General features: G+C 71.3%; 105 protein-coding genes, 1 tRNA gene and 3 rRNA genes (2 of these 109 cut by a window edge). 52 read left to right on the top strand and 57 right to left on the bottom strand.

All coding sequences use genetic code 11. From position 1 onward, the window contains the following. The 6 genes from HEK131_RS03735 to HEK131_RS30255 form a co-directional block, all read right to left on the bottom strand. A protein-coding gene (locus HEK131_RS03735; RefSeq protein ID WP_244333657.1) for a ComF family protein crosses the window boundary here: on the bottom strand, window positions 1–475 show its 5' portion. 377 nt of this gene lie to the left of the window's left edge; the window shows 475 of its 852 coding nt (coding positions 1–475); its start codon is at window positions 473–475; its stop codon lies off the left edge, out of view. 143 nt (window positions 476–618) lie between these two features. Continuing rightward, a complete protein-coding gene (locus HEK131_RS03730) occupies window positions 619–2496 on the bottom strand; it encodes an LpqB family beta-propeller domain-containing protein (RefSeq protein WP_244333656.1) in 1878 nt (625 codons plus the stop codon). Further along, window positions 2486–4564, bottom strand: coding sequence for an MtrAB system histidine kinase MtrB (gene mtrB, locus HEK131_RS03725; RefSeq protein ID WP_244333655.1), 2079 nt, complete (start codon window positions 4562–4564; stop codon window positions 2486–2488). Before mtrB ends, HEK131_RS03730 begins: the two co-directional genes overlap by 11 nt. Window position 4565: 1 nt before the next feature. Then, on the bottom strand, window positions 4566–5255 hold the full coding sequence (mtrA, locus tag HEK131_RS03720) for a two-component system response regulator MtrA (protein WP_217460415.1): 690 nt from the start codon (window positions 5253–5255) through the stop codon (window positions 4566–4568). A gap of 342 nt (window positions 5256–5597) precedes the next feature. After that, a complete protein-coding gene (locus tag HEK131_RS03715; protein ID WP_244333653.1) occupies window positions 5598–6233 on the bottom strand; it encodes a hypothetical protein in 636 nt (211 codons plus the stop codon). Beyond that, window positions 6226–6447, bottom strand: a complete 222-nt coding sequence (locus HEK131_RS30255; RefSeq protein WP_393913811.1) for a type II toxin-antitoxin system HicA family toxin — start codon at window positions 6445–6447, stop codon at window positions 6226–6228. Before HEK131_RS30255 ends, HEK131_RS03715 begins: the two co-directional genes overlap by 8 nt. Before the next feature lie 700 nt (window positions 6448–7147). On the opposite strand from HEK131_RS30255, the gene HEK131_RS03710 reads away from it, so the two are divergent. Beyond that, window positions 7148–7717, top strand: a complete 570-nt coding sequence (locus tag HEK131_RS03710; RefSeq protein ID WP_244333652.1) for a nuclease-related domain-containing protein — start codon at window positions 7148–7150, stop codon at window positions 7715–7717. Here the strand turns inward: HEK131_RS03710 and HEK131_RS03705 are convergent, their stop codons facing one another. Beyond that, window positions 7718–8476 (bottom strand): GntR family transcriptional regulator, encoded by a 759-nt coding sequence (locus HEK131_RS03705; protein ID WP_244333651.1) that lies wholly within the window; start codon window positions 8474–8476, stop codon window positions 7718–7720. 190 nt (window positions 8477–8666) lie between these two features. On the opposite strand from HEK131_RS03705, the gene HEK131_RS03700 reads away from it, so the two are divergent. The 13 genes from HEK131_RS03700 to HEK131_RS03640 all read left to right on the top strand — a co-directional run bounded on the left by HEK131_RS03700 (window position 8667) and on the right by HEK131_RS03640 (window position 16625). Then, window positions 8667–8996, top strand: coding sequence for a hypothetical protein (locus HEK131_RS03700; RefSeq protein WP_161201205.1), 330 nt, complete (start codon window positions 8667–8669; stop codon window positions 8994–8996). Between the two features lie 2 nt (window positions 8997–8998). Continuing rightward, the gene (locus tag HEK131_RS03695; RefSeq protein WP_244333650.1) at window positions 8999–10339 is read left to right on the top strand and encodes an FtsK/SpoIIIE domain-containing protein; all 1341 of its coding nucleotides are present in this window, start codon (window positions 8999–9001) and stop codon (window positions 10337–10339) included. Window positions 10340–10350: 11 nt separating this feature from the next. Further along, window positions 10351–10527: a hypothetical protein gene (locus tag HEK131_RS03690; RefSeq protein WP_244333649.1), complete on the top strand. Its 177-nt coding sequence runs from the start codon at window positions 10351–10353 to the stop codon at window positions 10525–10527. A gap of 5 nt (window positions 10528–10532) precedes the next feature. Continuing rightward, window positions 10533–11210, top strand: coding sequence for a DUF2637 domain-containing protein (locus HEK131_RS03685; RefSeq protein ID WP_244333648.1), 678 nt, complete (start codon window positions 10533–10535; stop codon window positions 11208–11210). A gap of 20 nt (window positions 11211–11230) precedes the next feature. Continuing rightward, window positions 11231–11419, top strand: coding sequence for a mobile element transfer protein (locus HEK131_RS03680; protein ID WP_244333647.1), 189 nt, complete (start codon window positions 11231–11233; stop codon window positions 11417–11419). A 16-nt stretch (window positions 11420–11435) separates the two neighbouring features. Next, on the top strand, window positions 11436–11747 hold the full coding sequence (locus tag HEK131_RS03675) for a SpdD protein (RefSeq protein WP_244333646.1): 312 nt from the start codon (window positions 11436–11438) through the stop codon (window positions 11745–11747). A 5-nt stretch (window positions 11748–11752) separates the two neighbouring features. Continuing rightward, the gene (locus tag HEK131_RS03670) at window positions 11753–12301 is read left to right on the top strand and encodes a GGDEF domain-containing protein (protein ID WP_244333645.1); all 549 of its coding nucleotides are present in this window, start codon (window positions 11753–11755) and stop codon (window positions 12299–12301) included. A 90-nt stretch (window positions 12302–12391) separates the two neighbouring features. Continuing rightward, window positions 12392–12574, top strand: a complete 183-nt coding sequence (locus HEK131_RS03665; protein ID WP_244333644.1) for a hypothetical protein — start codon at window positions 12392–12394, stop codon at window positions 12572–12574. Between the two features lie 5 nt (window positions 12575–12579). Further along, a complete protein-coding gene (locus HEK131_RS03660) occupies window positions 12580–12750 on the top strand; it encodes a hypothetical protein (RefSeq protein ID WP_244333643.1) in 171 nt (56 codons plus the stop codon). Continuing rightward, window positions 12747–13844 (top strand): DNA cytosine methyltransferase, encoded by a 1098-nt coding sequence (locus HEK131_RS03655; protein ID WP_244333642.1) that lies wholly within the window; start codon window positions 12747–12749, stop codon window positions 13842–13844. Before HEK131_RS03660 ends, HEK131_RS03655 begins: the two co-directional genes overlap by 4 nt. After that, window positions 13841–15232 carry a replication initiator protein RepSA gene (gene repSA, locus HEK131_RS03650; protein ID WP_244333641.1) on the top strand — a complete coding sequence of 464 codons (1392 nt, stop codon included), beginning with the start codon at window positions 13841–13843 and terminating at the stop codon, window positions 15230–15232. Before HEK131_RS03655 ends, repSA begins: the two co-directional genes overlap by 4 nt. Then, window positions 15229–15417: a helix-turn-helix domain-containing protein gene (locus HEK131_RS03645; protein ID WP_030811113.1), complete on the top strand. Its 189-nt coding sequence runs from the start codon at window positions 15229–15231 to the stop codon at window positions 15415–15417. Before repSA ends, HEK131_RS03645 begins: the two co-directional genes overlap by 4 nt. Then, the gene (locus tag HEK131_RS03640) at window positions 15417–16625 is read left to right on the top strand and encodes a tyrosine-type recombinase/integrase (protein WP_244333640.1); all 1209 of its coding nucleotides are present in this window, start codon (window positions 15417–15419) and stop codon (window positions 16623–16625) included. The genes HEK131_RS03645 and HEK131_RS03640 overlap by 1 nt, the downstream gene beginning before the upstream one ends. Window positions 16626–16859: 234 nt before the next feature. On the opposite strand, the gene mtnA is transcribed toward HEK131_RS03640, so the two are convergent. Further along, window positions 16860–18005, bottom strand: coding sequence for an S-methyl-5-thioribose-1-phosphate isomerase (gene mtnA / locus HEK131_RS03635; RefSeq protein WP_244333639.1), 1146 nt, complete (start codon window positions 18003–18005; stop codon window positions 16860–16862). A 140-nt stretch (window positions 18006–18145) separates the two neighbouring features. Here mtnA and HEK131_RS03630 point away from each other — a divergent pair, with 140 nt between their 5' ends. From HEK131_RS03630 to HEK131_RS03610, 5 genes are read left to right on the top strand one after another with little or no spacing between them, the layout of a single operon-like run. Beyond that, window positions 18146–19492, top strand: coding sequence for a DUF7544 domain-containing protein (locus HEK131_RS03630; protein WP_244333638.1), 1347 nt, complete (start codon window positions 18146–18148; stop codon window positions 19490–19492). A gap of 4 nt (window positions 19493–19496) precedes the next feature. Further along, window positions 19497–20219, top strand: coding sequence for a DUF4129 domain-containing protein (locus HEK131_RS03625; RefSeq protein WP_244333637.1), 723 nt, complete (start codon window positions 19497–19499; stop codon window positions 20217–20219). Beyond that, the gene (locus tag HEK131_RS03620; RefSeq protein ID WP_244333636.1) at window positions 20216–21391 is read left to right on the top strand and encodes a DUF4350 domain-containing protein; all 1176 of its coding nucleotides are present in this window, start codon (window positions 20216–20218) and stop codon (window positions 21389–21391) included. The genes HEK131_RS03625 and HEK131_RS03620 overlap by 4 nt, the downstream gene beginning before the upstream one ends. Next, entirely contained in the window at window positions 21388–22380 is a 993-nt protein-coding gene (locus tag HEK131_RS03615; protein ID WP_244333635.1) for an AAA family ATPase, read from the top strand. Before HEK131_RS03620 ends, HEK131_RS03615 begins: the two co-directional genes overlap by 4 nt. Continuing rightward, the gene (locus HEK131_RS03610) at window positions 22380–23690 is read left to right on the top strand and encodes a DUF58 domain-containing protein (protein WP_244333634.1); all 1311 of its coding nucleotides are present in this window, start codon (window positions 22380–22382) and stop codon (window positions 23688–23690) included. The genes HEK131_RS03615 and HEK131_RS03610 overlap by 1 nt, the downstream gene beginning before the upstream one ends. Window positions 23691–23790: 100 nt before the next feature. On the opposite strand, the gene rrf is transcribed toward HEK131_RS03610, so the two are convergent. From rrf to HEK131_RS03590, 4 genes are all read right to left on the bottom strand, one after another. Continuing rightward, window positions 23791–23907 (bottom strand): 5S ribosomal RNA (gene rrf, locus HEK131_RS03605). An 89-nt stretch (window positions 23908–23996) separates the two neighbouring features. Then, window positions 23997–27118: ribosomal RNA gene (locus tag HEK131_RS03600) — 23S ribosomal RNA — on the bottom strand. Between the two features lie 292 nt (window positions 27119–27410). Continuing rightward, a 16S ribosomal RNA gene (locus tag HEK131_RS03595) occupies window positions 27411–28936 on the bottom strand. Together the 16S, 23S and 5S rRNA genes form the textbook arrangement of a ribosomal RNA operon. 557 nt (window positions 28937–29493) lie before the next feature. Next, window positions 29494–30501 carry a stage II sporulation protein M gene (locus HEK131_RS03590; RefSeq protein ID WP_244333633.1) on the bottom strand — a complete coding sequence of 336 codons (1008 nt, stop codon included), beginning with the start codon at window positions 30499–30501 and terminating at the stop codon, window positions 29494–29496. Window positions 30502–30642: 141 nt separating this feature from the next. Between HEK131_RS03590 and HEK131_RS03585 the strand changes: the two genes are divergently transcribed. Beyond that, window positions 30643–31536: an RDD family protein gene (locus tag HEK131_RS03585; protein ID WP_244333632.1), complete on the top strand. Its 894-nt coding sequence runs from the start codon at window positions 30643–30645 to the stop codon at window positions 31534–31536. On the opposite strand, the gene HEK131_RS03580 is transcribed toward HEK131_RS03585, so the two are convergent. The 7 genes from HEK131_RS03580 to HEK131_RS03550 form a co-directional block, all read right to left on the bottom strand. Further along, a complete protein-coding gene (locus HEK131_RS03580) occupies window positions 31533–32159 on the bottom strand; it encodes a hypothetical protein (RefSeq protein WP_244333631.1) in 627 nt (208 codons plus the stop codon). The genes HEK131_RS03585 and HEK131_RS03580 overlap by 4 nt on opposite strands. 120 nt (window positions 32160–32279) lie before the next feature. After that, complete coding sequence (gene ahcY / locus HEK131_RS03575) at window positions 32280–33737, bottom strand: adenosylhomocysteinase (protein WP_244333630.1); 1458 nt, start codon at window positions 33735–33737, stop codon at window positions 32280–32282. Window positions 33738–34110: 373 nt separating this feature from the next. Beyond that, the gene (locus tag HEK131_RS03570; RefSeq protein WP_217461949.1) at window positions 34111–35091 is read right to left on the bottom strand and encodes a cation diffusion facilitator family transporter; all 981 of its coding nucleotides are present in this window, start codon (window positions 35089–35091) and stop codon (window positions 34111–34113) included. A gap of 140 nt (window positions 35092–35231) precedes the next feature. Beyond that, complete coding sequence (manA, locus tag HEK131_RS03565; protein ID WP_244333629.1) at window positions 35232–36380, bottom strand: mannose-6-phosphate isomerase, class I; 1149 nt, start codon at window positions 36378–36380, stop codon at window positions 35232–35234. Window positions 36381–36433: 53 nt separating this feature from the next. Next, window positions 36434–37561, bottom strand: coding sequence for an SIS domain-containing protein (locus HEK131_RS03560; RefSeq protein ID WP_244333628.1), 1128 nt, complete (start codon window positions 37559–37561; stop codon window positions 36434–36436). Between the two features lie 83 nt (window positions 37562–37644). Further along, entirely contained in the window at window positions 37645–37815 is a 171-nt protein-coding gene (locus HEK131_RS03555; RefSeq protein ID WP_217461952.1) for a Trm112 family protein, read from the bottom strand. Between the two features lie 203 nt (window positions 37816–38018). Further along, a complete protein-coding gene (locus tag HEK131_RS03550; protein ID WP_217461953.1) occupies window positions 38019–38441 on the bottom strand; it encodes a DUF3499 domain-containing protein in 423 nt (140 codons plus the stop codon). Between the two features lie 311 nt (window positions 38442–38752). Here HEK131_RS03550 and HEK131_RS03545 point away from each other — a divergent pair, with 311 nt between their 5' ends. After that, window positions 38753–39205, top strand: coding sequence for a metallopeptidase family protein (locus tag HEK131_RS03545; RefSeq protein WP_217462028.1), 453 nt, complete (start codon window positions 38753–38755; stop codon window positions 39203–39205). A 148-nt stretch (window positions 39206–39353) separates the two neighbouring features. Here the strand turns inward: HEK131_RS03545 and HEK131_RS03540 are convergent, their stop codons facing one another. The 4 genes from HEK131_RS03540 to HEK131_RS03525 form a co-directional block, all read right to left on the bottom strand. Then, window positions 39354–40154 carry an HAD-IIB family hydrolase gene (locus HEK131_RS03540; protein WP_244333627.1) on the bottom strand — a complete coding sequence of 267 codons (801 nt, stop codon included), beginning with the start codon at window positions 40152–40154 and terminating at the stop codon, window positions 39354–39356. A gap of 296 nt (window positions 40155–40450) precedes the next feature. Then, window positions 40451–41932, bottom strand: coding sequence for a DUF5719 family protein (locus tag HEK131_RS03535; protein ID WP_244333626.1), 1482 nt, complete (start codon window positions 41930–41932; stop codon window positions 40451–40453). Next, window positions 41929–45594 (bottom strand): glycosyltransferase family 2 protein, encoded by a 3666-nt coding sequence (locus HEK131_RS03530; protein ID WP_244333625.1) that lies wholly within the window; start codon window positions 45592–45594, stop codon window positions 41929–41931. The genes HEK131_RS03535 and HEK131_RS03530 overlap by 4 nt, the downstream gene beginning before the upstream one ends. Window positions 45595–45805: 211 nt before the next feature. Beyond that, window positions 45806–46069: a WhiB family transcriptional regulator gene (locus HEK131_RS03525; RefSeq protein WP_030377564.1), complete on the bottom strand. Its 264-nt coding sequence runs from the start codon at window positions 46067–46069 to the stop codon at window positions 45806–45808. 663 nt (window positions 46070–46732) lie between these two features. On the opposite strand from HEK131_RS03525, the gene HEK131_RS03520 reads away from it, so the two are divergent. The 4 genes from HEK131_RS03520 (at window position 46733) to HEK131_RS03505 (ending at window position 50708) form a co-directional block, all read left to right on the top strand. Continuing rightward, entirely contained in the window at window positions 46733–47239 is a 507-nt protein-coding gene (locus HEK131_RS03520; RefSeq protein ID WP_217461957.1) for a cysteine dioxygenase, read from the top strand. Between the two features lie 45 nt (window positions 47240–47284). Continuing rightward, the gene (gene cofD / locus HEK131_RS03515) at window positions 47285–48244 is read left to right on the top strand and encodes a 2-phospho-L-lactate transferase (RefSeq protein ID WP_217461958.1); all 960 of its coding nucleotides are present in this window, start codon (window positions 47285–47287) and stop codon (window positions 48242–48244) included. Beyond that, a complete protein-coding gene (locus tag HEK131_RS03510) occupies window positions 48241–49542 on the top strand; it encodes a coenzyme F420-0:L-glutamate ligase (protein ID WP_244333624.1) in 1302 nt (433 codons plus the stop codon). Before cofD ends, HEK131_RS03510 begins: the two co-directional genes overlap by 4 nt. 155 nt (window positions 49543–49697) lie before the next feature. After that, entirely contained in the window at window positions 49698–50708 is a 1011-nt protein-coding gene (locus HEK131_RS03505; protein WP_244333623.1) for a DNA-3-methyladenine glycosylase family protein, read from the top strand. Window positions 50709–50714: 6 nt separating this feature from the next. Here HEK131_RS03505 and HEK131_RS03500 read toward each other — a convergent pair whose 3' ends face one another. Next, window positions 50715–51797, bottom strand: coding sequence for a sugar phosphate nucleotidyltransferase (locus tag HEK131_RS03500; RefSeq protein WP_217461961.1), 1083 nt, complete (start codon window positions 51795–51797; stop codon window positions 50715–50717). A gap of 258 nt (window positions 51798–52055) precedes the next feature. Between HEK131_RS03500 and HEK131_RS03495 the strand changes: the two genes are divergently transcribed. The 4 genes from HEK131_RS03495 to HEK131_RS03480 all read left to right on the top strand — a co-directional run bounded on the left by HEK131_RS03495 (window position 52056) and on the right by HEK131_RS03480 (window position 57788). Further along, on the top strand, window positions 52056–52811 hold the full coding sequence (locus tag HEK131_RS03495) for a TIGR03089 family protein (protein ID WP_244333622.1): 756 nt from the start codon (window positions 52056–52058) through the stop codon (window positions 52809–52811). Window positions 52812–52923: 112 nt separating this feature from the next. Next, the gene (locus HEK131_RS03490) at window positions 52924–54096 is read left to right on the top strand and encodes an LCP family protein (RefSeq protein WP_244333621.1); all 1173 of its coding nucleotides are present in this window, start codon (window positions 52924–52926) and stop codon (window positions 54094–54096) included. Window positions 54097–54330: 234 nt separating this feature from the next. Next, window positions 54331–56085 (top strand): LCP family protein, encoded by a 1755-nt coding sequence (locus HEK131_RS03485; RefSeq protein WP_244333620.1) that lies wholly within the window; start codon window positions 54331–54333, stop codon window positions 56083–56085. 113 nt (window positions 56086–56198) lie between these two features. Beyond that, window positions 56199–57788: an LCP family protein gene (locus tag HEK131_RS03480; RefSeq protein WP_244333619.1), complete on the top strand. Its 1590-nt coding sequence runs from the start codon at window positions 56199–56201 to the stop codon at window positions 57786–57788. 81 nt (window positions 57789–57869) lie between these two features. Here HEK131_RS03480 and HEK131_RS03475 read toward each other — a convergent pair whose 3' ends face one another. Further along, window positions 57870–58898, bottom strand: coding sequence for a glycosyltransferase family 2 protein (locus tag HEK131_RS03475; RefSeq protein WP_244333618.1), 1029 nt, complete (start codon window positions 58896–58898; stop codon window positions 57870–57872). 261 nt (window positions 58899–59159) lie between these two features. Between HEK131_RS03475 and HEK131_RS03470 the strand changes: the two genes are divergently transcribed. Further along, window positions 59160–60533, top strand: a complete 1374-nt coding sequence (locus HEK131_RS03470) for an LCP family protein (protein WP_244451931.1) — start codon at window positions 59160–59162, stop codon at window positions 60531–60533. 41 nt (window positions 60534–60574) lie between these two features. Here the strand turns inward: HEK131_RS03470 and HEK131_RS03465 are convergent, their stop codons facing one another. Next, entirely contained in the window at window positions 60575–61123 is a 549-nt protein-coding gene (locus tag HEK131_RS03465; RefSeq protein WP_161149303.1) for an acyl-CoA thioesterase, read from the bottom strand. Window positions 61124–61242: 119 nt separating this feature from the next. Here HEK131_RS03465 and HEK131_RS03460 point away from each other — a divergent pair, with 119 nt between their 5' ends. Then, window positions 61243–62517, top strand: a complete 1275-nt coding sequence (locus tag HEK131_RS03460; protein ID WP_244333617.1) for an LCP family protein — start codon at window positions 61243–61245, stop codon at window positions 62515–62517. 80 nt (window positions 62518–62597) lie between these two features. On the opposite strand, the gene HEK131_RS03455 is transcribed toward HEK131_RS03460, so the two are convergent. After that, complete coding sequence (locus tag HEK131_RS03455; protein ID WP_217461968.1) at window positions 62598–63758, bottom strand: acyl-CoA dehydrogenase; 1161 nt, start codon at window positions 63756–63758, stop codon at window positions 62598–62600. A 190-nt stretch (window positions 63759–63948) separates the two neighbouring features. Here HEK131_RS03455 and HEK131_RS03450 point away from each other — a divergent pair, with 190 nt between their 5' ends. Further along, complete coding sequence (locus HEK131_RS03450) at window positions 63949–65292, top strand: UDP-glucose dehydrogenase family protein (protein ID WP_244333616.1); 1344 nt, start codon at window positions 63949–63951, stop codon at window positions 65290–65292. 122 nt (window positions 65293–65414) lie between these two features. Here the strand turns inward: HEK131_RS03450 and HEK131_RS03445 are convergent, their stop codons facing one another. After that, window positions 65415–65921, bottom strand: coding sequence for a CGNR zinc finger domain-containing protein (locus tag HEK131_RS03445; protein WP_244333615.1), 507 nt, complete (start codon window positions 65919–65921; stop codon window positions 65415–65417). Window positions 65922–66006: 85 nt separating this feature from the next. Between HEK131_RS03445 and HEK131_RS03440 the strand changes: the two genes are divergently transcribed. Next, a complete protein-coding gene (locus HEK131_RS03440) occupies window positions 66007–66372 on the top strand; it encodes a VOC family protein (protein WP_244333614.1) in 366 nt (121 codons plus the stop codon). A gap of 19 nt (window positions 66373–66391) precedes the next feature. Here HEK131_RS03440 and HEK131_RS03435 read toward each other — a convergent pair whose 3' ends face one another. Continuing rightward, window positions 66392–66751 carry a MerR family transcriptional regulator gene (locus HEK131_RS03435; protein WP_217461972.1) on the bottom strand — a complete coding sequence of 120 codons (360 nt, stop codon included), beginning with the start codon at window positions 66749–66751 and terminating at the stop codon, window positions 66392–66394. Window positions 66752–66806: 55 nt separating this feature from the next. Here HEK131_RS03435 and HEK131_RS03430 point away from each other — a divergent pair, with 55 nt between their 5' ends. Beyond that, complete coding sequence (locus HEK131_RS03430) at window positions 66807–67880, top strand: alkene reductase (protein WP_217461973.1); 1074 nt, start codon at window positions 66807–66809, stop codon at window positions 67878–67880. Here the strand turns inward: HEK131_RS03430 and HEK131_RS03425 are convergent. The 3 genes from HEK131_RS03425 to HEK131_RS03415 are packed head-to-tail and all read right to left on the bottom strand — an operon-like array spanning window position 67877 to window position 70719. Then, the gene (locus HEK131_RS03425) at window positions 67877–69055 is read right to left on the bottom strand and encodes a dipeptidase (protein ID WP_244333613.1); all 1179 of its coding nucleotides are present in this window, start codon (window positions 69053–69055) and stop codon (window positions 67877–67879) included. The genes HEK131_RS03430 and HEK131_RS03425 overlap by 4 nt on opposite strands. Window positions 69056–69061: 6 nt before the next feature. Further along, entirely contained in the window at window positions 69062–69583 is a 522-nt protein-coding gene (gene purE / locus HEK131_RS03420) for a 5-(carboxyamino)imidazole ribonucleotide mutase (RefSeq protein WP_217461975.1), read from the bottom strand. Beyond that, window positions 69580–70719, bottom strand: coding sequence for a 5-(carboxyamino)imidazole ribonucleotide synthase (locus HEK131_RS03415; RefSeq protein WP_244333612.1), 1140 nt, complete (start codon window positions 70717–70719; stop codon window positions 69580–69582). The genes purE and HEK131_RS03415 overlap by 4 nt, the downstream gene beginning before the upstream one ends. A 195-nt stretch (window positions 70720–70914) precedes the next feature. Here HEK131_RS03415 and HEK131_RS03410 point away from each other — a divergent pair, with 195 nt between their 5' ends. Beyond that, entirely contained in the window at window positions 70915–71409 is a 495-nt protein-coding gene (locus tag HEK131_RS03410; protein WP_217461977.1) for a GtrA family protein, read from the top strand. Here HEK131_RS03410 and HEK131_RS03405 read toward each other — a convergent pair. Continuing rightward, window positions 71406–72671 (bottom strand): ATP-binding protein, encoded by a 1266-nt coding sequence (locus HEK131_RS03405; protein ID WP_217461978.1) that lies wholly within the window; start codon window positions 72669–72671, stop codon window positions 71406–71408. The genes HEK131_RS03410 and HEK131_RS03405 overlap by 4 nt on opposite strands. Before the next feature lie 140 nt (window positions 72672–72811). After that, window positions 72812–73489, bottom strand: a complete 678-nt coding sequence (locus HEK131_RS03400) for a response regulator transcription factor (protein WP_030814361.1) — start codon at window positions 73487–73489, stop codon at window positions 72812–72814. Between the two features lie 489 nt (window positions 73490–73978). On the opposite strand from HEK131_RS03400, the gene HEK131_RS03395 reads away from it, so the two are divergent. Beyond that, window positions 73979–75517 carry a peptide MFS transporter gene (locus HEK131_RS03395; protein ID WP_217461979.1) on the top strand — a complete coding sequence of 513 codons (1539 nt, stop codon included), beginning with the start codon at window positions 73979–73981 and terminating at the stop codon, window positions 75515–75517. Between the two features lie 119 nt (window positions 75518–75636). Here HEK131_RS03395 and HEK131_RS03390 read toward each other — a convergent pair whose 3' ends face one another. Both HEK131_RS03390 and HEK131_RS03385 read right to left on the bottom strand, forming a co-directional pair. Beyond that, complete coding sequence (locus HEK131_RS03390) at window positions 75637–76200, bottom strand: ATP-binding protein (protein WP_217461980.1); 564 nt, start codon at window positions 76198–76200, stop codon at window positions 75637–75639. Window positions 76201–76495: 295 nt separating this feature from the next. After that, complete coding sequence (locus tag HEK131_RS03385) at window positions 76496–76873, bottom strand: STAS domain-containing protein (protein WP_161147969.1); 378 nt, start codon at window positions 76871–76873, stop codon at window positions 76496–76498. A gap of 246 nt (window positions 76874–77119) precedes the next feature. Between HEK131_RS03385 and HEK131_RS03380 the strand changes: the two genes are divergently transcribed. Together HEK131_RS03380 and HEK131_RS03375 are read left to right on the top strand one after the other, a co-directional pair. Then, on the top strand, window positions 77120–78016 hold the full coding sequence (locus HEK131_RS03380) for an RNA polymerase sigma factor SigF (protein WP_217461981.1): 897 nt from the start codon (window positions 77120–77122) through the stop codon (window positions 78014–78016). A gap of 219 nt (window positions 78017–78235) precedes the next feature. After that, a complete protein-coding gene (locus tag HEK131_RS03375; RefSeq protein WP_244333611.1) occupies window positions 78236–79762 on the top strand; it encodes an RICIN domain-containing protein in 1527 nt (508 codons plus the stop codon). Window positions 79763–79786: 24 nt separating this feature from the next. On the opposite strand, the gene hutI is transcribed toward HEK131_RS03375, so the two are convergent. The 4 genes from hutI to hutU are packed head-to-tail and all read right to left on the bottom strand — an operon-like array spanning window position 79787 to window position 85216. Then, complete coding sequence (gene hutI, locus HEK131_RS03370) at window positions 79787–80962, bottom strand: imidazolonepropionase (protein ID WP_244333610.1); 1176 nt, start codon at window positions 80960–80962, stop codon at window positions 79787–79789. Window positions 80963–80997: 35 nt separating this feature from the next. Next, entirely contained in the window at window positions 80998–82335 is a 1338-nt protein-coding gene (locus HEK131_RS03365) for a formimidoylglutamate deiminase (protein WP_244333609.1), read from the bottom strand. Next, window positions 82332–83534 (bottom strand): allantoate amidohydrolase, encoded by a 1203-nt coding sequence (locus HEK131_RS03360; protein ID WP_244451930.1) that lies wholly within the window; start codon window positions 83532–83534, stop codon window positions 82332–82334. Before HEK131_RS03360 ends, HEK131_RS03365 begins: the two co-directional genes overlap by 4 nt. Window positions 83535–83551: 17 nt before the next feature. Beyond that, complete coding sequence (hutU, locus tag HEK131_RS03355; RefSeq protein ID WP_244333608.1) at window positions 83552–85216, bottom strand: urocanate hydratase; 1665 nt, start codon at window positions 85214–85216, stop codon at window positions 83552–83554. Window positions 85217–85378: 162 nt separating this feature from the next. Here hutU and HEK131_RS03350 point away from each other — a divergent pair, with 162 nt between their 5' ends. The 5 genes from HEK131_RS03350 (at window position 85379) to HEK131_RS03330 (ending at window position 89083) form a co-directional block, all read left to right on the top strand. Then, the gene (locus tag HEK131_RS03350) at window positions 85379–86767 is read left to right on the top strand and encodes a diaminopimelate decarboxylase (RefSeq protein WP_244451929.1); all 1389 of its coding nucleotides are present in this window, start codon (window positions 85379–85381) and stop codon (window positions 86765–86767) included. Between the two features lie 181 nt (window positions 86768–86948). Continuing rightward, a complete protein-coding gene (locus HEK131_RS03345; protein WP_161150383.1) occupies window positions 86949–87338 on the top strand; it encodes a hypothetical protein in 390 nt (129 codons plus the stop codon). After that, window positions 87335–88159 (top strand): transcriptional regulator, encoded by an 825-nt coding sequence (locus HEK131_RS03340; protein WP_244333607.1) that lies wholly within the window; start codon window positions 87335–87337, stop codon window positions 88157–88159. The genes HEK131_RS03345 and HEK131_RS03340 overlap by 4 nt, the downstream gene beginning before the upstream one ends. 31 nt (window positions 88160–88190) lie before the next feature. Then, entirely contained in the window at window positions 88191–88688 is a 498-nt protein-coding gene (locus tag HEK131_RS03335) for a roadblock/LC7 domain-containing protein (protein WP_217461987.1), read from the top strand. Between the two features lie 23 nt (window positions 88689–88711). Then, window positions 88712–89083: a hypothetical protein gene (locus HEK131_RS03330; protein WP_161146030.1), complete on the top strand. Its 372-nt coding sequence runs from the start codon at window positions 88712–88714 to the stop codon at window positions 89081–89083. A 45-nt stretch (window positions 89084–89128) separates the two neighbouring features. On the opposite strand, the gene HEK131_RS03325 is transcribed toward HEK131_RS03330, so the two are convergent. The 3 genes from HEK131_RS03325 to HEK131_RS03315 form a co-directional block, all read right to left on the bottom strand. Continuing rightward, window positions 89129–89713: a hypothetical protein gene (locus HEK131_RS03325; RefSeq protein WP_244333606.1), complete on the bottom strand. Its 585-nt coding sequence runs from the start codon at window positions 89711–89713 to the stop codon at window positions 89129–89131. Window positions 89714–89795: 82 nt separating this feature from the next. Then, window positions 89796–90638 (bottom strand): MurR/RpiR family transcriptional regulator, encoded by an 843-nt coding sequence (locus tag HEK131_RS03320; RefSeq protein WP_217461989.1) that lies wholly within the window; start codon window positions 90636–90638, stop codon window positions 89796–89798. Window positions 90639–90786: 148 nt separating this feature from the next. Next, complete coding sequence (locus HEK131_RS03315; protein ID WP_244333605.1) at window positions 90787–92124, bottom strand: PLP-dependent aminotransferase family protein; 1338 nt, start codon at window positions 92122–92124, stop codon at window positions 90787–90789. A gap of 116 nt (window positions 92125–92240) precedes the next feature. Here HEK131_RS03315 and HEK131_RS03310 point away from each other — a divergent pair, with 116 nt between their 5' ends. Then, window positions 92241–92891 carry a LysE family translocator gene (locus tag HEK131_RS03310; protein ID WP_244333604.1) on the top strand — a complete coding sequence of 217 codons (651 nt, stop codon included), beginning with the start codon at window positions 92241–92243 and terminating at the stop codon, window positions 92889–92891. 278 nt (window positions 92892–93169) lie between these two features. Here the strand turns inward: HEK131_RS03310 and HEK131_RS03305 are convergent, their stop codons facing one another. Continuing rightward, complete coding sequence (locus HEK131_RS03305; RefSeq protein WP_244333603.1) at window positions 93170–94570, bottom strand: cystathionine beta-synthase; 1401 nt, start codon at window positions 94568–94570, stop codon at window positions 93170–93172. 161 nt (window positions 94571–94731) lie between these two features. Here HEK131_RS03305 and HEK131_RS03300 point away from each other — a divergent pair, with 161 nt between their 5' ends. From HEK131_RS03300 to HEK131_RS03290, 3 genes are all read left to right on the top strand, one after another. Then, window positions 94732–95751: an SGNH/GDSL hydrolase family protein gene (locus HEK131_RS03300; protein ID WP_244333602.1), complete on the top strand. Its 1020-nt coding sequence runs from the start codon at window positions 94732–94734 to the stop codon at window positions 95749–95751. Window positions 95752–95896: 145 nt separating this feature from the next. Further along, window positions 95897–97117: an acetyl-CoA C-acetyltransferase gene (locus tag HEK131_RS03295; protein WP_217461994.1), complete on the top strand. Its 1221-nt coding sequence runs from the start codon at window positions 95897–95899 to the stop codon at window positions 97115–97117. Window positions 97118–97413: 296 nt separating this feature from the next. Continuing rightward, window positions 97414–98196, top strand: coding sequence for a hypothetical protein (locus tag HEK131_RS03290; protein WP_217461995.1), 783 nt, complete (start codon window positions 97414–97416; stop codon window positions 98194–98196). Between the two features lie 26 nt (window positions 98197–98222). Here the strand turns inward: HEK131_RS03290 and HEK131_RS03285 are convergent, their stop codons facing one another. Continuing rightward, complete coding sequence (locus tag HEK131_RS03285; protein WP_217461996.1) at window positions 98223–98534, bottom strand: hypothetical protein; 312 nt, start codon at window positions 98532–98534, stop codon at window positions 98223–98225. Window positions 98535–98632: 98 nt separating this feature from the next. On the opposite strand from HEK131_RS03285, the gene HEK131_RS03280 reads away from it, so the two are divergent. Beyond that, complete coding sequence (locus tag HEK131_RS03280; protein WP_217461997.1) at window positions 98633–98863, top strand: DUF4287 domain-containing protein; 231 nt, start codon at window positions 98633–98635, stop codon at window positions 98861–98863. 79 nt (window positions 98864–98942) lie between these two features. Here HEK131_RS03280 and HEK131_RS03275 read toward each other — a convergent pair whose 3' ends face one another. The 5 genes from HEK131_RS03275 to HEK131_RS03255 form a co-directional block, all read right to left on the bottom strand. Next, a complete protein-coding gene (locus tag HEK131_RS03275) occupies window positions 98943–99803 on the bottom strand; it encodes a Bax inhibitor-1/YccA family protein (protein WP_244333601.1) in 861 nt (286 codons plus the stop codon). 256 nt (window positions 99804–100059) lie between these two features. Further along, a complete protein-coding gene (locus tag HEK131_RS03270; RefSeq protein WP_217461999.1) occupies window positions 100060–100731 on the bottom strand; it encodes a hypothetical protein in 672 nt (223 codons plus the stop codon). 82 nt (window positions 100732–100813) lie between these two features. Continuing rightward, window positions 100814–102757, bottom strand: a complete 1944-nt coding sequence (locus HEK131_RS03265) for a hypothetical protein (RefSeq protein ID WP_244333600.1) — start codon at window positions 102755–102757, stop codon at window positions 100814–100816. A gap of 122 nt (window positions 102758–102879) precedes the next feature. Further along, window positions 102880–103098: a hypothetical protein gene (locus HEK131_RS03260; protein ID WP_161148035.1), complete on the bottom strand. Its 219-nt coding sequence runs from the start codon at window positions 103096–103098 to the stop codon at window positions 102880–102882. Between the two features lie 53 nt (window positions 103099–103151). Continuing rightward, window positions 103152–103367, bottom strand: coding sequence for a hypothetical protein (locus tag HEK131_RS03255; protein ID WP_161148036.1), 216 nt, complete (start codon window positions 103365–103367; stop codon window positions 103152–103154). Window positions 103368–103606: 239 nt separating this feature from the next. Here HEK131_RS03255 and HEK131_RS03250 point away from each other — a divergent pair, with 239 nt between their 5' ends. Together HEK131_RS03250 and HEK131_RS03245 are read left to right on the top strand one after the other, a co-directional pair. After that, on the top strand, window positions 103607–104014 hold the full coding sequence (locus HEK131_RS03250; RefSeq protein ID WP_217462001.1) for a helix-turn-helix domain-containing protein: 408 nt from the start codon (window positions 103607–103609) through the stop codon (window positions 104012–104014). A 180-nt stretch (window positions 104015–104194) separates the two neighbouring features. Further along, window positions 104195–104446: a hypothetical protein gene (locus tag HEK131_RS03245; protein ID WP_244333599.1), complete on the top strand. Its 252-nt coding sequence runs from the start codon at window positions 104195–104197 to the stop codon at window positions 104444–104446. A 35-nt stretch (window positions 104447–104481) separates the two neighbouring features. Here the strand turns inward: HEK131_RS03245 and HEK131_RS03240 are convergent. Continuing rightward, window positions 104482–104565 (bottom strand) — tRNA-Leu (locus HEK131_RS03240). Window positions 104566–104956: 391 nt separating this feature from the next. Between HEK131_RS03240 and HEK131_RS03235 the strand changes: the two genes are divergently transcribed. Then, window positions 104957–105727, top strand: coding sequence for an ABC transporter ATP-binding protein (locus HEK131_RS03235; RefSeq protein WP_217462002.1), 771 nt, complete (start codon window positions 104957–104959; stop codon window positions 105725–105727). Further along, window positions 105727–108255, top strand: coding sequence for an ABC transporter permease (locus HEK131_RS03230; RefSeq protein ID WP_244333598.1), 2529 nt, complete (start codon window positions 105727–105729; stop codon window positions 108253–108255). The genes HEK131_RS03235 and HEK131_RS03230 overlap by 1 nt, the downstream gene beginning before the upstream one ends. A gap of 63 nt (window positions 108256–108318) precedes the next feature. Here the strand turns inward: HEK131_RS03230 and HEK131_RS03225 are convergent, their stop codons facing one another. The 6 genes from HEK131_RS03225 to eno all read right to left on the bottom strand — a co-directional run. Beyond that, a complete protein-coding gene (locus HEK131_RS03225) occupies window positions 108319–109614 on the bottom strand; it encodes an SAM-dependent methyltransferase (protein WP_244333597.1) in 1296 nt (431 codons plus the stop codon). 200 nt (window positions 109615–109814) lie between these two features. Further along, window positions 109815–111197, bottom strand: coding sequence for an NAD(P)/FAD-dependent oxidoreductase (locus HEK131_RS03220; RefSeq protein WP_161148135.1), 1383 nt, complete (start codon window positions 111195–111197; stop codon window positions 109815–109817). A gap of 466 nt (window positions 111198–111663) precedes the next feature. Next, window positions 111664–112605, bottom strand: a complete 942-nt coding sequence (locus HEK131_RS03215; protein WP_244333596.1) for a Ppx/GppA phosphatase family protein — start codon at window positions 112603–112605, stop codon at window positions 111664–111666. Continuing rightward, window positions 112602–113165, bottom strand: a complete 564-nt coding sequence (locus tag HEK131_RS03210) for a DUF501 domain-containing protein (protein ID WP_217462006.1) — start codon at window positions 113163–113165, stop codon at window positions 112602–112604. Before HEK131_RS03210 ends, HEK131_RS03215 begins: the two co-directional genes overlap by 4 nt. Window positions 113166–113210: 45 nt before the next feature. Beyond that, complete coding sequence (locus tag HEK131_RS03205; RefSeq protein ID WP_217462007.1) at window positions 113211–113687, bottom strand: FtsB family cell division protein; 477 nt, start codon at window positions 113685–113687, stop codon at window positions 113211–113213. A gap of 156 nt (window positions 113688–113843) precedes the next feature. Further along, window positions 113844–114048 carry the final stretch of a phosphopyruvate hydratase gene (eno, locus tag HEK131_RS03200; protein WP_217462008.1) on the bottom strand. 1076 nt of this gene lie beyond the right edge of the window, so only the last 205 of its 1281 coding nucleotides appear in the window; its start codon lies beyond the right edge, outside the window — the gene reads right to left on this strand; its stop codon occupies window positions 113844–113846.

The raw sequence follows: 114048 nt of genomic DNA, 5'->3' as shown, positions 1-114048 counted from the left end.
GCTGCCGCAGCACGGCGGCCACCCGCGCCGGGGTGCCGGTGCGCCGCAGCCGCCCGGCCGCCACGAGCGCCGTCCGCCGCACCGGATCGTGCCCGCGCCGCCGCACGGCCCAGCGGGCGGAGGGTATGGGTACGAGGATCACCGGCCCGGCGGCCGACTCCGCCGTGGACCGACCGGGTTCCGGTCCGAGCCCGGCGCGCACCGCTCCCGCCAGGGCGGCGCCCAGCGCCCCGGTTAGTGCCAGCGCACCCCGTTCCTTGTGCGCGAGGAGGAGTGCCCGTACCTCCCGCGCGTACGGAGCGGCGGCGTGCACCACCGGCAGCCCCGGCGGCTCGGGCACCGGCCGCACCCGGCGCGGTGCCGCGCACTCCAGCAGCGCCCGGCACCGTGCGCACAGCACCGCCGGTGGTGACCCGCAACCGCCGCACTCGGCCGGCAGCGCAAGGTCGGTGAGGTCCTGCCACCATCCCCGCATGCCCACCACTGTGCCGAGCCCCAAGCGGACCGGCCACCCCTGTGGACAACGCCCCTGTGGACAACCCCGGCCGGCACCCGACACAGCTCACCCGCACGAGTGACCACGGCCAGGAAACCGCAGCCCGGACGGAGCGGGCGGCCCTACCCCGGATAGACCGGCGCCGTGCCGTCCTTGTCCAGCTTCTGCCACTGCGCCCCGGACGGCAGCCGGACGATCCCGTCCTCCGAGTAGGCGACCAGCGGCACCCGCTCGTCCTCGGCGGCGGCGATCGCCTTCACCCGGGAGAGCGCGGCCGGTGCCGGACCGTCCAGCACGGAGCCGTCCACCTGCACATAGCGCATCTGGTGCACACCGCCCTGCTCGCGGCCGACCACGACGAGGCGGCTGTCACCGGCCCAGGACATCGCGGTGACCAGCTCCATGTCGGGCGCGGCCGGACGCGGATCGACGACGGCGGGCGCCTCGGCCGAACCGTCCACGCTCCCGTCGTCCCCGCCGTCCTGGGCGCTCGCGCTGTCGCCGCCCTCGATCCTGCCGATGAGCAGGGACTGCTTGCCGTCCTTGGCCTCCGCGACCAGCGCGACGCGAGCCCCGTCGGCGGCCACCCGGACGTCCCGGATCGGGCCCGGCAGCTCCGGCAGCGTCACCGCCACCGGCTTGCCGGTGCCCTGCGGGACGACGTACAGCCGGGGCCGGGCCGGGTTCAGGTCGGCCACCCACAGGTCGCCCCGGGCGTCCCAGGCGGGCCGGGTGAGCCGGGTGTCCTCGGTGGGGCCCTGACTGGTCAGCACGGCCGGCTCCGGCGGAGCGGCCGCGGCCAGCGGGGTCACGTACAGCGACCTGCCGTCCGCGCCGACGCCGGCCGCCGTGTGCTCGTCCCGCGAGACGGCGACCGACCTGAGCTGCCTCGTGCCCGCGCCGAACACGCCCGGCACCGGGATGCCGCCGGTGCCGGTGCCCGAGGCGGGCGTCCGTATCAGCCGGTGCTTGCCGTCCAGGAAGTAGAGGTTGTCCGGGCTCTGGGCCGAGGCGCGCCAGGCGACGGAGCCCGCGCGGCTCGCGGACAGGTCGCACAGCTCGTCCCCGCCGGGCCCGCGCAGGTCGACCGACTCCAGGGTCGGCGCCAGGTTCCGCAGCGTGAACAGCAACTGGGTCGCCATCTCCGTGCACCGGGCCGGGCCGACGCGGGCGGCCTTGGCGTTCAACGGCACCGTGAGCCGGTTCTCGTCGTCCGGGGTCAGCCCGGTCGTGCCCTTCTTCAGCGCCGTACCGGTCGGGAAGCTGGACCTGACCACCGGGCCGAGCCAGTTGGTGGGACCGCTCAGCAGCGACCGCACGAGCTGGGTCATCGGGTCGACCTTGCTGCGCACGAACACCGGGTCGGCGACCGCCACGGGGTCCCCGGTCGTCCAGGCCTTGGTGCGCGTGGCGAAGTAGTACTTGTCGACGGACGTGTAGTTGCGCTGGAAGTCCGACTTTCCCATCACGACACCCTCGGGCGGCGCGTCGATGCGCCACTGCCCGCTCTTGGCGTCCTGCGCCAGATGCACCTTGGCCCGGTAGTCGCCGCTCGCCGGCGTGTACGCCTGCTGTCCGTCCACCGTGGCCACCCGGCTGCCCGTCAGGACATAGGTGCGGCCGCTGTTCGGCTCCCTGCCGGTCGGCGGGGTCTCGGCCCTGATGCCGGGCCCGTCCGCGAGGACGGTGGCCGACCGCTCCGGCCGCCAGGCGCGCGCGGCCTGGGCGGTGAGGTACTTGCGCGCCGTGTCGTAGTGCGGATCGTCGCTGGTCAGCGCTTCGAGGAAGCCCTGCATGATCTCGGTGTCCGAAGCGTTCTCCGCGGGCGGCACGGCGAACACCCGTACCCCGGTGTCCTGGCGGGGCGTGGACTCCACGTTGCGCAGATCCCCGCTGTCGGGCATCGAGGCGCATCCGCCGAGAAGTACGGCCCCGCAGACCGCGTATGTCACCGCGCGCCCCGGCGTGCGCCGGGCGCCCCCCTCGCGGTCAGCGACCACGGAAAGCCTCCCCTGCCTCGGTCGTGTCCTGCCCGTCCGGAGCCGGGCGACCCGCCGTTCGCGGGTCGGGCACCTGAGTGCCGGTCCTGTCGTCGGGCCGCCGTCCACCGCTCGCGGGCCGCGGTACGACACGCGTGCCGTTGCCGTTGCCGGGCAGTGCCGTCGGATCGACGGCGGGCGTGGCGGCGTTCTGGCGCGGCGGGAGCGGGGACGCGTTGCCACCGTTCGGCTGCACCGGGACCGTCGCCAGCTTCTCCGCTCCCCCACGCGGTGTGCCGCCGTCGTCCAGGCCCCGGTTGCGGCGCGAGTCCTTGGGCTCCAGCGGTATCGGCGAGCCCCGCAGCGGCTCGTCGGCGGTACGCGGCAGCGTCAGCCGGAACTGCGAGCCGCCGCCCGGCTCGCCCCATGCCTGGAGCCAGCCGCCGTGCAGCCGGGCGTCCTCCAGCGCGATCGACAGCCCGAGCCCGGTACCGCCGGTGGTACGCGCGCGTGCCGGGTCGGCCCGCCAGAAGCGGCTGAAGACGCGGGTGGCCTCGCCGGGCTTGAGCCCGACGCCGTAGTCCCGCACCGCGACGGCGACGGCGCCGCCCGCGCTGGCGAGCTTGACCACCACGTCCTTGCCGTCGCCGTGCTCGACGGCGTTGACGACGAGGTTGCGCAGCACCCGCTCCACCCGCCGGGCGTCAGCCTCGGCGACGACGGGCTGCAGGTCGCCGACGACGCGGATACGGCTGCCCTTGCGCTCGGCGAGCGGCAGCGCGCCGCCGACGACCCGCCGTACGACCTCCCTGAGGTCGATCGGCTCGGCCTCCAGCGCGGCCGCGCCCGCGTCGAACCGGCTGATCTCCAGCAGGTCGGCGAGGAGCGACTCGAACCGGTCGAGCTGGTCCGCGAGGAGTTCGGCGGACCGCGCGGTCATCGGGTCGAAGTCCTCACGGGCCTCGTGGATGACGTCGGCGGCCATGCGGACGGTGGTCAGCGGGGTGCGCAGCTCGTGCGAGACGTCGGAGACGAACCGGCGCTGCATCCGCGACAGGTCCTCGAGCTGCTGGATCTTGAGCTGGAGGTTCTGCGCCATCTTGTTGAAGGCTTCGCCGAGGCGCGCGATGTCGTCCTCGCCGGTGACCTTCATCCGCTCCTGGAGCCGCCCCGCGGACAGCCGCTCGGCGATCCCGGCCGCCATCCGCACCGGCGTGACGACCTGCCGCACCACGAGCCAGGCGATGGCCCCGAGCAGTACGACGACGAAGAGGCCGGCGGTCGCCAGGGTGCCCTTGACCAGGCTCAGCGACTTCTCCTCCTGCGTGAGCGGGAAGAGGTAGTACAGCTCGTAGGGGTGGCCGTTGGGGTCGTTGACCTGCTTGCCGATGACCAGCGCGGGCTGGGATTCCTTGCGGTTGCTGTAGACGATGCGGGTGTAACTCTGCGCGGCCGCGGTGCTCGTGCTGCTGTTGACCCGGTCGCGCAGGGTCGCGGGCACGCTCTCGGTCGGGCTGACATACCCGGAACCACGCGGGCTGCGGCCGCCGCCGCTGTCGTCGCCGACGGGCAGGGTGACCACGTCGAAGGCGCCCGAACCGCCGCTGGACAGCGACTCCACGAGGTCGCTCATCCACTGGATGACGTTCTGGGACTGCTGTCCGTCGGTGCCGTTGCCGCCCGTGGTGCCGTGGGTGGCGGCCGCGGTCTCGTCGGCGCTCTGCCTGGCCACGGCGAACCCGCCGGTGGCCTGGCTCTGCGACGCCTTCACCTTCGCGTCCAGCAGGCCGTTGCGGACCTGGCCGATGACGACGAAGCCGAGCAGCAGGACGACGCCGAGCGACATGAGCAGGGTGGTGGCGACGACCCTGAGCTGGATGTTGCGCCGCCACAGCCGCATGACGGGCAGCAGCGGACGGCGTACCCAGCGGATGAACAGCCGGACCACCGGGCTGCCCTGGACGCCGCCCCTCAGCAGGGCGGCCGTGAACAGGCGGCCCCGGCGCGGACCACCCGCACCGCGACCGGACGCGCGTCCCGGACCGGCGCCGGGCCGGCCGGGAGCCGAAGCGGCGCTGTCCCCGGACACGTCAGCTCGGTCCGGCCTTGTAGCCCACGCCCCGGACGGTCACCACGATCTCCGGCCGCTCCGGGTCCTTCTCGACCTTGGAACGCAGCCGCTGCACATGCACGTTGACCAGCCGGGTGTCGGCGGCGTGCCGGTAGCCCCAGACCTGCTCCAGCAGCACCTCGCGGGTGAACACCTGCCACGGCTTGCGCGCGAGCGCGACCAGCAGGTCGAACTCGAGCGGGGTCAGCGCGATCGACTGCCCGCTCCGCTTCACGGAGTGCCCGGCCACGTCGATCACCAGGTCACCGATGGTGAGCTGCTCAGGCGCCGGCTCCTCCGACCTCCGCAGCCGCGCCCGGATACGGGCCACCAGCTCCTTCGGCTTGAACGGCTTCACGATGTAGTCGTCAGCGCCCGACTCCAGGCCCACGACGACATCGACCGTGTCGCTCTTGGCGGTCAGCATCACGATGGGCACACCGGACTCCGCCCTGATCAGGCGGCAGACCTCGATGCCGTCCCGTCCGGGCAGCATCAGGTCAAGCAGCACCAGATCGGGCTTGGCCTCCCGGAAAGCGGCCAGCGCCTTGTCCCCGTCGGCAACGAAAGACGGCTCAAAACCTTCACCACGCAGCACGATGCCCAACATCTCGGCCAGTGCTGTGTCGTCGTCGACGACAAGGACTCGTCCCTTCATAAACGACATCATCCCATTCTCATAACGACGACAGAGCCGCAGGTGAGGCACGTCACTGGCCTGTGACGATAGTCGTACCGAGCGGTCACTGTCTGCCCCTGTCCGTGGACGTTGATGTCAGGGGCGGATGTCAGCACTGTGCAGGCTGGCTGCTGGCTGCTGGCTGCTGGCTGCTGGCTGCTGGCTGCTGGCTGCTGGCTGCTGGCTGCTGGCTGCTGGCTGCTGCAACGAGGACACCGTCAGCAGGCGCTGCCACTGCCGCTCAGTCCTGGACCTTCAAGCGCGGCGCAGGAGAGGCCACAACACACGTACGGCCCGACGCAAGGTCGGACCGTACTAATGGTTCGGGGTGACTCAGCAGGTCACGAGGAGAGCGTCGTCCGAAACGCGCCCAGCATCGACCGCCATGATCAGATCACCGAGTGTGGAGTCTGGCGTCAGCCCTGATTCGCTGAGTGAGTGCCACTCGTCGTCCGGCTCATCACCCTCGCAACCATGAGCGATGGGCATTTCGCGGATCAACTTCCCACCGAGCATGTCATCCGCCAGGCTCGTGATGATCGAGGCAACCTCACCAGTGACAAGCTGGTCAGACAGCCAACGGAGAGTGTCACCAGGAACCGCGCAGATGAAGAGTCGCTCACCTGTAGAGATGCTAGGACCGGACATGATCCTCGTCCGTTGAGCAGGATCGTTGAGTACGCCAGCTAGGCGCATTGCTGCCTCAATGCGATCAAACTCAACCTCGTCATTCGCGATCCGAATGAAGCACGCGTGTTCACCACCAGGGTCGACGGCGTACTTCTGACGGTGGACGATCACCTTGGCGCCCTCAGGGACTCCCCCGAAGGCCAAGATGTCGTCAAGGTCATCGCGCAGTTCCTTGTACGACTCTCGCCCGCCAGCCAGCTCCGGGAGCTGTGGACTCGTGACACCCCATCCGTACTGACCGTAGTCAGTCAGCAAGACGTGAACGACTTCGTCAGCCATTACCAACCGCCTTCCTGGCCTCTTGCAGCGACAAGCCTGCCTGCTGCATCAATACGTTCCGGACCTCGATAGGTGCAAGTTCTCTCTTGTGGAACGCCCAGCGGATTCGCGGCCGACTCTCCGCCTCCAGCCAAGTGTGACTCCCCTTGCCACTATCTGGCACCTCCCGGTAACCAAGCCTCTCCAAGATCTTCAGCAGCTTGCCTGCTGGCATGGCCGGGAAGCCCGGTACTGGACTCAACGAGACCTCCGCTTCGAGGTGAGCCTCTACACACTACCCATCCGGACTGATCACTACATAGCAATAGCTGAGGAGCCCTGTGATCTCAGCCTCAACCAGCCAACTAGCATCACCCACCCGGCTCCCGTCCCGTACGCCGTCGACCCACACACCGTGGAGTGGGCGTGGTTCATGGCGTCCAGGTGGAGCGCGCCACCGTACGAACGACCTGGACGCCATGGGCCGCGTCTGCTCGGCTCTGCCTGGGTCGATGGCGTACGGGACGGGAGCACCCCACGCACACCACTACGGACCCGCGGGCGGCATCGGTGCCCCCTCCCCCCGGTGCCGGCCGATCCCCCCGCCGGAGGCATCGCCTTGACCGTGACCCGCCCTATGCGGTGATCGACTCATGACCTCCGGCCCCTTCACGCGTGGGCGCGCGTCGGCGCAGCGCGGGCAGAGCGGGCCGAAGGCAGGAGCGCCGCCCGCAGCGGAGCCGGGAGCGCGCCCGGCGGAGCGGAGCGCAGCCGGGGCTTGATGAGGTAGAGAAACCTGTAACAACTCGTGGCTGGTCCCGGTCTGGGCAGGGGTGCCGCCTCCGTGGTCGCCTGGTGGTCAGGGCAGGCACGCGCAAGGGGGCAGGGGGCAGTCGTTGCCGGATGACTTGGCACGGAACCGGCCGGGCGATGCGGTGCGCCGCAAGATCCGGGAGCTACAGCCAAACCCCGTACTGAGACTGATCGACCGATGGCGACCCCACACGGACGTCTATAGCTGGGCTTCCGGTCTCAGGGGCGAGCAGCTCACCGCCAGACGGCTCCGGAGGCTTCGTAGCCACGGCTGGCTCACCTTACACGCCGTTCAGTGGGCCACTGGGACGGACATCGACCACATAGCCATCGGTCCCGCCGGCGTCTTCGCCATCAACTCCAAGCGGCACCCGGGCAAGACCCTCTGGTACGGAGACCGAGCAATCACCGTGAACGGCGCCCCCACCCGCCACATCGCCGCCAGCCAGTCCGAGGCCCGCAGAGTCTCCCGCGCCCTGTCCACACCCTGTGGATTCGAGGTGTCCGTACGCCCCGTGATCTCCGTCGTGGACGCGGCAAAGCTGACCGTCAAGAGCGCCAACCCGCCGGTCCTCGTCTTGGAGGTCGAGCACCTAGACCGGGTTCTGTCTGGGCTGACACCGACGCTCTCGACCGATCAGGTGGCCCACATCTACGCGGTGGCAAGGCAAGCGCGCACCTGGTCCGGCTGATCACGCGTCGAAGTCGTACTCCAAGATGTACGAAGCGGCGTCGAGAGTCATCTCGTTGATCTCGACGGGGCGCCCCTCATCCGCGAACGCGGTGCGGCAAATCAGGATGGCCGGCGTGCCCGAGGACATGCTCAGCCGGGATGTCTCGTCCTTCGACGGCATGCGGGAGCGGACCTCCTCGCGGAAGTGCACCGGCTTGTATCCGAGTTCGGCAAGCCTGGCGTAGGTGCCGCCCGGCCCCGTGTCTTCCTGGGTGATCGCGGAACCGGCGACCAGCGACATGGGCAGGTAGCTCGTTGCGAGCAGGACGGGCTTGCCATCGAGGACGAAGCGCCGGCGCCTGACGCACACCCGCTCGTCATCACCGAGGTCTAGAACGGCGCTGACGTGATCCGGCGCGACCTCTTCGCACACTGTGACCTGATCGACTTCAAGGGCACGGTTCTCAGTGTCGGCGGACCAGATCGACCGGCCGCTGCCCCACTGCTTCTGGGACAACCGCTGGATGCCTCGACGCCGAAGCGGCCTGAAGTCCCGGACGAAGACGCCGGCACCCTTGCGGGCCTCGACCGCACCCTCGTCACGGAGCACGCTCAGCGCTTGTCGTGCGGTCATGCGGGCCACGCCGTGCGCGGCCATCAGCTCGTTCTCTCCCGGAAGCCGATCACCCGGACCGTACTCGCCCGACTGGATCGCCTCGCGCAGGGAGTCCGCGATCCGCTGGTACTTGGGCCGACGATCGTCGTCGGTGTTCGCCATTCGGGAGTCCTCCTCTCTTCTCTAGACAGCCTAGGCCATGGCTAGGTCACCCGCTCTGTGCGTGTGACCGCGATCCGGCTTCACCAACATCTCTATACATCCTCCTTGACATCTCTAGACAGGCGCCCTCATGCTGAAGATGTCTAGAGAGGCCGCATCGGGCGGCTTCCAAGAGCGAGGGATGGGCCCTATGCCGTCGTTCAAGATCGACCTTTCGACCGCCGTGGTGTTCGTGGCGACCGCGCCGGAGCCCAAGATGGTCAACAAGAAGACCGGGGAGCGGGCCGTGGACCGGGAGACCGGCGCGGACATGTCGACCGTGGGCCTGCTGGTCTCGGACGAGGGTGAGGGCAACCTCTACCAGGTGACCGTCCCGGAAACCGGCTGCCCGGAGGGTCTGGCGCCGGGTACCCCGGTCCGGGTCGTGGGGCTGAAGGCGCGGGACTGGGAGAACGAGTTCAACGGCCAGAAGCGGCACGGCATCTCGTTCCGCGCCGTGGCGATCACCCCGGCGGTCTGACCATGACCGACCTGTCCACGGTCCTGGAGACCACGGGAGCATTAGCGGGGGCCGGCGGTCTCGGCTACGCGAAGGTGTACGCCCCGCGCGTGTACTGGTCGCTGGTCGGGCTGCCGGTCACCTGGGGCCGGTTCTCCTTCACCTACCGCTCCACGATGGACGTGTGCGGGCTGACGGTTCAGCCGTCCCGCCTGCGGGCCTTCCTGGCGCGGAACATCGCCCACACCGAAGTTCAGCCGGTCCCGCCGAAGGTCCGCCACGTCCGGGGCACCTCCACCGGCCTCCGCGTCACCCTCCGCCTCCCCGCCGGCCTGGAACCGGCCGACCTGGTGGCCGCCTCGGAGCGGCTACGCCACGCCTGGGGTGTGCACTCGGTGACCGTCGCGGAGACCAAGCCGGGCCACGTCGAACTCCGGATGACCGGCTACGACGTGCTCCGCCGGGTCCGGATGCCGCGCCGGGCCCGCCCCGAGGGACTGACCGTGCCGGTGGCGCTGCGGGAGGACGGGACCGCGTTCCTGCGGGACTATCGCCAGATCCCGATGGCGCTCACCCTGGGCGCGAACAACTCCGGGAAGTCGGTCTATCAGCGCAACCTGATCAAGGGTCTGGCCAAGCTGCCGGTGGCCCTGGTCGGGATCGACTGCAAGCGCGGGGTGGAGCACTCCGCCTACGCGGCTCGGCTGTCCGCGCTGGCGACCACCCCGGACGACTCCGCCTCCCTGCTGGATGTGCTGGTGGCGGAGATGGAATCCCGGTTCGACCTGCTGAGCCTGCACGGCGTCTCGGACATGTGGGACCTGCCCGCCGGCCTACGCCCCGTCCCGGTCATCGTCCTGGTGGACGAGGTGGCAGAGCTGTTCCTGATCTCCTCCAAGAAGGACGAGGAACGCCGAGAGCGGATCGTCACCGCCCTGATCCGGTTGGCCCAGATGGCGCGTGCCGTCGGGATCTATCTGGAGGTGTGCGGGCAGCGCTTCGGCTCCGAACTCGGACGCGGCGCGACCATGCTCCGTGCCCAGCTCACCGGGCGGGTGGTGCATCGGGTCAACGACAAGCAGACCGCCGAAATGGGTCTGGCGGACGTGGCCCCGGACGCCGTGATGGCCGCCTCCTTCATCCCCGCCGAACGCCCCGGCACCGCCGTGGCCGCCGACTCCTCCGGGGGCTGGACGAAGATCCGCACCCCTCACACCACCCGTATCGAAGCGGCTGCCGTGTGCCGGGAGTTCGCGCACCTCGTGCCCGACTTCCCCAGCCTCGACCCCTACCGGCCCCACGTCCCCGCGAGCGTCCCGCTTCCGGGTCCGTCGCTGGTCAAGCCGTTCCCGGTCACGGACTAGGAGGGGCAGTCATGGCCACGCGCAAGAAGACCCCGCCGAAGCCGACCGCCTGCCCGGACTGCTCCGGCAACGGGGACATCACCGAGACCGTTCGCGTCGGCGCCCGCAAGGGCCGCGCCACCGAGGACCGACAGGCCGCCTTGTGCCTGACCTGCCTAGGCACCGGCGAAGCACCGGACGGGGAGTGATCGCCGTGAACCGCACTCTCCGTCGCCCCGACGCCGTTCTCGTTCAGGCTGTGATCGCTGGGGCTCTGTCCTTCGCTCACCTGCATGATCTGGCCGCCGCTGCCGGTCAGTCGGGCTGGAAGGCATGGGCCTACCCGATCTCTGTCGACCTGCTGCTCGTCGCCGCGTGGCGTCGACTGCGGATCGGTCGGGACGGGGCCTCGTGGACCTGGTTCACGATCGCGCTCGCCGCCTCCCTCGGCGCGAACATCGCCACCGCCGGACTCCTCGACCTCGATCACGTGCCCGCCTGGCTCCGCATCCTGGTCGCCGGGTGGCCCGCCCTCGCCTTCCTCGGCGGCACCCTCCTCGTCCACACCCCCACCCCGGCGGCTGCCCCCGAGGACACCTGCACTGAGCCCGAACCGGCGGCGCCAGAAGTCGAGTTGCACCGCACCGACACCCCGCCGGTTCCGGCCCCCGCGTCCGCTCCTGCCGAGCTGGCCCCCGCGCCGGTCAAGCCACCGACGCCGCCCGCTCCGGTTCCCACGGTCCCGGCGGCCCTGGTCGACCACGCCCGCACCATCGCGGACGCGCACCGCAAGACCACAGGTGAGCCGATCACCGCTGAAGCGCTCGCCGCCCGGCTCGGTCTGCCCGGACCGACCTGCCAGGCCATCGCCGCACAGCTCGAACTCGCCTGACCCGGAAGGGAGGTTGTCCCGTGAGCACCTATCGCCGGTTCCGTGACGTGCGCCGCTTCGGCCCTGTCACCGTCGCCACCTACCACGACGGCCGTGGCCGCACCCGGCACACCGCCGCCTGCTCCGCCCCCGGCTGCGGCTTCTCCACCGACTACGCCGACCGCTCCGCCGCCGAACTCGCCGCCCGCACCCACCGCTGCAACCCCTGACAGGAGGACAGATCTGATGCTCACCCCCAAGTACCCGCCCACCGACACCGCCCCCACCGTGCCCGCCCCGGCACCCGCCGCGTCCTCGACCGTGCCGGCCACCACCAGCCCGGCCCCGGTCGCCCCGGTCCCGGCGTCGAACCGGCCGACCATCCAGCTCACCCCCGGCAGCGCCCTCGCCCTCGTCGGCGGCGGCACCGCCGTGGTCCTCATCGTCGGCACCGTCCTGGTCTCCATGCTCTTGGCGGTCGCCATCACCGGCGTCTCCGTCGCCATCTGCGCCGTGGTCCTGCGCTCCCTGCTCAACGACTCCCGCAAGGGCCGGTGAGCGGCATGGACCTCGTTCCCGTCGCCGCCGCGTTACCGGCGCTGGGCTGGGCCGTGCACGGCAGCGTCCTCACCCACCGCTTGGTCGGCGCCCGCCGCGACCCGCTGACCGGCCTGCACACCCGCGCCGGATGGACCGCCCGCGCCGAACGCCTCCTCGCCAAGCACCCCAACGCCCTCGTGGTCCTGGTCGACCTGGACGACTTCAAAGCCATCAACGACCAGCACGGCCACCCCGCCGGGGACGCGGTACTCGCCGCGACCGCCCGCCGACTGAACGACTGGGTTGGACGCCACGGCATCGCCGGACGCATCGGCGGAGACGAGTTCGTTGCCATCGTCACCGAGCCCGCCCACACCACCGGCTTCAACGCCCTGCGGACCGCGCTGGACCGCCCCGTCCACCACAACGGCGAGGTGCTGCCGGTCTCCGCCTCGGTCGGACGCTCCCGCCGCGCGGACCTCCCGGTCCCCACCCTCACCGACGCACTCTCCGCCGCCGACACCGCGATGTACGCGGCCAAGGGCCACAGCAGGCGCAACACCCAGCACTGACCAACCCCCGGAGCGGCCTCTACCGCCAAGTATCCGCCGCTCCGGGGGCCCACATCCCAGATCCAAAGGACCCGGAAGGGAAGCACCATCATGCCCCAGCACTCCCCTGCCCCGCGCCTGTGCCGCGACTGCGACGGCCACGCCTCGGCCATGGTCACCACCGGCACCCGGAAGTCGGACGGCACCCGCACCCTGATCCGTGTCGACTGCCCCACCTGCCAGGGCACCGGCCACCGCACCCCCGCCGCCGCCTTCGCCCGCGCCGGGAAGTGACCGCCGTGGCCCTCCTCGACTGGCGCTCCCCGGAGCACTTCGACCACAGCGGCGACAAGCCCTGCGTCCTCTGCACCAAGCCGACCCCGCTGCGCTCCGACCGGGGCAAGCCCGTCCACAAGGTGTGCGCCGAACAGTGGACCGACACCCACACTGACCGGGAGGGCGACAAGTGACCGCACACACCGCCCACCCCGTCCTGGACCTCTTCGCCGGCCCCGGCGGCTGGTCGGAGGGACTGCGCGCCCTCGGCCTGCGGGATGTCGGGATCGAGATCGACCCGGCCGCCTGTGCTACCCGCGCCGCCGCCGAACACACCACGGTCCGCGCCGATGTCGCCGCCCTTCCCACCACATCGTTCCGCGGGAAGGTGTCCGGCCTGATCGCCTCCCCACCCTGCCAGTCCTTCAGCGCCGCCGGCCGCCGCGCTGGCCGCGACGACATGGACCTGTGCCACCAGGGCCTCGACGACCTCGCCCGCAGGAACGACACGCGCACCGCGCTGCGCGCCGCCTGCGCCGACCCGCGCTCCCTCCTCGTCGTCGAACCGCTGCGCTACACCCTCGACCTGCGCCCCGAGTGGATCGCCCTGGAACAGGTCCCGGCCGTAGCTGACCTGTTCGCCCACGTGGCGGTCATCCTGCGCGGCATCGGCTACTCGGTGTGGAGCGGGGTGCTGAACGCGGCGGACTTCGGCGTCCCGCAGACCCGCCGCCGCGCCATCCTCCTTGCCTCCCGCCACCAGCCGGTCACCCCGCCCGACTCAACCCACGCCCAAGAGCCCGGACCCGACACCCTCTTCGGCCCCGCCCTGCTGCCCTGGGTCACGATGGCCGACGCACTGGGCTGGGGCGCCACCAACCGGCCCACACCCACCGTCACCGCAGGCGGAGGCAAGAGCGGCGGCGCCGAACCCTTCCCCAGCCAGGCCCGCAAAGCCCTGATCGCCGCCCAGCGGCAAGGGACCTGGGTGCTGCGCCACAGCAACCGCAGCAACGCCACCGTCCGCCGGACCGACGAACCCGCCGCCACCCTCCACTTCGGCAACGCCAGCAATTACGTGGCCTGGCAGACCGGCCAGCACCCGGACGCCGAATCGGTGCGCATCACGGTGGCCGAGGCTGCCGCATTGCAGACCTTCCCCACCGGCTACCCCTTCCAAGGCACCAAGACCAAGCAGTTCGAGCAGATCGGCAACGCCGTACCGCCCCTCCTCGCCACCACCGTGCTCCGCCCCCTGCTCCCGGCCGCCCTGGAGGTGGCCGCGTGACTGACGCCGCCACCGTGGCGGGCCTGGACCCGGCCACCCTCACCGACGTGCTGAGGCTGGCCGGGCACCCCGGCTTCGACCGCATCCAAGACCAGATCCGCCGCACCGGCGGCTGCACCGACCCCATCCGGCTCACTGGAACAACCGTCACCCGCGACACCGCCACCGGGCACGTCCTGCACCACTACTCCACCGACACCGAACCCGGCGGCGTCCTCCGCCTCGCCTGCGGCAACCGGCGCGCCTCACGCTGCCCGGCCTGCGCCTGGACCTACGCCGGCGACACCTACCACCTCATCCGCGCCGGCCTCGTCGGCGACCCCGACAAGGGCACCCCGCACACCATCAGGGATCACCCGCGCGTGTTCGCCACCCTCACCGCCCCCTCGTTCGGCCCGGTCCACAACCGGCCCGGCACCCGGCCCTGCCGCTGCGGAACCCGGCATGGTGAGGACGCACCCGAGCTGGGCACCCCGCTCGACCCCGACAGCTACGACTATGCGGGGGCGGTGCTCTGGAACAACCACGCCTCCGACTTGTGGCGCTACTTCACGATCTACCTGCGCCGCGAGATCGCCCGCATGGCTGGCCTCACGCAGAAGGCTGCGAAGGAGGCGTCTCGGGTCTCGTTCGGGAAGGTCGCGGAGTACCAGAAGCGCGGCGCCGTGCACTTCCATGCCGTGATCCGCTTCGACGGACCGGACGGCCCCGACACCCCGCCCCCGCCGTGGGCGACCGGTGACCTCCTCGACGCCGCGATCAAAGCCGCCGCCGCCCGCGTCGCGGTCGACGTGGACTCGGCTGGGGACCAGCCGGCTCGGACCTTGCGGTGGGGTGAGCAGATCGATGTGCGTCCGATCCGCGCGTTCGGGGACGGTGCTGAGATCACCGAACAGGCCGTGGCCTCCTACGTCGCCAAGTACGCCACCAAAGCCGCCGAGACCACCGGAACAGTGGATCGCCGGATCGGTAACAAGGAGGCTCTGGTCCTGCTCGACGTGCCCGACCACCCGGCCCGGCTCATCGCCGCATGCCTGGACCTCCACCCGCTCTACCCCGACCGGAAGTTACGGGACTGGGCGCACATGCTCGGCTTCCGCGGCCACTTCTCCACCAAGTCCCGCAGCTACTCCACCACCCTCGGCGCCCTCCGCCAGGTCCGCGCCGACTACCGCGCCGCACAGCAACGCGCCGCCCTCGGCCTCCCCGACCCCCATGACGAAGAGGCCACCACGCTCACGCTCGCGCACTGGACCTACGCCGGCCACGGCCACACCCCCGGGGAATCCTGGCTCGCCGCCAACATCCGCCGCGAGATCGCCCAGAGCCGCGAGACCGCCCGCCAGGAACTACCCGCCCTGCTCGACCTGGAAGGAGCCGCCGCGTGACCACCGCCCCTGTCGAACTGCTCACCGTGCCTGAGGTGATGGCGCGGCTGAAGCTCGGCCGCAGCAAGGTCTACGACCTGATCCGCTCCAAGCGGTTGGTGTCGTTCACCGAGGGCCGGTGCCGGCGCATCCCGGAGAGCGCACTGCGGGACTACGTGCAGAACCGGCTTGAGGAGGCGTCCTGATGGCCCGGCGCCGTAAGCGCAACCCGAACGGCGCGGGCACGGTCACCCTGCGGGCTGATGGCCGCTATCAGGCTGCCGTGTACGTGCCGCAGCCGGACGGGACGGTGAAGCGGAAGTTCGCCTATGGCCGGTCGTTCGAGGAGTGCGACCGGAAGCGCCGTGAGCTGATCGACCGGGCCAACGGCGGCATCCCGACGCCGACGCGGGACATGACGTTGGGTCAGTGGTTCGACTACTGGCTGGAGGTCGTCGTCAAGCCGAACCTGGCGCCGAGCAGCTATGACGCCTACGCGTCTCCCGTGCGCCTGCACCTTCGTCCTCGGCTGGGCTCGAAGGTGATGGTCAAGCTGGGCGTCAAAGAGCTGCGTGGGGTCATGCAGCGCCTCGTGGACGACCAAGGAGCCAAGACCGCCAAGCGTGCTCTGCGGGTGCTCTCAGCGGCGCTCACGGCCGCCATGGTGGAGGACATCGGCGTCACGAGGAATGTGGCCAAGCTGGTCCATGTCCGGGCGAGCACCGACAGCGGCAAGAGCTGGGACGCCGTGACGGTGCTGCGGTTCCTGGCGGCTGCTCGTCGGCTGACGCCCTACTACCCGGCGTTCCTGCTGCTGTGTCTCCTGGGCCTGCGTCGCGCCGAGGTGTGCGGCATCCGCTGGGAGAACATCGACCTTGAGAACCGGGTCATCTGGGTCGAGCAGCAGCGGCAGCGCACCAGTGCCGGGACCATCGACGCCGAGCTGAAGACCGAGACATCCAAGGCTCCTCTTCCGCTGCCGGCGCAGTGCATCGCGCCGTTGCGGTGGACCCGGATGCGCACGGCCATGCTGCGTGAACGAGCCGAGCGACTCGGCCGCGTCTGGTTCGACGATCCCGAGGGGCACGTGTTCGTCACCCGCACGGGGCGCCCGCTCCAGACCGCGCACCTGTACATCGTCATGCAGCGGATCATCCGAAACGAGGGGCTGGGCAAGATGAACCCCAAGGGGCTGCGGAAGTCGTGCGGCACCCTGCTGGTCCACCTCCGGGTGCACCCCCGGATCGTGAAGGCCATCCTGCGGCACAGCCGGATCGCCACCACGATGGACATCTACGCTGAGGCTCTCGACCCTGACGTGATCGAGGCCGTGGGACAGCTCGACCGCCTGCTGCGGCAGCCGGCTCGCCTCCGTGAGCTGGAGGCGTCCCACCCCGCTCCACCCGGCGACTGATGTCGCATTTGGATGTCACGGCCCTTCGTCCCGCGCTTCCGCGCAGGTCGGGGGGCCGTTGCCGTTGATCAGGGCAAGAGCATCCCATTCTCATAACGACGACAGAGCCGCAGGTGAGGCACGTCACTGGCCTGTGACGATAGTCGTACCGACCGGTCACTGTCTGCCCCTGTCACGGAGTGGGACGACTGCCGGGGCCGACCGGACGGGTGGCCCCGGCAGGGGGTACGGGTATCAGCCGGGGGCCGGCGCGGTCCGGTCCGTCGCGCACAGGGCCGCCAGCGCCTCCGGAGTCACCGGTGAGACCGTGCCCGCCTCGGTGACGATCGCCGTCACCAGCTCGGGCGGCGTCACGTCGAACGCCGGGTTGTACGCCTGCGTCCCCAGCGGGGCCAGCGGCACCCCGCCGCCACCGCCCGCCACCGAAGCATGGGGTGTGACGATCTCCGTCACCTCGAAGCCCGGACGCTGCTCCACCTCGATGGACGCTCCGTCCGGGGTGGCCGGGTCCACGGTGGTCACCGGCGCCACCACGATGAACGGCACATGGTGGTAGCGCGCCAGCACCGCCAGCGGATAGCTGCCCACCTTGTTGGCCACGGACCCGTCGGCCGCGATCCGGTCGGCACCGACCAGCACCGCGTCCACCTCCCCGGCCGCGAACAGCGAACCGGCCGCGCTGTCCGTGAGCAGCGTGTACGCCATCCCGCTGCGCGCCGCCTCGTACGCCGTCAGCCGCGCCCCCTGGAGCAGCGGGCGCGTCTCGTCCACCCAGAGCCGCCGCAGCCGGCCCGTCCGGTGCGCGGCCAGCGCCACCGCGAACGCCGTCCCCTCCCCGCCCGACACCAGCGAACCGGTGTTGCAGTGGGTCAGGACCCGGTGTCCGCCGCCCGGCATCAGCTCGTCCAGCAGCGCCAGACCGTGCGCGGCCATCCGCGCGCTCGCCTCCGCGTCCTCCTGGTGCAGCGCCCGCGCGGCCGCGAGCGCCGCCGTCGCCGCCGCCGTGGGGTCGCCGGTCGCCGCCAGCGCCTCGCGGTGCGCGGCCAGGGCCCGGCGCACACCGACGGACAGGTTCACCGCGGTCGGCCGGGCGCCCTCGAGCGCCTCGGCGGCCTCGTCCACGTCGAAGCCGCGCGCGGCCGCCAGGGCGACGCCGTACGCGCCCGCGATACCGAGTACCGGAGCTCCGCGCACCGAGAGCGAAGCGATCGCCTCCACCAGCGCGGAAGCGTCCGTGCACACCAGCTCGACCTCCTCGGAGGGAAGCCTCGTCTGGTCGAGAAGGATGAGTACGGGCCCTTCGGGTGGTTCCTCCCATCGGATCACCGGTATCTCGGTCGGCCGCTTGTCCTCGCCAGGTCGCGCCTGCTGATCAGCCATGCGGTGAGTCTGCCCCGTATCCGGCGGAGAATTGATGGAGTACGGCGCCCAGCACGCCAGGTCACACCGTGACCCGGCCATGGCACGATGGCTGCCAACCTGCCGCCGCGACCGCGGACGGGCACCGTGAAGGAGCTTCGATGAGTGACACGCCGGGCTGGACCTCGCCCGGATCGGACCCGTCGTCCGAGGAACGGAAGACCGGCGCGGCCGGCGCCGCCGAGCCCACACCCTCCGACACGCCTCCGCCCGCGGCCGAGCCCGCCGAGCCGACCGCGCAGCCGGACGACGCCCCGCGGAACCCGGACGCCAAGTGGGCCGAGGGTCAGCCACCGCCCGGACAGTGGTCGGCGCCCACCGGCGCGCCCGCTCCGGACCAGACGCCTCCCCCGCCACCCGGCGCGGGCTGGGGCGGCCGGCCCCCCGCCGGTTCCGGCGGCTGGGGCGGACCCGGCCCCGCGGCCTGGGGCAACGGCTGGGGCGGACCCCCGCCCGCCGCGAAGCCCGGCGTGATCCCGCTGCGCCCGCTCAGCATCGGCGAGATACTCGACGGCGCCATCTCCACCATGCGTGCCTACTGGCGCACCGTCCTCGGTATCTCGCTGACGGTGTCGGTGTTCGTCCAGCTCAGCCTGCTCCTTCTCCAGGGCGTCATCCTGAAGGACACGACCAGCAAGCTCAGCGACCCCGACGTCTCCTCGGGCGAGGCGCTGCGCTCCCTGGGCTCGATCGCGGCCGGTACGGCGCTCGTCGGCCTGGTCTCCGTGATCGGCACCATCGTGGCCACCGCGCTGCTGACCACCGTGACCAGCCGCGCCGTCCTCGGCAAGCAGGTCGGCATCGGCGAGGCGTGGCGCGAATCCCGAGGTCAGCTCCTCAAGCTGCTCGGCCTGCTCATGCTGCTCGGCCTCATCACCGTCGTCGTCCTGGCGGTGGGCATGGTCCCCGGACTCGTCCTGGGGGCCGTCTCGGGGTTCGACGCACCTGCGGTCGTCCTGCTCGTCCTGGGCATCCTGGCGGCCGTCGTCGTCGTGATCTGGCTGACCATCCGCTTCTCCCTCGCCTCGCCCGCGCTGATGCTGGAGCGGCAGGGCGTGCTGAAGTCGATGAGCCGCTCGGCCAAGCTGGTCCAGGGCTCCTGGTGGCGGGTCCTCGGCGTCCAGTTCCTCGCCGGGATCATCGCCAACATCGTCTCCTGGATGACGGTGATCCCCTTCACGATCATCGCGTTCGCCGTGGACGGCGAGAACATGACCTCCCTGCTCGGCACCGGCGGCCAGCCGGCCGGCTGGTCGTTCCTGCTCATCACCGCCGTCGGCTCGGTGATCGGCGGCACGCTCACCCTGCCGATCAAGGCCGGTGTCACCGTGCTCCTCTACATCGACCAGCGGATCCGCCGCGAGGCCCTCGACCTCGAACTGGCCCGCGCCGCGGGCGTCCAGGGCTCCGCCCCCGGCACCACGCCCGGCCCGGTGCCGGGGAGCTGATGCGGTGAGCATGACGGGGGGAGTTCTCACGGCGGCGTCGGCCCTGTCCGGCGCCGCCGCGTCGGCACTCGGCAGTTCCGCTGACGAGCCGCCCGTGACCGTCCCGCGTGACCCCGCACGCGAGGCGGCGCGCCGCGAACTGGCCAAGCGGATGTACCACGAGAACGACCCCGGCCTGCTCCAGCGTGCCCTCAACGCCTTCTGGGAATGGCTCGGCAGGCTCCTCGCCAAGGCCGCCTCCGCGACACCGGGCGGCTCGCTCGGCCTCCTCGTCGTGGTCCTGTGCGTCATCGCCGTCCTGGCCGCCCTGTGGTGGCGGCTGGGTACCCTACGCCGCAGCCCCGCCTCGGCCGTCCCGCTGTTCGACGAGCGTCCGCGCACCGCCGCCGAACACCGGGCCTCGGCCGAGGCGCACGCCGCGCAGGGCCACTGGAACCAGGCGGTCCAGGAACGCATGCGGACCATCGTCCGGTCGCTGGAGGAACGGGCCCTGCTCGACGTCCGCCCCGGCCGGACCGCCGACGAAGCCGCCGCCGAGGCGGGCCGCGCCCTCCCTGGACACGCGGACGGACTGCGCGCCGCCGCCCGCCACTTCGACGACATCACATACGGCGGCCGCACCGCCGACCAGCGGACGTACCAGCGCATCGCCCGACTCGACAGCGACCTCGAACGCGCCCGCCCCGCCCTGGCGAACAGCGCCGCCCATGACGAGGCGACCGGATGACCACCTCCTCCGCGCTCACCACCCGTCAGATGTGGACCCGCTCCCGAGGCATCGCCCTGGCCGTCGTCCTGCTGCTGATCGGGGCCGTCGCCATCGCCGTGGTCCGCTCCCGGACCGAGCACGGTGACCTGGACCCCCGCTCCGCCGACCCCCGCGGCAGCCGCGCCGTCGCCGAACTCCTCGCCGACCGGGGGGTCACCACCCGCGTGGTCACCACACTCGACGCGGCACGCTCGGCCACCGGCCCGGACACCACCCTCCTGGTTGCCGTACCCGACCTGCTGACCCACCGCCAGCAAACCCGGCTCGCCTCGGACACGGCATCCTCCGGCGGTCGCACCGTGCTCGTCGCCCCGAGCCGCTGGTCCGTCGGACGCCTCGCTCCCGGCGTCAGCGCGAGCCCCGCCACCGCCGACGCCACGCTCGACCCCGACTGCTCGCTCCCCGAGGCACGGCGGGCGGGCAGCGCCGAGACCGGGGGCATCCGCTACACCGCCACCGCCCGCGACGCCGAGTCCTGCTACCCCAGCGAGCGACGCGCCACTCTGCTCCGCGTCCCGGCCTCTTCGGGCACCGGCGACACCGTCGTCCTGGGCGCGCCCGACATCCTCCTCAACAACCGTCTCGACAAGCAGGGCAACGCCTCGCTCGCCCTGCAACTCCTCGGCTCCCGCCCTCATCTGGTCTGGTACCTCCCCTCGCTCGCCGACTCCTCCGCCACCGGCACCGACGGCCGCAAAAGCCTCCTCGACCTGCTCCCCTCGGGCTGGCTCTGGGGCACCCTGCAACTGTTCGTCGCGGCGCTCGTCACCGCCTTCTGGCGCGGGCGCCGGTTCGGTCCGCTCGTGGCCGAGAGGCTGCCCGTCGCCATCCGCGCCTCCGAGACGACCGAAGGCCGCGCCCGCCTCTACCGCAAGGCCGACGCCCGCGACCGCGCCTCCGCAGCACTGCGCGCCACGACCCGCACCCGCCTGGCCCCGCTCGCCGGCATCCCCGCGTCCCAGGCCCACACCCCGGAAGCCCTGCTCCCGGCCCTGTCCGCCCGCCTCCCCGACCACGGCGAACAGGCCCTGTACTCCCTCCTCTTCGGAGCGCCGCCCCGCGACGACGCGGCCCTCATCGCACTCACCGACCGACTCGACGCCCTCGAAAGAGAGGTACGCCGTTCATGACGGACCCGACCACTGACAGCGCCGGGAACACCGAGGACGCGGACGCCGCCCGTGCCTCCCTGGAGACCCTGCGCACGGAGATCGCCAAAGCCGTGGTCGGCCAGGACCCCGCCGTGACGGGCCTCGTCGTCGCCCTGCTGTGCCGAGGGCACGTCCTCCTCGAGGGTGTCCCCGGAGTCGCCAAGACCCTCCTGGTCCGCGCGCTGGCATCGGCACTCGAACTCGACACCAAGCGGGTCCAGTTCACGCCCGACCTCATGCCGAGCGACGTCACCGGCTCCCTCGTCTACGACACCCGCACCGCCGAGTTCTCCTTCCAGCCCGGCCCTGTCTTCACCAACCTCCTCCTCGCGGACGAGATCAACCGCACCCCGCCCAAGACCCAGTCCTCCCTCCTCGAAGCGATGGAGGAGCGACAGGTCACGGTCGACGGCACCCCACGCCTCCTCCCCGAACCGTTCCTGGTCGCGGCCACCCAGAACCCGGTCGAGTACGAGGGCACCTACCCTCTCCCCGAGGCCCAACTGGACCGCTTCCTGCTCAAGCTGACGATCCCGCTGCCCTCCCGCGAGGACGAGATCGACGTCCTCACCCGCCACGCGTCGGGCTTCGACCCTCGCGACCTGCGCGCGGCGGGCCTGCGCCCCGTCGCCGGCCCGGCCGACCTGGAGGCCGCACGTGCCGCCGTGGCCAGGACGACCGTCTCCCCCGAGATCACGGCCTACGTCGTGGACATCTGCCGAGCCACCCGTCACTCCCCCTCGCTCACCCTGGGCGTCTCCCCCCGAGGTGCCACCGCCCTGCTCAGCGCCGCCCGCGCCTGGGCCTGGCTGACGGGCCGTGACTACGTCACCCCTGACGACGTGAAGGCCCTGGCCCTGCCCGCCCTGCGGCACCGGGTCCAACTGCGCCCGGAGGCGGAGATGGAGGGTGTGACCGCCGACTCGGTCATCAACTCTGTCCTGGCCCAGGTCCCGGTACCCCGCTGATGCCGCTCACCGGACGCGCCGCCCTCATCGCGGCCCTCGGCTCCCTCCCCGTCGGCCTGCTGGAGCCCAACTGGACGGGCATCCTCGCGGTCGACGGCTCCCTGGCACTGGCATGCGCCTGTGACTTCGCGCTCGCGGCGCCCGTACGACGTCTTGTCCTCTCTCGCTCCGGCGACACCTCCACTCGTCTCGGCGAAACCGCCGACATCACCTTGACCGTCACCAACCCGTCCCGCCGTTTGCTGCGGGCACGACTGCGGGACGCCTGGCCGCCCAGCAGTTGGGAACCGGGTACCGAGATCGAGGGCTCCCGGCACCGCTTGACCGTCCCACCTGGCGAACGCCGCCGCGTCATCACGCGGTTGAGCCCCACCCGCCGTGGCGACCGTCAGGCCGACCGGGTCACGATCCGCTCCTACGGCCCCCTCGGCCTGTTCTCCCGTCAGGGCACTCACCGAGTTCCCTGGACACTACGGGTTCTGCCCCCTTTCGCCAGCCGAAAGCATCTTCCGTCCAAACTCGCACGTTTGCGTGAATTGGACGGTAGGACCAGCGTCCTGACGCGGGGTGAGGGGACCGAGTTCGACAGCCTGCGTGAGTACGTCCCCGGCGACGACACCCGTTCCATCGACTGGCGAGCGACCGCCCGGCAGTCCACGGTCGCCGTACGCACCTGGCGTCCGGAACGCGACCGGCGCATCCTGCTGGTGCTCGACACCGGCCGCACCTCGGCCGGCCGGGTGGACGACGTGCCCCGTCTGGATGCCGCGATGGACGCGGCACTCCTGCTGGCGGCCCTCGCCTCCCGCGCCGGCGACCGCGTGGACCTCCTCGCCTACGACCGTCAGGTACGCGCCCTGGTCCAGGGAAAGTCCGCCGGCCAGCTCCTGCCCTCTCTGGTCAACGCGATGGCCAGGCTGGAGCCGGAACTCGTCGAGACCGACGCCCACGGCCTCACAGCAGCCGCTCTGCGTACGGCACCGCGCCGCTCGCTGATCGTGCTCCTCACGTCGCTGGACGCGGCACCGGTGGAGGAGGGTCTGCTGCCGGTACTCCCGCAGCTCACCCAACGCCACACCGTGCTCGTGGCCTCAGTGGCGGACCCGCACATCGCACGCATGGCTCAGGGCAGAGGGAACGTCGACGCGGTCTACGAAGCCGCGGCGGCGGCCCATGCCCAGCACGAGCGGGAACGCACCGCCGAGCAGCTCCGTCGCCATGGCGTGACGGTCGTGGACGCGACACCGGAGGAACTGGCTCCCGCATTGGCGGACGCGTATCTGGCGCTGAAGTCAGCCGGACGCCTCTGACGCAGATATTCGTCCAGCCCTGTCCTCGGAATCGGAAGGAAAAGGTCCGGAACGCAGAAAACCCCCGCACCAAATGGTGCGGGGGTTTCCCATAAAATTTGTTCGGCGGCGTCCTACTCTCCCACAGGGTCCCCCCTGCAGTACCATCGGCGCTGTGAGGCTTAGCTTCCGGGTTCGGAATGTAACCGGGCGTTTCCCTCACGCTATGACCACCGAAACACTATGAAACTGTTTCAGCCAAAACCCATGTGTGGCACATGGATGCTGTTCGTGGTTTCAGAACCAACACAGTGGACGCGAGCAACTGAGGACAAGCCCTCGGCCTATTAGTACCAGTCAACTTCACCCGTTACCAGGCTTCCATATCTGGCCTATCAACCCAGTCGTCTACTGGGAGCCTTACCCTCTCAAGGAGGTGGGAATACTCATCTCGAAGCAGGCTTCCCGCTTAGATGCTTTCAGCGGTTATCCCTCCCGAACGTAGCCAACCAGCCATGCCCTTGGCAGGACAACTGGCACACCAGAGGTTCGTCCGTCCCGGTCCTCTCGTACTAGGGACAGCCCTTCTCAATATTCCTACGCGCACAGCGGATAGGGACCGAACTGTCTCACGACGTTCTAAACCCAGCTCGCGTACCGCTTTAATGGGCGAACAGCCCAACCCTTGGGACCGACTCCAGCCCCAGGATGCGACGAGCCGACATCGAGGTGCCAAACCATCCCGTCGATATGGACTCTTGGGGAAGATCAGCCTGTTATCCCCGGGGTACCTTTTATCCGTTGAGCGACGGCGCTTCCACAAGCCACCGCCGGATCACTAGTCCCGACTTTCGTCCCTGCTCGACCCGTCGGTCTCACAGTCAAGCTCCCTTGTGCACTTACACTCAACACCTGATTGCCAACCAGGCTGAGGGAACCTTTGGGCGCCTCCGTTACTCTTTAGGAGGCAACCGCCCCAGTTAAACTACCCATCAGACACTGTCCCTGATCCGGATCACGGACCCAGGTTAGACATCCAGCACGACCAGACTGGTATTTCAACGACGACTCCCCCTGAACTGGCGTCCAGAGTTCACAGTCTCCCAGCTATCCTACACAAGCCGAACCGAACACCAATATCAAACTGTAGTAAAGGTCCCGGGGTCTTTCCGTCCTGCTGCGCGAAACGAGCATCTTTACTCGTAGTGCAATTTCACCGGGCCTATGGTTGAGACAGTCGAGAAGTCGTTACGCCATTCGTGCAGGTCGGAACTTACCCGACAAGGAATTTCGCTACCTTAGGATGGTTATAGTTACCACCGCCGTTTACTGGCGCTTAAGTTCTCAGCTTCGCCCTGTCGAAACAGAGCTAACCGGTCCCCTTAACGTTCCAGCACCGGGCAGGCGTCAGTCCGTATACATCGCCTTACGGCTTCGCACGGACCTGTGTTTTTAGTAAACAGTCGCTTCTCGCTGGTCTCTGCGGCCACCCCCAGCTCACCGAGTAAATCGGATCACCAGTGATGGCCCCCCTTCTCCCGAAGTTACGGGGGCATTTTGCCGAGTTCCTTAACCATAGTTCACCCGAACGCCTCGGTATTCTCTACCTGACCACCTGAGTCGGTTTAGGGTACGGGCCGCCATGAAACTCGCTAGAGGCTTTTCTCGACAGCATAGGATCATCCACTTCACCACAATCGGCTCGGCATCAGGTCTCACCCTTAATGAGTGGCGGATTTGCCTACCACTCGGGCTACACCCTTACCCCAGGACTACCATCGCCTGGGCTGGACTACCTTCCTGCGTCACCCCATCACTCACCTACTAACCGCTTGGGCCGGCGGCTCCACCACTTTCCTTTCCCCGAAGGGTCCGGAACGGCTTCACGGCCTTAGCATCACGATGCTCGATGTTTGACGCTTCACAGCGGGTACCGGAATATCAACCGGTTATCCATCGACTACGCCTGTCGGCCTCGCCTTAGGTCCCGACTTACCCTGGGCAGATCAGCTTGACCCAGGAACCCTTAGTCAATCGGCGCACACGTTTCTCACGTGTGTATCGCTACTCATGCCTGCATTCTCACTCGTGAACCGTCCACAACTCGCTTCCGCGGCTGCTTCACCCGGCACACGACGCTCCCCTACCCATCACAGCACCCGTTGGGGCTTATTGCTGCAATGACACGACTTCGGCGGTACGCTTGAGCCCCGCTACATTGTCGGCGCGGAATCACTAGACCAGTGAGCTATTACGCACTCTTTCAAGGGTGGCTGCTTCTAAGCCAACCTCCTGGTTGTCTCTGCGACTCCACATCCTTTCCCACTTAGCGTACGCTTAGGGGCCTTAGTCGATGCTCTGGGCTGTTTCCCTCTCGACCATGGAGCTTATCCCCCACAGTCTCACTGCCGTGCTCTCACTTACCGGCATTCGGAGTTTGGCTAAGGTCAGTAACCCGGTAGGGCCCATCGCCTATCCAGTGCTCTACCTCCGGCAAGAAACACACGACGCTGCACCTAAATGCATTTCGGGGAGAACCAGCTATCACGGAGTTTGATTGGCCTTTCACCCCTAACCACAGGTCATCCCCCAGGTTTTCAACCCTGGTGGGTTCGGTCCTCCACGAAGTCTTACCTCCGCTTCAACCTGCCCATGGCTAGATCACTCCGCTTCGGGTCTTGAGCGTGCTACTGAATCGCCCTATTCGGACTCGCTTTCGCTACGGCTTCCCCACACGGGTTAACCTCGCAACACACCGCAAACTCGCAGGCTCATTCTTCAAAAGGCACGCAGTCACGAGATATGTGCAAGCACATATCCGACGCTCCCACGGCTTGTAGGCACACGGTTTCAGGTACTATTTCACTCCGCTCCCGCGGTACTTTTCACCATTCCCTCACGGTACTATCCGCTATCGGTCACCAGGGAATATTTAGGCTTAGCGGGTGGTCCCGCCAGATTCACACGGGATTTCTCGGGCCCCGTGCTACTTGGGTGTCTCTCAAACGAGCCGCTGATGTTTCGACTACGGGGGTCTTACCCTCTACGCCGGACCTTTCGCATGTCCTTCGCCTACATCAACGGTTTCTGACTCGTCCTGTCGCCGGCAGACGACAGAAGAGAGATCCCACAACCCCGTACACGCAACCCCTGCCGGGTCTCACACGTATACGGTTTGGCCTCATCCGGTTTCGCTCGCCACTACTCCCGGAATCACGGTTGTTTTCTCTTCCTGAGGGTACTGAGATGTTTCACTTCCCCTCGTTCCCTCCACACTGCCTATGTGTTCAGCAGCGGGTGACAGCCCATGACGACTGCCGGGTTTCCCCATTCGGAAACCCCCGGATCAAAGCCTGGTTGACGGCTCCCCGGGGACTATCGTGGCCTCCCACGTCCTTCATCGGTTCCTGGTGCCAAGGCATCCACCGTGCGCCCTTAAAAACTTGGCCACAGATGCTCGCGTCCACTGTGCAGTTCTCAAACAACGACCAGCCACCCATCACCCCACCAGACGAACTGGTGAGTGCACTGGGGCCGGCGACTGAGGAAATCCATTCCCTCAGACACCCAACAGCGTGCCCGACACCCTTCCCGTCTTTTCCGTTCCACGCCGAAGCAGTACTAGGAGAAAGTCAGTGAAGTGTGCCGAATAATCAACGTTCCACCCATGAGCAACCAGCATCGAACATTCGCCGATGTACTGGCCTCTGGACCGCTAGGCGGCCTAGAAGTGCTCCTTAGAAAGGAGGTGATCCAGCCGCACCTTCCGGTACGGCTACCTTGTTACGACTTCGTCCCAATCGCCAGTCCCACCTTCGACAGCTCCCTCCCACAAGGGGTTGGGCCACCGGCTTCGGGTGTTACCGACTTTCGTGACGTGACGGGCGGTGTGTACAAGGCCCGGGAACGTATTCACCGCAGCAATGCTGATCTGCGATTACTAGCAACTCCGACTTCATGGGGTCGAGTTGCAGACCCCAATCCGAACTGAGACAGGCTTTTTGAGATTCGCTCTACCTCACGGTTTCGCAGCTCATTGTACCTGCCATTGTAGCACGTGTGCAGCCCAAGACATAAGGGGCATGATGACTTGACGTCGTCCCCACCTTCCTCCGAGTTGACCCCGGCAGTCTCCTGTGAGTCCCCATCACCCCGAAGGGCATGCTGGCAACACAGAACAAGGGTTGCGCTCGTTGCGGGACTTAACCCAACATCTCACGACACGAGCTGACGACAGCCATGCACCACCTGTACACCGACCACAAGGGGGGCACCATCTCTGATGCTTTCCGGTGTATGTCAAGCCTTGGTAAGGTTCTTCGCGTTGCGTCGAATTAAGCCACATGCTCCGCTGCTTGTGCGGGCCCCCGTCAATTCCTTTGAGTTTTAGCCTTGCGGCCGTACTCCCCAGGCGGGGAACTTAATGCGTTAGCTGCGGCACCGACGACGTGGAATGTCGCCAACACCTAGTTCCCACCGTTTACGGCGTGGACTACCAGGGTATCTAATCCTGTTCGCTCCCCACGCTTTCGCTCCTCAGCGTCAGTAATGGCCCAGAGATCCGCCTTCGCCACCGGTGTTCCTCCTGATATCTGCGCATTTCACCGCTACACCAGGAATTCCGATCTCCCCTACCACACTCTAGCTAGCCCGTATCGACTGCAGACCCGAGGTTAAGCCTCGGGCTTTCACAATCGACGTGACAAGCCGCCTACGAGCTCTTTACGCCCAATAATTCCGGACAACGCTTGCGCCCTACGTATTACCGCGGCTGCTGGCACGTAGTTAGCCGGCGCTTCTTCTGCAGGTACCGTCACTTTCGCTTCTTCCCTGCTGAAAGAGGTTTACAACCCGAAGGCCGTCATCCCTCACGCGGCGTCGCTGCATCAGGCTTTCGCCCATTGTGCAATATTCCCCACTGCTGCCTCCCGTAGGAGTCTGGGCCGTGTCTCAGTCCCAGTGTGGCCGGTCGCCCTCTCAGGCCGGCTACCCGTCGTCGCCTTGGTGAGCCATTACCTCACCAACAAGCTGATAGGCCGCGGGCTCATCCTTCACCGCCGGAGCTTTTAACCGCAGACCATGCGATCCGCAGTGTTATCCGGTATTAGACCCCGTTTCCAGGGCTTGTCCCAGAGTGAAGGGCAGATTGCCCACGTGTTACTCACCCGTTCGCCACTAATCCCCACCGAAGTGGTTCATCGTTCGACTTGCATGTGTTAAGCACGCCGCCAGCGTTCGTCCTGAGCCAGGATCAAACTCTCCGTGAATGTTTACCGGTAATCCGGTGCACACACACGAGAGCGGAACCATCGGAGGAATAGTCCGATGGTTCACAGCGTCCTCGCTGTGTTTATTTCAAAGGAACCTCGTCCCGGTCGTGATGACCGGAGACGGGGTATCAACATATCTGGCGTTGATTTTTGGCACGCTGTTGAGTTCTCAAGGAACGGTCGCTTCCTTTGTACTCACCCTCTCGGGCTTTCCTTCGGGCTTCCCTTCGGTGTTTCCGACTCTATCAGATCGTTTTCCGATCCGATTTCCTCGGTGCTTTCCAGGTTCTCGCTTTCGCGTTTCCCTTTCCGGCGGTTCCGACTCTATCAGAAGTTTTCGGCCGGTCTTACCGGCGTTCATTTCCGAGTAATCAGATGTGCTTCTCGGATGTCGCATTCAGCGATTTCCTTGCGAAGCTAGGTAAAGCTTAACGATTAACCTTGAACTTGTCCAGCTCCAGGCAACTGTTCAACTCTACCTCCCCGGTCCACCCGTGTCAACAGGTTTTCTGGGGCGATGAGGAGACTAGCAGTTCAGGGGGGCTCAACGCACATCAGGCGGCCGTGGGGACGGAGACGCTGCGTTCGGCCTCCTGGAGATCGCCCGTCTCCCCCTCGCCTACAGCGCGGCCGCCGAGGACGTAGACGTAGGCGAGGAAGGCCAGCTCGGCCGCCACCCCGATGGTGATGCGGGCCCAGGTGGGCAGGCCGGACGGGGTCACGAAGCCTTCGATCGCGCCGGACACGAACAGCACCAGGGCGAGGCCGATGGCCATACCCACTGCGGCCCTGCCCTCTTCCGCGAGCGCGGTGCGGCGGGTGCGCGGGCCGGGGTCGATCACCGTCCAGCCGAGGCGCAGCCCTGTGCCGGCGGCCACGAAGACCGCGGTGAGTTCGAGCAGGCCGTGCGGGAGGACCAGGCCGAGGAAGGTGTCGAGGCGTCCTGCCGAGGACATCAGCCCGAAGCCGACCCCCAGGTTCAGCATGTTCTCGAAGAGGATCCAGAGGACCGGAAGCCCCAGGAAGACACCCAGGACCAGGCAGAGCGCGGCCGCGCGGGCGTTGTTCGTCCATACCTGTGCCGCGAAGGACGCGGCGGGGTGGCTGGAGTAGTAGGTCTCGTACTCGCCGCCGGGGCGGGTCAGGTCGCGGAGGTGGCCGGGGGCGGCGATCGACGCCTGCACCTCGGGATGGGTGCCGATCCACCAGCCCAGGAGGACCGCCACGGCCGTGGAGACGAGCGCGGTGGGCACCCACCAGTGACGGGCCCGGTAGACGGCGGCGGGGAAGCTGCGGCCCAGGAAGCGGGTGACGTCGCGCCACGAGGCGCGGCGGGTGCCGGTGACGGCGCTGCGGGCGCGGGCCACGAGCCGGCTGAGCCGGCCGGTGAGCTGGGGGTCCGGGGCGCTGGAGCGGATGAGGGAGAGATGGGTGGCGGTGCGCTGGTAGAGGGTGACGAGTTCGTCAGCCTCCGCACCGGTGAGGCGGCGTCGGCGGCGGATCAGGGCGTCGAGGCGGTCCCACTCGGCCCGGTGTGCGGAGACGAAGACGTCCAGGTCCATCGGGTCTGCCTGCTCCTCGGCTCGTCGTGGCCCGCTGCCGCGGGACCGCGGGGACGCTGTCAGCTTGTCGTACCGCGACGCGATGCGCCCTCAGCTTGGCAGACTTGCGTCACAGGGGTGGGCGAGGGAAGGACGGCGGGCGTGAGTGAGCTGGTGACCGGTGAGGCGGTGGCGCTGGAGCTGCGGCCCGCCAAGCTGCCGAGCAGGGCGTTGGCCGTGCTGATCGATCTGGTCGTGGCCGTGCTCGTCTATGTCGCGGTGGTGCTGGGGCTCGTGGCGGCCACGTCCTCGCTGGACGATGCCGCGCAGGCCGCGCTCTCGGCGGCCGTATTTCTGCTGGTGCTGGTCGGTGGGCCGATCGCGGTGGAGACGCTGAGCCACGGGCGGTCGCTGGGGAAGCTTGCTTTCGGGCTGCGGGTGGTGCGCGACGACGGCGGTCCGGTCCGGTTCCGCCACGCGCTGGTGCGCGGTGGCGTCGGGATGATCGAGATCCTGATGACGTTCGGGGTGGTGGCGTGCATCGCCTCGCTGGTCTCGGCGCGAGGGCGGCGGCTCGGGGACGTGTTCGCGGGGACGCTGGTCGTGCGGGAGCGGATTCCGGTGGGGCGGGCCGGGGTGGCGCCGCCTCTGCCGCCGGAGCTGGCGGGGCGGTTCGGGGAGCTGGATCTGTCGGCGGTGCCGGACGGGCTCTGGCTCGCCGTGCGGCAGTACCTGACCCGCATGCACCAGCTCCAGCCGCAGGTCTCCTGGTCCATGGCCTCCCGGTTGGCGGCCGATGTCGCGGCTCGGACGGGGACCGCCGTACCGCCGGATCTCCAGGCGCGGCCCGCTGCTTTCCTCGCGGCCGTGGTGCACGAGCGGCAGGCCCGGCAGGCTCAGCAGCCGCCTCGGTACGTGCCCCCTGGCGCGGGGGCGGGCCCGGTCGGGGTGCCTCCCGTGGCGGCGCCGTACGTCGCGCCGGTGGAGGAGAAGGAGCCGGGTCGTCCGGAGGGCGGTTCCGGCCCCAGGTCGACGGGGTTCGCGCCGCCCGCCTAGCGGTCCGGTCGGTCGAACGTCGAGGGCGGGGTCTGGAGGTCCTCCAGCTCGATCCCGGGGGCCGAGAGGACGACGTCCCCGGCGATGTGCACGGTGTGCCTCTCCCCGGTGTCCAGGGCTGTGACCTGGTATTCGTCCACGAGCAGAGGACCGTTGTCAGTGGCGTGTGCTTCTCTGTCGATCAGCGCCCAGGACTGGTCCACGGTGCGGGGGGCGAGGACCGGGTCGGTGAGGGCGACGAGACGTACGCGGGTCGCGGCGGCGGAAGGGGTGAGGCGCAGGAGACGGGCGGTGGCGACGAGGAACGCCGGGGACGTGCCGGTGAAGGCGTGGGCGGGCACATTGCCTTCCTGGGCCTCGATGCCGGAGGGGTCGGTACGGACCCAGGTGACGCCGTCGAGGGCGGCGCCGCGCACCTGCCAGCCGCCGGCGTGGAGTTCGAGGCGGATGGGACGGCCGATGTCATCCAGGGCCAGGTCGACCGAGCCCCGGTGCTCTCCCTCGGGAGAGGTGAGCTGGGAGACGTAGCGCCAGCCGGAAGGGCCGGGGGCGCAGTGGAAGTGTTCTTCCGCGAGAGGGGTGTGATCGTGCGGATCGTGGAGCGAATATCGGCCGCGCGGCATGGGAGGTCCTGGGTTCTGGCGGGGTGACGGTCCGGTCCGGGGCCGCTGGTCCGGTGGAAAGGGGCAGGCCCCCGGCACGGGGGTGCGGGGGCCTGCCTGGATGAAGCGGGGATCAGCGGCTCAGTAGCGGTAGTGGTCCGACTTGAAGGGACCCTCGACCTCGACGCCGATGTACGCGGCCTGCTCCGGGCGCAGCTTGGTGAGCTTGACGCCGAGCGAGTCCAGGTGGAGGCGGGCGACCTTCTCGTCCAGGTGCTTGGGGAGCACGTAGACGCCGGTCGGGTACTCGTCGGGCTTGGTGAACAGCTCGATCTGGGCCAGGGTCTGGTCCGCGAAGGAGTTGGACATCACGAACGACGGGTGGCCGGTGGCGTTGCCCAGGTTCAGCAGGCGGCCCTCGGACAGCACGATGATGACCTTGCCGTCGGGGAACTTCCAGGTGTGGACCTGGGGCTTGACCTCGTCCTTGACGATGCCGGGGATGGCGGCGAGGCCGGCCATGTCGATCTCGTTGTCGAAGTGGCCGATGTTGCCGACGATGGCCTGGTGCTTCATCTTGGCCATGTCGGCGGCCATGATGATGTCCTTGTTGCCGGTCGTGGTGACGAAGATGTCGGCCTTGTCGACGACCTCGTCCAGCGTCGTGACCTGGTAGCCGTCCATGGCCGCCTGGAGCGCGCAGATCGGGTCGACCTCGGTGACGATCACGCGGGCGCCCTGGCCGCGCAGGGACTCGGCGCAGCCCTTGCCGACGTCGCCGTAGCCGCAGACGACGGCGGTCTTGCCGCCGATGAGGACGTCGGTGGCGCGGTTGATGCCGTCGATCAGGGAGTGGCGGCAGCCGTACTTGTTGTCGAACTTCGACTTGGTGACGGCGTCGTTCACGTTGATCGCCGGGAAGAGCAGGACGCCGTCGCGCTGCATCTCGTACAGGCGGTGGACGCCGGTGGTGGTCTCCTCGGTGACACCGCGGATCTCGGAGGCGAGCTGGGTCCACTTCTGGGAGCCGTCGCTGATGGTGCGGTTGAGCAGTTCGAGGATGACGCGGTGCTCGTCGTTCTCGGCGGTGTCGGGCGAGGGGACCTTGCCGTCCTTCTCGTACTCGACGCCCTTGTGGACGAGGAGGGTGGCGTCGCCGCCGTCGTCCAGGATCATGTTCGGGCCGCCGGTGGGGCTGTTCGGCCAGGTCAGCGCCTGCTCGGTGCACCACCAGTACTCGTCCAGGGTCTCGCCCTTCCAGGCGAAGACGGGGACGCCCTGCGGGTTGTCCGGCGTGCCGTCGGGGCCGACGGCGATGGCGGCGGCCGCGTGGTCCTGGGTGGAGAAGATGTTGCAGGAGGCCCAGCGGACCTCGGCGCCGAGGGCGACGAGGGTCTCGATGAGCACGGCGGTCTGCACGGTCATGTGCAGGGAGCCGGTGACGCGGGCGCCGGCCAGGGGCTGCGCCTCGGCGTACTCCTTGCGGATCGACATCAGGCCGGGCATCTCGTGCTCGGCGAGGGTGATCTCCTTGCGGCCGAACTCGGCCAGGGAGAGGTCGGCGACCTTGAAGTCCTGTCGGTTGTCGACAGTGGTCATGGCGGGCTGCTCCTCGGGATCGGGGCGAGGTGGGTACGGCTGGTCTGCGCGGCGACGGACACAGGGGTGTCCCGAGAAGAGGACACAGGCATGCCCGCGTGCGCGCAGCGCAGTCCGTCGGAGGCCCTCTCTCCCTCGGCCGGTCCGTTTCTGGACCGCCCGACCGCCATCAGCAGCGACGTCTGGCTCCGTCCCAAGCTACACCGGAGGACGGGGCGCGCCCCAGTCCGCGTCCGGCCACCGCGTGCCGTCCAGGTGACGGATGTGGCGCGAACGGGTGGGTGCGGGGGCGGGTGGCCGGATGCGCCGAGGCCCCCGGCGCGTCCGGTGGGGACCGGGATGCGCCGGGGGCCTCGGCTCTGGGACCGGGGGCTCAGTGGTCGGCCGGGTGGGGGTTCGGGCCGCCCGGCGTGGCGAGCGGGTCGGGGCCCTTGGCGGCCTCGGCGGCGTTGAAGATGTCCGGCTCCAGGTAGATGACGCGGGCGATCGGGACGGCCTCGCGGATGCGCGCCTCGGCGGCGTCGATCGCGCGGGCGACCTCGGCGGCGGTGTCGTCGTGCTGGACGGCGATCTTGGCGGCGACGAGGAGTTCCTCGGGGCCGAGGTGCAGGGTGCGCATGTGGATGACGCCGGTGACGGTGTCGCCGTCGACGATGGCGGCCTCGATCTTCTTGACGTCCTCCAGCCCGGCGGACTCACCGAGCAGCAGGGACTTGGTCTCGGCGGCCAGGACGAGGGCGATCAGGACGAGCAGGACACCGATGCAGACGGTGCCGATGCCGTCCCAGACGCCGTTGCCGGTGAGCAGGGCGATGCCGACGCCGCCGAGGGCGAGGACCAGACCGATGAGCGCGCCGAAGTCCTCCAGCAGGACGACGGGCAGCTCGGGCGCCTTGGCGCGGCGGATGAACTGGGCCCAGGAGAGCTTGCCGCGCAGCTCGTTGGACTCCTTGATGGCCGTACGGAAGGAGAAGCCCTCGGCGATGATGGCGAAGACGAGGACGCCCACCGGCCAGTACCAGTGCTCCACCGCGTGCGGGTGGCTGATCTTCTCGTAGCCCTCGTAGATGGCGAACATGCCGCCGATGGAGAACAGGACGATGGAGACGAGGAAGGCGTAGATGTACCGCTCGCGGCCGTAGCCGAAGGGGTGCTGCGGGGTCGCCTCGCGCTGGGCCTTCTTGCCGCCGATGAGCAGCAGGAACTGGTTGCCGGAGTCGGCGACCGAGTGGACACCCTCGGCGAGCATCGACGAGGAGCCGCTGAACGCGAACGCCACGAACTTCGCTGCCGCGATCGCCAGATTGGCCCCGAGTGCCGCCACGATCGCCTTGGTACCGCCTGACGCGCTCATGTTGTCCGCGAGTCCCTTCGCCCTCTGCACCCTCGTACGGCCGAACTCTTCGGGAGGGTTCCGTCTTTGCCCGTGCTTTGCCGGAGGGTCATTCTTGCAGTCCCACCGGGGTGTGGCGCGTCAGGTGTCCACAGGGCCGGTCATACGATCACAGTGGCACGGAAGAGGGTGCCCTCGCCGGACGCCTCGGTCTTCTCTCCCGCCGGGACGAAGACGGACCGGCCGGGCAGCAGTTCGTGCTCGCCGACGCGGACGGAGCCGGCCGTGCACAGCAGGATCTGCGGGGTGGGCAGGGTCAGGTCGCGGGCGGTCTCGCCGGGCAGGACGTACCGGGAGAGCCGGAACTCGTCGATGGGGGTCTCGTAGACCTCCTCGCCGTCCGGCGACGCCTCGGGGCGCAGTACGCCGGGGTCGCCCGCCTCGAAGCGGACCACGCGCAGGAGTTCGGGGACGTCGACGTGCTTGGGGGTCAGGCCGCAGCGCAGGACGTTGTCGGAGTTGGCCATGATCTCGACGCCGAGGCCGTCGAGATAGGCGTGCGGGATGCCGGCGCCGAGGAACAGGGCCTCGCCGGGCTGGAGCCGGACGTGGTTGAGCAGCATGGCCGCGATCACGCCGGGGTCGCCCGGGTAGTGGTGGGCCATGTCGGCGTAGGGCGTGTACGGGCCGCCGAGGCGGATGCAGGCGGCGGTGGCCTCGGTGACGGTGCCGGCCATGTCCTCGCGGTCCGCGGTGAGGATCGCGGTCAGGACCTCGCGCAGGGCGGCGTCCTCGGGATGGGCGCGCAGCAGGTCGGCGTAGGGCTTGAGGGAGGCGACACCCAGGCCGTCGAGCAGGTCGGCGGCTTCGGCGGGGGCGCGGAAGCCGCACAGGCCGTCGAACTCGGTGAGGGCGCAGATGAGTTCGGGCTTGTGGTTGGCGTCCTTGTAGTTGCGGTCGGGGGCGTCCACGGGGATGCCCCGGCGCTCCTCCTCCGCGTACCCCTGCTGGGCCTGGGCCAGGTCGGGGTGGACCTGGAGGGAGAGGGGGGCGGCCGCGGCGAGGATCTTGAGCAGGAAGGGCAGGCGGGGGCCGAACTTCGCCACCGCGTCGGCGCCCAGTTCGCGCTCCGGGTCGGCGTCGATGACCTCGACGAGCGTGCCGCGCGTGGTGCGCGAGGGGGCTCCGGGGTGCGCGCCCATCCACATCTCGGCCTGCGGTTCGCCGGTGGGCTCGGTGCCCAGGAGGCGCGGGATGGCGGTGGGCGAGCCCCAGGCGTAGGGGCGGACGGTGTTGTCGAGGCGGTCCATGTGTCTTCTCTGTCTCCGTACGTGCGCTGCGGGGGCGTGGGCCTCGAGCAAGCTCAGGCGCCGGCGGCGAGCGCCAGGTAAACGGCGGCGAAATCCGTGACGGCGATCAGATCGGCGAGGGTCTCCAGTTCGCCGCCCTCCTCGGGTTCGAGTTCGCTGATCGGTGTGTCGTGGCCGAGGGCCAGTTCGCGGGCGGCGGGGGCCGCGGTGAGGCCGCCGAGGGGGCGGTCCCGCAGCAGCACCACGCGCGCGTGCAGCGCGGGTGTCTCCTCGACGCGGTCGCGGAAGAAGTCGTCAGGGTCGGCGCTGGCGGCCAGCGGGCCGGCGAGGAGGGCGTTGTGCGCGGCGAGCGCCTCGGGGAGCTCGGCCACCAGGGCGGGGCGGCCCGCGAGTTCGGCCAGGGCGGCGGCGAAGCGGCGGCCCGCCGGTCCCGCGGAGGTGCCCTCCGTCCAGACGACGGGGAGGGCGTCGGCGAGTTCCGCGGCGAGGGTCTTGGCCGCGTTGCCGTACGTGGCGACGGCGGGGCCGCAGCGCTCGGCGACGTGGTCGAGGCGGTCGGCGACCTTCTCCAGGGCGTCGGGTCCGGCGCTCAGCAGGCCGACGCGGTCGAGGAGGGCCAGCAGCGGGGTGAGCAGGGCCCAGAAGACGCCGGAGGAGGACGCGGCGAGCGGCTCCTCCTGGTCGTACGGGGCGGTCGCCATCGGGATGAACATCCCGTGCGCGCCCGCGACCGCCTCGGCGAGGGGGGTGCCGGAGGGGGCGACGGCCACCACGGAGCAGCCCCGGCGGTACGCCTGTTCGGCGAGGACGCCGAGGCTCGGTTCGCTGCCGTCGGGGGTGGCGATCAGCAACAGGTCCACGGAGCCCGCCCAGCCGGGCAGTTCCCAGCGCAGGGCGCCGGGGGCGGGGGCGACCCCGGTGGCCTCCAGGCGGATCACCGGGCTGCCGGGGCCGGCCAGGGTGCCGAGGAGGTCGGCGGTGTGCGTGGCCGCCGCGCCGGGGCCGGCGATGAGTACGGCGCGGGGGCGGCCGTCGGGCTGGAGCGCGCCGACTCCGGCCTCGACGGCGTGCCGGGCCGCGGTACGGACCCGCGCACCCGCCTCGGCCGCACCGCGCAGCAGCCCTCGGCGGTCGGCCCTGGCGAGGCCCTCCGGGGTGTCGAGGAGCGATTCGTCGAGCATGTGCGGGGGCCTCCGATCGCCGGGGTCCTGAGGGGGCGGCTGGGGCGGCGTCGTACGTGCGGCGGCCCCTGTTCGATGGGCCCTTACTGCGGGCGGCGGGCCTCGTCGACGAGCAGGACCGGGATCCCGTCGCGAACCGGGTAGGCCAGGCCGCAGTCCTGGCCGGTGCAGATCAGCTCGGTGTCCTGCTCCTTGAGGGGAGCGTGGCATGCCGGGCAGGCGAGGATCTCGAGAAGGCCGGTTTCGAGCGGCATGGGGTGTCCCTTCGGGCAAGCGGGTGTCGACGTGATCTGTAGGCGTGGAGCCTGGTCAGGGTACCGCCGGTGAGGGACGGGCCGTGGGGAGCCTTCGACCGGGGCGGGACGACGGCCCGCGTGTCCCGGGCACCGGTCGGTCCGAGTGCCGGGCCGCACGACCGTCGGTGTGCGCGGCCGGACCACGGCTCCGGACCGCCGGGTCAGGAGTCGGGGGAACGCAGGACCCTCAGGTGACCGCGCCGGGCGACTTCCATGGGGTCGGCGGTGCGTGCGCCGCCGCTCGCTCCGGCCGCGCGTTCCTGCGGACGGGCCGCCTCCCGCACCGCGTTGGCCAGTGCCTCCAGGTCGTCGCCGCTGGGGCGGGCCGGGGCGGAGCCGTCGAGCAGCCGGACGACTTCCCAGCCGCGCGGGGCGGTGAGGCGCTCGGAGTGCTCGGCGCACAGGTCGTAGCAGTGGGGTTCGGCGTAGGTGGCGAGGGGGCCGAGGACCGCGGTCGAGTCGGCGTAGACGTACGTCAGCGTCGCAACGGCGGGTCGGCCGCAGGCGGTGCGCGAACAGCGACGTACAAGGCTCACGATGTTGGACGGTACCGCACTCTTGAGCGGGCCGCGACGACTCTCCACCAGGTCACTGTCCCGTGTCGTGCCGCGCGGCGCCCCGCGGCCCCTTTCCCGGGAGCCCCGCCGAAGGGGGCGGACAGGGGGGCATCAGGTGATGATCCGGTACAAAATCCGTCGACCGGACCCGGTTCGTGGACCTCGTGGTGGCCGGAACGGTCGTGCGATGGCGGGAAGACGACCGCACGAACACCGGGAGAAAAGTGCGCGAAGAGTCCGGGGAGGCGGTGCGGAGGGGCGGTCACTCGGGCGGGGTCCGGGCGGCTGCCGCGTGGAACCGGACGGGCGGGGCGGGCGAGGACTACGCTTCTGCGGTGATGGACGACCGTGTACCGCCCCGTGCCGCAGGCCCCCGACCCCGCCGCCGTGATCGTCACGGGCGGGGCATGCGTGGCCCCATCGCACCGCCGCAGGTGCCGCTGGCGGCCAGCCGCGCCGACGCGTTCGCGGATCTCGTCCGCGACTCCGTCGAACGGCTGGAGCGGCGCTGGGAGCAACTGGCCGAGGTGGAGTTCCTGGTGCTGGAGGTGCCCCGGCTGGAGGGCACCGGCGAGGGAGCACCGGACGACGAGGGCGTGCCGCTGGGCGGGATCATCCCCGCGCGGGACGACCGGCGGGCGCGGGTCGTGGTGTACCGGCGGCCGATCGAGATCCGCACCAAGAGCCGCGACGAACGCGCCGAGCTGGTGCACGAGGTGGTCGTGGAGCAGGTCGCCGAACTGCTGGGGCTGAGCCCGGAGACGGTGGACCCCCGGTACGGCGAGGAGTAGCGGGCGCCGCCCAGTGCGGGGCGACCGGGCTTCATGGCGGGTGGCAAGGACCCGCGATCCTCGCTGAGGACAGCACGGCTGCGCTCCGGCTGTCCTCACGAAAGCCTCTGGTCTCCACGGCGCCGGACGGGCTGGGACCGGGGTCCGGTCAGCGGGTCTCCGCAGGGGTCGGCAGCGGGAGCGTGGGAACGTCCAGCCCCTGCCCGAGCATGGCCTCGATGTGGTCCGCGGTCTCTTCCCACCTGGTCACGGCGACGCAGGGCACGCCCATCTGCCGGACCGGGAAATCGTTCCCGCCCTCTTCGAGCCGGTCGCCGATGAAGAGGACGTCGTCCACCCGCAGGTCCAGATGGGCGAGGAGGCGCCGCATGCCGTACGCCTTGTCGATGCCCTTCTTGGTGACGTCGATGGACGTGGAGCCGCCGCTGCGGACCTCCAGACCAGGCAGCCTGGCCGCCGCGTACTCGCGCAGGGCCTTGCGCCGGGAGCCGTCCGGATCCCAGGCCGCCTTCGCCTGGTGCGGGGCCTGCTGGCCGAGTGCGGAGAACGTCACCTGGCTGCCCCGGTCCTCGATGATGTCTCCCCAGGTCCGCTCCGCCCAGAGCCCCAGGGACTTGGCACCCTCGGTCAGGACCTCGATGACGAGCGCCTTGTCGTCGTCGTCGAGGTTCTCGCAGTAGATGTCACTCCAGCCGCCGGACTCCCACCGCAGGTAACGCGTGCCGCAGGTCGGCATGAGGTGGAGGCGCGCGGCGAGTTCGGCGGTGAGGGGCAATTCGTCCAGGACCTGGGTCTGGAACTGCTCGTACCGGCCGCCGGAGATGATGCAGACGTGCTTCGCGGACAGGAGGCGCAACAAGCACTGGGCCATGCGAGGCGTGATCTTCGCCTTGGAGAGGGCGAGCGTGTCGTCCAGGTCGAACACCACGATGCGAGTCGACAGTACCAATGCCCCATCCTTCTCTTCGTACCCGTCGGTCGGAACGAGCCCAGCCACCGTAGCCGAACCCGGTTCCGGCAATCCTGACCGCCGACCGATCGGACGCCCCTCCACGTGGGCGGCCGTCTCCTCGCCGGACGCCGGTCCGCGCGGCCCGAGAGCCGGATTGGCCGGATTGGCCGGATTGCCGGTGACGGCAGCGGCGAGACTACCGGTTTCCGTGCCCCGCACACCGCGTCGACGCCGCTTCGCCGTGCGGGGCGCTCCCGGTTCCGTGCGCCATCGAGGCTGTCGCAGCCCCTTGGTCAGTTCAGCACCGAAAGATCCTGCTCCGCCCGCGGTACCGCGACCAGGCCGCGGTCGTTCGGGAGGGTCTGGATGGTGAAGTCGGAGGCGTTGTCGGTGCTCGTGAGGGTGCGGGCGGCGTAGACCGGGCCGCCGGAGACAGGTTCCACGGTCAGGGCGTAGGTGCCCTTGCCGCCCGAGGGGGCGCTGATGTCCTGGCTGGTGCCGGACTTGATCGTGTACGTCTTCGTCGCCGGGCTCCCGCCCTCGCTGCCCGCCGAGGCGGTGACCTTGACGGTGGCGGTGCCGGTGGGCGCGGTCAGGGACAGGGTGGAGCCCTTGGCGGTGTTGTCGGCGGCGGTGGCGCGGCGGCCGACGGGAGCGGTGGCGGGGATGTACGCCGTCTCCTGCCGGGCTCCCTTGCCCCGCACCACGCGCAGCGCGGCGACCACCGGGACCGCGTCGTCGGTGGGCGTGAGGATCAGTGATCCCGGTTCGCCCCGGGTGACGGGGCCGAGGTCGACGGCGGTGGTCATGCCCGCCTTGACGTGCACGGTCTCGTTGCCGGCCGGGGTGATCGAGCCGCTCGGCGAGGCCAGGCGGACCTTGAGGTCGGCGTCGTCGTCGCCGCGGGCGAAGGCGACCAGGCGGACGTCGGTGGCGTCCTTGGGGATGCCGGGCAGGACCAGGCTGCCGGCCGGGTCGGCCGCGGCGGGCAGCCAGTCGCCGCCGCCCGCGTCGTCCTGGGCCTGCACCGTGGCGCCGACCCGGCCGCTGCGCACGCCGACGTGCACGGTCAGGTCGGTCTGCGGGTCGTCGGTGAGCGTGGAGAGCAGCACCGGCTCGCTGGAGTGCGGCGGCACGGTGATGCCGTCGGCCACCGCGGACTTCAGGGCGCCGCCCTTGCCGTACAGCTTGATGTCGACGACGGCGGCCGCGTCGTCGGGGTTGGTGAGGTGCACATAGTCGGTGCGGCCCTCGGCCGTGCTGGCGCCGGGGAACCAGAAGTCGGTGTCGGCGGGGGTGCAGGTGACGCCCTGGAGGCCGCGTCCGGTGCCCGCCGCGATCTTGGTGGTCTCCTGGACGGTCCAGCCGGGCGCGTACTTGCCGTCGGCGGTGCCGATCAGCGCGGGCGCGTCACTGCCGGAGGTGTCGCCCAGGGCCGGGGTGCCCGGCGGCTTGGGGGTGAGCACCGGCTCGGCCTTCTTGTCGGCGCTCTTGGCGCCCTTGCCGTCCGCCGACTGCTCGTCGGCCGCTTCCAGCGTGGCCCGGCCGCCGTTCTCCGCGCCCTGGGTGACGGGCGTGAAGGAGGTGTACGCGGTGTCGGCGATGTCGGAGAAGCTCGGCGCCGGGCACAGCAGACCGGTGCGCTCCACGGGCCGTTCGGTGGCACTGCCGGCCGCGCCGGAGCCGGAGGCGGCGGGCGGGTCGAACGCGGCGAAGCCGGTGACCGCGGCCAGGGCGACGGTGCAGGCGATCAGGGACAGGGTGGTGCGGTTCACTGCTGGCTCCCGTCGTGGCGCTCACTGCCGTCGCCGTAGGGCGGCTGCTGGGCGGGGTCGTAGCCCTGCGGGTGGGCCGCCGGGTCGTACGGCTGCTGCTCCGGCTGGACCCCGTAGCCGTAGGGGTCGTAGGGGGCCTGGCCGTAGGGGTCGCTCTGGTACGCGCCCTGGTCGTACCCGGTGTTCTGGTACGGGGCCTGGTAGGGGTCGGCGGGGTAGGCCGCGTACTCGGGGTCGGCGTAGGTGTCGGTGCCGGTGTCCCAGTCGGCGTAGGGCTGCTGCTGCGGGACGACCGGCTGCGCGGGCTCCTGCTCGCCGTACGGCTGGGGTTCGGGGTCGGCGTACCGCTCCACCGGCTCACCGGCCCCCTCGGCCTGTTCCTCGGCCTGTTCCTCGGCCTGGGCGCGCAGGCGGCGGGCGCGGCGGCCCTCGCCCTCCATGGCCTGGGCAGGGATCGGCTGCTCCTCGGGGAGGTCGTCGTCGATGTCGCGGCGGCGGCCGGGGAGGGCGAGGACGACGAGGAGGACGGCGAGCGCGCCCTGTGCCCACAGCCAGACGGTGTGGGCGATCGGGGCGTCGTAGGTGACGTCCAGCCTGCCGCCGCCCGCGGGGAGTTCGAAGCCCTGGGCCCAGCCGTCGACGGTCTTGGGGGTGAGGGGCTTGCCGTCCAGGGTGGCGGTCCAGCCGTCGGAGACGGCGTCGGCCAGGCGCAGCACACGGCCGCCCGAACCCGTGGGGACGGTGGTGTGGATCTCCACCGGGCCCGCGGCGACGGCCTGCGGGGTGCCGGAGCCGCCCGCGCCGATGAGGGTGGCGCGGGAGACCTGGCGGTCGACGCGCCACAGGGCGTTGCCGTTCTGCTGGCTGAGCCGGGCGAGACCGGGGGTGGCGTCCAGGACGCGGGTGATCTGGCGGGGGGTGCCCTGGTGGACGAGGACGTAGCGGACGGCGAAGCCGCCGAGCTGGCCGCTCTGGTCGGCGCCGGAACCGGCGACCAGGTTGGCGACGACCTTGTCGAGGCCGGTGTTCGGCCCGTCGGCCGCGGCGATCTCGCCGTCGCCCATGCGGGCGCCGGAGCCCCGGACCAGGGTGTAGCGGATCCGCGCGGCGGAGTCGCCTTCGAGGACGAGGGTGCGGGCCTGGTCGCGGGTGTTCGCGTCCTCGGCGACGAAGGCGGGCACCTGGGCGGGGTCGCGGCGCTCCAGGGGACCGTCGGCGCCCCGGATCATCCAGCCGGCGGCGGCGACCAGCGGGCCGACGGCGCAGGCCAGCGCGATCAGGGCGGCGACCGGCTGGCGCCAGCCGAAGCTCTGCTCGGCGACCCGCGCGCGTGCCCCGTCCGCGCCGAGCGCGGCGGCGGCGAGCAGGGCGAGGCCGTAGACCAGGGTGGCCGGGCCGGCCCAGGCGGAACGGTTGGCCAGCACCGCGAGCAGCAGGCCGGTCAGGGCGACGGCCCAGGCGGCACGGATGCCCAACTGGCGCTCGGAGCGCAGGAGCGCGGCCAGCGCGGCCAGGACGATGCCGATGAGCAGCGGTCCGGACACGGTGCCGGGACCGCCCGGGCTGGTGCCGAGCAGGTCGGAGGCGGAGGCGGCCGAGGCGCCGAAGTCCAGTCCGGCCTCGGTGAAGAAGCCGGTCGGGAGCAGGGTCAGCGACCAGGGCGCGAGGACCAGCAGCGGGGTGCCGAGCTGGGCCAGGAAGCGCAGGAGGTGGGCGACCGGGTCCGAGCGGCGCAGGACGAGCACGCCGATGCCGAGGACCAGCGCGGCGGGCCAGACGACGGGCGTGAAGGCGGTGGTGATGGTCAGCAGCAGCGCGTACGCCCAGGTGGCGCGCCAGCTGCCGCGTGCGCCGGAGCGATTGGCGAGGCCGCTCGCGGCGACGCCCGCGCGGGCGAGGAGCGGGAGCAGCACGGCGAGGACGGCGGTGCCGATGCGGCCCTGGGCCAGCGCGCCGGTGGTGGCGGGCAGGAAGGCGTAGGCGATGGCCGTCCAGGCGCGCAGCAGCCGGGAGCTGACGAGGGGCCGGGAGGCGAAGTAGGCGGTGAAGCCCGCCAGCGGCACCGAGCAGACCAGCAGCACGGTGACCGCGAGCCCGGTGGAGCCGAGGAAGAGCGAGGCGAGCGTCGCCACCACGGCGAGGTACGGCGGCGCGGAGGTGGTGCTGCCGGCGCCGACGGGGTGCCAGGCGGAGCCGAAGCTCGCCCACAGGTCGGTCGCGCCGGGCGGGACGGGCAGCAGGGCGCCGCCCGCGAGGGCACCGCCGCCCAGCAGGGCGCGGCAGGCGGCCAGGGAGATCAGCAGCAGGGCGAGGAAGAGCACCGGGCCGGGTTTGCGGGCGATGCGCTTGAGCCGGGCGAACTGCTCGATCTCAAGGAAGTCGGCGTCGTCGCCGCCGGGCCCGGACTCGACCGCGCTGCCGTGGCGTCCGGCGGAGGTGTCGACGTCGGAGCTGGTGGAGAAGTTGGCCGCGATCTGTTCGGCCGTGGCGCGGATGGTGGCGCCGGGCGGCGGGAAGAGTTGGCGCAGCTCGTCCTTGTCGAGCTGGGAGGGGCCCCGGCTGCGGCGGGCGGCGAGGACGCGCTCGGGGCGCAGGAGGACGCCGAGCAGGCCGCGGATCTCGTCCAGGGCCTGTCCGGGCACTTTGCCGACGAGGTAGGCGAGGGTGCGCAGGAGGGTGCCGAGGACCAGCCGGAGCAGCACCCAGGGCAGCGCGGCCGTGCGGGTGTTGGCCAGCAGGGTGTGGACGGCACCGGCCTTGTCGACCTTGTGCGGGGAGGCGGTGGTGCGGCCCGCGCAGTCGACGGTGCGGCGCTCGCGGGAGGCGGCCTCCGCGTGCCGTACGACGGCGTCGGGGGCGACGAGGACGCGGTAGCCCTCGGTGTGGGCGCGCCAGCACAGGTCGACGTCGTCGCGCATCAGGGGCAGTCGGCGGTCGAATCCGCCGAGCCGTTCGAAGACGTCGCGGCGGACGAGCATGCCCGCGGTGGAGACGGAGAGCACGGTGCGGACGTGGTCGTGCTGGCCCTGGTCCTGCTCGCGGCGGTCCAGACCGGTCCAGCGGCGGCCGGAGTTGGCGATGGAGACGCCGACCTCCAGCAGTTGCCTGCGGTCGTACCAGCCGCGCAGCTTGGGGCCGACCACGGCCACGTCGTCTCGGCCGAGTTCGAGTTCGTTGTCGACGACCCTCAGCAGCTCGGCGAGGGCCTCGGGTTCGGGTGCGCAGTCGTCGTGCAGCAGCCAGAGCCACTGGACGGGCTCGCCGTACGGCAGTTCGGGCAGGTCGTAGGCGTCGTCGCGCCAGGTGCGCGTGACGGGGTCCCAACTGTTCGGACGCCTGAGGTAGGGCAGGTCGTCCGGCGTGAGGACGGGCGCGAGGCGGGTGGCCTCGTCCACGGCCTGGCCGAAGCCGGTACGCCGGGCCAGGTGGACGACGGCCTCGTCCCCCAGGGTCTCGGTGACCAGTTGGGCGGAGTCGTCCGCGCTGCCGGTGTCGGCCGCGACCGCGTACTGCACGGGGCGCTCCTGGCCGAGGAGCCCGGCGAGAGCGTCGGGCAGCCAGCGGGCGCCGTCATGGGTGACGAGGACGGCCGTCACCACATGGCGCGGGAACTCGGGAGTGGCAGCGTCGTGTTGGGCTGCCGTATGGCTGTGCACGGACATCGAGGTACGGGCCCCGGTTCGATGGACTGCGGTGGACACCTGGGCCCCGTGGAGGGCAGGCGTCTCGGACGAGCGCCCACACTATCGGTCGGTCATGACGACGGCCCGCCGCCTGTGGACAACCCACGTGCGACGGGCCGTTCGCACCGTATGTGCGTGTACCCGGCGGCCGTCAGCCGCCCCGGTGCCCTGCGAGCGGCAGGTGCGCCGGTCAGACGGCGGCCTTCTTCAGCCGGCGGCGCTCCCGCTCGGACAGGCCGCCCCAGATGCCGAAGCGCTCGTCGTTGGCGAGGGCGTACTCGAGGCATTCGGAACGGACCTCGCACGCGAGGCAGACCTTCTTCGCCTCTCTCGTGGAGCCGCCCTTCTCGGGGAAGAAGGACTCGGGGTCGGTCTGGGCGCACAGCGCGCGCTCCTGCCAGCCGAGTTCCTCGTCCGCGTCGTCGACCAGCAGTTGCTCCACGAGCTCGGTCATGTGCGCCCCTCGTCTGTCTTTCGCGTCCCCGTGCCTGGCCGGTCCCGGCCGAACGACACGAGTGAAATTACAAGTGTGCTGCTCCGAGCGAGTCAAGCCGAGATCTGCTATTGAGCCCGTTATTCACTCTGCGGAACCAAGGCCCTGCGTTAAGTGTTCAAATCGGCATAAACCTTGACGCACAGTTGAGGACGCGGGAGGGACGCCGTTCCTCGCACCTCATCTGTACGAAGCACGGCACTCCCGCGTTCGAACGCGGTCCGTGATGCCCGAGCGCCCGGATGTGCGCCATGTGTCCCCGGTACCGGGTGCACAAACCTTTCGCCTGCCAGATCCACCGGATGAGGTGAACCACGTCCCACGAACCGGCCCCGAGTTGACACGGCAGGTGTGAGCCGCTGTCCTTGTGGGCATGCTCGCCGACTTCGCACCCGCCACGACCCGCATCGCCGGGTCCCTCGGCGCCGTCGGCGTGCGTTCACGCTGTTGTTGCTGTCCCTGCTGTTGAGCCGACCGCGCTCCAGCCGACCTCGGGCCGACTCCGGCCCGGCGCGTCCCGCCGTTCCCGTACCCCCTCGGGGACACCTGCCCGTACGCCCGTGACCCGGGCCAGGGCCCAGCGACACCCAGCCGCCGCCTCTGAGCCGAGGAACCCCACACCCCATGAACAGCGACAACGACCTGCAGATCGCCGGTGACATCCTCGAGGTCCCCCACCTGCTCCAGCCGCCCCGCGAGCACCCGCTGACCGTCGCCGAGTTCGCCGGGCTCGCCCGCGCCGTCGCCGCCGACCGTGACAGTTGGGCCCACCTGGTCCGCTACGACGCCACCACCCGCTGGTACCACCGGCTGCGCACCGGCCCCGGCTACGAGGTGTGGCTGCTGTCCTGGGTGCCCGGCCAGGGCAGCGGGCCGCACGACCACGGCCGCTCCTCCGGCATCCTCACCGTGCTGGAGGGCACCCTGACCGAGCGCACCGGGCGGGGCACCCGCAGCCTCGCGGCGGGCGCCCAGCGGGTCTTCGCGCCCGGCTACGTGCACGACGTGGTCAACGACGCGCTGGAGCCCGCGGTCAGCCTGCACGTCTACCACCCCGGCCTCACCGAGATGCCCATGCACACCTCCCCGCACTGCGAGGCCCGTACGGAGCCGAGCCCGGCCGCGGTGTGATCACCGGCCGCACCGCCTGTCGGAGGCTGCTGACACACTGATCCCATGCGCATTGTGGTTCTGGCAGGCGGCATCGGCGGTGCCCGGTTCCTGCGCGGTCTGAAGCAGGCCGCCCCGGACGCGGACATCACGGTCATCGGCAACACCGGCGACGACATCCATCTCTTCGGGCTGAAGGTCTGTCCGGACCTCGACACCGTGATGTACACGCTCGGCGGCGGCATCAACGAGGAGCAGGGCTGGGGGCGGCAGGACGAGACCTTCCACCTCAAGGAGGAGCTCGCGGCCTACGGCGCCGGACCCGGCTGGTTCGGGCTCGGCGACCGGGACTTCGCCACCCACATCGTGCGGACCCAGATGCTGGGCGCCGGGTATCCGCTGAGCGCGGTCACCGAGGCGCTGTGCGACCGCTGGAAGCCGGGCGTGAAGCTGATCCCGATGACCGACGACCGGGTGGAGACCCACGTCGCGGTCGACCTGGACGGCGAGCGCAAGGCCGTCCACTTCCAGGAGTACTGGGTGCGGCTACGCGCCTCGGTGCCCGCCGAGGCGGTCGTGCCGGTCGGCGCCGAGCAGGCCAAGCCCGCGCCCGGCGTGCTGGAGGCCATCGCCGAGGCCGACGTCATCCTCTTCCCGCCGTCCAACCCGGTGGTGTCCGTGGGCACCATCCTCGCGGTGCCCGGCATCCGGGAGGCCATCGCGGAGGCGGGTGTCCCGGTGGTCGGGCTCTCCCCCATCGTCGGTGACGCGCCGGTGCGCGGGATGGCCGACAAGGTGCTCGCGGCCGTCGGCGTGGAGTCCACCGCCGCCGCGGTCGCCGCGCACTACGGCTCGGGGCTGCTGGACGGCTGGCTCGTCGACACCGTGGACACCGGCTCGGTCGAAGCGGTGGAGGCGGCCGGCATCCGCTGCCGTGCCGTCCCGCTGATGATGAGCGACCTGGACGCGACCGCCCGGATGGCGCGGGAGGCGCTGGCGCTGGCCGAGGAGGTGCGGGTCGCGTGACCGGTTACCGGGTCTGGGCGCCCTCCGGTCTGCCCGAGGTGGCGCCGGGCGACGACCTGGCCAAGCTGATCGCCGCGGCCGAGCCCGGCCTCGCCGACGGGGACGTGCTGCTCGTCACCTCCAAGATCGTCTCCAAGGCCGAGGGGCGGATCGTCCGGGCCGCCGACCGGGAGGCCGCGATCGACGCCGAGACGGTGCGTGTGGTGGCCCGGCGCGGCCCCCTGCGCATCGTGGAGAACCGGCAGGGCCTGGTCATGGCCGCCGCCGGGGTCGACGCGTCCAACACCGCCGAGGGCACCGTCCTGCTGCTGCCCGAGGACCCGGACGCCTCCGCGCGCGCCATCCGCGAGGGCCTGCGGGAGGCGCTCGGCGTCACCGTGGGCGTGGTCGTCACCGACACCTTCGGCCGTCCCTGGCGCGCCGGGCTCACCGACGTGGCGATCGGCGCGGCCGGGGTGCGGGTCCTGGACGACCTGCGCGGCGGCACGGACGCGCACGGCAACCCGCTCTCCGCCACCGTCGTCGCCACCGCCGACGAACTCGCCTCGGCGGGCGATCTGGTCAAGGGCAAGGCGTCGGGACTGCCGGTGGCGGTCGTACGCGGCCTGCCCCATGTGGTGACCGGGGCGGCCGAACAGGGCGAGGGCGCGCGGGCGATGGTGCGCTCCGCGCGGGACGACATGTTCCGGCTCGGCACCTCCGAGGCGGTACGGGAGGCGCTGAGCCTGCGCCGGACCGTGCGGTCATTCACCGACGAGCCGGTCGACCCCGGCTCGGTGCGCCGCGCGGTGGCCGCCGCCGTGACCGCACCCGCCCCGCACCACACCACGCCGTGGCGGTTCGTGCTGCTGGAGTCGGCCGAGTCCCGGCTCGCGCTGCTGGACGCGATGCGGGACGCCTGGATCGCCGACCTGCGCCGGGACGGCAAGAGCGAGGAGTCCGTCGCCAAGCGGGTCCGGCGCGGTGACGTCCTGCGCGACGCGCCCTATTTGGCCGTGCCCTGTCTCGTCATGGACGGCTCGCACACCTACGGCGACGCGCGGCGGGACGCGGCCGAGCGGGAGATGTTCGTGGTCGCCACGGGCGCGGGCGTGCAGAACTTCCTGGTCGCGCTGGCCGGGGAGCGACTGGGCTCGGCCTGGGTGTCCTCCACGATGTTCTGCCGTGACGTGGTCCGCGAGGTGCTGGACGTGCCCGCCCACTGGGACCCGATGGGCGCGGTGGCGATCGGCCACGCGGCCCAGGAACCGCCCGCCCGCCCGGCGCGGGAGGCGGGGGCGTTCATCGAGGTGCGCTGAAGGCCGCGGGGGAAGCCCTACGGCCTGTCTTCCGGATCTTGCCGCGGTCGCGGTCGGCCAGAAGGCGCCGTAGGTCCGAGTCGGCCTGATCCGGAAGAAAGGCCCTAGTCTCGTAGGACACCCCCGGCCCATCCGCACCCCTAGGACCTCTCCCCGTGGCAGGACGTTTCGCCCCCCGGCCCCCGTCGCACGCGACCGTGCGCGACGCGGTTCCGGCACCCGTGGTGCCCCGGCAGGCGGCCGGGCCGCGGGTGCGGACGTGGGTGCCGGACGGTCCGCTGGACCTGGGCCTCGTACTGGGACCGCTGCGGCGCGGCGGCGGCGACCCGACGTTCCGCGCGACGCGCGACGGTTCGGTGTGGCGGGCGGCCCGCACGCCCGCCGGGCCGGGCACGCTGCGCGTGTACGCGTGCGGCGGCGAGGTGCGCGGCGAGGCGTGGGGCCCCGGCGCCGACTGGCTGCTGGAGGGGCTGCCCGAGCTGCTGGGCGCCGCCGACGACCCCGGCGTCTTCGAGCCACGGCACCGCCTGGTCGCCCTGGCCCGGCACCGGCGTCCCGGACTGCGGCTGACCCGGACCGGGCTGGTGCTGGAGTCGCTGATCCCCTCGGTGCTGGAGCAGAAGGTCACCGCGGACGAGGCGTACCGGGCGTGGCGGCGGCTGGTGAGCTGGTTCGGGGAGCCCGCGCCGGGCCCCGCCGGTACGGGCGAGCGCCCGATGTGGGTGATGCCGGCGCCCCGGACCTGGGCGCTGATCCCGTCCTGGGAGTGGCACCGGGCGGGCGTGGACGACAAGCGGGCCGCGACGATCCTGCGCGCGGTCCGGCTGGCCGCGCGGCTGGAGCAGACGGTGGGGATGCCCCCGGCCGAGGCGCGGGCCCGGCTGGAGGTCGTACCCGGTGTCGGCCCGTGGACCTCGGCCGAGGTGGTCCAGCGCTCCCATGGCGCGCCGGACGCGGTGACCACGGGCGACCTGCACCTGCCCCGCATCATCGGCTGGGCGCTGGCCGGGAACCGCGACGCCGACGACGCGGAGATGCTCCGCCTGCTGGAGCCGTACGCGCCCGGGGGCCAGCGCCACCGGGCCGCGCGCTACGTCCTGCTGAGCGGCGACACCCCGCCCCGCAGGCACCCCAAGATGCGGAAGACGGACATCGGCAGGTGGTGAGCGGGGCTACTGGTCGGAGGAGAACCTGACCGCCCCGGCCGGGATCCGCGCGTCGCACCACACCCGGACCCCTTCCCGCAGCTCGTTGTCGGCCCCGACCACGGCCCCGTCCCCGACGACCGCGCCGGTGAGCACGGACCGCTCACCCACGCGGGCCCGGCTGCCGATGAGCGAGTCGGTGACGACCGCGCCGGGCTCGATGACCGCGCCGGGCAAAATCGTGGACCCGGTGACCCGCGCCCCCTCCGCGACGAACGCGCCCTCGCCCACCACCGTGCCCCCGGTCAGCTTGGCGTCCGGCGCCACCCTGGCCGTCGGCAGGATCAGCCGGTCACCGCGCCGGCCGGGCACCGCCGGGGAGGGCGCGCGGCCCATCACGAGGTCGGCCGAGCCCCGGACGAAGGCCGCGGGCGTGCCGAGGTCGAGCCAGTAGGTGGAGTCGACCATCCCCTGGAGGTGGGCCCCGGCTGCCAGCAGCTCGGGGAAGGTCTCGCGCTCCACGGAGACCGGGCGCCCGGCGGGGATGGTGTCGATGACGGAGCGGCGGAACACGTAGGCGCCCGCGTTGATCTGGTCGGTGACGATCTCCTCGGGCGTCTGCGGCTTCTCCAGGAAGGCCAGCACGCGCCCGGTGGCGTCGGTGGGGACCAGCCCGTACGCCCTGGGGTCGGCCACCTTGGTCAGGTGCAGGGAGACGTCGGCGCCGGTGGACTCGTGGGTGTCGACCAGGGCCGGGATGTCGAGGCCGGTGAGGATGTCGCCGTTGAAGATCAGGACGGGCTCGTCGGGGCCGGAGCGCAGCCGCTCGGCCACGTTGCGGATGGCGCCGCCCGTGCCGAGGGGCTCCTTCTCGGTGACGTACTCCAGATGCAGCCCGAGGGCGGAGCCGTCGCCGAAGTGGGGTTCGAAGACCTCGGCGAGATAGCTGGTGGCGAGGACGATGTGCTCGACGCCCGCCGCTCTCGCTCTGGCGAGCTGGTGCGTGAGGAACGGCACCCCGGCAGCCGGGACCATGGGCTTGGGCGTGTGCACCGTGAGCGGCCGCAGCCGCGTGCCCTTGCCGCCGACCAGGAGGATCGCTTCTGTCACCTGTCGTCTCTGCTTCCTGCCGGGACCGGCGGAACGTCTCGTTTCGGCCGGCCAGTGTATGCAGACCGTGCGACCGCGCCCCCGGTGGCCGCGCGGCGTCCCGGAAGATCGGCGTCGCCGTCCCCCGGCCGTACGCGTCCGTCCGGGCGGCTGCCGCCCGCCAAGAGGCTGCCACCGCCGGCCGCCGGTCATGTACGGACGCGGGCACCCGTTCCGGGCGGCCGTACGGCACGGCCCCGCCCGCGTACCCTTGCGCGGGTGAACGCCACCGATCGCACCCCAGCCGACCTGCTGCGTTCCGCGCTCGCCGCGGACGCCGGACGCCCCCTGGTGACCTTCTACGACGACGCCACCGGCGAACGCGTCGAACTGTCCGTCGCCACCTTCGCCAACTGGGTGGCCAAGACCGCCAATCTGCTCCAGGGCGAGCTGTCCGTGGCCCCCGGCGACCGGGTCGCCCTGCTGCTGCCCGCGCACTGGCAGACGGCCGTGTGGCTGCTGGCGTGCTCGTCGGTGGGCGCGGTGGCCGACGTGTCCGGGGACCCGGCCGCGGCCGACGTGGTGGTCAGCGGACCCGACACCCTTCAGGAGGCGCGGGCCTGCCGGGGCGAGCGGGTCGCGCTGGCGCTGCGCCCGCTGGGCGGCCGGTTCCCGCAGACGCCGGAAGGCTTCATGGACTACGCCGCCGAAGTGCCGGGCCAGGGCGACCAGTTCGCCCCGTTCGCACCGGTGGACCCGGAGGAGCCCGCGCTGATCGTGGCCGGGGCCGAGTTCAGCGCGGCCGAGGTGGTGGAGCGGGCGCTCGCCGACGCGCCGGACCTCGACCTGACCGGTCCGGGCTCGCGCCTGCTGTCGGGGCTGCCGTACGACACCTGGGCCGGGCTGAGCGCGGGGCTGTACGCGCCGCTGGCGGCCGGGGGCTCGGTGGTGCTGTGCCGCAACCTCGACAAGCTGCCCGCCGAAGCGCTGGCCCAGCGGATCGACACGGAGCGGGTGACCGCCTCCCGGCACTAGGGACGCCCGGGTCACCCGTTGGGCCCAGCAAAGGGCGGCTCGGGGACGTGTGCGCCGCCATGGTCGTAGGAGCAGGACGTGACGTCCGTACGACCGCAAGGGGGGTTCCGCCGTGCCCGACACCGCGGACGACTCCCCCGTCCCTGGCGCCTCGGCCACCGGTGCCGGACTGGCGCGGCGGCGCCGTCGGCGGTGGGCCGGGGGCGGCGCGCTCGGGGCGGCCGTGGTGCTGCTGGTGGCGGGCGGGGTGGGCTGGGCCCTCTACGCCAGGCTCAGCGACAACATCACCCCCGACGAGGCGGCCGCGCGGGAGCTGGCCCGCTACGACCGGGAACGGCCCACCGCACTGGTGTCGGGCGCCCAGAACATCCTCCTGATCGGTTCCGACACCCGGGCCGGGAGCGACAACGGGAAGTACGGGCGGGACACGGGCAGCGAGCGCTCGGACACCACGATCCTGCTGCACCTGGCGGCCGACCGGCACAGCGCCACCGCCGTATCGCTCCCCCGCGACCTGATGGTGCGCGTCCCGGCCTGCCCGAGCGCGGACGGCCGCCGGGGCGAGCCGGCCTTCGCCATGCTCAACCACGCCTTCCAACTGGGCGGTTCCGCGTGCACGATCCGTACCGTCGAGGAGCTGACCGGCATCCGGGTCGACCATCACATGGTCGTCGACTTCAGCGGGTTCAAGCAGATGGTGGACGCCGTCGGCGGGGTGCGGGTGTGCCTGAAGGAGCCGATCGACGACAAGGCGGCCGGGCTGAAGCTGCCCGCGGGCCGGGTCACGCTGGACGGGGAGCAGGCGCTCGGCTACGTACGGGCCCGCAAGTCGCTCGGGGACGGCAGCGACACCGACCGGATGGAGCGCCAGCAGCGGTTCCTGGGCGCGCTGGTGGAGAAGGTGCGCGGCGACGGCGTGCTGATGAACCCGGTGAAGCTGTATCCGCTGCTGGACGGGGCCACCTCCGCGCTCACCACCGACCCCGAACTGGCCAGTCTGCGCGGCTTGTACCGGTTGGTTCGGGGGCTGCGCGACATCCCCACCGAACAAGTGCAGTTTCTTACGGTGCCGCGCGAGGCGTACGTCTACGACTCCGACCGTGACCAGTTGGTGCAGCCGGACGCCGGGGAACTGTTCGCCCGGCTGCGCGCTGACCGGCCCGTCGGCGTGGCGGACAGTTCACCGGAAACCGGCGGGAAAACCCCCGACGACAACTCCGGGAAGTCCCCCTCGGCCGTCCCCACGTACCGGGGCAGCACAGCCGCCGCGCACATGTGTGAGTAATCCCCACACCAAATCGACGAACTTTTGTTCAGAGGAATGAGCGGGATTGCCCAGTTCTAGGAACATGGAATTCGTCACCGGCGTCGCTCGACGCTGAACAGGGCGGATAGTGTGAGCGATCCGGTGCACCCGGCCCGCCAGGTCCGTCCTGAGGCCGCGCACCGGTTTCACCGAGACCCGAGCGCCTACGAGGGGGAAGGCGCCGCGTGGCCCCGACGGAGGATTCGGACAACCGTGGACGCGCAAAGCCGTGGGCGGGCGGAGAACATCGACCCCGCAGACCAGTGGGTACTCAATCCGAACACCGGCGAATACGAACTGCGACTGGGCAATTCCACAGCGCAGTCATCGGTTCCCTCACCCCGGTCTTCCCGGCGGGGGCGCCCCGCTGATCCCGACGCCGCGCGCGGCCGGGGCGGCGCGCCGGTCCGGGAGACCCGTGAGGCGCCGGAGCAGGGTGCGGAGGTGCCGCAGCCGCGCCGCCGCAAGGGTGCCGAGCCGGAACAGCAGCCGGGGCGGCGCAACCGGCGCCCGGCGAAGAAGAAGTCGAAGGCCAAGAAGATCGTGGCCTGGACCGGCGGCGGCATGGCCCTGGTGCTGGTCGCCGTGGGCTCTGCGGGCTACCTCTACCTCAAGCACCTGGAAGGCAACGTCTCCACGACGGATGTCGGCAGCGCGGCCAAGCAGGGCTTCAGCAAGGACGACGCCTTCAACATCCTGATCATCGGCACCGACAAGCGCACCGGCAAGGGCAACAACGGCTACGGCGACAAGAACAGCGTCGGCCACGCGGACACCAACATCCTGCTGCACGTCGCCAAGGACCGGACCAACGCGACGGCGCTGAGCATCCCCCGCGACATGATCGTGGACGTGCCGGACTGCGAGACCCTCCAGCCCGACGGCAGCAGGAAGGTCGTCCCCGGCTCCAGCCAGGTCCGCTTCAACACCAGCCTCGGCCAGGAGGGCCGGGACGCGGGCTGCACGATGCGCACGGTGAAGGCGGTCACGGGCATCACGCCGGACCACTTCATGATGGTCGACTTCAACGCGGTCAAGACGCTGACCGCGGCGGTCGGCGGCGTGAAGGTCTGCCTGAAGCACGCGGTGAACGACAAGGACTCCCACCTGGACCTGCCCGCGGGCGAGTCCAAGATCCAGGGCGAGCAGGCGCTCGCGTTCGTCCGCACCCGGCACGCCTGGGGCAACCAGGGCGACCTGGACCGGATCAAGGTGCAGCAGCAGTTCATGGGTTCGCTGATGCGGGACATGTCCTCCAGCGACACCCTCACCAACCCCTCCAAGCTGCTGGACCTGGCCGAGGCCGCGACCAAGGCGCTCACCGTCGACCAGGGCATCAAGTCGGTGAGCACGCTCAAGGACATAGCTCTTGAGATGAAGAAGGTCCCGCCGAAGAACATCACCTTCCTCACCGTGCCGGTCATCGACAACCCGACGGAGAAGGTGCACGCGACCGTGGTCGTGGACCAGAACCAGGGCCCGGAGATCTTCGACGCCATCAACAGCGACGTCTCCTTCACCGACGTCAAGAAGAAGGAGAAGGCGGCCAAGGACGCCCAGGCCGCCCGTCTGAAGGGCAGCAGGTCGGCGCCGTCCGACGTGCGGGTGCGCATCATGAACGGCGGCGCGGTGGCCGGCAGCGCGCAGGAGACCCTCAACTGGATGCAGACCGAGAAGAGCATCCTCAAGTCGGAGAACGCGGGCAACGCCCCGGCCGAGCTGAGCAGGACCACGCTGGAGTACGCGCCCGACCAGGCACCGCAGGCGCGGGAGCTGGCGGCCCTCATGGGCCTGTCCGGCTCGGCGCTGAAGCCGGGCAAGAGCGTCACCAACTCCCAGGGACTGCCCGCGATGAGCCTGACGCTGGGCAAGGACTTCAAGGGGGCGGGTGTCTCGCTCACCGCGCCGTCCAAGGCGCCGGACGTGAGCGACAAGTCCACGGCCGACAAGGTCGAGTGCGCCTCGTAGGTAACCCATCGGGCCCGTCGTGCGTCTAACCCGACGCGGGACGGGCCCGTTTGCTGGGTGTGTGGTGGAAGGACGGGGAGTTGTCGCAGAGTCGGGTTCGGGGGAGGGCCACGGTGGCGCAGGACACCAGAGAACGCGCGCCGAAGGCCGGCGGCCCGCGCGACGGGGGATCAGGGCGGGCTGGCAGACGCCGTGACGAGAAGCGGGGCGGAAAACGCGCGCTGCGCTGGTCGGCGAGCGTGCTGGCGCTGCTGATACTCGGCACGGCCGGCGCCGGTTACCTGTACTACGAGCACCTGAACGGCAACATCCAGGCGGGCGCGCGCAGCGGCAGCGACGACTCACGGGCGCAGCGCACCCGGCCCAACGCGGACGGCCAGACCCCGCTGAACATCCTGCTGATCGGCTCCGACAGCCGGGCCTCGGCGGAGAACGTCAAGCTCGGCGGCAGCAAGGACAACCGCACCAACCCGCCCCTCGGTGACGTGCAGATGCTGATCCACGTCTCCGCGGACCGGCGGAACGCCGCCATGGTGAGCATCCCCCGCGACACCCGCGTGGACATCCCCGAGTGCAAGGACGCCAAGACCGGGCGGGTCTACCCGGCGACCAACGACATCATCAACACCACGCTGGCCCGCGGCGGCGCCGGCTGCACCCTGGCGACCTGGGAGAACCTCACCGGGGTCTACATCGACCACTGGATGACGATCGACTTCTCCGGTGTGGTGCGGATGGCCGACGCGATCCGCGGGGTCGACGTGTGCGTCAAGCAGAACGTCTGGGACCGCTCCACCGCCGCCCAGCACGGTGGCTCCGGCCTGAAGCTGACCGCCGGAACGCACAAGGTACAGGGCGAACAGGCCCTCCAGTGGCTGCGTACCCGGCACGCCTGGGGCAGCGACGTGATGCGCGCCCGTGCCCAGCACATGTACCTGAACTCGATGATCCGCACGCTGAAGGGCCAGAACGTCTTCACCGACAGCGGCCGGCTGATGGACCTGGCGGAGGCGGCCACCAAGTCCCTGACGGTGTCCGACGAGATCAGCAGCGTCAAGAAGCTCTACGACCTCGGCATGGAGCTGAAGGCGGTGCCGACCAACCGCATCACCTCGGTGACCATGCCCAACATCGAGGACCCGCGGAACATCTCGCACGTCCTGCCCGCCCAGGGCGGCGCCGACAAGCTGTGGCAGATGCTCCGCGAGGACGTGCCGCTCGACAAGAACGGCAAGCCGGCCAAGAAGGCGGTCGCGGCGGCCGAGCCCGCCAAGGCGCCCTCGGCCGCCCCGGACCGGCTCGGGGTGCAGGTGCAGAACGGCACCCGGAGCAGCACGCTGGCACCGGTCAGCGGCCGCGCCCGCACGGTGGCGAGCGCCCTGGGGGCCAAGGGGTACGCCCTGGCGCAGGCCGACACCTCCGCGGCGCCGTCCGCCGACGAGACGGTGGTGCACTACCCGAGCGCCGATCTGGAGGGCGACGCGCAGGCGGTGGCCAAGGCGCTCGGCATCCCGGCGAAGCAGGTGGAACGTTCCACCGACGTCTCCGGGGTGACGGTCGTGGTCGGCGCGGACTGGCGCGTCGGCGCGACCTATCCGAAGAAGGAGGCGCCGAAGGCCGGTGACCTGCCGGGCGGCACGGACGCGATCAACGGCTCGGACAAGTCGTCGTGCATGGACGTGTACAAGCCGTACCAGTGGTAGGCGGCCAGGACGCGTGAACCAAGGGGAAGGGCCCCTCCCGACGCGGGAGGGGCCCTTTCACACCGTCAGTTGCGGTCGCGCTCAGCGGGGTTCGAGCACCGCCGGGCGGCGGGAGGCGATGACCCTGCGGGCCAGCGACTTGGGGCTGGTCAGGAAGCCGAAGCCCCAGGACATGTGCATGGTGGCCAGGGCCACCGGGATCTGCAGCCGGGCCTTGATCGGCAGGCCCTTGCCCGCCGGGACGGAGCCGGCCGCGATGGCGGCCAGGTAGCCGCCGGGGATCACGAAGCCCCACGGGGTCAGCGCCACGCCGACCACCACACCGGCCGCGATCGCGCACACGGCGGCCGGCGGGGCGAGGTAGCGCAGGTTGATGGAACCCTCGTGGTAGCGGGCCACGACGTGCCGCCAGCGGCCGTAGTCCTTGTACTGCTTGGCCAGCGCCTTGATGCTCGGGCGCGGCCGGTAGGAGACCCGGAGTTCGGGCGAGAACCAGATCAGGCCGCCCGCCTCGCGGATGCGGAAGTTCAGCTCCCAGTCCTGGGCGCGGATGAACTCCTCGTTGTATCCGCCCTGTTGCTCCAGCGCCTCACGGCGGAAGACACCGAGGTAGACCGTGTCGGCGGGGGCCGCCTCGCCGCCGGTGTGGAAGGCGGCGTTGCCGACACCGATCCTGGAGGTCATCGCGGCGGCGACCGCGTGCTCCCAGTCGTTCTCACCCTCGGCGTGCATGATGCCGCCGACGTTCTGCGCGCCGGTCTCCTCCAGGAGCCGTACGGCGGTGGTGATGTAGTTCGGCGAGAGGATGCCGTGGCCGTCCACACGGACCACGACCGGGTGCCGGGACGCCTTGATCGCGGCGTTGAGCGCGGCGGGGGTACGGCCGGTGGGGTTGGGGACCGTGACCACGCGGGGGTCCTCGGCCACCAGCTCGGCCGCGATCTCGTCCGTGCGGTCCGTGGAGGGACCGAGGGCGATCACGACCTCCATGTCGCCGGCGTACTCCTGCGCGAGGATCGCTTGGACGGCCCCGCGCAGATGCCGCTCCTCGTTGAGCACGGGCATGATCACGGACACGGCGGGGAGCCGCACATCGGGCTTGGCGTTCATAGGGGGCTCACGTTACCGCGAATGGGGGACACCGTTGCGCGCCGCCGCGGCCGCGACGCGGGCTGGAGATCGTATCGACCTACGGTTCTCACATTCCCACGTACGGCCGCAGCCCGGAGGTGTCCCTTGCCCAGTCCGCCTCGGCCCCCCTCCCCCTCCGCACGGGGTGCGGGAGGCACCCCCAGGCCGCAGCGGCGGCCGCGGCCGCCCGGCCGGGTGCGGCGGCGGCCCCTCGCCCGCAGGCGGCGGCCGCGCTGGGCGGTGCGGGCGGTGACCGCGCTGTCCGTGGTGGTGCTCGCCTCCGCCGGGATCGGCCACGCCGTCGTCACCGGCCTGGACTCGGGCATCGCCCGGGTCGACGCCTTCAAGGACATGAAGAACCGGCCCCGCGCGGGCCACGGCATGAACGTCCTGCTGGTCGGCACCGACGGCCGGGACAAGATCACCGAGGCGGAGCGGCGCGCGTACAAGCTGGGCGGCGCGCCCTGTCACTGCACGGACACGGTGATGATCGTGCACATCTCGGCGGACCGGGAGCGGGCGAGCGTGGTGAGCCTGCCGCGGGACTCGTACACCGAGGTGCCCGAGCACGTCGACCAGACCACCGGTGAACGGCATCACGCGCACCCCATGAAGCTGAACGCGGCGTACGCCGAGGGCGGGCCCACGCTCACGGTGCGCACGGTGGAGGCGATGACGCGTGTGAAGGTCGACCACTACCTGGAGGTCGACTTCACCAGCTTCATGAAGACGGTGGACGTGCTCGGCGGGGTCAGGATCTGCACCCCGACCCCGCTGAAGGACTCCTACACCGGGCTGGACCTCGCGCCCGGCCCGCACGACCTGGGCGGCGGCCAGGCGCTGCAGTACGTCCGCGCCCGGCATGTGGACGGCGCCAGCGACCTGGGCCGGATGCAGCGCCAGCAGCGGTTCCTGGCCGGGCTGATCGAGCGGGCCACGTCCTCGGGGGTGCTGTTCAACCCGATGCGGTTCCGGGACGTCACGCGGGCGGTGCTGGGCTCGGTGCGCGCGGACAACGGCTTCGGCACCGACGAGCTGCTCGACCTCGGCCGGGCCATGCGGAACTTCTCGCCCTCGTCCTCGGAGTTCACCACCGTGCCGATCGGGCAGATGGGGTACGCCGTCAAGGGCATCGGCTCGACCCTGAAGTGGGACCCGGTCAAGTCGGAGCGGCTCTTCGCCGACCTGCGCGAGGACAAGCCGCTCGCCACGCACCCGGCGGGCAAGGTCCCGGTGGCGCCGACCGTCGAGGTCGACCCGCACTCGGTCCGGGTCCGGGTGGAGAACGGCACCGGCACCGCGGGGCTCGGCAGGAAGGTGGACGCGGCGCTCGCCGGGACCGGCTTCGCCACCACCCGCCGTCCGGTGACCGCCGCGCACCCGGTCGCCCGCACGGTGATCTCCTACGACCCCCGCTGGGACCGCTCCGCCCGCTCCCTGGCCATGGCGCTGCCCGGCAGCGAGCTGCGCGCGGTCCCCGGCCTGGGCCCCGTGCTGCGCGTCACCGCGGGCGCCGACCACAAGGCCGTACGCCCGGTCAGGGCCCCCCGGCTCGCCGAGCCGGACGCCCCCGTGGTCCGGGGCGACGAGGTGGTCTGCTCGGGGAAGGCGTAGCGCAGGTCGTACCCCGGCCGGGGCCGGTCCGTCGCGCGAGGTCAGTCCGTGATGCCCTCCGCCGCGCGGCGTTCGCGCAGCTCGCGGATGGCGCGGCGGCGGGCCAGGCGGTGGGTGCGGCGGATCTGGGCCTCCTGGTGGCGGCGGCGGTCGCGCTCGGTCTCCGGGAGCACCTGGGGGACCTGGCGCGGCTTGCCGTCGGCGTCGACACCGGTGAAGACGAGGTAGGCGGAGCCGACCTGGGTGGCCGGCGCGGACTCGTTCCAGCGCTCGGCCAGGACCCGGACGCCGATCTCCATGGAGGTGCGGCCGGTCCAGTTCACCTGGGCCTTGACGTGCACCAGGTCACCCACGCGTACCGGCTCCAGGAAGACCATCTCGTCCATGGACGCGGTGACCGCGGGACCGCCGGAGTGGCGGCCCGCCACGGCGCCCGCGGCGTCGTCGACGAGCTTCATGATCACACCGCCGTGCACCGTCCCCAGCAGGTTGGTGTCGTTGTGGGTCATGATGTGGCTGAGGGTGGTGCGGGAAGCGGAAGTGGGCTTGCCCGGAATCTCCGGAGTGGCGGAAGGCGCCTGGTCTGTCATGTCCCCCACCCTATGCCGAAGCCGCTTTCGCGGAATTTATGTCGGGTTCGCAACAGAGGCGCTCCGATTTTCCGACAACCCTTGTAAGGCATACGTCGGCACCCTGCACACTGGGGCGCATGAATGACTGGCCCGAGGGATGGTCCGACGACGAGCGCGGCCCCCGCTACGGACGCGGCAGCGCCGGTGCGCAGCCGGAAGGCCCGCGTGTGATGCGGCAGGTACGCCGCCCGGCCGCGCCGCCGCCCGGCGCCCCCGCCCCGCAGTACGGCGGCGGGGTCCCGAGGCAGCCGTCGTACGTCGACGGCCAGGGCCATGACGGCTACGACAGCGGTTACAACACCGGCCAGGTCTACGGCGGCGGCGGTGCGGGCGGCCCCGGCGCCCCGGCCGGCACCCGCGCACCCCGCCCGGCGCCGAACTGGGGCCGCCGGATCAAGGTGGGATCGGTCACGCTGGTCGCCGTGCTGCTCGTCACCTCGGTGGCCACCTACTTCTGGGCCGACTCCAAGCTCAACCGGGACGTCGACCTGTCCCAGGTGATCAACCGCCCCGAGGAGGGCGAGGGCACCAACTACCTGATCGTCGGCTCCGACAGCCGCAAGGGCATGACGAGCGAGGACAAGAAGAGACTCCACACGGGGTCCGCCGAGGGCCAGCGCACGGACTCGGTGATGATCCTGCACGTCGGCTCGAACGGCGACACCCTGATATCGCTGCCCCGCGACTCCGACGTGGTCGTCCCCTCCTACAAGGGCTCCGCCTCCGGCAAGGTCTACCCCGCGAGCGGACGGCACGCGAAGCTGAACGCGACCTACGCCGAGGACGGCCCGACCCTGCTGACGCGGACCGTGGAATACAACACCGGGCTGCGCATCGACCACTACGTGGAGATCGGCTTCGCGGGCTTCGCCAACATCGTGGACGCGGTCGGCGGCGTCGACATCAAGATCGACAAGGGCTTCAAGGACAAGTACTCGGGCGCCGACTTCCAGGCGGGCGAGCAGACCCTGAACGGCGAGCAGGCCCTCGCCTTCGTCCGTACCCGGCACGCGTTCGCCGCCTCCGACCTGGAGCGGACCAAGAACCAGCAGAAGTTCCTCGCCGCGCTGGCCCACCAGGTGGCGACCCCGTCGACCGTGCTGAACCCCTTCACGTTCTATCCGACGATGGGCGCGGGCCTGGACTCCCTCAGCGTCGACAAGGACATGGGCCTGTTCGACCTGGCCTCGATGTTCTGGGCGATGAAGGGCGTCAACGGCGGCGAGGGCACGTCCCTGAACATACCCGTCTCCGGCTCCGTCGGCGGCAACCTCGTCTGGGACAAGGCGAAGGTGAAGACGCTGGTGGACCAGTTGAAGAACGACGAGAAGGTCACCGTCTCGGGCAACTGACCCGGCCGTCCTCCCGCCCGGCCCCGGACATGCCGAAGGCGCCTGCCCCGCACCAGGGGGAGGCGCCTTCGGCGTACCCGCTACTTCGGCAGGTTGCGGGCCATCACGATCCGCTGGACCTGGTTGGTGCCCTCGTAGATCTGGGTGATCTTGGCGTCGCGCATCATGCGCTCCACCGGGTAGTCACGGGTGTAGCCGTAGCCGCCGAGGAGCTGGACGGCGTCGGTGGTGACCTCCATCGCCACGTCCGAGGCGAAGCACTTGGCGGCCGCGCCCTGGAAGGTGAGGTCGGCGTCGACGCGCTCGGAGGCGGCCGCGGCCTGGTAGGTCAGGGCGCGGGCGGCGGCGATCTTCATCGCCATGTCGGCCAGCATGAACTGGATGCCCTGGAAGTCGGCGATCGGCTTGCCGAACTGCTTGCGCTCCTGGACGTAGCCCTTGGCGTAGTCCAGGGCGCCCTGGGCGACACCGAGGGCCTGGGCGGCGATGGTGATGCGGGTGTGGTCCAGCGTCTTCATCGCGGTGGCGAAGCCGGTGCCCTCCTCGCCGATCATGCGGTCGGCGGGGATGCGGACGTTGTCGAAGTAGACCTCGCGGGTCGGGGAGCCCTTGATGCCGAGCTTCTTCTCCGGGGCGCCGAAGGACACACCCTCGTCCGACTTCTCCACGACGAAGGCGGAGATGCCCTTGGAGCGCTTGCTCGGGTCGGTGACGGCCATCACCGTGTAGTAGTCGGAGACGCCCGCGTTGGTGATCCAGCGCTTCACGCCGTTGAGCACCCAGAAGTCGCCGTCGCGGACCGCCTTGGTCTTCATGCCGGCCGCGTCCGAACCGGCGTCCGGCTCGGAGAGGCAGTACGAGAACATCGCGTCGCCCTTGGCGAGCGGGCCCAGGTACTTCTTCTTCAGCGCCTCGGAGCCGGAGAGGATCACCGGGAGGGAGCCGAGCTTGTTCACGGCCGGGATCAGGGAGGAGGAGACGCAGGCGCGGGCCACCTCCTCGATCACGATGACCGTGGCGAGCGCGTCGGCGCCGGCGCCGCCGTACTCCTCCGGGACGTGGACCGCGTGCAGGTCGCCCGCGACGAGGGCGTCCAGCGCCTCCTGGGGGAAGCGGGCCTCCTCGTCCACGGCGGCGGCGAACGGCGCGATCTTCGCCTCGACCAGCGAACGGACGCTGTCGCGGAGCATGTCGTGCTCCTCGGACGGGCGGTACAGGTCGAAGTCAGCCGATCCGGCCACGGTCTCTCACGCTCCAAAGACGCTGTGATACTGACGCTAATTACCGTTAAGTAACTGAAAGTTTAGAGCGCCGCCCCCGGCCCGCATAGGTGAGCTTGGCGACAGCGCGAGATTTCCTCCGGACGAGGCACCCTCCGGGCACGACTATGCTCGGGGGCCGCATCATCGACGTACCCCGCCTGGAGCACCCATGAGCCTCAAGATCACCGTGATCGGCACCGGCTATCTCGGCGCCACACACGCCGCGGCCATGGCGGAACTCGGCTTCGAGGTCCTCGGGCTGGACGTGGTCCCGGAGAAGATCGAGATGCTGGAGCGCGGCGAGACCCCGATGTACGAGCCGGGACTCGACGAGCTGCTGCGCGCCCATGTGGCGGGCATCGAGGGCTCGACCGGCCGGCTGCGCTTCACCACCGACTTCGCCGAGGTCGCCGAGTTCGGCGACGTCCACTTCGTCTGCGTGAACACCCCGCAGAAGCACGGTGAGTACGCCTGCGACATGAGCTATGTCGACTCGGCCATCGCCTCCCTCGCCCCGCATCTGCGGCGCCCTGCGCTGGTGGTCGGCAAGTCGACGGTGCCGGTCGGGTCGGCCGACCGACTCGCCGCCTACCTCGCCGAGCACGCGCCCGCCGGGGCCGACGCCGAGCTGGCGTGGAACCCGGAGTTCCTGCGCGAGGGCTTCGCCGTCAAGGACACCCTGCACCCGGACCGGATCGTGGTCGGCGTGCGCGGGGAGCGGGCGGAGAAGCTGCTGCGCGAGGTGTACGCCACCCCGGTCGGCGAGGGCACCCCGTTCGTGGTGACCGACTTCCCGACCGCCGAGCTGGTGAAGACGGCAGCGAACTCCTTCCTCGCCACCAAGATCTCCTTCATCAACGCGATGGCGGAGGTGTGCGAGGCCGCCGACGGCGACGTGGTGAAGCTCGCGGAGGCCATCGGGCACGACGAGCGGATCGGGAAGAAGTTCCTGCGCGCCGGGATCGGCTTCGGCGGCGGCTGCCTACCCAAGGACATCCGCGCCTTCATGGCGCGCGCCGGTGAGCTGGGCGCGGACCAGGCGCTCACCTTCCTGCGGGAGATCGACTCCATCAACATGCGCCGGCGCGGCCAGATGGTGGAGATGGCCCGTGAGGCGCTCGGCGGCGGCTCGTTCCTCGGCAAGCGGGTCGCGGTGCTCGGCGCCACCTTCAAGCCCGACTCCGACGACGTCCGGGACTCGCCCGCGCTGAACGTCGCCGGCCAGATACACCTCCAGGGCGGCCAGGTCACGGTGTACGACCCGAAGGGCATGGACAACGCCCGCAGGCTGTTCCCGACGCTGGGCTACGCCGAGTCGGCGCGCGACGCGGTGCGCGGCGCCGACGTGGTGCTGCACCTGACCGAGTGGCGGGAGTTCCGCGAGCTGGACCCGGCGGAGCTGGGCGAGGTCGCCGCGGCGCGGGTGGTGCTGGACGGGCGCAACGCGCTGGACCCGGAGCCGTGGCGCACGGCCGGCTGGACGTACCGGGCGATGGGCCGCCCGACCGCGTAACCCTCTTTCCCGCGACGCCGGTTCGGCCGAGGCTCAGTCGGCCGAACCGGCGTCTGTGCGCATTGTGCACCACCCGGCCGGACGGCGACCGGGGAACCCCCCTCGCCTTACCTGTCCTTGGCTCACCTGTCCTTGGCGCGGTAGCGGCGCATCTTCGCGCGCGCCCCGCACACCTGCATCGAGCACCAGCGGCCCCGCCCGGCGGGGCTGCGGTCGTAGTAGGCCCAGTGGCAGGTGGGCGCCTCGCACGCCTTGAGCCGCTGCCAGGTGCCCGCGACCAGCGCCCCGGCGACGGCGGCGGCCACGCGGGAGAGCAGCGGGCCGGTGTCGGCCGGGGCGAGGGCGGCGGAGCCGTCGCTGTCGTCGACGGCGACGTACAGCGGGGCCCGGGCCAGCAGCTCGCCGAGCGGGGTGACCTCGTCGTGGGGCGGGTGCCCGGCGTGCGCGAGGAGGGCGGCGCGCAGCGACTCGCGCAGCGCGCGGGCGGTGTCCAGCTCGCCGTCGCCGATCCCGAGCGCGGCGCGGCCCCCGGCCGTGTCCAGCGTGTCGCGGCCGCTCTCGATGTCCAGGGTGTTGACCAGGGACTCCACCAGGGCGAGACCTCCTGGCGCGACCGATCTCTCACTCATGCTTGCGACGTTACCCCCGATGCCGGACCATGGGGTAACCGTTACCGGTTGAAGAGATTTACGAGTAACGACCGAGGAGGAAGTCATGGCACTCGCCAAGCTGGGCGCGATCGTCCTGGACTGTCCCGACCCCGAGGCGCTGGCCCGTTTCTACGCCGGAGTCCTGGGCGGCACGGTGGAAGTGGAGCAGGACGGCCGCTGGGTGGACCTGCACACCCCCACCGGCCGGACCGTCGCCTTCCAGCAGGCCCCCGGTTTCGTCCCCCCGAAGTGGCCCGCCGCGGACGCCTCGCAGCAGTTCCACCTGGATCTCACGGTGGACGACCTCGACGAGGCCGAGCGGCAGATCCTCGCCCTCGGCGCCAAGCCCCTGGACACCGACGCCCCGGGCCGGTCCTGGCGCGTCTACGCCGACCCGGCAGGCCACCCGTTCTGCCTGTGCGCTTCCTGAGACCGGGACTCCCAGGGGGTCACTCGCCCTCCGCCGCCTCGATGACCCCGTCCAGGGTGTCGCGGGTGCGGTGGAGGTCGGTGATCAGGCGGTCGATGCGGGCGCGTTCCTCGGTGAGGTCGGCCAGGAGTCTCGGGGTCGCCCGCTCCGAGGGGCCGCCGTCCTGGTCCCGCATGCAGGGCAGCAGATGGCGGATGCGCTCGCTGTGCAGCCCGGCCGCGTAGAGCTCCTGGATGCGGACCACACGGTCGACGGCGGCCTCGGGGTACTCCCGGTGGCCGCCGGCCGTGCGCTCGGCCGACAACAGGCCGTGGCTCTCGTAATAGCGCAGCGACCGCTCGCTCACTCCGGTCCGCCGGGCCAGCTCACCGATCCGCACATCCGCCTCCCCAGGGCTTGAACCTGACACCGGTGTCAGCTTCTACGGTACGGCCATGACGGACTTCCTGGCCCCGGCCCGGCTGGGCCAACTCGCCCTCCCGCACCACCTGGTGATGGCCCCGCTCACCCGCAACCGCGCGGAGGCGGACGGCACCCCGACCCCGCTCATGGCCGACTACTACGCCCAGCGCGCCTCCGCCGGCCTCATCATCGGCGAGGCCGCGACGCCGAACGCGGTCGGCCAGACCTACCCGGACATCACCGCCCTCCACACCGACCGGCACACCGACGGCTGGCGCAAGATCACCGAGGCCGTGGGGGCCGCCGGCGGGCACATGTTCCTCCAGCTCCAGCACGGCGGCCGGGTCAGCCACCCGGCGACGACGGGGCTCACCCCCGTGGCGCCGTCCGCCGTGCCGCTCCCGGAGACGATCTTCACGCGGCAGGGGCACCTGCCCGCCCCCGTGCCCCGCGAGATGACGCCCGACGACATCCGGACCACGGTCGCCGACTTCGCCTCGGCCGCCCGGCGCGCGATCGACGCCGGATTCGAGGGCGTGGAGGTGCACTCGGCCAACGGGCATCTGCTGCACCAGTTCCTCGCCGGCAACACCAACCGCCGTACCGACGGCTACGGCGGCCCGCCCGAGCACCGGGTGCGCTTCACCGCGGAGGTGACCGAGGCGGTGGCCGACGCGATCGGCGCCGAGCGGGTGGGTCTGCGGATCTCACCGGGCGGCACGGTCAACGGCATCCAGGAGGACGACACCGGCACCCTGTACCCGGCACTCGTGCACCGCGTGCGCGGCCTGGGCCTCGCCTACCTGCACCTGGTGCGTGCCGAACCCGGCGACGAGCTGTACCGGCGGCTGCGCGCCGACTGGCCGGGCACGCTGATCGGCAACCCGGTGCTGACCGACCTCACCACCGAGGCGGTGACACGGGCGGCACGGGAGATGCTGGCTTCCGGATCGGACCTGGTCGCCCTCGGGCGCCCCTTCATCTCCAACCCGGACCTGGTCGAACGCCTGCGCCGGGGAGCCCCGCTCAACCCGCTCCGCGAGCGGTACCTGATGTACGTGGGCGGGGCCGACGGCTACACCGACTACCCCGCCCTCGTCGACTAGCCGTCCAGCGACTCGATCGTCGCGTGGGAGGCCGGGCGGGTGGCGCGGAGGTCGCGGGCGACGTCCTCGGCCGCGCCCAGTACGCGGACCGCGTTCTGCCAGGTCAGCTTGGCGAGGTCCGGCTTGGACCAGCCCCGGTCGAGGAGCTCCGCGATCAGGTTCGGGTAGCCGGAGACGTCGTTCAGACCCTCCGGGGTGAACGCGGTGCCGTCGTAGTCGCCGCCGATGCCGAGGTGGTCGATGCCGGCGACCTCGCGCATGTGGTCGAGGTGGTCCGCGACCGTGGAGACCGTGGCGACGGGGCGCGGGTTGCGCTCCTCGAAGGCCCGGTGGACCTTCATGCCCTCCTCGGTGGTGTCGAGGTGGTGCAGGCCGTGCGCGCGCATGTTGTCGTCGGCGGCCGCCGTCCAGTCCACGGCGGCCTGGAGGACGAACTTCGGCACGAAGGTCACCATCGCCATGCCGCCGTTGGCGGGCAGCCGCTCCAGCACGTCGTCCGGGACGTTGCGCGGGTGGTCGCACACGGCACGCGAGGAGGAGTGCGAGAAGATCACCGGCGCCGAGGTGGCGTCCAGCGCGTCCCGCATCGTCGTCGCCGCGACGTGGGAGAGGTCGACCAGCATGCCGAGCCGGTTCATCTCCCGCACGACCTCGCGGCCGAAGGCCGTCAGACCGTTCGCCTTCGGCGCGTCGGTCGCGGAGTCCGCCCAGTCCACGTTGTCGTTGTGGGTGAGCGTCATGTACCGCACACCGAGCGCGTACAGGCCGCGCAGCGTGCCGAGGGAGTTGGCGATGGAGTGGCCGCCCTCGGCGCCCATCAGCGAGGCGATCCGGCCGGAGGCGCGGGCCGCCTCCATGTCGGCGGCCGTCAGCGCGGGCGCCAGCTCGGCCGGGTACCGCTCGATCAGCCGCGTCACGCAGTCGATCTGCTCCAGCGTGGCGGGCACCGCGTCGGGCAGGTCCGAGCGGACGTACACCGACCAGTACTGCGCACCCACGCCGCCTTCCCGCAGGCGCGGCAGGTCGGTGTGCAGATGGGCGTCCTGCGGGGCGGAGATGTCGCGCGCCCCGAGGTCGTAGGCGACCTGCTCACGCAGCGCCCACGGCAGGTCGTTGTGGCCGTCGACGACGGGGAACTCCCGCAGCAGCGCGCGGGCTTCGTCCGAAAAGGTCATCCGCGTCTACTTCCCGAATCCGAAGCCGGCCGAACCCTCGACCTTGGAGCGGAGGCGCTTGCCCTTCTCCGTGGCCTGGTCGTTCAGCTCCTGCTGGAAGTCGCGCATGCGCTGGAGGAGGTCCTCGTCGTGCGCGGCGAGCATCCGGGCGGCCAGCAGACCGGCGTTGCGGGCACCGCCGACGGAGACGGTGGCGACCGGCACCCCGGCCGGCATCTGCACGATCGACAGCAGCGAGTCCATGCCGTCCAGGTACTTCAGCGGCACCGGCACGCCGATGACCGGCAGCGGCGTCACCGAGGCGAGCATGCCGGGCAGGTGGGCGGCGCCGCCCGCGCCCGCGATGATCGCCTTCAGCCCGCGCTCGGCGGCATGCTCCCCGTACGCGACCATCTCGCGCGGCATCCGGTGCGCGGAGACGACGTCCACCTCGTAGGGGATCTCGAACTCGTCAAGGGCCTTGGCGGCGGCCTCCATGACGGGCCAGTCGGAGTCCGACCCCATGACGATGCCAACAACGGGGCTCATTCGGTGATCGTGCCTCTCAGGTAGCCGGCTGCGTGACGGGCGCGCTCCAGCACGTCGTCCAGGTCATCGCCGTACGTGTTGACGTGCCCCACCTTGCGGCCGGGCTTCACGTCCTTGCCATACATGTGGATCTTGAGCTGGGGGTCGCGAGCCATGCAGTGCAGGTAAGCGGAGTACATGTCCGGGTAGTCGCCGCCGAGGACGTTGACCATGACCGTCCAGGGCGCGCGGGGGCGCGGGTCGCCGAGGGGGAGGTCGAGGACCGCGCGGACGTGGTTGGCGAACTGCGAGGTGATCGCGCCGTCCATCGACCAGTGGCCGGAGTTGTGCGGGCGCATCGCCAGCTCGTTGACGAGGACACGGCCGTCACGGGTCTCGAACAGCTCGACCGCGAGGTGGCCGACGACGCCGAGTTCCTTGGCGATGTTCAGCGCCATCTGCTCGGCGTGCAGCGCGAGGGACTCGTCCAGGTCGGGCGCGGGCGCGATCACGGTGTCGCACACGCCGGCGACCTGCCGGGACTCCACCACCGGGTAGGCGACGGCCTGGCCGTGCGGGGAGCGTACGACGTTGGCGGCCAGCTCGCGGACGTAGTCGACCTTCTCCTCGGCCAGCACCGGGACGCCCGCCCGGAACGGCTCGGCGGCCTCCGCCTCGGAGTCGACGACCCACACGCCCTTGCCGTCGTAGCCGCCGCGCACGGTCTTGAGGACGACGGGGAAGCCGTCGCCCTCGGCCGCGAAGGCGGCCACGTCGGCCGGATCGCGCACGATGCGGTGTCGCGGACAGGGCACGCCGATCTCCGTGAGCTTCGCGCGCATCACGCCCTTGTCCTGGGCGTGCACGAGCGCGTCGGGCCCTGGCCGGACGGGGATGCCGTCCGCCTCCAGTGCCTTGAGATGCTCGGTCGGCACGTGCTCGTGATCGAAGGTGATCACGTCACAGCCGCGCGCGAACTCACGCAGCGTGTCGAGGTCGCGGTAGTCGCCGATGACGACTTCGCTCACGACCTGCGCCGCGGAATCCTGGGGAGTGTCACTGAGGAGCTTGAACCTGATGCCCAACGGGATGCCCGCCTCGTGCGTCATACGCGCGAGCTGCCCCCCGCCGACCATGCCGACTACCGGGAACGTCACCCCCCTAGCGTATCGGCCGCCGGGACCGGCCCGGACGGCCGATCCCCGGACCGCCCGGCGCGCATCTCTTACCCGGCCCTTGCCTGCCTCTTGCCGACCCGTTTCCACACCGGGGCCGGGTACGCGGGCATAGGAGGGATCGCGTGGATAGCATGGCCGGGCCGAGAAGAACCTATGGACGGGAGCTGCACAGCCATGGAACGTCGTTCCTCGGGGCTGCAACGGCTCGCCCGTGAGGTGGCCAAGTTCGGCGCGGTCGGAGGAGCCGGGGTCCTGGTCAACCTCGGTGTGTTCAACCTGGTCCGGCACACGTCCCACCTGCCCGTGGTGCGGGCCAGCATCATCGCCACGATCGTGGCCATCGTCTTCAACTACCTGGGCTTCCGCTACTGGACGTACCGGGACCGCGACAAGGGCGGGCGCCCGCGCGAGCTGATGCTGTTCCTGGTGTTCAGCGCGATCGGCCTGGTGATCGAGAACGGGGTGCTGTACCTCGCCACCTACGGGTTCGGCTGGGACACCCCGCTGCAGAGCAACGTCTTCAAGTTCGTCGGCATCGGCGTCGCGACGCTGTTCCGCTTCTGGTCGTACCGGACCTGGGTGTTCCGTGCGCTGCCCGGTGAAGCGGGCAAGGAGCCGGTGGCCCGGCACCAGCCGGAGAACCCGGAGAACTCCGAGCGGGTCCGCTAGCGGACCGTTGACTGCGCGCCCTTGTGGGCGGGGGCCGTACGGGAGAGGAACAGCCCGAACACCGGCGGGTGGGTCTGAAGCAGCTCCAGCCGTCCGCCGTCGGCCTCGGCGAGGTCGCGGGCGACGGCGAGGCCGATGCCGGTGGAGTTGCGGCCGCTGATGGTCCGCTCGAAGATCCGTGCGCCGAGATCGGCCGGGACTCCGGGGCCCTCGTCGGTGACCTCGATCACGGCCTGGTTGCCGGTGACCCGGGTGCGCAGGGCCACGGTGCCGCCGCCGTGCATCAGCGAGTTCTCGATCAGCGCCGCCAGCACCTGCGCGACGGCGCCGGGCGTGCCGACCGCCGTGAGGTGCCGCTTGCCGGAGCTGACGATGGCCCGGCCCGCGCTGCGGTAGGCGGGGCGCCACTCGGCGAGCTGCTGCTGGATGACCTCGTCGAGGTCGAAGGTGACGGCGGAGCCGGTACGGGGGTCGCGCGAGTTGGTCAGCAGCCGCTCGACCACGTCGGTGAGCCGCTCCACCTGCGCCAGCGCGATGGTGGCCTCCTCCTTCACCGTCTCCGGGTCGTCGGTGAGCGTGATCTCCTCCAGGCGCATCGACAGCGCGGTCAGCGGCGTCCGGAGCTGGTGCGAGGCGTCGGCGGCCAGGCGCCGTTCGGCGGTCAGCATCCGGCCGATGCGCTCGGCGGAGGAGTCCAGCACGTCGGCGACGCGGTCCAGCTCGGGGACGGAGTACCGCTTGTGGCGGGGGCGGGGGTCGCCCGAGCCGAGGCGTTCGGCGGTCTCGGCGAGGTCGGTGAGCGGGGAGGCGAGCCGGTTGGCCTGGCGTACGGCGAGCAGGACGGCGGCGATCACGGCGAGCAGGGCGACCAGGCCGATGATCAGCAGCGTGCGGCCGACCTCACGGGTCACGGCGGAGCGGGGCTCCTGCACGGTGACCGTCTCGCCCTCCTCGCCGTGCTGCGTGGAGTGGATGACGTCGCCCTCGGGCTTGCTGCCGATCTCGATCGGCGTCCGGCCGGGCATCCGGATCACCGCGTACTGGTCCTTGCTGACCGGATTGCGCAGCACGTCGGCGTTCACGTTCTCGGCGGCGAGGATGCGGCTGTCCACGATGCTGGCCAGCCGGACCGCCTCGGACTCGACCCGCTCCTGGGCGCTGTTGCTGATCGTCCGCGTCTCCACGATCACCAGCGAGACCCCGAACACGGCGATTACCACCAGCACGACGGCGAGCGTGGACTGAATAAGACGACGACGCACGGGGTCCCTCCGGGAAGACTGAGAGCCCTAGTGTCCCCCGGCCCGGGGCAGCGCCCCGAAGGGGCGCGGGGAACTGCGCGAAAGGCCGCGCCGCGGGGTCAGCCGCCGACGCACCTGCGGCCCTCCCCGGTGGGCGAAGCTCAGCTCTTCTCGAACCTGAAGCCCACGCCGCGCACCGTGGCGATGTACCGAGGGTTCGCCGCGTCGTCCCCGAGCTTCTTGCGGAGCCACGAGATGTGCATGTCCAGCGTCTTGGTGGAGGACCACCACGTCGTGTCCCAGACCTCCCGCATGAGCTGGTCACGCGTGACGACCCGCCCCGCGTCCCGCACCAGCACCCGCAGCAGGTCGAACTCCTTGGCCGTGAGCTGGAGCTCCTCCTCGCCCATCCAGGCGCGGTGCGACTCGACGTCGATCCGCACACCGTGCGTGGCCGGCGGCTGCTGGGGCTCGGCCGAGCCGCGCCGCAGCAGGGCCCGGACGCGGGCCAGCAGCTCGGCGAGGCGGAAGGGCTTGGTGACGTAGTCGTCGGCGCCCGCGTCGAGCCCGACGACGGTGTCCACCTCGTCGGCCCGCGCGGTCAGGATCAGGATCGGCACGGTGTGGCCGTCGGCACGCAGTCGGCGGGCGACCTCCAGGCCGTCCATGCCGGGCAGGCCCAGGTCCAGCACGACGAGGTCGACGCCGCCCTGCAGTCCGGCGTCGAGCGCGCTGGGGCCGTCCTCGCGCACCTCGACCTCGTAACCTTCCCGGCGCAGAGCGCGGGCCAGCGGCTCCGAGATGGACGCGTCGTCCTCGGCGAGCAGTACACGGGTCATGAGCTGATGGTAGACCGCCCGCGCGTGGGACCGGGGTGTGGTCGGCAGCAGTGCTCTTACCTTTGTACCCTGCTGGTACAAACCATTGCCGGTGGGATGCGATCGTGGAAGAGACCTTGGAATCAGGTCGCGCGGTTCCCCTGGACCTTGTGATCCGTGTCTCAAGTCCTTCCATATCCGGCAGTGCCCTGCCGTATGGTGACCTGAACGCCTGTAGCACATCGGGGACCTTTTGGCGGGCACATGACGCCGAGGGTCTCCCTTTATGTGCGGGCTGACGAAGATCAGCCTCGAAAGGAATGACCTCTGGCCGGGCTCCGCACGCATTGACGCGTCCGGGGCGTGGATCCCGGTGGTCGCCGTCCACCGCTCCACCAGGATGCGGGACCCCCCGGGCGTGGGGGTGGATGTCCGACCCTGCCGGTGCCGGCCGCACCCCCACCGGGCGCGCAGCGCTCCATCGCGCGTCCCGACCAGCAAGGAACGACCATGGCGTCCAGCCTGACGAAGGACTCGGTCCGCCCGGAGTCTCCGGGTTCCGGGAAGACCTTCTTCGGCCACCCCCGCGGCTTGGCCACTCTCTTCATGACCGAGATGTGGGAGCGGTTCTCCTACTACGGCATGAAGGCCCTGCTCACCGTGTACCTGCTCTCCGGCGGCCCCGGTGCGGGCAAGGGCAGCATGGGCGGCGGCCTGGCGATGGACGTGGCCACCACCACGGTGATCGTCTCCGTCTACTCGGCGATGGTGTACCTGCTCGCCATGCCCGGCGGCTGGCTCGGCGACCGGGTCTGGGGTCCGCGCAAGACGGTGGCCATCGCGGCCGTGACCATCATGTGCGGCCACCTCGTGCTGGCGCTGCCGGGCGGTCAGGCCCCGTTCTTCGCCGGTCTCGCGCTCGTCGCCGCCGGTTCGGGTCTGCTCAAGGCCAACATCTCCACGATGGTCGGCCACCTGTACGACGGCCCGGACGACCCGCGCCGTGACGGTGGCTTCACGATCTTCTACATGGGCATCAACATGGGTGCCTTCTTCGCTCCGCTGGTGATCGGCACGGTCGGCCAGGAGGTCAACTGGCACCTCGGCTTCGGCCTGGCCGCGGTCGGCATGGCCATCGGCCTCGCGTCGTTCATGCTCGGCACCCGGAACCTGAACCCGGTCAGCAGCGTCGTCCCGAAGCCGCTCAGCACCGAGGAGCGGACCACCTGGCTGCGCAAGGGTCTGGCCTGGCTGCTGGGCGCGGTCGTCTTCTACGCCATCGTCGGTGGCACCGGCCACTTCACGATGAACTGGGCGATGATCCCGCTGACGATCATCGGTCTGGTCATCCCCGCGGGCGTGCTGCTGCGCATCAAGCGCGACAAGGAACTCTCGCCCGTCGAGCAGTCCAAGATGACCGGCTACATCTGGTTCTTCGTCGCGGCCGCCGTCTTCTGGATGATCTACGACCAGGGCGCCTCCACGGTCCAGGCCTTCGGTGAGGGCAAGGCGTCGAACATGATGTTCGGCTTCGACTTCCCCTCGTCCTGGTACCAGTCGGTGAACGCGCTGTTCATCATGGCGCTGGCCCCGGTGTTCGCCTTCGTGTGGGTGTGGCTGAACCGCAAGGGCAAGGAGCCCAGCACCATCGTGAAGTTCTCGATGGGTCTGGTCCTGATCGGTGTCTCGTTCTTCTTCTTCCTGGTCCCGCTCGGCATGGCGGCGAACGGCACCGCCGTGAGCCCGATGTGGCTGGTCGGCATCTACTTCATCCAGACCGTCGGCGAGCTGTGCCTGTCGCCGGTGGGTCTGTCGGTGACGACGAAGATGGCCCCGGCCAAGTACGCCAGCCAGATGATGGGCGTGTGGTTCCTCGCGGTCACGGCCGGCGACTCCATCACCAGCCTGCTCTCCAACCCGGCCATCGCCGGTGTGGACCTCGGCGGCACGGGTGCCGTCCTCGGCGAGGCCATCCTCGCGGCCCTCGCCGGATTCGCGGTGTGGATGTACCGCCGGAAGGTCAAGTCGCTGATGGGCGACGTCACCTGAGTCAGGCAGTACACGACGGCGAAGGCCGCCGCACCCTCGGGGTGCGGCGGCCTTCGCCGTATATGGCTTCTCGTGGTCCCGGCGGACGGGCCGCCGCGAGCCGCGCGCCGGCCCGTGCCTCAGGCCGGGGCGCCCAGCTCCGCCCAGACCGTCTTGCCCGTCTGGTCGGGGGTGCGTACGACACCCCAGTCCAGGCTGAGGCGCTGGACGATGAACATGCCGTGGCCGCCGGGGCGGCCCGCCTGGTGCGGGGTACGGGGCGCGGGCTGGCCGGTGCCGCGGTCGGTGACCTCGAGCCGGATCACCTTCCGGTCGCAGGACAGGAACAGCTCGTCCGGTCCTCCGGCGTGCAGGCAGGCGTTGGTGACCAGCTCCGAGACGACGAGGAGCACGTCCTCGGCGGCGGCCCGCTGCTCGGCGCCGGAGGCGGGCAGCCACCCCCACGCGTACAGCGCCTGGCGGGTGAAGTCACGGGCCATCGGGACCACCCCGCTCTCGCCGTCCAGGCTCAGCCTGCGGACCTGCCGTCCCCACGCCTCCGGCGCGCCGTCGGAGGGCACGGCGGGGGCGGCGGCGCTCATGGCCGCCGCGCCGTCCGCCGGCGCTTCTCCTTCGGGCATGCCGGAAGCGCCGCTCGGCTCCGGGCCACCGTCGCCCGGCGAGTAGGGCCGGGTGGTGCTCATCAGCGCTTCACCTCACCGATCCACCAGTACACGATTCCAAAAGTCCGACTCCGTTTCGGTCCCGGACGGCCGGTTCACCGTCCGTCCGGTGTCCGCGTGCTGCTCCGTCACCCTCCAGCGGTCCGCCCCTCGCCTCTTACGTCGCGCCGGGCCCCTTCTCCGGTTCCCGGATCGGGTTCGGCGGCGGGGCTGCCGAAAGGTTTCAGAGTGTCTCCTGCCCGACTGATCCCCCGGAACACCCCCGCGTTCGTACGGCGCTCGGGAGCACCGGACGAGAGGGGGCGCACAGGCTCGATCAGCCGGTCTCGCCCGAGAGGGCCGCTTCCACGGAGTCGTGGACGGTGAAGACCGCCTCGGCTCCCGTGATCTCGAACACGCGCGCGACTACGGGCAGCATGCCCGCGAGGTGCACTCCGCCGCCGGCGGCGTCCGCCTTCAGGCGGGCCCCCAGCAGGACGTTCAGTCCCGTGGAGTCGCAGAACTCCAGCCGCGAGCAGTCCACGACGAGTCGTGAGAAGCCCTTCTCAAGGAGGTCGTCGAGCGGCTCGCGCAGTAGATCGGCGGTGTGGTGATCGAGTTCACCGGCCGGCGTCACTACGGCGCTGGAACCCTCTTCCCGCACCTCCACCAGAAGCCGGCCCGACTGTGCGCTGCCGACCGTCCCGTGGTCCATGCCGTCTCTCTCCCGAGGTCTTGGCTGCTGATGCCCTCGAACATTACGCCTTCCAGCCACACTTCGACACCCGAACAACCCACCAAAATCGGGCATATCGCCACATACGACACTTGCGACCAGCTCACCGAAGCAGGTAGGGCTAGTACGACACACACCCCTACACGCCGGCTTTGGAGGCGCCGCACTCCGCAGTGCACGTAATTGGCTTCGGCAGCCATATGCCGAGAACGATGGAGGACACCCATGTCACCCCGGCTCGACGCATCGCCTACCCACAAAGCGACGTCGACACCCCCACCGGAAAAGCTGGACCACACCATCACCCCTCTCGACCCCCTGGCGGGGCTCCCCGAGATCCCGCCCTTCGACGAGGTCGGCCCGGTGGACGCGCGAGCGCTGTCCAAGACGCTCTTCGAGCGCCTGGAGTCGCTGGAGGAGGGCACGTACGAGTACTCGTACGTCCGTAACACCCTCGTCGAACTGAATCTGGCGCTCGTCAAGTTCGCCGCCTCGCGTTTCCGCTCCCGCAGCGAGCCGATGGAGGACATCGTCCAGGTCGGCACCGTCGGTCTGATCAAGGCGATCGACCGCTTCGAGATGTCGCGCGGCGTGGAGTTCCCCACCTTCGCCATGCCGACCATCATCGGCGAGATCAAGCGCTTCTTCCGTGACACCTCGTGGTCCGTGCGCGTCCCGCGCCGCCTGCAGGAGCTGCGGCTCGACCTGGCCAAGGCCGGGGACGAGCTGGCCCAGCGACTGGACCGCGCCCCCACCGTCGCGGAACTGGCCGAGCGGCTCGGGCTCTCCCACGAGGAGGTCGTCGAGGGCATGGCGGCCTCGAACGCCTACACCGCCTCCTCGCTGGACGCCCAGCCCGCCGAGGACGACACCGAGGGCGCCCTCGCGGACCGCATCGGCTACGAGGACCACGGGCTCGAAGGCATCGAGTACGTCGAGTCGTTGAAGCCGCTCATCGCCGAACTGGCGCCCCGCGACCGGAAGATCCTCTCCCTGCGCTTCGTGGCGGGCCTGACCCAGTCGGAGATCGGCGAGGAGCTCGGCATCTCCCAGATGCATGTCTCGCGGCTGCTGTCGCGCACGTTGACGCGGCTGCGCAAGGGACTGACGCTGGACGAGTGACGGTGGGCACCGCCGGAAGGCGGTTCTCTCCCGCACGCGTGAGGCGGCTCGGCAGACGGTGCCGGGCCGCCTCTTCCGTGCCGCCGATGCGCGAACCGATGCGCGGACCGATGCGGGTTACCTGAAGTAACCCCTTTCCCGGACCGCGCCCCTCCAGCACCATGGGCCACCCGACTGACTGGTATGTCAGAACCCCCAGTGGTGACGGAGGGCGCGCGCATGGCTCAGGGCGACCCGGCCGAGCCGGACGAGGATGTCCAGGAGGCGCCGGACACGCGGCTCACCGAGCTGCTGCGCACCCCGACCCCGACGGCGTACCCGGCGCTGCAGGAGTTGCGCCGCCGCCACCAGCCGGCGGTCCTCGCCTACGCCCGCCTGTGCACCACCGGCGAGTCCGCCGCCCGGCGGCTGGCCGCGGAGGCCCTCACCGTGGCCGTCCGCGACACGGCGCGCGGCATCGAGCCGAACGTGCCGCTGCGCCACCACCTGCTGCTCCTGGCGGGTCGCGCCGCGGCGTCCTGGGCCCGTGACGAGCGGGCGGCGGGCCTGGACCCCGGCCTGCTGCTGGTGCTCAACTCCGGCGGCCTGCCCGACGGTCCGACGCCGCCCCTGCTCCCGGCGTTCCAGTCGCTCGCCTCCCGCGACCAGGGCCTGCTCTGGTACGGCGTCCTGGAGGAGGAGGCCCAGGACCGGACCGCCGCCTACCTCGGCCTCGGTCCCGCGGATGTCGCCCACGGCACCCCGCGAGCCGTGACGGCGCTGGCCCAGGCGTGCCTGCGACACCGGCTGGCCGCGTCCGACGATCCGCGCTGCGCCGACTTCCGCCGGCTGATCGAGGAGGCGGTACGGCCAAAGGGGCCCCGCCGCAGCGTCGACCTGGACGCGCACAAGGCCCGGTGCACCTGCTGCACGGCCGCGTTCGAGGATCTGGGCGCGCTGCGGGACGCCCCGCGGCAGACCCTCGTGGAGGGGCTGCTCCCCTGGGGTGGCACGGCGTACGTCCACCGAGACGGTCCGGCCCCGGCGCCCGACGAGCCCGCACCGCGCCGGAACCGGCCGCCGCGGCGCCGCTATCTGCCGGCCTCGGTGGCCCTGGGGGTGGCGCTGGTCTCGCTCGTGGTGTTCCTGCTCGTACGTCCGGACGACTCCCCCGGCCTGCCGGTGGCGGCCCCCGCACCCCCGCGGGTGACGGTCACGGCGACGTCCTCCCCCTCGCCCGCGGTCTCCCCCACCCCCTCCCGCACGACCAAGTCCCCGGTTCCGGACAGGACTTCACACCGCCCGGCACCCTTACCGACCCGCCGCGAGCACAGCCCTTCCCCCACACCCACGCCCATACCTCCGGGTGCCGCCCACGCCCAGGTGGTGAACCTGGCCACCGGGGCGTGCCTGGACGTCCGCGACGGCGACTTCGACAAGGGAACCGACGTCATCACCGCTCCCTGCACCTCCTCCCCGACCCAACGCTGGAGCGTCGACAGCGGCTTGAAGGTCGTCCGCTCGGCAGCCGACTCCGACTTCTGCCTGGACAGCCGAGGCGAGGCCGACCGGGGCGTGGGCATCTGGCCGTGCGACTCGGTCCACGGCCGCAACGGGCAGAACCTCCGCTTCACGGTCGACCCCGACGGCACCGTCCGGCCGGAGATCGCCATCGAGACGGCCGTGGTACCCGACGGCGGTGGCGGGGTGGAGCTGCGGCCGCTGAACGGCGGCCGGGAGCAGCGGTGGCGGGCGGGGGCCCGCTGACGAGGAGGGGGCCGGCGGGCCGGGTCAGACCACCCGGACGCCGCGCCGCCACACCCCTTCGACCAGCGGGACGCCGGGCCGGTAGGCCAGGTGGACATGGCTCGGAGCGTCCAGCAGCACCAGGTCGGCCCGGCTGCCGGGCGCCAGCCGCCCCACGTCGGTGCGGCGCAGCGCGGCCGCCCCGCCCGCCGTGGCGGCCCACACGGCCTCGTCCGGGGTCATCCCCATGTCCCGCACCGCCAGCGCGATGCAGAACGGCACGGACGAGGTGTACGACGAGCCGGGGTTGCAGTCCGTGGACAGCGCCACCGTGGCCCCCGCGTCCAGCAGCCGGCGCGCGTCCGGCCACTCGGCGCGGGTGGAGAACTCGGCGCCGGGCAGCAGCGTGGCGACCGTGCCGCTGTTGGCCAGCGCGTCCACGTCGGCGTCCGTGAGGTGGGTGCAGTGGTCGGCGCTGGCCGCGTCCAGTTCCACGGCCAACTGGACGCCGGGGCCGTACGAGAGCTGGTTGGCGTGGACGCGGGGGTGCAGGCCCCTGGCGCGGCCGGCGGTGAGGATCGCGCGGGCCTGGTCGCCGTCGAAGGCGCCCTTCTCGCAGAACACGTCGATCCAACGGGCGTGCGGGGCGCAGGCGTCCAGCATCTCGCCGGTCACCAGGGCGACGTACGCGGCCGGGTCCCCGGCGAGTTCGGGGGCGACGATGTGCGCGCCGAGGTAGGTCACCTCGTCGGTGTGGGCGGCGGCGATGCGCAGGGCGCGGGACTCGTCCTCGACGGTGAGTCCGTAGCCGGACTTGGTCTCCATCATGGTGGTGCCCTGGCGCAGCGCCTCGGCCAGATGGCGCGCGAGGCCCGCCTCCAGCTCCGCGTCGGAGGCGGCGCGGGTGGCGGCGACCGTGGTGCGGATGCCGCCCGCGCTGTAGGCGCGGCCGGACATGCGGGCGTTGAACTCGGCCGTGCGGTCGCCCGCGAAGACCAGGTGCGAGTGGGAGTCCACGAAGCCCGGCATGACCGCTTTTCCACCGGCGTCGATGCGATTGTCGGTGGCGGGTGCTTTCCTTGACTCACCGGCCCACACGACGCGTTCGCCGTCGATGACCAGGGCCGCGTCCTGGATCAGCCCGAGAGGGGAAGCGTCACCGAGGGAGGGGTCGTTGGTGACCAGCGTGGCGATGTTGGTGATGACGGTGCTGCTGCTCATGGTGTTCTCGGTGTCCTCAGGGGTGCCGGTGGGGGTCAGTCGCGCAGGGCGCCGATCGCGTGGGCCAGGGCCGACGGCACGTCGGGCACGAGCGTGTGCGCCCCGTCCCGTACGACCTGGCGGCCGCCCACGACCGTGTGCCGGACGTCCGCCGCGCTCGCCGCGAATACCGCCGTCTCGGCGCCGAGCCGGGGCGGCGGCCCGGCCGTCCTGACCGAGTCCAGCGCGATGGTGGTGAGGTCGGCCAGGCGTCCGGGCTCGATGGCGCCCGCCTCCTGCCAGCCGAGCGCGGCGTGCCCGTCCTCGGTGGCGGCGCGCAGCAGCGCGGCGGCCGTCCAGTGCCCCCGTGTGCGGGTGCGCAGCCGCTCGTCCAGCTCCATCGCGCGCGCCTCTTCGAGCAGGTCGATGACGGCGTGGCTGTCGGAGCCGAGGGAGAGCGGGGAGCCCGCGCTCTGGAGGTTGACGGCGGGGCCGATGCCGTCGGCCAGGTCGCGTTCGGTGGTGGGGCACATGCAGGTGCCGGTGCCCGAGCCGCCGAGCAGGGCGATGTCCTCGCCGGTGAGGTGGGTGTTGTGCACCCCGGTGGTGCGCGGTCCGAGCACGCCGTGGTCGGCGAGCAGCCGGGCCGGGGTGACGCCGTGCGCGGCGAGGCAGGCGTCGTTCTCGGCGGTCTGCTCGGAGAGGTGGACGTGCAGCGGGGCCCGCCGCTCCTGGGCCCAGCCCGCGACGGTCGCCAACTGGGCGGCGGGGACGGCCCGTACGGAGTGGACGGCCGCGCCGATCCGCGCGTGGTCCTGTTCCTTGAGAACTGAACAGCGTTCGGCCCAGGCGTCCGCGGTGCCGTCGGAGAAGCGGAGCTGATGGGCGCTGGGAGGCTCCCCGAATCCGGCGGAGAGGTAGGCGGTGTCGAGGAGGGTGATGCGGATGCCGGCCTCGGCGGCGGCCGCGATCAGGGCCTCGCCCATGGCGTTGGGATCGGCGTAGCGGGTGCCGCCGGGGGCGTGGTGGAGGTAGTGGAACTCTCCTACGCAGGTGATCCCGGCGAGGGCCATCTCGGCGTACACCGCGCGGGCGAGGGCGTGGTAGGTCTCCGGGGTCAGCCGGTCGGCCACGGAGTACATGACCTCGCGCCAGGTCCAGAAGGTCCCGGAGCCGACCTGGACCGTGCCGCGCAGGGCCCGGTGGAAGGCATGGCTGTGGGCGTTGGCGAGGCCCGGCAGGGTGAGGCCGCGCAGGATCTCGGCGCCGGGCGGCGGGGCGGGGGTGCCGGTGCGGACGGCGGTGATGCGGCCGCCCGCGACCTCGACGAGCACGCCTGGCTCGACGTTCGCGCCGAGCCAGGCGTGTTCCAACCAGTAGGTTCCCTGGGTCACCTGCGGGTCAGTCCTTCCAGTACGTCGGCGAGGGCGCGCACCCCGGCCACGCAGTCGTCCTCGGTCGCGGACTCGGCCGGGGAGTGCGAGACACCGGTGGGGTTGCGCACGAACAGCATGGCGGTCGGCACGCTCCCCGACAGAATCCCGGCGTCGTGCCCGGCGCCGGTGCCCAGCACGGGCACCTTCAGTCCGGCGTCCCGGCCCAGGACGCGGCCCAGCTCGTCGCGCAGGGCGTGGTCGAACTCCACGACCGGGGTGAAGGACTCCCGGACCACGTCCAGGTCGATGCCGTGGGCGTCCGCGTACTCCCGGGCGGCACGCGTGATGCCGTCGAGAACCGTGTCCAGTGCCTCCTGGCCGGAGGCGCGGGAGTCCAGCCAGCCGCGCACCAGGGAGGGGATGGCGTTGACCCCGTTGGGTTCCACGGAGATCTTGCCGAAGGTGGCCACGGCACCGGCGAGTTCGGCCTCCCGGCGGGCGGCCAGCACGGTCTCGGCATACGCCGGCATCGGGTCACGCCGGTCCGCGAGCCGGGTGGTGCCCGCGTGGTTGGCCTCGCCGCGGAAGTCGAACCGCCAACGCCCGTGCGGCCAGATGGAGCTGGCGATGCCGACCTGGTCTCCGGAGAGGTCCAGCGCGCGGCCCTGCTCCACGTGCAGCTCCACGAAGGCGCCGATGCGGGAGAGGCGTCCGGGGTCGGCGCCGATGGCGTCGGGGTCGTACCCGGCGGCCTCCATCGCCTCGGGCAGGGTGATCCCGTCCCCGTCGGTGAGGAGGTGGGCCTGCTCCACGGTGAGCTGTCCGGCGGCGAGCCGGGAGCCGACGCAGGCGAGCCCGAAGCGGGCGCCCTCCTCGTCACCGAAGTTGACGATGCCGAGGGGGCGGCCGGACGGGACTCCCCTGAGCCGGAGTTCGTCCAGCGCGGCGAAGGCGGAGACGACCCCCAGGGGGCCGTCGAAGGCACCGCCGTCGGGCACGGAGTCGAGGTGCGACCCGGTGACGACGGCGTCCCCGTCGGCGGGGTCCCCGAGCCAGGCCCACTGGTTCCCGTTCCGGTCGACCTCGTAGACCAGTCCGCGGGCCTCGGCCTGCCCCCGGAACCAGTCCCGGCACTCGGCGTCGGCCCCGGTCCAGGCGTAGCGGCGGTAGCCGCCGGAGGCGGGGCTGCGCCCGACGGGCGACAGCTCGGCCCACATCTCCTGGAAGGAGGAGGTCACTCCCCCTCACCCTCACGCATGGGCACCCGGACGTCCCGGTCCTCGGCGACGGACTCCGCGATGTCGTACCCGGCGTCCACGTGCCGGATGACACCCATGCCGGGGTCGTTGGTCAGCACCCGCCGGATCTTCTCCCCGGCCAGCTTCGTACCGTCGGCCACGGTGACCTGCCCCGCGTGGATGGACCGGCCCATCCCCACCCCGCCTCCATGGTGGATGGAGACCCAGGACGCCCCGGAAGCCACGTTGACCATGGCGTTCAGCAGCGGCCAGTCGGCGATCGCGTCGGAGCCGTCCAGCATCGCCTCGGTCTCCCGGTAGGGCGAGGCGACGGAGCCGCAGTCGAGGTGGTCCCGGCCGATGGCCAGCGGGGCGGCCAGCTCACCGCTCGCCACCATGTCGTTGAACCGCTCGCCCGCCTTGTCCCGCTCCCCGTACCCGAGCCAGCAGATCCGGGCCGGCAGCCCCTGGAAGTGGACCCGCTCGCCGGCCATCCTGATCCAGCGGGCGAGGGACTCGTTCTCGGGGAACAGCTCCAGCATCGCCTTGTCGGTGCGGGCGATGTCGGCCGGGTCGCCGGAGAGCGCGGCCCAGCGGAAGGGGCCCTTGCCCTCGCAGAAGAGGGGCCGGATGTAGGCGGGGACGAAGCCGGGGAAGGCGAACGCCCGCTCGTAGCCCGCGAGCTGGGCCTCGCCGCGGATGGAGTTGCCGTAGTCGAAGACCTCGGCGCCCGCGTCCATGAAGCCGACCATCGCCTCGACGTGCCGGGCCATGGACTCGCGGGCGCGGGTGGTGAACCCGGCGGGGTCCTTCGCGGCGGCGTCGGCCATGTCCTCGAAGTCGACACCGACCGGGAGGTAGGCCAGCGGGTCGTGCGCGGAGGTCTGGTCGGTGACGATGTCGATGGGGGCGCTCATGGCGAGGAGCTGCGGGACCAGTTCGGCCGCGTTGCCGAGGACGCCGATGGAGAGCGGGCGTCGGGCGTCGCGGGCCTCGGTGGCGAGCTGGAGGGCGTGCTCCAGGCTGTCGGCCTTCACATCGAGGAACTTGTGCTCGATGCGGCGCTCGATGGCGCGCGGGTCGACGTCGATGCAGATGGCCACGCCGTCGTTCATGGTGACGGCGAGCGGCTGGGCGCCGCCCATGCCGCCGAGCCCGGCGGTGAGCGTGATGGTGCCGGCCAGGGTGCCGCCGAACTTCTTCGCGGCGACGGCGGCGAACGTCTCGTAGGTGCCCTGGAGGATGCCCTGGGTGCCGATGTAGATCCAGGAGCCGGCGGTCATCTGGCCGTACATGGTGAGACCGAGGGCCTCCAGACGGCGGAACTCCTCCCAGTTGGCCCAGTCGCCGACCAGGTTGGAGTTGGCGATCAGGACGCGCGGGGCCCACTCGTGGGTCTGCATGACGCCGACCGGGCGGCCGGACTGGACGAGCATGGTCTCGTCCTGCTTCAGCGTCCTGAGCGTGCGCACCATCGCGTCGAAGGAGCGCCAGTCGCGGGCGGCCTTGCCGGTGCCGCCGTAGACGACGAGCTTGTCGGGGTGCTCGGCGACCTCGGGGTCGAGGTTGTTCTGCAGCATCCGGAGGGCGGCTTCCTGCTGCCAGCCCAGGGCGCTCAGTTCCGTGCCGCGCGGTGCTCGTACGGGGCGGGGTCCCGGCATCGTGTGCTCCTCCTGTTGCTATGGCTATTCACATAGTCCAGTCGTGAATAGAGCTAGTCAATAGGTTCCAGGTGCCATCGCCCGCGCGTCGGGAATGTTTGGCTGGAACCAGTGAACGGGGGCGAGCGACAGGGACGAGGGCACACCGTGGCACAGGAGACCGTGGAGCAGGACCACACCGACGGCACCGCCGCGCGGGAGGCGGCCGCGCGGGTCGCCCGGCGGGACGCCGCCGTGCGGGGCGCGGTGACCGGCGGGCTGCTCGGCCCGGACGCGCCGCTGGTGGCGCTGCTGGACGTGACCGGCATCCAGGAGTCGGCGGCGGCCCTGCGCGCCGCGTTCGACGCGGTGGTGGCGCCCGGCACCCCGGTGCTGCACGCGTTCGCGGTGAAGGCGGCCCCGCTGGTGCCCGTACTGAGCCTGCTGCACGCGGCGGGCCTGGGCGCCGAGGCGGCGAGCCCCGGCGAGCTGGCCCTCGTCCGCGCCGCCGGGGTGCCGGCCGAGCGGACGGTGCTGGACTCCCCCGCCAAGACGGCCGAGGAGCTGCGCGAGGCGCTGGCGCTGGGGGTCGCCGTCAACGCGGACAACCCGCAGGAGCTGGCCCGCATCGACGCGCTGGTCGCCGCCGCGCCCACCCGCTCCCCGCTCGGCATCCGGGTGAACCCCCAGGTGGGCGGCGGGTCCATCGGGTCGACCTCCACGGCGACGCGGACCTCCAAGTTCGGGGTGGCGCTGCTGGACGAGGGGGCCAGGGAGTGGGTGGTGCGCGCGTACCTGGACAGGCCGTGGCTGACCCGGCTGCACGCGCACACCGGCTCGCAGGGCATCCCGCTGCCGCTGATGGCGCGCGGGGTGGCGAAGGCGTACGCCCTGGCCGAGGAGGTCAACGAGCGGGCCGGACGGCGCCAGATCGACACCCTGGACATCGGCGGCGGTCTGCCGGTCGACTTCACGGCCGAGGCGACCGCGCCGACGTACGCGCGCTACGCGCGGCTGCTGGCGGACGAGATCCCCGGGCTGTTCGACGGGCGGTACGGGCTGGTCACCGAGTTCGGGCGGTCGCTGCTGGCCAAGCACGGCACGGTGCTGACGCGGGTGGAGTACGCCAAGAGCGCGGGCGGCCGGCGGATCGCGGTGACCCACGCGGGCGTGCAGGTGGCCGCGCGGACGGTGTACGCGCCCGAGCTGTGGCCGCTGCGGGTCGCCGCGTACGACGCCGAGGGGCGCCCGAAGTCCGGGCCGGACGTGGTGCAGGACGTGGCGGGACCGGCCTGCTTCTCCGGCGACCTGATCGCCGAGGGCCGCGCGCTGCCCGCGCTGGAGCAGGGCGACCTGGCGGCCGTACTGGACACCGGCGCCTACTTCTTCGCCCACCACTACTCCTACAACTCCCTCGCCCGGCCCGGCGTCTACGGCTTCGTGCCGGACGGTGCCGGGGGCGTGGACTTCGCGACCGTGCGCCCGCCGCAGACGGTGGCGGAGATCGTGGCCGAGTCCGGAGGGGCGCACACCGACGCGCTCACCACCCTGGGCGCGACCGGGAGCCGTTGACGCGGGGACACCGCCCGGCGGACAAAGGGACCGACTTCCGCGCAACGCACGCCAATCGGCCCACACTAGTACGCCGGGCGCACGTTCCAACGGAAAATGCCAAAGCCATCACCCGTCACGCACACGTTGCGTAGTGTCGGTGTCACTGAGCCGGAGTCCCAGGCGGGGAGGGGAGCCCACGGTGCCCGGAATCGACGAATGCTTACTGGAAGCCATGCGGTTGCCCGGCGCACGGGGGGCCGCGCTGGTGGACTGGACCAGCGGACTGGCCCTCGGCACGGTCGGCGAGGCCCCCGGCGGTGACCACGAGACGACGGCGGCCGAAGCCGCGGAACTGGCCCGGCTGGCCGCCGAGCACGGCGCCTTCTCGGCCGGGGAGAACGAGGACGGGCGACCACCCGTCGAGGACGTGATCGTCAGCAACCACGACAGCTACCACCTGCTGCGGTTCGTGGACACGTCCTTCGACAGCAGCGTCTTCCTCCATCTGTGGGTCGGCCGCGCGGAGGGCAATCTCGCGCTCGCCCGGATCAGGCTCGGCGAGATGGCCGACCGGCTGGTGCTGGGATGACCGTGGTGGACATACCCCCGCCGCTGCCCGTGCGGGACCGGAGCGACCAGCGCGACGGGACGGCGGGCGCGCTGTCCCCGATGCTCAGACGGCTCGCCGAGGAACAGGCCACCGGGGTCCTCGTCCGCGAGCACGGCACCCTCTACCTCGCCCAGGGCAGAGTGGTGCACGCCGAGAGTCCGTTCGCCCCCGGCCTCGGCGTGCTCCTCACGGCCCATGGCACCCTCGCGGCGGCCGCCTGGCAGCACGCCGCCGAACGCTCCGCCGGCCCGCCGGACGCCGCCCGCCTGCTGCTCGACGCGGGGCTGCTCCCCGAAGGCGCGCTGGAACTGTGCCACCTGGACGCGCTGTACGACGCCGGGTACTTCGCCCTGGCACCGAGCAGCACACCGGGCCGGTTCCGCTACGACGCCACACCCCAGCTCGGCCCGCTGCCCTCGGTGCCGGTCGTCGCGCTGGAGCGGGAGACGCTGCGCCGGCGCCTACTGCTGCACCGGCTCTGGCCCGACCCGGCCGCCGACAGCGCCCCGCTGATCCAGGCCGACCCGGTGGGCACGGCCCAGGTCCCGCCCCGCCGCCGGGCGGTGCTGGAGCTGGCGGACGGTGTCCGCACCGCGCTGCGGATCGCCCACGACCTGGGGCGCCAGGCGTTCCACACGCTGGTGGACGTACGGCGGCTCACGGCGGAGGGCCTGCTGACCCCGGTACCGACCGCGCCGGACCCTCCGCCGACGGCGTTCCATCCGCCGGCCCCGCTCACGGTCACCGACCCCGACGTCGCGCTGCTGAAGAGGCTCAGGAATGCGCTGGAGGCGCTTTGAACGGCAACCGCCCGCCGAGAGGAGAGAGCTGATGCTGCCCGAATCGGAACTGGCCGCCGTCCAGGACGAGCTGCGGCGGCTGCGCACCCGCGTACCCCAGCTCACCGGCGCCCTGGCGGCGGGCGTGGACGGCCTCGTCGTCGCCCACGACACACCCGGCGTCGACCCCGACGGGCTCGCGGCGCTCACCGCGGCCTCGCTCGGCGTCGCCGTCCGGCTCGCCGACGCCACCGGCAACGGCGGCTTCCGGGAGCTGCTGGTGCGCGGCGAACGCGGCTATGTCGCCACCTACGCGGCCGGACGCACCGCCGTACTGACGCTGCTCGCGCAGGACCGGGTCAACGTCGGGCGGCTGCACCTGGAGGGCCGCCGGGCCGGCGCCCGTGTCGGGGAGCTGCTCGACGCCGCCGAGGCCACGGCCCGGCTCCGCCCGCCGGAGCGGCCCACCCGGCCCGCGCCCGCCCGTACCCGCGCCACCCGCACCCCGCGGACCACGGCCACCGAAACACCGACCGCAACCGAGAGTTGAACCTCCGAAAGGACAGCAGAACCATGGCGAACACCGAAACGGCACTGAAAGAGGCGCTCACCTCCATCGAGGGTGCCACCGGCGTCGCGCTCGTCGACTACACCAGTGGCATGGCGCTGGGCACGCTGGGCGGCAGCAAGACCTTCGACCTGAACGTCGCCGCCGCGGGCAACACCGACGTGATCCGCGCCAAGATGCGCACCATGGAGCACCTGGGGCTCAACGCCGAGATCGAGGACATCCTGATCACGCTGAGCGACCAGTACCACCTGATCCGCCTGCTCAAGGGGCGGGGCGGCAACGGCCTGTTCCTGTACCTGGTGCTGGACAGCAGGGCCAACCTGGCGATGGCCCGCCACCAGTTGAAGCGGATCGAGCAGGACCTGGAGGTCTGAGCGGGACCACCGCGCCGCGCCCCACCTCCGCGCCGTACCTCTGAGCTAGACCGACGCCGTGGCACGGCGGCGGGCCCCGCCAGGGGTCGCGTCGCCCGCCGCGAGGCCCGTGCTCCGCAGCCCCCGCACGGCCGCACCCACCGGGGCTCCACCGCGCCGGTCGAGCTGGTCGACGCGGACCCAGAGCAGTGCGTCCAGCGCCCGTTCGCGGCGGCCGATCCACCCCGCCTTCAGCCGGAGCCCGGCACCGGCCCCGGCGAGCAGCAGGCCCCCGGCCACGGGCAGGGCGAAGGCGCTGCCGAGCGCGGCGGCGAAGGCGAGCAGCAGCCACCAGCGGTGTCCCCGGCGCCAGTTGCGTGAGGTCACCGCGCGGTCCTGGAGCAGGTCATATCGCCCCGCGCGGCTCGCGCCGACGGCGAGGTCGGCGTACCGGGACCTGCGGGTCAGGGCGGTCGCGGCGGCGGCCGCGACGAACAGCGCGGCTCCGGCCGCGATCCCGGCCGTACGTCCGCTCAGCCCTTCCGGTACCGCGCCGAGCCCGGCCGCGAGCACCCCGAGCCGGCCCAGCGGGGCGGCTCCCGCCCGTACGACGACGGCCACTCGGGCCAGTCCCTGTCCACCGCGCGCCACGTCGGCCTCCCGCGTCACCGTGCTTCGTGTCCGCGCGGCAGGCTAGCGACGCAACCTGAGACGAGCCTGAGAAGCGCGCCGCTCACTCCACGAAGAGTCCTCGGGCCGCCGCCCGCGCGTCGAACTCCTCCAGCCGGGCCTGTGCCTCCGGCAGCCCGTCGCACATGGCCTCCAGCAGCACCCGGCCCAGCAGCATCGGCGCGCAGGCGGTGTCGAAGGCGAGCCCGGTGCCGACGGCGGCGGGCAGCAGCAGGTCGGAGTACTTGGCGACCGGCGCGAACGCGGAGTCGGCGACCGTGACGACGCTCAGGCCCGCCTCCTTGGCGTGCGCGAGGGTGTCCAGCACCTCGCGCGGATGCCGGGGCAGCGCGAAGCACAGCAGCGCGGAGGCGCCGGCCCGTACGGCGGCGTCGATGCGGTCCTGCACCATCGAACCGCCCTCGTCCAGCAGCCGGACGTCGGGGTGGACCTTGGCGGCGAAGTAGGCGAAGCCGAACGCCTGCGGGGCTGCGGCGCGCAGGCCCAGCACCGGCAGCGGGCGGGAGGCGGCCAGGAGCCGGCCGGCGCGCTGGACCGGGGCGGGGTCGGCGAGCAGCTCGGCGAGGTGGCGCAGGTTCTCGATCTCGGCCTCGACGGCCTGCTGGTACTCGTTGAACGCACCGGTGTCGGCGGTCGGTTCGGCGGGGACGACCTCGCGCAGATGGCGGCGGAGCGCCGGGTAGCCGTCGAAGCCGAGGGCGACGGCGAACCGGGTGACGGAGGGCTGGCTGACCCCGGCAAGGTCGGCGAGTTCCACGCTGGACAGGAACGGCACGTCGGCGGCGCGGCGCACCATGCTGTGCGCGATGCGGCGCTGGGTCGGGGTGAGCCGGTGCCCCTCGAAGAGCGCCTGCAACCGGTTCGCAGGACTGTCGCTCGCGCTCATGACGCGCTCCCCCTCCAGATGTCGTCGGGTCCTGGGCGCCCCCGCGCGGAAAGTACGGAGGGTACAGCGCCGGGACGGGGTCGGGCACCGTCGCCTATTCAGCCAAGAGATGTCCTGCATACCTTTATACAGCGAGCGGGGCGGGACGTCAGTCGGCGAGCAGATCCTCCGGCGCGGACCGGGCGATGCCGGCCAGGGTGTCCAGGGCGGGGCCGAGGGCGTCGGGGGGCGGGGAGGCGAGGGCGAGGCGGACCGCGTGCGGGGCGCTGTCGCGGCGTACGGCGAACGCGGCGGCGGGGGCCACGGCGATGCCGTGGCGCGCGGCGGCGGCCACGAAGGTGTCCGCCCGCCAGCCCTCGGGCAGCCGCCACCAGCAGTGGTAGGCGCGGGCGTCCCCGCGCACGTCGAACCCGGCCAGCCGTCGTGCCGCCAGCGCCTGCCGCACGGCGGCGTCCCGCCGCTTGTCCGCCGCGAGCGTGTCGGCGGTGCCGTCGCGCTGCCAGCGCCGCGTGACCTCCAGGGCGAAGCGCATGGGGGTCCAGCCGCCGGAGCGCAGCGCGGTGGCGAGGTCGGCGGTGCGGGCGGGGGGTGCGACGAGGAAGCCGAGGGTGAGGCCGGGGGCGACGCGCTTGGAGAGGCTGTCGACGAGCACGGTCCGTTCGGGCAACAAGGCTGCGAATGGCGGGAGTTCATCGCACAGGAAGCCCCATACCGCGTCCTCGACCACGGAGAGGTCCAGCCGGGTCAGCACCTCGGCGAGTGCCGCCGTCCGAGCGGGCGGGGCGGTGAGCGAGAGCGGGTTGTGCAGGGTCGGCTGCGTGTAGACGGCGTGCAGCGGGGCCCGGCGGTGGGCCTGCTCCACGGCCTCGGGGACGAGCCCTTCGTCGTCCATGGCGAGCGGCACGAGGGTGACGCCGAGCCGGGCCGCGACCGTCCTGATGACGGGGTACGTCAGCTCCTCCACCCCGAGCCGTCCGCCGGGCGGGACCAGGGCGGCGACGGCGGCGGATACGGCCTGGCGGCCGTTCCCGGCGAACAGCACCTGGCCGGGGCCGGGGCGCCAGCCGCCGCGGGCGAGCAGGTCGGCGGCGGCCTCGCGGGCCGCGGGGGTGCCTGCGGCGCCGACCGGCCGCAGCGCATCGCCGAGGATGTCGGGTCGGGCCAGCGGGGCCAGGCCCTCGGCGAGCAGGGCGGTGTGGCCGGGCAGGGCCGGGTGGTTCAGCTCCAGGTCGATCCGGGCGGCGGCCGGTTCGGTGAGGGCGGGGGCGGCACTCTCGGCTCCGGCTCGGACGAAGGTGCCCCGGCCGACCTCGCCGACGGTGAGGCCCCTGCGGGCGAGTTCGCGGTAGACGCGGGTGGCGGTGGAGTCGGCGATGCCGTGCCGCCGGGCGAACGCCCGCTGCGGGGGCAGCCGGTCGCCGGGGCGGAGGGTCCCGCCGCGGATCTCCTCGGCCACGGCGTCGGCCACGCTCCGGTAGTCGCTCACTCGGTGCCCCCTCCCACGACATTGCCCTGAGAACAATAGCGGCTATTGCACCGAGAATTGACGGTCCATAACCTCAAGGCAATACCGCTCACGCACACACCCGGGGGGACTTCTCCATGCTCATCGAGCCCAGCGCGGCCCTGGGGGTGACGGTGGTGGCCCTCGGGATGGTCCTCACCCCGGGCCCGAACATGATCTACCTGGTCTCGCGCAGCATCACCCAGGGCAGACGCGCCGGGCTCATCTCGCTGGGCGGGGTGGCCCTCGGCTTCGTGGCCTACCTGCTGGCGGCCAACCTCGGCCTCTCGGTGCTCTTCCTCGCCGTGCCGGAGCTGTACGTCGGGGTGAAGCTGGCCGGCGCGGGATACCTCGCGTATCTCGCCTGGTCGGCGCTGCGGCCGGGCGGGGTCTCGGTCTTCGCCCCGCGCGAGGTACCGCCCGACTCACCCCGCAAGCTCTTCACCATGGGCCTGATGACGAACCTGCTCAACCCGAAGATCGCCATCATGTACGTGTCCCTGATCCCCCAGTTCATCGACCTGGACCGGGGTCATGTCCTCACCCAGGGCCTGCTGCTGGGCTCCTGCCAGATCGCGGTCAGCGTGGCGGTGAACCTCGCCATCGTCCTGGCGGCCGGAACCATCGCCACGTTCCTGTCCCGACGCCCGTCCTGGCTGAAGGTCCAGCGGTACGCGATGGGGACGGTGCTGGGGGCGCTGGCCGTCACCTTGGCGGTCGACACGTCGGGGCCCAGCGCCACGAGCTGAGACCCGTAAAAAACATTCGCGGGGACCGCCGCACCCCCGGTGAAGGGGGGCGGGACGACGGCGGTCCCCGCGAGGGACGCGGGTCGGGTCAGGCCCGTGCGCGTCCGGGGCGCCGTGGGAGGTCCGGGAGCCGCTCCGGAGGTTCCTGGGCGCCGTTCGGCGTCGGCACGGGCGGGGAGCCGCTCCCGCCCTTGCCGACGCCCACTACTGTGCCGGGCCCGTGTTAAGCACATGCTGCGCGCACGTGACACGCTCGTGCCGCTTGGGCCACGGCCCGGTCAAAGGCGGTCGTGATGGGCGCCCTTGGCGAGGAAGGCCAGCAGGTCCTGGCGGCTGACGACACCGGTCGGCTTGCCCTCGACCAGCACGATCGCCGCGTCCGCCGCGCCGAGCACCGACATCAGGTCGCCCACCGGCTCACCGGAGCCGACCTGCGGCAGCGGGGCCGACATGTGCTTCTCCAGCGGGTCGCCCAGCGAGGCCCGCTGGGAGAACAGCGCGTCCAGCAGCTCCCGCTCCACGACCGAGCCGACGACCTCGGCGGCCATCACGTCCGGGTGACCGGCGCCCGGCTTGACGACCGGCATCTGCGAGACGCCGTACTCGCGCAGCACCTCGATGGCCTGGCCGACCGTCTCCTCCGGGTGCATGTGCACCAGGGACGGGATGATGCTGCCGACCTTGTCCTTGAGCACGTCGGCGACGCGGGCGCTGGGGCCCTCGTCCTCCAGGAAGCCGTAGTCGGCCATCCACTCGTCGTTGAAGATCTTCGACAGGTACCCGCGGCCGCTGTCCGGGAGCAGGACGACCACCACGTCGTCCGGGCCGAGGTCCTCGGCCACGCGCAGCGCGGCGACGACCGCCATGCCGCAGGAGCCGCCGACCAGCAGGCCCTCCTCCTTGGCGAGGCGGCGGGTCATCTGGAAGGCGTCCTTGTCGGAGACCGGCACGATCCCGTCCGCGACGTCCCGGTCGTAGGCGGTCGGCCAGAAGTCCTCGCCGACGCCCTCGATCAGGTACGGGCGGCCCGAGCCGCCGGAGTAGACGGAGCCCTCCGGGTCGGCGCCGATGACCTTGACCTTGCCCTCGCTGGCGTCCTTCAGGTAGTTGCCGGTGCCGGAGATGGTGCCGCCGGTGCCCACGCCCGCCACGAAGTGGGTGATCTTCCCCGCGGTCTGCTCCCACAGCTCGGGGCCGGTCGAGTGATAGTGCGAGAGCGGGTTGTTGGGGTTGGAGTACTGGTCGGGCTTCCACGCGCCCGGCGTCTCACGGACCAGCCGGTCGGACACGTTGTAGTAGGAGTCCGGGTGCTCGGGGTCCACGGCGGTCGGGCAGACCACGACCTCGGCGCCGTACGCGCGCAGCACGTTGATCTTGTCCATGCTGACCTTGTCGGGGCACACGAAGATGCACTTGTACCCCTTCTGCTGCGCCACGATGGCGAGCCCGACACCGGTGTTGCCGCTGGTCGGCTCGACGATCGTGCCTCCGGGCTTCAGCTCCCCGCTCGCCTCCGCCGCCTCGATCATGCGCAGGGCGATGCGGTCCTTCACGGAACCGCCGGGGTTGAAGTACTCCACCTTGGCCAGGACGGTGGCCTGGATGCCCTCGGTCACGTTGTTGAGCCTCACCAGCGGGGTGTTGCCGACGAGGCTGATCATCGAGTCGTGGAAATGCACCGTTGTCTCCGGTTGCTTGCAAAAAACTGTGGTCGTCGTGGTCGTGCCAGCCTACGGCCAGCGGGAGGAGATGCGGACGGGCCTTCACTCCGTGTGGAGATTGGCGCACATGCCGTACGGGGCAAGGAGTGGGTACGGCTACGAGGAGGTGGCGGCGACGCATGACGAGCATGTCGAGGGCGAGAGTGGCCCGGCGCATCGCGGCCGGGGCGGCGTACGGCGGCGGCGGGGTCGGACTGGTCGGCGCGGCCGCCGTGGGGCTGCTGCTCACGGAGATGCGCCTGGCCCGGCGCCATGTGAACAACGGCGCCACCGGCCGGGTACCACCGGCGGACGGCGTCTACGGCGCCGGGTACGGACTCACCGGTGAGCCCCCGCTCAGGCTGACCATGCTGGGCGACTCCACAGCCGCCGGACAGGGCGTGCACCGGGCGGGCCAGACACCGGGCGCGCTGCTGGCCTCGGGGCTGGCGGCGGTGGCGGAGCGGCCGGTGCGTCTGCACAACGTCGCGCTGGCGGGCGCCACCTCGGACGACCTCGGACGGCAGGTGGCGCTTGCGCTGGCGGACCCGTCGGCCACCCCCGACATCTGCGTGATCATGATCGGCGCCAACGACGTCACCCGCCGCATCCCGCCCACCCGCTCGGTCCGGCACCTGTCGGCGGCGGTACGGCGGCTGCGCACGGCCGGCGCCGAGGTCGTCATCGGCACCTGTCCCGACCTCGGCACCATCGAGCCGGTGCGGCAGCCGCTGCGCTGGCTGGCCCGGCGCGCCTCACGGCAGTTGGCTGCGGCGCAGACGATCGGGGCGGTGGAGCAGGGGGGCCGGACGGTGTCGCTCGGCGATCTGCTGGGCCCGGAGTTCGCGGCCAACCCCCGCGAGCTGTTCGGCCCGGACCACTACCACCCCTCGGCCGAGGGGTACGCGACGGCGGCGATGGCGGTGCTGCCCACCCTCTGCGCGGCGCTCGGCCTGTGGCCCGCCGGTGAGGAGGGGCCGGACGCCTCGCGCCGGGAGGGCTTCCTGCCGGTGGCCCGCGCGGCCGCCGAGGCCGCGTCCGAGGCGGGTACGGAGGTCGCGGCGGCGATGCCGACCGGGCCGCGCGGCCCCTGGGCGCTGCTCAAGCGGCGCCGGCGCCGCCGGGTGCGGGAGACCGAACCGGCCACGCCCTCTGGCTGACTCCGCCGGACAGTGTGACACTGACCAAGCAAGCGCTTAGACAATTGCGGCCAGTGTCACACCGCCGCACCGGTGACCCGGACCATACGTACGGGTAACTTCCGACTCGGCCCTGCCCGAATTCCCGTAAGCCTCTGGAGCCGTGATGCCCGAAGCCGTCATCGTGTCGACCGCCCGCTCCCCCATCGGCCGCGCCTTCAAGGGCTCCCTGAAGGACCTGCGCCCGGACGACCTCACCGCCACGATCATCCAGGCGGCGCTCGCCAAGGTCCCCGAGCTGGACCCCCGGGACATCGACGACCTGATGCTCGGCTGCGGCCTGCCCGGCGGTGAGCAGGGCAACAACCTCGGCCGGATCGTGGCCGTGCAGATGGGCATGGACCACCTGCCGGGCTGCACGATCACCCGCTACTGCTCCTCCTCGCTCCAGACCTCCCGCATGGCGCTGCACGCCATCAAGGCGGGCGAGGGCGACGTCTTCATCTCGGCCGGTGTGGAGATGGTCTCCCGCTTCACCAAGGGCAACTCCGACAGCCTGCCGGACACGCGCAACCCCCTCTTCGCCGAGGCCGAGGCCCGTACCGCGGCCGTCGCCGAGCAGGAGGGCACCACCTGGCACGACCCGCGCGAGGACGGTCTCGTCCCGGACGCGTACATCGCCATGGGCCAGACCGCCGAGAACCTCGCACGGCTCAAGGGCATCAGCCGCCGGGAGATGGACGAGTTCGGCGTCCGCTCGCAGAACCTCGCCGAAGAGGCCATCAAGAACGGCTTCTGGGAGCGCGAGATCACCCCGGTCACGCTGCCCGACGGCACCGTGGTCGGCAAGGACGACGGCCCCCGCGCGGGCGTCAGCCTGGAGGGCGTCGAGGGCCTGAAGCCGGTGTTCCGCCCCGACGGCCTGGTCACCGCGGCCAACTGCTGCCCGCTGAACGACGGCGCCGCCGCCCTCGTCATCATGAGCGACACCAAGGCCCGTGAGCTGGGTCTGACCCCGCTCGCCCGCATCGTCTCCACCGGCGTCTCCGGCCTCTCCCCCGAGATCATGGGCCTCGGCCCGGTCGAGGCGAGCAAGCAGGCGCTGGGGCGCGCGGGCCTCTCCGTCGGCGACATCGACCTGGTCGAGATCAACGAGGCGTTCGCCGCCCAGGTGATCCCCTCCTACCAGGAGCTGGGCATCGACCTGGACAAGCTCAACGTCAACGGCGGCGCCATCGCGGTCGGCCACCCCTTCGGCATGACCGGCGCCCGGATCACCGGCACCCTGATCAACTCCCTCCAGTTCCACGACAAGCAGTTCGGTCTGGAGACCATGTGCGTCGGCGGCGGCCAGGGCATGGCCATGGTCATCGAGCGCCTGAGCTGAACCCCTCTCTGATCGACCCTCGGTGACCGCCTCCGCACGGTCGGTCGAGAACGGCCCAGAACCCGGTAAAGCCCCCCGGTTCTGGGCCGTTTTGTGATCCAATCTCCCCCAGGGTGTGACCTATCTCGCTCGCTGGGGGAATCGGCGCAGGTCAGTGCCGTGAACCGAGTGACGTCAGAGGCCGCCGAGGTCAATGACCTGTCCGTTTCGTGACGTTACGCACTGACAGGCGGTCAGTCCACCCTTCAAGCTGAGGTAGGAAGTCGGGGGTCGACTTTGAACCTGGGAGTACGTCAGTGAGCGCCATGTCCATCGCCCTGCTGCTCACCACGGCCGCCACGGGCGCCGTGGGCGTCGCCGTCCTGTGCACCGTGCTGCGGCTGCGCCGCCAGATCGCCGAGCTGCACACGCAGCTCGCCGCGAACCAGGCGGCCGAGATCCGCGCGCTGCTGCCCGCGGCCCGCACCACCGCCGACGCGGAGGAGATACGCGAGGCCGTGGCCGCCGCGCTCGCCGAGGAGCGGGAGCGCGAGCTGGCCGAGGCCCGCGCCTTCTGGGCCGCGCAGGAGGTCCGCGACCTCTCCGACGCGCCGCCCCCGCTCTACGGACTGGACGCCGATACGTTCCTGCCCCGCCCGTCCGACTTCGCCGGCCTGGAGCCGGTGTCGGAGCCGGCCGTCGAGCCGGACGACTTCTCCGGCGACTCCCCCGAGCTGGCCGCGGCCCGCCGCCGCCACCCCTCGCACCCGGACTTCGTCCCCGTGCAGTCGCCCGTGGGCGACGAGGAGGACCGCGCCGTCACCATCCTGGAGCGGCTCTCCGTCGAGGGCACCGCGCTCGCCGACGTCCGCCCCGGCCCGCTGGGCACCCTCGACGTCTACGTCTTCGCCGACGGCACCACGCTGTGCATGACGCCGGGCCACCGCGAGACCGCCGAACGGCTGGCCACCGCGCTCCGTGAGGGCGAGGCCCCGTGTCTGCTGGGCGGCTCGGGCATCTCCGGCGCCTTCACCCTGACCTTCGCCTGCGGCGAGGAGACGGTGTACGTCCTCGCCGACCGGGTCATCGCCTCGCTGTAGCCGGGCGCCTTCGGGAACCCCGCGCCTCAGACACCGGCCCGCTTGCGGGCCTCCTCGACCAGCTCCACCGCCTCCTCGAGCTGGTCCTCGCCGCGCAGCGCGACCGCCAGGTCGTGCCCGGCCACCGTGATCTGGTCGGCCGCCGCGAACATCCCCGCGTCCGGCATCTCGCGCGGCTCGCTGCCCGGCTCCTCCAGCTCCTGCGCCCGCCGGGCCAGCTCCCGCGCGACCGCCAGCGCCTCGGCGGCAGCGCCGCGCTGCAACCGGCTCTGCGGGGCGGCCCGCAATCGGTCGGCGAAGTGTTCCACTGCTTTGGTCAGGGGCGTCGTATCCAGCACGCGCCGAGCGTAACGCGGGCACTGTTGCCAAGCGGCCCGTGCTCGGGCACGGTGACCTGAAGGACCGGCCTTAATCCCCTTTGTTTCCGGAGGCGCCGATGTCCCAAGTCTTCTCCGAGGAGACCCACCGCAACCTGCTCGCCCGTATCCCGCACTGCACCGGCCGCGAAGTCGCCGACTGGCTGCGCACCGTCGAGGAGGGGCCGTCCCTCTTCCGCTTCGAGGACAAGGTCGCCTGGCTCCGGCACGAGCACAACCTCGCGTACGGCCACGCCAAGGCCCTCGTCCACGAGTACGACCTGAGGAGGGCCGCGCGCAAGCTGCGCTGACGGGCCCCGGCCCGCACACGGCCAAGGGCCCCCGGTGGTGTGCACCGGGGGCCCTTGGTCATGTCGACGCGGCGACGCGCTAGTCGTTGTTGCTGAAGATGGCGACGAGCCGCAGCATCTCCAGGTAGATCCACACCAGGGACACGGTGAGCCCGAACGCGGCCAGCCAGGACTCCTCGCGCGGGGCGCCGTAGGCGATGCCGTCCTCGATCTGCTTGAAGTCCAGCGTCAGGAAGAACGCGCCCAGCAGGATGGCGATGACGCCGACGATCGCGCCCAGCGGGCCCATGCCGCGCAGACCGCCGTCCGGGGCGATGCCGAACGCGACCAGCAGCATGTTCACCACCATGGCCAGCACGAACGCGATGGCGATGGCCATGCCGATGCGGGCGTACCGGGCGGTGACGCGGATCCAGCCGGCCTTGTAGACCAGCAGGGTTGCGGCGGAGACCGCCATGGTGCCGAGCACCGCCTGGAAGGGGGCGCCGCTCCACCGGCTGTTGAACATCTCGCTGATGACCCCGAGGAAGACGCCCTCGAAGACGGCGTATCCCAGGATCAGCGCGGGCGACGCCTTGCGCTTGAAGCTCTGCACCAGGCCCAGGACCATGGCGATGATCGCGGACCCGAAGGCCAGCGCGTAGCTGGTCGTGGAGACCGGCAGCAGGGCCCAGGCGAGCACCGCGCCGACGACGACGGTGCCCAGCGTGATCGCCGAGCGGACGACCACGTCGTCCATCGTCATACGGCCGGTCGCGGGCGGGGCCTGCGGCGGGGCGCCCTGGCCGACGGTCGTCTGCGCGTACGGGTTCTGCGCATACGGGTTCTGGCCGTACGGGTTGCCCTGCGCGTACCCGGCCTGCGATGCGGTGTCGAAGCCTGCGTAGCCGTTGTCGCGGCCGAAACCTCGGCGCGAGAAGACCGGGTTGCTGCTCCTCATTTCACTCCTCCATGGCTGCCGTGCGCAGTCTTGGCTCAAGAGTAATGGATTGGCAAAGGACCGTCTCTGCTCCTCAAGGAGGATCTTTCCTTCACCGTGCTTGACCAACGCACCGCGCGGAAGCCATGTTCCCGGACCTGTCCTTTTGTATGCCGGGGCCATGCCGGGCCATATGCCGGACGAGGCCGGCCGCCGGTTCCCGCGGGAGGCGCTCGCGGGTACCGGCGGCCGGCCGGGAGGGACGGTCAGACCGGGGTCAGTGGCCCGGCCAGCCGTCCAGTCGGCGGTGCAGGGTGACGTCGGGCTTCTCGGTGCCCTTGGGCGCCTTGGCCACGGCGGTCTGGAGGACGCCGTTCACCTCGCCCGCGAGGGCGTCCACCCGCTTCTGCAGCTCGGTGGCGGGCAGCGTGGACCGGGTCAGCGCGTCCAGCCTGCGGTGGACGTCGGCCAGTTGGCGGCGGGCCCCGGCGTCCAGGGTGAGCGGGTGGGGTGTGGAGACGACGAACTGGTAGGCGCCGGCCAGCGTCTGGCAGCCGTCGCAGTACTTGTTGGCCGCGTCGCTGACGTTCACCGCCTTCAGGTGGTGCGCGTCACCCGCGACCGTGACGATCTGGAAGGAGAGCGCGACCGACCGGCAGTGGTCGTCGACCGAGCAGCCCATGGAGACCGCGTTGGCCTGGTTGCGGACGGAGGTCGCGTTGACCTTGCCGAACTGGCGGATGGTGAAGGAGTCGCGGGCCTGGGTGTGGTGGAGCCGGTTGGCGTTGGTGAACACGCTGTCCGAGACCACCGCGGCGGACCGGGCGGGCCCGGTCGCGGCGTGCGCCGGGACGGCGGTGGCCACTCCGGCGGCCCCGGCGGCGAGGAGGACGGTACGGACGGCACGCCCGTTGAACGGGCTGCTGCGTGGTTTGCGGTGGCTGCTCATGGGTTCTCCCGATGAATGGATGACGTGCTGATGAGGCGGCCCGGCGCACGCACGGGCGTGGCCGGGCCGGGCCGCGACGGGGTCAGGACGACGACACCTGAGCCGGTGGGTCGGTGGTGGCCGGAGCCGTCGAGGGCTCGGGGGTCGGCGTCGGCGTGGCGCTCTCCGAGGGGACCGAGGAGGTCTCGGTGACCGGGGGCGGCGGCTGCTGAGGCGACGGATCGCCGCCCGGAGCCCCGCCGCCGGCGCTCTCGCTCTGCCGCGGCCCGTCCTCGCCGCGCGTGGACCTGCCAGGCGCCGCCGAAGCGCTGGAGGACGACTGCGGCGCGGAGGCGGAGGCGCCGTCCGAAGCACCGGCGCTCGGGTCCCCGGACCCGCCCTCGGCCGGTGCGCCGGGCGTGGCCGAGGGCTCACCGGAGGCGGTGCCCGGCCCGCCGGAGGAGCGTCCCGGACCGGCGCCCGGCGCCGAGTCGTCCGGCGACGGCGGTGCCGTGGTGGGCACCCCCGGCTGCAGGATCGGCGCGATGGGCGGCTTCTTCGGCAGCGGCTGCGGGGTCACCCCGGACATCCAGGCGTAGCTCAGTCCGCCGAGCCCGGCGAGCAGCAGCCCGCACAGCGCGATCCGCAGGGCAGGGCGTCCGGCCGTGGAGCGCTTGGCCAGCCGGAAGAGCCGGCCGCCGATCTTCACGGAGAGATAGAGGACACCGGCCATCGGGAACAGCAGCATCAGCGTGCCGAGGACCCCGACGATGCCGGGCAGCACGTCCCCGTCGGCGAACGCCGACCCGGTGCCGGTGACCTGCTCGGTGAGCGAGCGGATCATCGTGCTGATGATCCGGGGCAGGTTCCACAGCCCGTAGCCCAGCTCGCCGATGATCAGCGGCACCATGGTCAGCACCCAGGTGGCGACGATGGTGCGCGCGGACTTCTTCAGCCCCGCGACCTCCTGGCGCGCCTTCTGCCCACGCCGGCCCGGCACCAGGGAGAGCAGGATCGGCTTGATCTTGCCGTACAGGTCCGGGACGCCCGCGAGGTCGCCCAGGATGTAGTAGCCGTCCAGGCGGACGGCGGGCATGAGCTGTTCCAGGATCTCGAAGTGGCCGAGGTAGACCGCGGCCAGGAAGAACTGCTCCCCGGTGGCGAAGTAGGCCCCGGCCATGGCCAGCATGAAGACGACGTTGAAGTAGACCCCGCCGAAGTCGGTGCGGATGCGCCCGGCCTTGTTGATCCGGTAGACGTCGGTGACGTCGGTGTACATCGACGGCCAGATGAGGAAGAGCCCGCAGCCGATGCAGCCCGGTCTGGCCCCGCCGTACCGGCACGCGGAGGCGTGGCCGAACTCGTGGAAGACGAGGGAGGCCACGGTGAGGGCGAAGACCACCAGGATGAGAACCGGCTGGTCCAGCACCTCCAGCACGGGTTCGATCGCGCCGAAGAAGCCGAACAGCCAGACGTCCATGACGACGGCCGCGAGCAGCACCGCGGCGACCACCACCGGCCGGTGCAGCCAGGTCAGCGCCCGCGCGATCCGGGCCGTGCGGCGCTCGTCGAAGATGACCCGGTGCCCCTTGAGGGCGAGCAGCAGGTCGGAGCGCGGGGCGTCGACCTCGTCGCTCTCCTGGCCCTCGGGAACGGTCACACCCAGCGCGTCGAGCTTGTTCTCCACGAGATAGCGGACGTTCTCCCCGCTGACCTCCCGGCCGAAGCGGGCGCTGACCCGGTGGGCGATCGTGTCGTCGTCGCGGACCCCGTCGACGGACGACGCCACCAGGTACAGCAGCCGTGACAACTGCACGACCTGCCCGTCCCCCCGACGGGCGATGTACTTGGGCTCGGTGAAGCCCGAGCCCTGGTACTCGCCGTGCAGCTTCAGCCCGGCGCTCAGCCTCGGGACGGGCCGGGCGGGCACCCCGGCTGCCGGCAGGCTGCCGGTCGCCACCTGCTCGTACGTCACCGGCCAGCCACCGGGTCCGGGCAGCGGTCCGGTGTCGTAGAGCGTGGTCGTGCCGTTCCCCAGCACCGTCATCTGTGGTCTCCCCCCACGTCGATGCCGCCTCACCGCCGCCTTCCCCCCGGCATGACCGCGGGGGCGGACCGTCCCGTGACCGGGCGCGGTCCGCCCCCGTGACCGCCGTCGCGGCGGTGGGGCTACTGCTTGACGGTGATCGTCTGTCCGGCGTGCGACTGGGCGTCCGACCACACGGAGTGGTCGTTGAGCGCGGCCGACTGGTTCGCGGCCTCGATGTTGGCCACGTGCTTGGTGACGTTGACCGTCTTGTTGAAGCTGAACTTCAGCTTGCCCAGGGCCTCGCGGCCCGGCAGCAGCTCCGCGGACTCGGCGTCCAGGTCGCGCATGTCCATGCTCATGATGGGTGTCCTCTCCTGATGGCTTGTGTCGCGTGGGCGGTGGAGCGCGCGGACTACTGGCTGACGCTGATGGCCTGGGAGGCGCCGGAGTTGGCGACGGACCACGCCGAGTGGTCGTTGAGCGCGGCCGACTGGTTGGCCGCCTCGATGTTGGCGACGTGCTTGGTGACGTTGACCGTCTTGCCGAAGCTGAACTTCAGCTTGCCGAGGGCCTCGCGGCCGGGCAGCAGTTCGGCGGACTCGGCCTCGAGCTCGTGGGCGTCCATCATGGTGATTCCCCCTCGGGAAATGGGCGTTTCCGGTCGGACCGAGTCAGGTTCCCCCCGGACTCTGTCCAACTTGGTCGGACGAGCTGTCCAACGAGATTGGACACTAGGGCCTCGCGGGGGCACGCCGCAACCCTTTCGGGTAATCACCCCTTCGGCGGTTCACCTACTGGCCCGTAGACTCCCTCCCGACGAGGACGTGCGGCCGAGCGGCGAGCAGGACGAGCAGGAAGTGACCAACGGTGGCCAACGCACTGCAGCAGTTGATCCGCGAACGCCTGGACCGCGAGGGCTGGTCCTACGGCGAAGTGGCGCGACGCGGCGGCGTACCCCGCTCCACCGTCCACCACCTGGCCACCACCGACCGCGTGGTGCGCATGCCCCAGGCCGGCACCCTGGAGGGCCTGGCCAAGGGGCTCGAACTCCCGCTGGACACCGTCCGCCGGGCGGCCGCCGAGGCGTGCGGCATCCACGTCTACGGCAGCCCGGCCGGCGAGAGCGACGGTCCGGCCGCGCCCCGCTCCGGTGACCCCGAGGTGGACCTGCTCATCGCCAGCGTGCAGCGACTGTCGTCCGACGACCGCAGACACGTGGCCGCCCTGGTGGAGTCCCTGCTCGGCCGCTCGGCGAAGCAGGCCCCGGACGCCTGATCCGCACCCCGGCGCGCGTCGCGGGGTGTCCGGCGGACGCCCTCACCCGGCCACGCTTGCGTCAACTCGGAAAAAGAAAGCAAGTCCACCCGAACGGGCCGAGATCCCCCGCTAGTCTCTCGTCCTGCCCGAGGAGCGAGAGCCGCACGACCACGGGCCCTTGGGGGGAACGTGTTGTTCGTGCATGGCGGGCCTGCCACCGCGGTGGTCCGGGGCCCGGACGGCGAGTCCGTCGTACTCCTGTCCGGCGAACTCCCCGAGGTCCTCACCGACCGCGCGGTCCACGAACTCCTCGACCTCGCCGCCGCCATCCTCGGACCCGAGGAACTGACCCTCTTCCACACCTGCCTGGCCGCCCTGCGCCGCAACGGCATGCGAGCGGGCCGCAGCATCGAGGTCGACGGCGCGGTGCTGACGGTGTACGAGGGCTGAGAGCGGGACATGGCCGGCCCGCCACGACAAGGAAGTGCCCGGAGCCGGACTCGAACCGGCACGCCCGCGAAGGGGCAGCGAGGTTTAAGCTCGCCGTGTCTGCATTCCACCATCCGGGCAGGCCGTGGGCTCCGCTTCGAGATCCTGAGCCTATCGGGAGGGCTCACTCGGACAGCGGAGAGGACAGACCGATGTTGTCTTATTTTATTGATGTCTGAGGGTGCATCAGACCACGGTACGAGCCATCCGCACTTGCCAACAGCCTGCCGTGACGCCCGCATACCCGTACGCGGAATGACGGAATTTCACCTACTGAACAAGGGCGGTCCCCCTGTTCCTGGCGGTACGCCCCCTCAGGGTCGGCCGTCCTCCCCAGGTATGACACCGGGCCGCTCCGTCCGACCGGAGTCGCGGTAGGGAACGGGAACAACGGCTGACCGGACGGCTTCCGGGAACGGGGACCATGGGAACAGACCCCCGAGACCGCCGTCCGACAGGAGCACCACCCCCGTGACCACCACACCCACCACCGGCAGGACCACCGCCGTGGCCGCGCGCGCCACGGAGCTGTCGAAGATCTACGGGCAGGGTGAGACCCGAGTGGTCGCCCTGGACCAGGTCTCCGTCGAGTTCCGCCAGGCGGAGTTCACCGCGATCATGGGCCCGTCCGGCTCCGGCAAGTCCACGCTGATGCACTGCGTGGCCGGGCTGGACTCCTTCTCCTCCGGTTCGGTGCGCATCGGCGAGACCGAGCTGGGCTCGCTGAAGGACAAGCAGCTCACGCGGCTGCGCCGGGACAAGATCGGCTTCATCTTCCAGGCGTTCAACCTGCTGCCGACGCTCACGGCGCTGGAGAACATCACGCTGCCGATGGACATCGCGGGCCGCAAGCCCGACAAGGAGTGGCTGGACCGGGTGATCGAGATGGTGGGTCTGTCCGGACGGCTCACGCACCGCCCCTCCCAGCTCTCCGGCGGCCAGCAGCAGCGCGTCGCCGTGGCCCGCGCGCTGGCCTCCAAGCCGGACATCATCTTCGGCGACGAGCCGACCGGAAACCTCGACTCCCGCTCCGGCGCCGAGGTGCTCGGCTTCCTGCGCAACTCCGTGCGCGAGCTGGGCCAGACGGTGGTCATGGTGACCCACGACCCGGTGGCCGCCGCCTACGCGGACCGGGTGGTCTTCCTCGCCGACGGCCGGATCGTGGACGAGATCCAGGACCCGACCGCCGACTCGGTCCTCGACCTCATGAAGCGATTCGACGCGAAGGGCCGTACGAGCTGATGTTCCGCACCGCGCTGCGCAACGTCCTCGCGCACAAGGCCCGGCTCCTGATGACCGTGCTCGCCGTCATGCTCGGCGTCGCCTTCGTGTCCGGGACCCTGGTCTTCACCAACACCCTCTCCCGCGCCTTCGAGAACAGCTCCGCCCAGGGCTTCGACGGCGTCGACGTGGCCGTCCGCGCCAAGCACCAGCAGGCGAGCGGCGACCGGGTCGGCTCCACCCCCGACCTGACCCCGGCACTGCTGGCCAAGGCCGAGAAGGTACCCGGCGCCGCCTCCGCGACCGGTGTCGTCAGCGGCTTCACCGCGCTGGCCGACAAGCACGGCAAGCTGGTCGGCGACGGCTGGCAGTCGATGGGCGGCAACTACTGGGGCACGAAGGACGCCCGCTACGACCTCGTCTCCGGCCACGCCCCGCACGGCGCGGGCGAGCTGCTGATCGACTCCGAGACCGCCCGCCGCACCGGCTACGGCGTCGGCGACACCGTCCGCCTCTCGGTCGACGGCCCGGTCCTCACCCCGCGCGTCGCCGGCGTCTTCACCACCGACGACGGCAACGTGGCCGCGGGCGGCAGCCTCACCCTCTTCGACACGCCCACCGCGCAGACCCTGTTCGGCAAGAAGGGCGCGTACGACGAGATCGACGTGACCGCCGCCCCCGGCACCAGCCAGAGCGCGCTCAAGGCCGCGCTGGACAAGGCGCTCCCGGCCGGTCAGGTCAGCACCACCACGGGTGAGAAGCTCGCCGCCGACCAGGCCGAGCAGATCTCCTCCTCCATGAGCGGCCTGCGCCAGGTGCTCCTGGTGTTCGCCGGCATCGCCCTGTTCGTCGGCACGTTCATCATCGCCAACACCTTCACCATGCTGGTCGCCCAGCGCACCAAGGAACTCGCCCTGCTGCGGGCGGTCGGCGCCTCGCGCGGCCAGGTCACCCGCTCGGTGCTGGCCGAGGCGTTCGCGGTCGGCACGGTCGCGGGCGTGGCCGGACTCGCCGCCGGTGTCGGCATCGGCGCCGGACTGCGCGCCCTGCTGAACTCCTTCGGCGCGAGCATGCCGGACGGGCCGCTCGTGGTCACGCCGGGCACGGTCGTCGCCGCGCTCGCCGTCGGCATCGTCATCACCGTGCTCGCCGCCTGGCTGCCCGGCCGCCGGGCCGCGAAGATCCCGCCGGTCGCGGCGATGAACAGCGTGCACGCGACCGCCACCACCCGCTCGCTGGTGCTGCGCAACACCATCGGCGCGCTGTTCGCGGCGGCCGGCGCGGGCGTGGTCCTCGCGGCCACCACCATGGACACCGACAAGGGCCAGGGCGCGATGGGCCTGGGCGCGGTGCTGCTGATCATCGGCGTCTTCGTGCTGACCCCGCTGCTCTCCCGCCCGCTGATCGCGGCGACCGCACCGGTACTGCGCCTGTTCGGCGTCTCGGGCCGCCTCGCCCGGCAGAACGCGGTGCGCAACCCGCGCCGCACGGCGGCCACCGCGTCCGCGCTGATGATCGGCCTGACCCTGATCACCGGCATGACGGTGATGGCGGGCAGCCTGCAGAAGTCGATCGACAAGATGGCCGCCTCCGCGATCCGCGCGGACTACATCGTCTCGATGGCCAACCGCACCCCGCTCTCCCCGGACGTGGCCACCAAGCTGGCCGCCACCGACGGGGTCGCCGCGTCCAGCCCGCTGCGCAACGGCGCCTCCCGCATCGACGGCGACACCGAGTACCTGACCGGCGTCAACGGCTCGGCGATCGGCGAGCTGACCGACCTGAAGGTGAAGCAGGGCACGTTCGACGTGTCCGGCAACCGGATCGTGGTGGACGCCGACCGGGCCAAGGAGCAGGGCTGGAAGGCCGGTTCGAAGCTCACCGCGCACTTCGAGGACGGCAAGCAGGCCACGCTGACCGTCGCCGGGGTGTACGAGGGCAACGAGATGATCCGGGGCATCATGATCGACGACAAGGTGCTCACCCCGCACCTGCGCGCCCCGGCCGACATGCAGGTCCTGGTCCGCATGGCGGACGGCGCCTCGGACGGGACGAAGGACCGGCTGGCCAAGGCCCTCGGCTCCAACCCGGCCATCCAGGTCCAGGACAAGAAGGACATCTCCGACGGCATCGCCCAGATCTTCACGCTGATGCTGAACCTGGTCTACGGCCTGCTCGGCATGGCCGTGGTGGTCGCGGTCCTCGGCGTCGTCAACACGCTGGCCATGTCGGTGTTCGAGCGCTCCCAGGAGATCGGGATGCTGCGCGCGATCGGCCTGGAGCGCGGGTCGGTCAAGCGGATGGTCCGCCTGGAGTCCCTGGTGATCTCGCTGTTCGGCGGGGTGCTGGGCATCGGGCTCGGCGTGTTCTTCGGCTGGGCGGCCGGTGAGCTGCTGGGCACGAAGATGGCGACGTACGAGCTGGTGCTGCCCTGGTCCCGGCTGGCGCTGTTCCTGCTGCTGGCCGCCCTGGTGGGCGTGCTGGCGGCGCTGTGGCCGGCCCGGCGCGCGGCCCGGCTGAACATGCTGGCGGCGATCAAGGCCGAGTAGCCGTACGGCACACGCGCGAGTGGGGCCCCGTTCCGGGATCGGAGCGGGGCCCCACTCGTGTCGTCAGGCGTTCCAGAGGCGGGTGCGGGCCGGGAGTCCCGAGGCGCCGGAATCCGGGGTGCGGAGGGCGAGGACCTGGTTGACGCCGATCTGGTTGCGTTCGAAGGCGAGCGCGGAGGCGGCCATGTACAGCCGCCAGACGCGGGCCCGGCCGGGCCCCGCGAGCCGCATCGCGCGCTCCCAGCTCCCCTCCAGGTTGGTCACCCAGGCGCGCAGGGTGCGGGCGTAGTGCTCGCGCAGCGACTCCACGTCCCGCACCTCGAACCCGGCGCGCTCCAGCATGGTGACGGTGGTGCCGACGGGCGCGAGTTCGCCGTCGGGGAAGACGTAGGAGTCGATGAACGCGTCGACCTCGTACGCCGTCTCGTCGCGCTGCGGGCGGCGGGCGATCTGGTGGTTGAGCAGCCGTCCGCCGGGCTTGAGCAGGTCGTACAGGTCGCGCGCGTAGTCCAGGTAGCGGTCGGCGCCGACGTGCTCGGCCATGCCGATGGAGGAGATCGCGTCGTAGGGGCCGTCGCGGACGTCGCGGTAGTCCTGGACGCGGATCTCGACCCGGTCGGTGAGCCCCTCGTCGGCGACGCGCTTGCGGGCGAGGGCGGCCTGCTCCTGGGAGAGGGTGATGCCGACGGCGCTCACCCCGTGCTCGCGGGCGGCGTGGATGGCCATCGAGCCCCAGCCGCAGCCCACGTCCAGCAGCCGCTGACCGGGCTTCAGACCGAGTTTCCCGCAGACCAGTTCGAGCTTGTCGCGCTGGGCGGTCTCCAGGGAGCCGCCGTCCTCCCAGTAGGCGCAGGAGTACACCATGGACGGGCCGAGGACGATTCCGTAGAAGTCGTTGCCCACGTCGTAGTGGTGGCTGACGGCCCGCTTGTCGGTGCGGCGGGTGTGCAGATGGCGCCGTCTGCGGACCTCCTCGCGCGGTGGCGCCGGGGGCAGCGGCGGGCCGACGAGCCGGATCAGCTCGCGCGCGGCGGCTCGCACGGCGGGGTCGCGCACGGCCCCGGCGAGCGAGCGGGTGTCCGCGTCGTCGTCGTGCTCCCAGAGCAGACCGGCCACCGCGCCGAGGGCGGTGTACAGATCGCCCTCGATGTCCAGGTCACCGGACACCCAGGCGCGGGCCAGGCCCAGTTCACCCGGCTTGAACAGCATGCGGCGCAGGGCGCGCCGGTTGCGTACGACGATCACGGGGGCACCCGGCGGGCCGGCCTGGGAACCGTCCCAGGCCCGGATCCGCACCGGGAGAGGTGCTCCCAGCAGTTGTTCGGCCACACTCACCAAGCGCGACGCGGCGTCGGCCATGACGCACACCTCCAAGACGACGATCCCGGATGTCCGTTACCACGTAAACACCGCGACGTACCCGGCGCAGTCCCGCATTGGGGTTACGGCAGGGCAAAACAGCGGGTGGGCCGGGAACGCCGAAGGACCTCCCGCACCACGGATGGCGGAAGGTCCTTCGGGTCGAACGGTGTGCGTCGAACGCGGAGGCTGACCGGAGGTCAGGAAGCCTTCGCCTTCTCCTCGGTCTTCGGCGCAGCGGCGACCGGGGCGGGCTTGGCGGCCTCGTAGAACTCCTCGCGCGGGTGCTCCATGGCGCCGAGGGCGACGACCTCGCGCTTGAGGAACATGCCGAGGGTCCAGTCCGCGAAGACGCGGATCTTGCGGTTGAAGGTCGGCATGGCCAGACCGTGGTAACCGCGGTGCATGTACCAGGCGAGACGGCCCTTGAGCTTGATCTTCATCTTGCCCATGACGATCATCGCCACGCCCTTGTGCAGGCCGAGGCCCGCGACGGCACCCTTGTTGGCGTGCTCGTAGTCCTTCTGCGGGAAGCCCCGCATGCCGGAGACCACGTTGTCGCCGAGCACCTTGGCCTGACGCAGCGCGTGCTGGGCGTTCGGCGGGCACCAGGCGTTCTCGTTACCCGCCTTGCGGCCGACGAGGTCGGGGACCTGGGCGTTGTCACCGGCGGCCCAGATGTAGTCGGTGCCCTGGACCTGGAGGGTCGGGGCGCAGTCCACGTGGCCGCGCGGGCCGAGGGGCAGACCGAAGCGGGCGAGGGCCGGGTTGGGCTTGACGCCCGCGGTCCACACGATCGTGTCGGAGTCGACCTCGAGGCCGTTCTTCAGCACGACGTGGCCGTCGACGCAGGAGTCCATGGAGGTGGAGAGATAGATCTCCACACCGCGGCTCTCCAGGTGCTCCTTGCCGTACTGGCCGAGCTTGGGGCCGACCTCGGGGAGGATCTTGTCGGCGGCGTCGACCAGGACGAAGCGCATGTCCTCGCGGGACACGTTCTTGTAGTACTTGGCGGCGTCGCGGGCCATGTCCTCGACCTCGCCGATGGTCTCCGCGCCCGCGAAGCCACCGCCGATGAAGACGAAGGTGAGCGCCTTGCGGCGGATCTCCTCGTCGGTCGTGGAGTCGGCCTTGTCGAGCTGCTCCAGGACGTGGTTGCGCAGGCCGATGGCCTCCTCGATGCCCTTCATACCGATGCCCTGCTCGGCGAGGCCGGGGATCGGGAAGGTGCGGGAGACCGCGCCCATGGCGATGACCAGGTAGTCGAAGGGCAGCTCGTACGCCTCGCCCACGAGGGGGGCGATCGTGGCGACCTTGCGCTCCTGGTCGATGGTGGTGACCCGGCCGGTGAGGACCTCCGCCTTCGGCAGCACGCGTCGCAGCGGTACGACGACGTGGCGAGGGGAGATGTTGCCGGCGGCGGTTTCGGGGAGGAAGGGCTGGTAGGTCATGTACGACCGGGGATCGACGACCGTGACGGTCGCCTCTCCGAAGCGCATCTTCTTGAGGATGCGCCGAGCTGCGTACAGGCCTACGTACCCACCGCCTACTACGAGGATCCTGGGACGCTCCGTGGTGCTCATGCCATCGAGTATCCACCCGCCCCTGGGGGGTAGCTCGTGCGCCCCTTCACAAGGTTGGAGAGGGGGTGTGTTATCCTCCGCCACTCGCGTGACGCAGGTCATGTTCACGATGGGGAACCGTGAGCCGCCCCGACCCGTTGTCAATGCCGCTTGAGCTGGCCGTCCGGCCTCCGGACCCCCTCTCGGGACACCTTTCGCAGGGCTTCGGGACACCCCGTCGAAACACCCGCGCAATACGGTCGTGAACATGCTCCAGGGGCTGTTGGACCCCCGAACGGGTCAATGCGGACCCTCGTGTCCCCCACCGGGGCTGAATTCCTTGTGAAGAACTTCACGAAGGTTTCCGGCGGAGCCCCGCGAAGCGGCGTGTCGGCCGCCCCGCGGGGGCGCTCAAACGTCGTCCAGGCTGCTCAGCCGCACACTACTGGACGGTAACAGGCCGTATCCGTACGGCCGTCGGGTCCTGCTACGCGATGGACCACGCGATGCCGTCGAGGATGTCGTGCTCGCTGACGACGACCTCCTCGGCACCGGTCCGCTCCATGATCGCGAGCAGCACGAGGGCACCCGCGCCGATCACGTCGACCCGGCCCGGATGCATGGAGGGGATCTCCGCCCGCTCGGCGTGCGAGGAGCTGAGCAGCCACTCGGTGATCTGGCGGACGCGGCCCCGCGAGATCCGGGAGTGGTGGATGCGCGCGGAGTCGTACTCCGGCAGCTCCAGGGCGATGGCGGACACCGTGGTGACCGAGCCCGCGAGCCCGACCAGGGTGCGCGCCTCGTGGAGCGGCACGACCTCGGCGGCGAGGTCGATCGCGGCGTCGATGTCGGCCCGCATGGCGGCGACCTGCTCGTGCGCGGGCGGGTCGGTGACCTTGCCGTCGCGCACCAGGTGCCGTTCGGTCAGCCGGACGCAGCCGATGTCCACGGACCGCGCGGCCCGTGCGTGGTCGTCCCCGACGACGAACTCGGTGGAGCCGCCGCCGATGTCCACCACCAGGTACGGCTTCTCCAGGTGGTCGCTGCCGGACAGTTCCCCGGTCGCGCCGGTGAAGGAGAACTCGGCCTCCTGGTCACCGGTGATGACCTCCGGCTCCACGCCCAGGATGTCCACGACACCGCGCACGAACTCGTCCCGGTTCTCCGCGTCGCGCGAGGCGGAGGTGGCGACGAACCGCACCCGGCTCACGCCGAGTTCGCGGATGACCTCGGCGTACTCCCGGCAGGCGGCGAAGGTGCGCTCCAGCGCCTCGGGGGCGAGGCGGCCGGTGCGGTCGACGCCCTGGCCGAGCCGGACGATCGTCATCCGGCGGTCCAGATCGGTCAGTTCACCCGTCGCGGGGTCCGCGTCGGCGACCAGCAGGCGGATGGAGTTGGTGCCGCAGTCCACGGCGGCGACGCGGGTCACCGGCCCTCCTCCGCACCGGACTCGGCCGGCTCGGCCGCGCAGGCGTCGCCGGGCGTCACGCACGGGCCCTTCGCCCACCACTCGGGCAGCATGGCGATGGCCTCGTCGCCCAGCGGGTTCACACCGGGTCCGGCGGCCAGCGAGTGGGCGACCAGGACGTGCAGGCACTTCACCCGGTCGGGCATGCCGCCCGCGCTGGGGAAGCCCGCCAGGACCTCGATCTCGTCGCGGCGCCGGATGTAGTCCTCGTGCGCGGCCCGGTAGGCGGCGGCCAGCTCCGGGTCCGACTGGAGCCGCTCGGTCATCTCCTTCATGACGCCGTTGGCCTCCAGCGTGCCGATCGCCGAGGCGGCGCGGGGGCACGTCAGGTAGTACGTCGTCGGGAAGGGCGTGCCGTCGGGCAGCCGGGGCGCCGTCTCCACGACGTCCGGCTGACCGCACGGGCAGCGGTGGGCGATGGCCCGCAGGCCGCGCGGCGGGCGGCCGAGCTGGAGCTCGAAGGCGGCGATGTCCGCCTCGGTGGGCTCGGTGCGCGGAGTGTGGGGCGGGGGCGTTTCCATGACTGCTTCCAGAGTGGCTTTCGGTCGGTCACCGGCGGATGCCGGTCACTGGTCGGAGGCGTCGGACTTGTCGACACCGTCCCAGACGTTCGCGTACCAGGGCCGGTGGGCGGCCCCGCGGTCGGTACGGGACTGCTTGGCGGCGCCCGGGTCGATCACGACGAACCCGGTCTCGCCGGGCATCACATAGTGCAGCCTGCGCCGGATCTGCTGCTCGGCGTAGGCGTCGTCCTGCCAGCGGGCCTTGGTGTCCCTGAGCTGCTCGACCCGGGCACTGGCCTGCTCCTGCCGGTGCTTCAGGTCGGCGATCTCGGCGCGCTGGGAGACGTACTGACGCATCGGGTAGGCGAGCGCGACGATCAGCGAGCACAGCACCAGGGCCAGCAGGGCGGCGCGGCCGGTGAGGCGCGAGCGGCGGGCCTGCCGTTTGGTCTGGGAGCGGTAGACACGGGCCGCCGTCTGCTCACCGAGCAGCCGGAGCCTGGTCGTGGTGGAGAAACGGTCCCGGTCCCTCGCGGCCATCTGGCTCTCCGCCTCCACTGTGCCTGTGCGTCTTCTGCTGTGCGTCTCGTGCCGTGCTCATACGCGCGTACGTCCCCGGACACGGTACGGGACCGGGTCCGGGGACGTAGGTACGACGGGCGGGGCCGCGGCTCGCGCCGGACCCCCGCCGGGGTGTCAGCCCTTGAAGCGCGGGAAGGCGCTGCGGCCGGCGTAGACCGCGGCGTCGTCCAGGATCTCCTCGATGCGCAGGAGCTGGTTGTACTTGGCGACGCGCTCGGAGCGGGCCGGGGCACCGGTCTTGATCTGGCCGCAGTTGGTGGCGACGGCCAGGTCGGCGATGGTGACGTCCTCGGTCTCGCCGGAGCGGTGGGACATCATG

This window comes from Streptomyces seoulensis, assembly GCF_022846655.1.
GTDB lineage: Bacteria > Actinomycetota > Actinomycetes > Streptomycetales > Streptomycetaceae > Streptomyces.
Note: the sequence above shows the minus strand (reverse complement) of the source record. Positions and strands in the feature narration are given on the sequence as shown.

Bases quoted from the DNA above. Each gene is read 5' to 3' on its own strand.
- mtrA (WP_217460415.1), bottom strand. From the start codon at position 5,255: ATGATGTCGTTTATGAAGGGACGAGTCCTTGTCGTCGACGACGACACA.
- HEK131_RS03715 (WP_244333653.1), bottom strand. From the start codon at position 6,233: ATGGCTGACGAAGTCGTTCACGTCTTGCTGACTGACTACGGTCAGTAC.
- HEK131_RS30255 (WP_393913811.1), bottom strand. From the start codon at position 6,447: ATGCCAGCAGGCAAGCTGCTGAAGATCTTGGAGAGGCTTGGTTACCGG.
- HEK131_RS03705 (WP_244333651.1), bottom strand. From the start codon at position 8,476: ATGGCGAACACCGACGACGATCGTCGGCCCAAGTACCAGCGGATCGCG.
- HEK131_RS03700 (WP_161201205.1), top strand. From the start codon at position 8,667: ATGCCGTCGTTCAAGATCGACCTTTCGACCGCCGTGGTGTTCGTGGCG.
- HEK131_RS03695 (WP_244333650.1), top strand. From the start codon at position 8,999: ATGACCGACCTGTCCACGGTCCTGGAGACCACGGGAGCATTAGCGGGG.
- HEK131_RS03690 (WP_244333649.1), top strand. From the start codon at position 10,351: ATGGCCACGCGCAAGAAGACCCCGCCGAAGCCGACCGCCTGCCCGGAC.
- HEK131_RS03675 (WP_244333646.1), top strand. From the start codon at position 11,436: ATGCTCACCCCCAAGTACCCGCCCACCGACACCGCCCCCACCGTGCCC.
- HEK131_RS03670 (WP_244333645.1), top strand. From the start codon at position 11,753: ATGGACCTCGTTCCCGTCGCCGCCGCGTTACCGGCGCTGGGCTGGGCC.
- HEK131_RS03665 (WP_244333644.1), top strand. From the start codon at position 12,392: ATGCCCCAGCACTCCCCTGCCCCGCGCCTGTGCCGCGACTGCGACGGC.
- HEK131_RS03640 (WP_244333640.1), top strand. From the start codon at position 15,417: ATGGCCCGGCGCCGTAAGCGCAACCCGAACGGCGCGGGCACGGTCACC.
- mtnA (WP_244333639.1), bottom strand. From the start codon at position 18,005: ATGGCTGATCAGCAGGCGCGACCTGGCGAGGACAAGCGGCCGACCGAG.
- HEK131_RS03630 (WP_244333638.1), top strand. From the start codon at position 18,146: ATGAGTGACACGCCGGGCTGGACCTCGCCCGGATCGGACCCGTCGTCC.
- HEK131_RS03620 (WP_244333636.1), top strand. From the start codon at position 20,216: ATGACCACCTCCTCCGCGCTCACCACCCGTCAGATGTGGACCCGCTCC.
- HEK131_RS03615 (WP_244333635.1), top strand. From the start codon at position 21,388: ATGACGGACCCGACCACTGACAGCGCCGGGAACACCGAGGACGCGGAC.
- HEK131_RS03610 (WP_244333634.1), top strand. From the start codon at position 22,380: ATGCCGCTCACCGGACGCGCCGCCCTCATCGCGGCCCTCGGCTCCCTC.
- HEK131_RS03590 (WP_244333633.1), bottom strand. From the start codon at position 30,501: ATGGACCTGGACGTCTTCGTCTCCGCACACCGGGCCGAGTGGGACCGC.
- HEK131_RS03580 (WP_244333631.1), bottom strand. From the start codon at position 32,159: ATGCCGCGCGGCCGATATTCGCTCCACGATCCGCACGATCACACCCCT.
- ahcY (WP_244333630.1), bottom strand. From the start codon at position 33,737: ATGACCACTGTCGACAACCGACAGGACTTCAAGGTCGCCGACCTCTCC.
- HEK131_RS03570 (WP_217461949.1), bottom strand. From the start codon at position 35,091: ATGAGCGCGTCAGGCGGTACCAAGGCGATCGTGGCGGCACTCGGGGCC.
- manA (WP_244333629.1), bottom strand. From the start codon at position 36,380: ATGGACCGCCTCGACAACACCGTCCGCCCCTACGCCTGGGGCTCGCCC.
- HEK131_RS03560 (WP_244333628.1), bottom strand. From the start codon at position 37,561: ATGCTCGACGAATCGCTCCTCGACACCCCGGAGGGCCTCGCCAGGGCC.
- HEK131_RS03555 (WP_217461952.1), bottom strand. From the start codon at position 37,815: ATGCCGCTCGAAACCGGCCTTCTCGAGATCCTCGCCTGCCCGGCATGC.
- HEK131_RS03545 (WP_217462028.1), top strand. From the start codon at position 38,753: ATGGACGACCGTGTACCGCCCCGTGCCGCAGGCCCCCGACCCCGCCGC.
- HEK131_RS03530 (WP_244333625.1), bottom strand. From the start codon at position 45,594: ATGTCCGTGCACAGCCATACGGCAGCCCAACACGACGCTGCCACTCCC.
- HEK131_RS03525 (WP_030377564.1), bottom strand. From the start codon at position 46,069: ATGACCGAGCTCGTGGAGCAACTGCTGGTCGACGACGCGGACGAGGAA.
- HEK131_RS03520 (WP_217461957.1), top strand. From the start codon at position 46,733: ATGAACAGCGACAACGACCTGCAGATCGCCGGTGACATCCTCGAGGTC.
- cofD (WP_217461958.1), top strand. From the start codon at position 47,285: ATGCGCATTGTGGTTCTGGCAGGCGGCATCGGCGGTGCCCGGTTCCTG.
- HEK131_RS03475 (WP_244333618.1), bottom strand. From the start codon at position 58,898: ATGAACGCCAAGCCCGATGTGCGGCTCCCCGCCGTGTCCGTGATCATG.
- HEK131_RS03465 (WP_161149303.1), bottom strand. From the start codon at position 61,123: ATGACAGACCAGGCGCCTTCCGCCACTCCGGAGATTCCGGGCAAGCCC.
- HEK131_RS03460 (WP_244333617.1), top strand. From the start codon at position 61,243: ATGAATGACTGGCCCGAGGGATGGTCCGACGACGAGCGCGGCCCCCGC.
- HEK131_RS03450 (WP_244333616.1), top strand. From the start codon at position 63,949: ATGAGCCTCAAGATCACCGTGATCGGCACCGGCTATCTCGGCGCCACA.
- HEK131_RS03445 (WP_244333615.1), bottom strand. From the start codon at position 65,921: ATGAGTGAGAGATCGGTCGCGCCAGGAGGTCTCGCCCTGGTGGAGTCC.
- HEK131_RS03440 (WP_244333614.1), top strand. From the start codon at position 66,007: ATGGCACTCGCCAAGCTGGGCGCGATCGTCCTGGACTGTCCCGACCCC.
- HEK131_RS03430 (WP_217461973.1), top strand. From the start codon at position 66,807: ATGACGGACTTCCTGGCCCCGGCCCGGCTGGGCCAACTCGCCCTCCCG.
- HEK131_RS03425 (WP_244333613.1), bottom strand. From the start codon at position 69,055: ATGACCTTTTCGGACGAAGCCCGCGCGCTGCTGCGGGAGTTCCCCGTC.
- purE (WP_217461975.1), bottom strand. From the start codon at position 69,583: ATGAGCCCCGTTGTTGGCATCGTCATGGGGTCGGACTCCGACTGGCCC.
- HEK131_RS03410 (WP_217461977.1), top strand. From the start codon at position 70,915: ATGGAACGTCGTTCCTCGGGGCTGCAACGGCTCGCCCGTGAGGTGGCC.
- HEK131_RS03400 (WP_030814361.1), bottom strand. From the start codon at position 73,489: ATGACCCGTGTACTGCTCGCCGAGGACGACGCGTCCATCTCGGAGCCG.
- HEK131_RS03395 (WP_217461979.1), top strand. From the start codon at position 73,979: ATGGCGTCCAGCCTGACGAAGGACTCGGTCCGCCCGGAGTCTCCGGGT.
- HEK131_RS03390 (WP_217461980.1), bottom strand. From the start codon at position 76,200: ATGAGCACCACCCGGCCCTACTCGCCGGGCGACGGTGGCCCGGAGCCG.
- HEK131_RS03385 (WP_161147969.1), bottom strand. From the start codon at position 76,873: ATGGACCACGGGACGGTCGGCAGCGCACAGTCGGGCCGGCTTCTGGTG.
- HEK131_RS03380 (WP_217461981.1), top strand. From the start codon at position 77,120: ATGTCACCCCGGCTCGACGCATCGCCTACCCACAAAGCGACGTCGACA.
- HEK131_RS03375 (WP_244333611.1), top strand. From the start codon at position 78,236: ATGGCTCAGGGCGACCCGGCCGAGCCGGACGAGGATGTCCAGGAGGCG.
- hutI (WP_244333610.1), bottom strand. From the start codon at position 80,962: ATGAGCAGCAGCACCGTCATCACCAACATCGCCACGCTGGTCACCAAC.
- HEK131_RS03360 (WP_244451930.1), bottom strand. From the start codon at position 83,534: ATGTGGGCCGAGCTGTCGCCCGTCGGGCGCAGCCCCGCCTCCGGCGGC.
- hutU (WP_244333608.1), bottom strand. From the start codon at position 85,216: ATGCCGGGACCCCGCCCCGTACGAGCACCGCGCGGCACGGAACTGAGC.
- HEK131_RS03340 (WP_244333607.1), top strand. From the start codon at position 87,335: ATGACCGTGGTGGACATACCCCCGCCGCTGCCCGTGCGGGACCGGAGC.
- HEK131_RS03335 (WP_217461987.1), top strand. From the start codon at position 88,191: ATGCTGCCCGAATCGGAACTGGCCGCCGTCCAGGACGAGCTGCGGCGG.
- HEK131_RS03330 (WP_161146030.1), top strand. From the start codon at position 88,712: ATGGCGAACACCGAAACGGCACTGAAAGAGGCGCTCACCTCCATCGAG.
- HEK131_RS03320 (WP_217461989.1), bottom strand. From the start codon at position 90,638: ATGAGCGCGAGCGACAGTCCTGCGAACCGGTTGCAGGCGCTCTTCGAG.
- HEK131_RS03310 (WP_244333604.1), top strand. From the start codon at position 92,241: ATGCTCATCGAGCCCAGCGCGGCCCTGGGGGTGACGGTGGTGGCCCTC.
- HEK131_RS03300 (WP_244333602.1), top strand. From the start codon at position 94,732: ATGACGAGCATGTCGAGGGCGAGAGTGGCCCGGCGCATCGCGGCCGGG.
- HEK131_RS03295 (WP_217461994.1), top strand. From the start codon at position 95,897: ATGCCCGAAGCCGTCATCGTGTCGACCGCCCGCTCCCCCATCGGCCGC.
- HEK131_RS03280 (WP_217461997.1), top strand. From the start codon at position 98,633: ATGTCCCAAGTCTTCTCCGAGGAGACCCACCGCAACCTGCTCGCCCGT.
- HEK131_RS03275 (WP_244333601.1), bottom strand. From the start codon at position 99,803: ATGAGGAGCAGCAACCCGGTCTTCTCGCGCCGAGGTTTCGGCCGCGAC.
- HEK131_RS03270 (WP_217461999.1), bottom strand. From the start codon at position 100,731: ATGAGCAGCCACCGCAAACCACGCAGCAGCCCGTTCAACGGGCGTGCC.
- HEK131_RS03265 (WP_244333600.1), bottom strand. From the start codon at position 102,757: ATGACGGTGCTGGGGAACGGCACGACCACGCTCTACGACACCGGACCG.
- HEK131_RS03260 (WP_161148035.1), bottom strand. From the start codon at position 103,098: ATGAGCATGGACATGCGCGACCTGGACGCCGAGTCCGCGGAGCTGCTG.
- HEK131_RS03255 (WP_161148036.1), bottom strand. From the start codon at position 103,367: ATGATGGACGCCCACGAGCTCGAGGCCGAGTCCGCCGAACTGCTGCCC.
- HEK131_RS03230 (WP_244333598.1), top strand. From the start codon at position 105,727: ATGTTCCGCACCGCGCTGCGCAACGTCCTCGCGCACAAGGCCCGGCTC.
- HEK131_RS03225 (WP_244333597.1), bottom strand. From the start codon at position 109,614: ATGGCCGACGCCGCGTCGCGCTTGGTGAGTGTGGCCGAACAACTGCTG.
- HEK131_RS03220 (WP_161148135.1), bottom strand. From the start codon at position 111,197: ATGAGCACCACGGAGCGTCCCAGGATCCTCGTAGTAGGCGGTGGGTAC.
- HEK131_RS03210 (WP_217462006.1), bottom strand. From the start codon at position 113,165: ATGGAAACGCCCCCGCCCCACACTCCGCGCACCGAGCCCACCGAGGCG.
- HEK131_RS03205 (WP_217462007.1), bottom strand. From the start codon at position 113,687: ATGGCCGCGAGGGACCGGGACCGTTTCTCCACCACGACCAGGCTCCGG.